Source organism: Chelatococcus sp. HY11 (assembly GCF_018398335.1).
Lineage (GTDB): Bacteria > Pseudomonadota > Alphaproteobacteria > Rhizobiales > Beijerinckiaceae > Chelatococcus.
On the sequence record NZ_JAHBRX010000001.1, the window covers coordinates 1,018,157 to 1,133,499 of the forward strand.

The following is a 115,343-nucleotide window of genomic DNA, read 5'->3' on the forward strand; positions in this document are numbered from 1 at the left end:
CCATGGCGGCATCGACCCTGGCGCCCAGACAGGCGACGGTGTCCTGGAAAAGGATGTGGTCTTCGCCTTCGCCCAGCGCCTGCGGGACATGCTCGAGGCGAGCGGCCGCTATCGCGTGATGATGACGCGCACGACCGATACCTTCATCGCGCTTGGCGCTCGCACGCGCGTGGCGCGGCAGGCCGGTGCCGATCTCTTCATCTCGATCCACGCCGACACGTTGGGCTCGGGTGGCGGGGTGCGTGGCGCCACCATTTATACGGGGTCCGATCTCGCCACCGATCTTGAATCCGCCCGCCTCGCCGACAAGGAAAACTTGGCCGACCAGATCGCTGGCGTCGAGGCGGCGGAAGACCCCGATGAGATCGTGGGGATTCTCGCCGATCTCACGAAGCGGGAAACACGGACCTTCTCGAACTCATTTGCCGGAAATGTGATCGACAGCTTCAAGGGCACGGTTCTTCTGAACAAGAACCCGCACCGGTCGGCAGGATTTCGTGTCCTCAAGGCCCCGGATGTGCCTTCAGTCCTTGTGGAACTTGGTTATCTCTCAAGTGCTAAGGATGCCGCGCTCCTCGTTTCGGACGAGTGGCAGAAGAATGCCGCCAATGCGTTGAATGAGGCCATCAGTCGCTATTTTTCTCAGCGCTCGCCCACGGAAAAAGCGGGCGGTGTCGCCTTTTCTCCATAGTTGTCGGTGATGTACCCGGGTACACACGGGCTGCGCTGGCACTGTTGCCTCACCTTATGGTAGAAGTAACCGTTTGAGGGCTGGCGGGATGACCGATCGACAGGGTGTTGGGAGGGGCTCGTTTTCTTGCCCTCCCGGCGTCGGCTTTGGACCAATTGTATGCGACTGATTCTGCGCTTTATCGGCTTTGCGTTCACGGCGGGCGCTATCCTGTTCCTGATTGGTGCCGGCGTGGTTGGCTACGTCTTCCACCATTATTCCCAGGACCTGCCCGACTACACGCAGCTTGCGGACTATGAGCCCATGGTGACGACCCGCGTCCACGCGGGCGACGGCGCCATTCTGGCCGAGTACTCGCGCGAGCGGCGGCTGTTCCTGCCGATGCAAGCCATTCCTCCGCTCGTGGTCGCGGCTTTTCTCTCCGCCGAGGACAAAAACTTTTACAAGCACGGCGGCGTCGATCCGGAGGGCGTGGCCCGCGCCGCGATCAACAACCTGCGCAGCGGTGGTCGCCGCCAGCAGGGCGCCTCGACGATCACCCAGCAGGTGGCGAAGAACTTCCTGCTCACCAACGAGCAGACCTACGAGCGCAAGATCAAGGAATTGATCCTTTCACTGCGTATGGAGTCGGTCTATTCGAAGGATCGCATTCTCGAGCTTTATCTCAACGAGATCTATCTCGGCACGGCGGGCGGGGGCCCTGGCAACTACGGCGTGGCCGCTGCCGCTCTCAACTATTTCGGCAAGTCCGTCAACGAGTTGACCCTGCCCGAGGTGGCTTATCTCGCGGCGCTTCCCAAGGCACCCACGAATTACCACCCCTTCCGGCAACGTGAGGCGGCGATCGAGCGTCGCAACTGGGTGATCGACCGCATGGTCGAGAATGGCTACGTATCACGGGCTGACGGCGACAAGGCCAAGGCGTCGCCGCTCGGCGTGTCGCCTCGTTCGCTTCCGGAAAGCTCGGCGGTCGCAGGCTTCTTCACCGAGGAGGTCCGTCGCGAGCTTGCCGAGCGCTACGGCGAGAAGGAGCTCTACGAGGGCGGCCTTTCCGTTCGTACGACGCTTGACCCCACCATGCAGGTGATGGCGCGCAAAGCCCTTGTCGATGGTCTCGTCCGCTATGACGAGTCCCATGGCTGGCGGGGGGCGCAACAGAAGATCGACCTGTCGCAGGGGGAATGGGGCGCGGCACTTGCCCAGATCAAGGCTTACGGTGACGTGAAGCCGTGGCAGCTCGCGGTCGTCCTGTCCTCCGACGCGCAGAAGGCGACGATCGGTCTGCAGCCGGTCCGTGAGCCGTCCGGCGCGATTCACGCCGAACGGCAGACCGGGACCATTGGGGTCGACGGTATCCGCTGGACACGCAAGGGCCGCGTCAACGCCGCCCTGCAGCCGGGCGATGTGATCTATGCCGAGCCTATCGATGGCAAGAGCGGCCAGTTCCGTTTAAGGCAGATTCCGGAGATCGGGGGCTCGCTGGTCGCGATGGACCCCAACACCGGTCGTGTCTTCGCGATGGTGGGTGGCTTCTCCTTCGACCAGAGTGAGTTCAACCGCGCCACACAGGCCTGGCGCCAGCCCGGCTCTTCCTTCAAGCCCTTCGTTTATGCGACGGCCCTCGACAACGGCTATACGCCGTCGAGCATCGTCGTGGATGGAGCGTTTGAACTCGACCAGGGCCCAGGCCTCGGCATGTGGCGCCCGGAAAACTACAACAGGAAATTCGCGGGTCCGCGCACGCTGCGCTACGGCATCGAGCAGTCGAAGAACCTGATGACCGTAAGGCTGGCGCACGATGTCGGCATGCCTCTCGTGTCTGAATATGCCAAGCGTTTCGGCGTTTACGACGACATGCCGCAGCTCCTCTCCATGTCGCTCGGCGCCGGCGAGACCACCGTGCTGCGCATGACGACAGCCTATTCGATGTTCGTGAACGGTGGCCGGCGCATCAAGCCGACCCTGATCGACCGGATCCAGGATCGCTGGGGCAAGACCGTTTATCGGCACGACGAGCGTCAATGCGTGAATTGCAACGCCGACTCCTGGTCCGACCAGCGCGAGCCGACTTTGGTCGACAAGCGTGAACAGGTCCTCGATCCGCTGACGGCCTACCAGATCGTGTCGATCCTCGAAGGCGTCGTCCAGCGTGGCACGGCAACCGTCGTGAAGAGCGTCGGTAAGCCACTCGCCGGCAAGACCGGAACGAGCAATGACGCCAAGGATGTGTGGTTCGTCGGCTTTTCGCCCGATCTTGCTGTCGGTGTGTTCCTTGGCTACGACAAGCCCCGCTCGCTCGGCGGGCGGGTCTCCGCCGGCGCGCTGGCCGCTCCGATTTTCCGTGACTTCATGAGCATGGCCCTGAAGGACAAGCCGGCGACCCCCTTCCGTGTCCCGCCGGGAATCAAGCTCATTCAGGTCGACGCTCATTCGGGACTGCGGAGTTCCGGCAGTGGCAAGGGAACGATCCTCGAAGCCTTCAAGCCGGGTACCGCGCCGCCGGATGGCGTTGCCATGGCCGCCGGTGGTGGGGCCACGGGCGCTGTGAATGCCGATAGCGCAGGGCGGGGCGGTGTCGGTGCCGGCACTGGCGGATTGTACTGACGTAGCCGACCCTTCCGCCTTCAATGATGCCCCATTGGCCCTTCGTGGGGTCGAGGGGCGGTCGGACGGGCACGGCCGCGGTTTAAAGAAGACCTTCGCAGCATTGGCATGTCGGCGCGGTTTACAGTCGGCGGCCCGATGCTCTATGAGCACAGGGTCGCGCATGCGACTAATCATACACGTTGGGTCGCGCATGCGGCTGATCATTCACAGAGACATTTGGTAGCCATGCGAGCCGAGATCGAAGCTCTCGTCGAAACCACCAAGCAGTCCGTGGGACTGCTGAGGAGGCATCTTTGACTGGGATGCTGCCACAAAACGCCTGGAAGAGCTGAACGCTCTATCTGAGGATCCGAATTTCTGGAACGACGGCGAAGCCGCGCAGAAGATGATGCGCGAGCGCACGGAGCTTGAGGACCGCTTGTCGGCGATCGCCCGCATCGAGCGCGAACTCGATGACGCCATCACCCTCATTGAACTGGGGGAGATGGAGGATGACGCGACCGTCATCGCGGAAGGTGAGGCCACTATTAAGGCGTTGCAGGCTGAAACCGCCCGGCGCCAGGTCGAGACCTTGCTGTCGGGCGAGGCCGACCAGAACGACACCTATGTGGAAATCCACTCCGGTGCCGGCGGCACCGAGAGCCAGGACTGGGCGCGCATGCTCATGCGCATGTATGCCCGCTGGGGTGAGCGCAAGGGTTACAAGGTCGAGCTCATCGAAGAGACCGATGGCGAAGAGGCGGGGATCAAGTCCGCGACCCTGCTCGTCAAGGGGCATAACGCCTATGGCTGGCTGAAGACGGAATCGGGCGTCCATCGGCTCGTCCGCATCTCGCCCTTCGACTCGAATGCCCGGCGCCATACGAGCTTCGCCTCGGCCTGGGTCTATCCGATGATCGACGACCGTATCGAGATCGATATCAAGGAATCGGATTGCCGGATCGACACCTATCGTTCGTCGGGTGCCGGTGGTCAGCACGTCAACACGACTGATTCAGCGGTCCGCATCACCCATATCCCCACGGGGATCGTCGCGGCCTGCCAGAACGAACGGTCGCAGCACAAAAACCGCGCTACCGCGTGGAACATGCTTCGCGCGCGTCTCTACGAGCTCGAGCTGAAGAAGCGGGAGGAGGCGGCTTCCGCCGAAGCCGCTTCAAAAAGCGAGATCGGTTGGGGTCACCAAATTCGTTCCTACGTGCTGCAGCCCTATCAGCTCGTCAAGGATCTGCGCACGGGGGTAACGTCCGGCACGCCTCATGATGTGCTTGATGGAGAGCTTGACCCCTTTATAGAAGCCTCGCTCGCCGCGCGCATCTACGGCGCCGCGGACAAGGTCGAGGACATCGACTGATCAGGCCCTTCGCCCATCCCTGTCCGGCGATCCGTCGGGCAGGGGGCTGATATCTGCCTATTGAATCTCCGCCAGCAGATCCGCGGCACGCAGGAAGCGTGACGGGTTGATCGCCTCGCCCGCAATCCGCGTTTCATAATGCAGGTGGGGGCCCGTTGAGCGGCCGGTGCTGCCAACCCTGCCGATCTGCGTGTCCATCGTGACGGGGGTTCCCGGACGCACGTCGATTTCCGAAAGATGGGCGTAGCGCGTGACCACGCCGTTGCCGTGGTCGATCTCCACCATCTTGCCGTAGCCACCCGAGTAGTCCGCGACGGTTACCCGCCCTATCCCTGTCGGAAATACGGGCGTTCCTTCCGCTTGCGCGAAATCGATGCCGGAATGGAGGGCGAGCCCGCGCGTGAATGGGTCCGCGCGCACGCCGAAGCCACTTGTGATCGTGGAATCGAAGCCTGGTCGCCGCAAGGGCAGGCTGTCGACGGTGCGGCGCAGCCTATACAGCGTGGTCAGGTCGATCTGAGCGGTGACAGCGGACCGTGTGAAGGGATCCGTCCTCGCTTGGTCCAGGCCCAGGAGCGGTCCGCCTTGCGCCGATCGCTGACCGCCGCCGAGGAGGGTGTCTGCGTCAAGACCGATCTCGGATATCACGCCCTTCAATAGCGAGGAACTGCGTCGCGCATGCTCGCTAAGGCCTGTGAGCGTCGATAGATGGCGCCGGTCCATGGCGTCGGCGAAGCGCTTGGCGCGCAGGATGCGTTCGCCGAGCGAATATTTGTCGGATGAGAAATGCGCGGGCAGGCGTGGCGACCCAAGGTTGCCTGGAAGAACCTGAGGGGCAGACGGCTTTGATATGCTCACGCCGTTCGTGGGGGGAGTGCTGGGAGGCGTGAAGACGCTGACGCCTGCCGCATCGCCGGCGACGATGGGACCACCAATAGGCATATTGGCCTGCCGGATCAGCGAATCGATCATGGCCTGACGATCCTCAAGCTGAACCTGGCGCTTGAGGAGCTCCATGATGCGCTCGTCGTAGATGTCCTGGTCGATCACCTGCTTGTCAGTGACTTCATCGAGACGCCCGCGAAAGTCGCGCAGACGGTCCTCATACTCGTAGCGCAGCTCTGCCTGGCGGGAGACCATCTTGCTGAGGAGCCCGTCGCGGAAGGCGAACGCCCAGGTTGCCGCCGCCGCCCAGGCCACTGCCAGCACGAAAGCCACAGCGAAGGCGAGGGCGACGGGACGGCCGATGAAGATGTAGTCGCGCTTCGTTTGCCCAGCGAAGACAAGCTCCCTGAACGGTTCGTCCCTTTCGAATAGGTCTTGCCTATCCGCCATGCCGATTCGTCCCATCTGTCACGGATATGGGGAAATTAATGGCATCGCGCGGTTAAATCACCGTAAAAGGTTGTTATAAATATTCTATGCAACCAGTGGTATTTTTGGGTTTGGCTTCAGGCGACGTCTGGCGCCGAGATCATCGGATCAGCAGCGTCGTGACGGCCCGCTGGACCGGCTTTCCGATTTCGCGGGAGCACAGGCCGCCTAGAGGGCGCGAGCGGCGGCGAGCACATCTTCGGCGTGGCCCGGTACACGCACCTTGCGCCAGATCTGCGCAATTCGGCCAGCCGCGTCGATGAGAAACGTCGCACGCTCAATACCCATGTAGGTGCGGCCATACATGCTCTTCTCGCCCCACACACCATAGGCTTCGATTGCCGATTTCTCGGGGTCGGCGGCAAGGGTGAGCGAGAGATCATGCTTGGCCTTGAACTTGTCATGGCTGGCGAGATCATCGGCTGAGACGCCGATGATCTCTGTTCCAGCCGCCTCGAACTCGGCGCGTAATGCGTTGAAATCCATCGCTTCGCGGGTGCAGCCGCTGGTATCGTCCTTCGGGTAGAAATAAAGAACCACCTTTCGACCACGCAACGAGGCCAGAGAAACCCTTTTCCCCGCGCCGACAGAAAGATCGAATGCCGGCGCGACGGATCCGCTCGTAAGGGTCATGATGCCTTCCTTTCGTCAGATTGAGGCGATTTAGAGTGCCGAGGGGCGATGGTGTCCCGCGAATCCGGTAAACTTCCAGCGCGTTGACACGATCTGCCATCGGCATGTGCACAGGATCGGCTATAGTATCTGCGGGTGTCTGGCGCAGCTGAATTTATTGCCGCCGATCAGGGATCGCGGCGACTGAACTGGCGGTCGTGCCGAGAGATTCTCATACAGCAAGGAGCGGGAATGCCTTTTGGTCCGTCATCTCTTCGATCCCCGACCGTGGCGCAGGAGATGGATGGCCTGAGGTTTTGTCCCTGTCGTGGCCGCTTGGCCGCTGATTGAAAGCCGTTGCTGATTCGATATGGCAGCTCTTCGTAGATTGCGGCCCAGGCGGCGCATCAAAAAGGTAACCAGGAAGCGACCGTCGCGCGTCCTGCGTGGCACGTTGTTTTGCTTGGTGAGCGGTGTCGCCATTCTCCTGTGCGTCGCGGCTCTTCGTATTCTGATCAGCCCCATCCTCATTGGCGACATCGCCAATCCGATTGCCGCGCATCTGGCGGAGCGGTTGGGACCTGGCTGGAAAGTCGATCTGGCGGACACCGCCATCACCTATACGCGCCATGGTCCGACCCTGAGGGTGGACAGGATCGATGTGCGCGATCCGCGCGGCCTCAGCCTGCTGAAGGCACAGGAGGCCGAAATTGCTGTTTCTCCGTGGGCATTGCTGCGCGGTGAGATTATCCCGCGCTCGGTGGAACTAAGTGGTCTCGATCTTCGCCTCTTCGTAGCCCGAGACGGTGGCCTCGCCCTGACGGCCGGAGAAGCGGATCCGCCGGAGGTATCTCAACCGGAGCCGTCGGTGCAGGCCCGGCCAGACACGCCTGCCACCACCGGCTCGGTTCCCGACAGGACGACCCTGCCACTGGCCGTTGGAGCCGTTTCCTTCATCGACCTGGTGTCGGGGGGCGATTCGGCGATCGCCGGTGTCGAGCGGGTGCGTCTCTCCGGGGCCAGGCTGACACTGATCGATGATACGCGACGCCAGCGGATCAACTTCGATGACGTTTCGTTCAATGTCGCGCGTCCAGCGCCGGGCGAGCTGCATTTCGGCTTTGGCCTGACAGGCAGGAACGGCCCATGGCAGGTCACGGGCACGGTCATGGGCGCGGCTGCGGGAACGGAGCGGCGCGTGTCGATGACCGTCGAAGACATGCCGGTCTCGGATCTGCTGTTGCTCAACGGCATTCGGACGCCGTTGGTCACGACTGACATGCCGCTCTCCGGCAAGCTCGATCTGACAGTCGCCGCGAACGACACGCTCGCAGCCTTCGACGCGACCTTGAGCGGCGGACGCGGCGTGGTCGTGATGGATGACCCTGACCAGCCCCCAGTAACCGTGGACAGTTTTGCGGTCGCGTCGACGTGGGATGCCGCTGCCGGCGAGCTCGTCATTACCTCGGCCGACCTTCGCGCCGGGCCGTCGCGGTTCACGCTCGCGGGACGGCTGACCCCCGCCGAGGGCGATCAGCTCTGGCGCATGAATCTCTCGGGATCGGGCGCCGCGATCGAGAATCTGACGGACGGCCAGCCTCCCGTACTGATCAACGACATCGCGCTCGCGATGACCGGAGCTGTCGGCGGGGGCGTGAATTTCGAACAAGTCCGCGTATCGGGGAAAGACTACGCCATCTCGCTCTCTGGCTCACTCGGTACGGTTGCCGATCAAGGGGGGCTTAATCTCGACATTTCGGTGCCGAAGGCCCCGGTGCGCTCGGTTCTGCGCTTCTGGCCAGCATTTGTCGCGGCTGACGTCAGGCGCTATCTCGTCGACAACCTGACCGAAGGCACTGTCGAGGGTATGGCTCTCCAGACGAAGCTGACGGGCGAGGAACTGGTCGCGTCGCGCAACAAGAAGCCAATTCCCGACGCCTCGGTTCACCTCGTGTTCGCGATCAATGACGGCACCTTGCTGCCTGCACAGGGATTGCCGCTTCTGACTGGCATGTCGGTCACCGGCCTCGTCACCGGCCTGACGACGCGGATCGAGGTTGCCCAGGCGCAGGTCCAGCTTCCCGCCAACCGTTCGCTCAGCCTCGCCGATGGTGTCTTCGCCGTCGCCGATCATACGCCGCCAGTATTCTCGACGGTCGACTTCAGACTGCGCGGACCGGCCGACGGCCTCATTGCGCTCCTTGGCAGCGATGCGTTGAAGGGGACGGTGCAGATCGACATCGATCCCGCGAAGGTCCGCGGCCAGGCGGACATCAAGGTCTCCCTCGGGATTCCACTCGTCAAGGACATGACAGCCGCCGATGTCAAGGCGACAGCCTCGGGCAACCTCACCAATCTTTCGGTGGATGGCATCAGCGGCAAGGAAAAGCTGGAAAACGCCTCCCTTGCGTTGAATGTCGATACGACCGCGCTCACGCTGAAGGGCACGGGGCAGATCTCCGGCCTTCCCGCGACAATCGACATGCGCCAACTCCTGCGCTCGAGTGCTGGTGAAGTGGCGATTTCGCTCGTCCTCGACGATGCGGCGCGCGCGCGCAAAGGCTTCGATCTGAAGAACAAGCTGCGTGGCCCGATCGGGGTTAAGCTCGTCAAGAGCTTCGATACGAAGGTGCCAACCTCCGTCGATGTCGATCTGGCGCGCGCTTCAATCGACGATCTGCTGCCCGGATGGCGCAAGGCCGCGGGCAAGCCGGGGCGCCTTTCCTTCGCACTCGTGGATGCCGATGGCTACGACTTGCGTGACATCGCGCTCGATGCGGGCGCTCTCGCCAGGGGCACGGCGAAGTTCACGGCGGATGGCGCGCTACGAGAGGCGAGCTTCTCGCAGGTGAAGCTGTCACCGGGTGATGATCTGCGTCTCGACGTGAGCCGCAATCGCAACGCCTACCGTTTGGCGGTCCGGGGCAATGTGCTGGATGCGCGCCCCTTCCTCGCCACGTTGAGTGACGGCTCGAGCGGCGCCGGCGGAGCAGCCGCGGACATCGACCTTGATCTCAGCGTCAACATACTCGCCGGCTACAACGACGAGGTCATTTCCAACGCGAACCTGAAGCTGGCTCGTCGCGGCAAGACGGTCTCCGACCTGGCTCTCAAGGGGCGGCTTGGCAGCGCGCCGATCAGCGGCCAGCTTGGCAACAAGGGCGCGATTTTCGTGGAGACCGGCAATGCTGGATCGGCACTGCGCTTTGCTGATCTCTACAAGCGAATGGCCGGTGGCGCCGCTCATCTCACGCTGTCAGGGGATGACCCGCAAAATGGCGACCTGACAATCTGGGATTTCAGCATCCGTAACGATCAAGGCCTGCAGCGCATCATCGCGGAGACCCCCCAACAGGGGCGTCCCGGGGGTGTTGATCCCTCGGATATCAGCTTCACGAAGCTGAAGGTGAATTTCACGCGCGCGACCGGGCGCATCAATATCCGCGAGGGTGTGGTCTGGGGGCCGACCGTGGGCGTCAGTCTGGAGGGGCATCTCGACACGTCGCGTGACCGGCTCGATCTGTCTGGTACCTACGTGCCTGCCTATGCCTTGAATAATATCTTCAGCCAGCTGCCCATCGTCGGGCTGATCCTTGGTGGCGGGCAGTATGAGGGTCTGTTCGCGGTCAACTTCCGTGTCAGCGGCACGACCGCCAATCCTGTCATGTCGATCAACCCGTTATCGGCGATCGCACCGGGCATCTTCAGGAAGTTCTTCGACCTTGGCCGCGCTGACAGCGGTCGCGCCGAGATTGTTCCGCCCGGCTCGGTTCCTGAGCGCTGAGGGCGCTCGTGGAAATTTCGGCGCCGGGCACGGGCAGTCATCGCCGACGTCCGCTCCCACCTGGACCGCACTCAAGCCATCGGAACCGATCACGCGGCGTCTGGGTCAGTCCACCCAGACTCCGTGTGGCCGCATGGCGGTTCAGGACTGCCGGAGCAGGACGTGCTTTTTGCGTCCAAGGGAGATCTTGATCACTCCGTCGCCGGTCAGATCCGCCGCCGTTAGAACCGCGCGTTCGTCGGTCACGGTTGTATCATTGATACGCAGGCCGCCGCCCTTGATCTGGCGGCGTGCCTCGCCGGTCGAGGCGACAAGCCCGGCGGTGACGGCGGCGTTCAGCACGCCGAGGCCCGCTGCAAGGCTTCCCGGCGGCAGATCGACGCTCGGCAGGGTATCAGCGAGCGCGCCCTCCTCGAAGGTCTTGCGCGCGGTCTCCGCCGCCGCCTCGGCGGCGGCGCGACCGTGGACGATGGCCGTGACCTCGGTCGCCAGGACCTTCTTCGCTTCATTGATCTCGTTGCCGCCGAGCGCCGCCAGCTTGGCGATCTCGTCCAGCGGGAGACGTGTGAAGATCTTCAGGAACTTGCCGACGTCGGCGTCTTCCGTGTTGCGGAAGTACTGCCAGAAATCATAGGCGCTGAAGAGATCGCCATTGAGCCACACGGCGCCCGAAGCCGACTTGCCCATTTTTTCGCCTGAGGCCTTGGTCAACAGGGGCGTTGTCAGGGCATAGAGCTGCGGGCCACCCATTCGATGGCTGAGATCGACACCGTTGATGATATTGCCCCACTGGTCCGACCCACCCATCTGCAAAACCGTGCCGTAGCGCCGGTTGAGCTCGGTAAAGTCGTAGCCCTGCATGATCATGTAGTTGAATTCAAGGAAGCTCAGCGATTGTTCGCGATCGAGACGGAGTTTGACCGAATCGAAGCTCAGCATGCGGTTGACCGAGAAATGCCGGCCGACGTCCCGCAGGAACTCCACATAGTTGAGCTTGAGCAGCCAGTCGGCGTTATTGACCATGGTCGCCGGGTTGGAGCCACCGTAGTTCAGGATGTTCCCGTAGACCCGCTTGATGCTCTCGATATTGGTTTCGATCTGCTCCACGGTCAGAAGCTTGCGCTGATCGTCGCGGAACGAGGGGTCGCCCACCATGGAGGTGCCGCCGCCCATCAGGCTGATCGCCTGGTGGCCCGTTTCCTGCAGCCAATAGAGCATGGTGACCGAGATAAGGTTGCCGATATGGATCGACGTCGCGGTTGCGTCATAGCCGACATAGCCGGAGATGCGGCCCTTGAGAGCAAGGGCGTCGAGCCCTTCCGGGTCCGAGATCTGGTGGATGAAGCCGCGTTCGTCGAGCGTGCGGAGAAAGTCGGAGCGGAAGCGGGTCATGAATTCTCGGGCTTTTATCAAGTGCGGCATCGTCGGCCATCCGTAAGGATGACAGCGTGCCCTGTAGCAGGTTTTTTTTCGAATTTCATGGGGCGCGCGCCAATTGAGGGACGCGGATGCGCCCGGGAATGAAAACGCCCGGCTCGATAGGGCCGGGCGCTGAATTCAGTTCAGGATGATGGCCGGCCTCAGGCCGCGTTCTCCTGGACAGCGCCGAGACGCTTGTCGAGATAGCCGTCGACCGTGGTCATCAATTCCTCGAGCTTGCCCTCGAAGAAATGGTTGGCGCCGTCGACGACCGCGTGCTCGATCTGAATGCCCTTCTGGGTCTTCACCTTCTCGATGACGCTGACGACCTCGCGCAGCGGCGCGACGCGATCCTGCGAGCCGTGGACGAAGAGGCCCGACGACGGGCAGGGCGCCAGAAAGCTGAAGTCATAGCGGTTCGCCATGGCCGCGATCGACAGGAAGCCCTCGATCTCGGGGCGACGCATCAGAAGCTGCATGCCAATCCAGGCGCCGAAGGAAACGCCTGCGATCCAGCAGGTACGGGCTTCGGGATTGACTGACTGCGCCCAGTCAAGCGCTGCCGCCGCATCCGACAACTCGCCTTGGCCGTGATCAAACGCGCCCTGGCTGCGCCCCACGCCACGAAAATTGAAACGAAGAACGGAGAAGCCGCGATTCACATAAGTGTAATAGAGGCTGTACACGATCTGGTTATTCATCGTGCCGCCAAACTGGGGATGCGGGTGCAGCACGATGGCGATTGGCGCACCTTTCTCCTTGGCCGGATGATAGCGGCCTTCTATACGTCCGGCGGGTCCGGTGAAAATAACTTCAGGCATTGGCTCCGACACCATGGCCGTGAGAAGGCATGAGCTCAGCGAGGGACATAAAAGCTGACGTCCCTTGACTTCGTTTGCTGCAGCGCCATAAATCACGGTTAGAATTATTCTAAGGCCTACCGATGCGTGTATCTTGTTATGATACAACCGGACATCGGTAAGGCCGCCCACGCTTTCACGAGCGTATGTAGCACAACGAGGGGGGTTAAAGGCAAGACTTCCATGAAGTGGGCCCTTTTTCCCTGGAAACAAGCATGACGGCGGGTCGAGTTTATCTGGATTACAATGCGTCGGCGCCACTCCGTCCGGAGGTGGTGGAGGCGATGCTGCGTGTCCTCACCACGTCCGGCAATGGCTCCTCGGTCCACCGGGAAGGTCGCGCCGCGCGCGCCGCCATCGAGGAGGCGCGCGGCAAGGCCGCGGCTCTGGTAGGGGCCGAGGCCGCCAAGCTTGTTTTCACGAGCGGCGGCACCGAGGCGAATGTGCTGGCCTTGTCTCCTCATGTGCGGGTCCGCGGTTTCGATGGGCGGAACAAGGATCTCCCGCTGGCCCGTTGCTTCGTCGGCGCAACGGAGCATCCGAGCATTCTCGCCGGCGGGCGATTTCCAGCGGAGGCCGTGGCTGTCGTACCGGTGGATGGCAACGGCGTCGTCGACATCGCCTGGCTGGAGGAACATCTCGACGACAGCGCAGGCCGGCCTTTTGTGTCGCTGCAGATGGCCAATAACGAAACGGGCGTTCTGCAGCCGATCGGTGAGGTGGCGCAGCTCGTGCATGCCGCCGGCGGCATTCTGCATGTCGATGCGGTGCAGGCCGCAGGCAAGATGCCCATCGATTTCTCGACCCTCGGCGCCGACATGCTGAGTTTCTCGGCGCACAAGTTCGGCGGCCCGCAGGGCGCGGGCGCGCTGGTCTACAATCCGGGTATCGATCTCGGGCCCGCGCTCCTGCGTGGTGGCGGACAGGAAGAAGGCCATCGCGCCGGAACGGAGAATCTCGCGGCTATTGTCGGCTTCGGCGCCGCCGCGGCGATCGCATTTGGCGCGATTGATCACTATATGAACGCCATGGCCTTGATGCGCGACCGCGTCGAGCAGGATATGCGGAGTGTGTTGCCGGAGGTCGTCGTCTTCGGAGACGGGGTGGAGCGCCTTGCCAATACCTCGGCCTTCGCCATTCCTGGCGTCAAGGCGGAAACGCTGGTGATGGCCTTTGATCTCGCTGGCGTCGCGGTTTCGTCGGGGTCGGCCTGTTCGTCGGGGAAGGTGCGCCCCTCGCATGTTCTCGCCGCGATGGGCGTTGAACCTGATGTCGCGGAGGGGGCGGTGCGCATCAGTCTTGGCTGGGCGACCCGGGATGAAGACGTCGAACGGTTCGCGGCGGCTTTTGCCAGGGTCACGCGAAGCGTGTTGGCGCGTCGCCAAGGAGAGAGGGCGGCGTAGCGAGGTTGCCCGAGGGCGGGAAGACCCCGGGCTTACGATGACGGGAAACCACGGCCCTTGAAGCCGTGAGAGGAGTTGAGCAATGCCTGCAGTGCAGGAGACCGTCGAACGCGTTAAGGCGATCGACGTTGATCAATACAAATACGGTTTCGAGACCGAGGTCGAGATGGACCTGGCCCCCGTCGGCCTGTCCGAGGACATCGTCCGCCTGATCTCCGCCAAGAAAGGTGATCCTGAGTGGATGACCGAATGGCGGCTCGATGCCTATCGGCGTTGGCTCACCATGCGCGAACCGACCTGGTCGCGCGTGCAATATCCGCCCATCCCCTTCCAGGAACTCCACTACTACGCCGCGCCCAAGAAAAACGCGGCCCCGAAGTCGTTGGACGAGGTCGATCCCGAGATCCTCAAGACCTACGAGAAGCTCGGCATTCCGCTGCGGGAGCAGGAGATCCTCGCCGGTGTCGAGGGTGCCGGCTCGCGCGTCGCCGTCGATGCCGTCTTCGACTCGGTGTCGGTGGTCACAACCTTCAAAGAGGAGCTGAGGAAGGCAGGCGTCATCTTCTGCTCGATCTCGGAGGCCATCCGCGAGCATCCCGAACTGGTGCGCAAGTACCTGGGCTCGGTCGTGCCAGTGACGGATAATTTCTACGCCACGCTCAATTCAGCCGTCTTCACGGACGGCTCGTTCGTCTATGTGCCGGAGGGCGTGCGTTGCCCGATGGAGCTGTCCACCTATTTCCGCATCAATGAGCGCAACACGGGCCAGTTCGAGCGCACGCTGATCATCGCCGACAAGGGTTCCTATGTGAGCTATCTCGAGGGCTGCACGGCGCCGGCGCGCGACGAGAACCAGCTCCACGCGGCCGTGGTCGAGCTGATCGCCCTCGACGATGCCGAGATCAAGTACTCGACGGTGCAGAACTGGTTCCCCGGTGATGCCGAGGGCAAGGGCGGCGTCTACAACTTCGTGACAAAGCGCGGCGATTGCCGGGGCGCGAATTCGAAGATTTCCTGGACGCAGGTGGAGACAGGCTCGGCCATCACCTGGAAATATCCGTCCTGCATCCTGCGCGGCGACAATTCGCGCGGAGAGTTCTACTCGATCGCCATTTCCAACGGCTATCAGCAGGTCGATTCCGGCACCAAGATGATCCATCTCGGCCGCAACACGACGAGCAAGGTGATCTCGAAGGGCATCGCCGCCGGCAAATCGGACAACACCTACCGTGGTCTCGTCTCGGCGCATCGCCGGGCGTCCGGTGCGCGGAACTTCACGAACTGCGACTCGCTGCTCATCGGCGATCAGTGCGGCGCACATACGGTGCCCTACATCGAATCGAAGAACGCTAGCGCGGTCTTCGAGCATGAGGCAACCACCTCCAAGATCTCCGACGATCAGATGTTCTACTGCATGCAGCGCGGGCTCTCCGAGGAGGAGGCCATTGCCCTCATCGTCAATGGCTTCGTCAAGGACGTGCTGCAGCAACTGCCGATGGAATTCGCGGTCGAGGCGCAGAAGCTTATCTCGATCAGTCTGGAGGGGTCGGTCGGCTGACGGATTTTGCCGCGTGGCGGGCGTCGACTGATAGCCCGCTCAGGCAAACAAAAGGCCCTTCACCTCTGTTTATCGTGAACACTCCCTTCCGGTTCGGAGCGGCGCAAAGCGCCTTGAGACAGCCGGAAGCCAATGCGGGATTGGAAGAATGCTTGAGATCAACAACCTGGTCGTCGACATCGAGGACAAGCGTATCCTCAACGGCCTGAGCCTGAAGGTGCACGACGGCGAGGTCGCCGCCATCATGGGTCCCAACGGGTCCGGCAAGTCCACGCTGTCCTACGTCATCGCGGGCAAGGAGGACTACACGGTCCTCGATGGCGAGATCCTGCTCAACGGTGAGAATATCCTCGAGCTCGAACCGTCCGAACGAGCCGCCAAGGGCATCTTCCTGGCCTTCCAGTATCCGCTGGAAATTCCCGGCGTCGCCACCATGACCTTCCTGAAATCGGTGCTGAATGCGCAGCGCAAGGCCCGCGATGAAGAAGAGCTGACCACTCCTGATTTTATGCGACGCGTGAAAAAAGCTGCGGAAACTCTTGAGATCGATCAGGAAATGTTAAAGCGCGCACTCAATGTCGGCTTCTCCGGCGGTGAGAAGAAGCGCATGGAAATTCTCCAGATGGCGCTGCTTGAGCCGAGCTTCTGCATCCTGGACGAGACCGACTCAGGCCTCGACATCGACGCGCTGCGGATCGTCGCCGAAGGCGTCAATGCCCTGCGCGCTGAGGACCGCTCCTTCCTCGTCATCACCCACTATCAGCGCCTCCTGAACTACATCGTGCCCGATACGGTGCATGTCATGTCCAAGGGCAAGGTGGTGCGTTCGGGCGGCAAGGAGCTTGCCCTCGAACTCGAGGCCAACGGCTATGCCGACTACCGCGAACTGGCGGCGTGAGGGAAGGTCATGTCAGTCATCACCCCCATCCGCACGCCGGCTGAGGCAGGCCTGATAGACCTCTACAAGGTCGTCAGGAACACTTTGCCGGGTACACACACCACACTGGAACACCGCGACGAGGCCTTCGCGCTGATTGAAGCGGCGGGTCTCCCGCATCGGCGTGTCGAAGAGTGGAAATACACGGATCTGCGCAGCCTGGTGCAGGAAGCGCCACCACTGGCCGCGCGCCCGCAACTCGCGGAAACGGATCCCGCGATCGCCGGCAGCAAGGCCTTTGCCGCCGTCTCCGGCGCCCGCATCACCTTTGTCAACGGCCATCTCGTCACCACCGAATCGATTCCGGAGGGTGTAGAGATCACATCGCTGGCCGAGGCCCTGTCGAGCGGCCATCCGCTGCTCGCCACGATGGGCGGACCGGATGTCGCCCGGGACAACGCGGCCGTCGCGCTCAATTCGGCCTTCGTCGCCGACGGCGCGATCATCAGCGTTTCTGATGGTGTGAAGCTCGACGCTCCGCTGGTGCTGCGTTTTATCAACGCGGGCTCGAAGGCTTTCGCGACTTCGCCACGCGTCGTTATCTCCGCCGGCGACGACACGGCCTTCACGCTCGTCGAAAGCCACGAGGGGCCGGCAGGCGTCGGCTATCATAGCAATAGCGTGGTCGAGATGGTCGCCGGTTCCTCGGTCGACATCACGCATATCCGGTTAAATGCCGAAGGTGATTGCGCGCTCGCGCTGTCGACCCTGATGGTGACCCTCGGCGCCGAGGCGAAGTTCACGTCGACCGGGGTCGTGGCCGGTGCGCATGTCTCGCGGCACCAGGTGTTTCTGGCCTTCGCCGGCAGGGACAGCGTGGCCACGATCGGTGGTGCGACAATGCTTGCGGGCAAGAGCCTTGCCGATACGACGCTGGTAGTGGATCATATAGTGCCCGGCTGCCAGAGCCGGGAGCTCTTCAAGACGGTAGTCGATGGCGAGGCCACCGGTGTCTTCCAGGGCAAGATCATCGTTCGGCAACATGCGCAGAAGACGGATGGCCAGATGATGTCCGCGGCGCTCCTTCTCTCCGAAGGCGCTGCAATGAATAACAAGCCAGAGTTGGAAATTTTCGCTGACGACGTGGTTTGCGCCCACGGCGCGACATGCGGGCAGCTCGACGACGAGCTGCTTTTCTATCTCATGGCACGTGGCTTGCCACGGCCAGAAGCGGAAGCCCTTCTCGTGCAGGCTTTCCTGGGTGAGGCGCTGGAGCCCATCGCCCTGGACGACGTACGGGAAGAGCTGACGGACCTGGCGGCAAGCTGGCTTGCCGGACGCGCCGGATAGTTCCGGCTGGTACGCGGCCGCCCTTCCGGTGACCCGGAATGGGCTGCGGAGTGGGACAGTGTTGTGCCACTCCGCACGGCGAGCCGCCTGAGCAAGGAAGATGAGGCGAAGGCCATGAATATCGCCGTTGCCAACAATACCTACGATGTCGCGGCGATCCGTCGCGATTTTCCCATCCTCGCGACCGAGGTCCATGGCAGGCCGCTGATCTATCTCGACAGCGCCGCGTCGGCACAGAAGCCGCGTGCGGTGATCGATACGATGGTCAGCTGCATGGAAGGCGGCTACGCGAATGTGCACCGTGGCCTGCACTATCTCGCCAACGCTGCGACGGAGGCTTTCGAGGATGCGCGTGAGGCCGTCCGCGCCTTCGTTAACGCGGAAAGCACCGACGAGATCATCTTCACGCGCTCGGCGACGGAATCGATCAATCTCGTCGCCGCGAGCTTCGGGCGCCTTGCCAATATCGGCGCTGGCGACGAGATCGTCCTGTCGATCGCCGAGCACCATTCGAACATCGTGCCGTGGCATTTCTGGCGGGAACGTAACGGCGCCGTGCTCAAATGGGCTCCGGTCGACGACGATGGCAATTTCCTGATCGATGAATTCGAAAAGCTGCTGACTCCGCGCACCAAAATCGTCGCCATAACCCATATGTCGAACGTGCTGGGCACGGTGATGCCGATCAAGGAGATCGTGCGGCTAGCCCATGCGCGTGGCATTCCGGTGATGGTGGATGGAAGCCAGGGTGCGGTTCACCTGCCGGTCGACGTGCGCGAGCTCGACGCGGATTTCTACGTCTTTACCGGTCACAAGGTTTATGGCCCGACCGGGATCGGCGTGCTTTACGGTAAGCGTGAATGGCTGGAGAAGCTGCCACCTTTCAACGGTGGCGGTGAAATGATCGAGGAAGTGACCCTCGATCGCGTCACCTATAACTCTCCGCCGCATCGGTTCGAGGCCGGCACACCGCCTATCGTTGAGGCGATCGGCCTCGGCGCCGCCGTGCGCTATATCGAGTCGATCGGACGCGGCGCCATTCTCAATCACGAAGACCAGCTGCGAGACTACGCCCATAAAAAGCTCGCCGGCCTGAACTCGATCCGAATCATCGGCAAGGCGCAGTCCAAGGGCGCGATCGTATCCTTCGAGATGAAGGGCGCCCATGCCCATGACGTCGCCACGATCATCGACCGGTCGGGGATAGCGGTCCGCGCGGGCACCCATTGCGCCCAGCCGCTTCTCGCCCGTTTCGGCACCACATCGACCTGCAGGGCCTCGTTCGGCCTCTACAATACCATCGCGGAGATCGACGCCTTCGTTGAGGCGCTCAACAAGGCCGAGCATCTGTTCCTCGACTAGCGGGGAGATGCGCGGGGCACTCCGCGCATTCGTTATCCGATTGAACAGGCGCGCCTAAGCGCCTACATCGGGATTGTGAAACGATAATCTTCGTCGATTCACAATGACCGTTGCCTGTAGAGGATGGACCGTTGACCCAGTCGCCCGCGTCGCCGATTGAGGAAGAAAAGCCCAATGCGCCGGCGGTCGCCGCGCCGTCGGCCTTGCCGGAGGAAGAGGTCGAGCGCCTGGGTGACGAGATCGTCGCCGCGCTCAAGACCGTCTATGATCCGGAAATTCCCGCCGATATCTATGAGCTTGGCCTGATCTACAGGGTTGATATCGCCGACGACAGGCACATCACGATTGACATGACCCTGACAGCGCCTGGCTGCCCGGTGGCCGGCGAAATGCCCGGCTGGGTCGAGAATGCCGTTCTGGCCGTCGGTGGTATCCAGGGTGTCACCGTCAACATGGTCTTTGATCCGCCATGGGATCAGAGCCGAATGTCGGATGAGGCACGCGTCGCGCTCGACATGTGGTAGCGATGCCAGACAAGCCGAAGTCATACAAGCCGAGGCTCGGTCGCATTCTGGAGACCGCGCTTTATGTCGATGACCTCGACCGCGCGGCGTGCTTTTACGGGGACGTGCTCGGTCTCGAGGCCTTGACCAGCGATACGCGTTTCTGCGCCTTCGATGTGGGAGGCGCGAATGTGCTGCTGCTGTTCAAGCGCGGATCGACGCTCGATACCGTGACCTTGCCCGGCGGGACCATTCCTCCCCACGATGGCCATGGGCCGCTCCACATCGCCTTCGCCGTCACCACGGCCGATATGCAGATATGGGAGGAGCGCCTGGCCGCCGCCGGTATCCCGATCGAGGGGCGGACCGAATGGCCCAAGGGCGGCCATAGCATTTACCTGCGCGATCCTGACGGCCATCTCCTGGAACTCGCGACACCCGGCATCTGGGCGAGCTATTGATACGCGCCCCCTCGACCTCGCCGGACAGAATGCCTATCTTTATCCCTGACAGAGAGAATCCCAGGGCCTTGAACCCTGCGTGAGGAGTAATGATGCGATGGGTGCACCTCGCCCGAAGCTGACCGTCATGAGCTTGACAGACGCTGCTGCCACGCGCGTGAAGCATTTGATGGCCAAGGCCAATCCACCAGCTGTCGCCCTTCGTATCGGCGTCAAGAAGGGTGGCTGTGCCGGCATGGAATATACGATGGACTACGCCGATACGCTGAAGCCGGGCGAGGATGTCGTCGAGGACAAGGGTGTCACCATCGCCATCGATCCAAGCGCGGTGCTTTTCCTGCTCGGTACGACGATGGACTTCAAGACCGACAAGATGAGTTCCGGCTTTGTGTTCAACAATCCGAACGAGACGTCAGCCTGTGGCTGTGGCGAGTCCGTCGCCATAACGCCCGCGCGTCCCGAGGCCCTGGCCGGCGCCTTGAGCTAGGGCCTCTGGCGGGCAGGGGACGCAAGCCATGGATGCGGCCGATCTCGGCGACATCTTTCAGGCTTTTGGCCCGGTGCGGGTCAAGCGGATGTTCGGCGGTCAGGGGATCTATCGCGGCGATCTCATGTTCGCGCTTGAAGTCGACAGCACGCTTTTCCTGAAGGTGGACGACGGCAGCAAGCCCTTGTTTGAGGAGGCTGGCGCGTTGCCCTTTTCTTACAAGCGGCAGGACGGGCGCATCGTGGTGATGTCGTTCTGGAGCCTGCCCGATTCAGCGCTCGATGATCCAGCGGAGGCGGCTCGCTGGGCCGAGCTTGCCCTCGCAGCGGCGAAACGCTCTCAAGCCGCATCCCGCGGGCGTGGACGGGCGGGCAGGGGCTCCTGATCTCTTCGGCTGCGGCCTCGTGATGAGATCAAAGCGGCAGTGAGCATCCCATCGGACAAATAAGCCCCTGGATCAAACCGGGGGGCTTTGTTCTGATGGTTTTTCAGTCGTCGGCTACTGTCGCTTTTTTCGGCAAGCGAACTTCCTGTAGGACGAAGGCCGGGACGTGGTCACCGAAGCCTACGAAGCTCGGTCCGTCATCATCATGGCGGCCCCGGCGTCCATCCCCACGCTCATACCGGCCCGAGGCGGGCTTCTCCGTGGTGGGCTTTGAATGGTGAGGGCGGGGCGGCGGGCTGTCAGCGGCTTTCGGGCTTTCGCCCTCGTGCCGACGTCCGCGTTCCTTGCCTCCGGTGGCACCGCTGTCGCGACCACGGCCGTCGCGGGACCGGCGATCCCTGCCGCGTCCCCCACGCCGGGGCTCTTCGTCCTCGGCGTTAGGATCGAGCGGATCGCCTTCCCAGGCGATAGGCTGGCCGGTCATGCTCTCGATCGCGGCCAAGGCCTTCGCATCAGCCGAGGTCACGATCATCGCGGTGTGCCCGGCACGACCGGCGCGGCCCGTGCGGCCGATGCGGTGGACATAATCCTCCGGATGATGGGGCACATCGAAGTTGAAGACGTGGCTGACATCGGGGATATCAAGGCCCCGCGCGGCCACGTCGCTCGCCACGAGCAACTGAACGTCGTTGCTGCGGAAGCGCTCAAGCGCCTGCGTCCGCGAGCGCTGGTCCATGTCACCATGAAGCGCCACGACGCTGAAGCCATGGCGTTCGAGCGAGCGATGCACCACCGCGACGTCGCGCTTGCGGTTGCAAAAGATGATGGCATTCTTCAGGTCCACCGCACCGCGGATGAGGTTGCGCAGAACTTCGCGCTTGTCATGCTGTTCGCGGCCCGACGCCACGAGACGCTGCGTGATGGTACTCGCCGTCGAGGAGGCGCGGGCGACCTCCAACTTCACCGGATTGTGCAGGAAGGTATCGACGAGCCGCTGGATTTCCGGCGGCATGGTGGCCGAAAAGAACAGCGTCTGGCGCGTGAACGGCACCATCCGGCAGATACGCTCGATATCCGGGATGAAGCCCATGTCGAGCATGCGGTCGGCTTCGTCGATGACGAGCACCTCGATGCCCGTGAGGAGAAGCTTACCACGCTCGAAATGATCGAGCAGGCGACCAGGGGTCGCGATCAGCACATCGACGCCACGCGTCAGCTTGGCATCCTGATCGCCGAAGGACACGCCACCGATGATCAGGGCCACATTGAGCTTATGATTCGCGCCGTATTTGATGAAGCTATCCTCCACCTGCGCGGCGAGTTCGCGCGTCGGTTCGAGGATGAGCGTGCGTGGCATTCGCGCACGGGCTCGGCCGCTCTCCAGGAGCGTGAGCATGGGCAGCGTGAAGGCTGCCGTCTTGCCGGTGCCTGTCTGCGCGATACCGAGTACGTCCCGACGCTGCAGGGCATGCGGGATCGCTTGTTCTTGGATAGGGGTAGGCTTCGTGTAACCAGCAGCAGCGACGGCTTGCTGCACCTTGTCACTGAGGCCAAGATCAGAAAATGACATCGTGGTCCGTATGTCGGGGCGCCCGCTCGCGCCAGGATGACACGTGGCTGAGGACGCGGCTGACGCCATCGTCCGCAAAGCTCAGTCCGACGATGGCATTCTGCGCGAACATAGGGAGATCGTGACCAAAGTCAACGGATGGCCTTGACAAATGAAAAGACAAATAGCGGGAAGCCCCTTCCGGACGCCGCCGCCACAGCTCGCACAGGGCAAAAAGCTGTTTTTCCCCCAGATTGTTGGCGACCGGCGAAGCCCGGCAATGATGCCTCAGATATCGAGTTCCGTCGCGAAGGCAGCACGCTCCTGGATGAAGGCGAAGCGCGCCTCGGGCTTGTTGCCCATCAGCCGCTCGACCACGTCGGAGGTCTCGGGCCGGTCCTCATGGGTGACCGAGACGCGCAGCAACATGCGCTTCTTCGGATCCATGGTGGTCTCCTTCAGCTGCGCCGGCATCATCTCACCGAGGCCCTTGAAGCGGCCGATCTCGACCTTGCCCTTCCCCTTGAAGACTGTGCCCATCAGCTCCTGACGATGGGTGTCATCGCGGGCATAGACGGTCTTTCCGCCTTGCGACAGACGGTAGAGCGGCGGCACCGCGAGATAGAGATGCCCCTCATCGATCAGCCGCGGCGTCTGCCGCCAGAAGAAGGTGATGAGGAGCGAGGCGATATGGGCGCCGTCGACATCGGCATCCGTCATCACGATGATCTTCTCGTAGCGGAGGTCATCGTGCCGATAGTGCGAGCCGGATCCACAGCCGAGCGCGAGCAGGAGATCGGCGAGCTGCTGATTCTGGGCGAGCTTCTCGCGCCCCGCCGAAGCGACGTTCAGGATCTTGCCGCGCAGGGGAAGGATGGCCTGCGTCGCGCGGTTGCGCGCCTGCTTGGCGCTGCCGCCGGCCGAATCACCCTCGACAATGAACAGCTCGGAACCGGCCGCGCCCGCATTGCTGCAATCGGCGAGCTTGCCCGGCAGGCGCAGCTTGCGAGTGGCCGTCTTGCGGGCAACTTCCTTTTCCGCACGGCGGCGCAGTCGCTCCTCAGCCCGTTCGATCGCCCAGTCGAGCAGCTTCGTGGCCTGCTGTGGTGCTGCCGCGAGCCAATGATCGAAGGCATCCCGCACAGCGGTCTCGACAATGCGCGCGGCTTCCACGGTCGCGAGCTTGTCTTTCGTCTGCCCCTGAAATTCAGGCTCGCGAATGAACACCGACAGCATCGCAGCGCAACTCACCACCACATCATCAGCCGTCATCTGGGCGGCGCGCTTGGCCTGCCCGACGCGCTCGGCGTGGTCACGTAGGCCACGCAGCAGGGCCGCGCGCAGGCCGTTCTCGTGCGTGCCGCCGTCGCCTGTGGGGATCGTGTTGCAGTAGGATGAGATGAAGCCGTCATCCTGGCTCAGCCAGGCGACGGCCCATTCGAGGGAGCCATGTCCGCCTGGCTTGGTGATCTTGCCGGCGAAAATTTGGTCCGCGACGGTCTCCAGACCGTCGATCTCGCGCGCGAGATAGTCCTTGAGGCCGCCGGGGAACCGGAAAACCGCTTCGGCGGGCACGTTCGTGAGATTGGCCACGAGGGACGGCGCGCAGGACCAGCGGATCTCGACGCCACCGAACAGGTAGGCCTTCGACCGCGCCATCTTGAAGAGGCGGCGGGGGTCAAAATGCGCCTGGGCGCCGAAGATCTGCGGGTCCGGCTTGAAGCGGATCGTGGTCCCACGCCGGTTGGCGACGGGCCCGACGGTTTCAAGGCCAGTCAGGGGCAGGCCCCGCGAGAAAACCTGGCGGTAGAGCGTCTTGCTGCGCGCGACCTCGACCTCGAGCCGTTCCGACAAGGCATTGACGACCGATATACCCACGCCGTGCAGGCCGCCTGAGGTCTCGTAGACCTTGGAGTCGAATTTGCCGCCCGCGTGCAGCGTGGTCATGATCACTTCAAGGGCGGATTTCTCCGGAAATTTCGGATGCGGGTCGATCGGGATACCGCGGCCGTTGTCGGTGACGCGCAGCTCGCCGCTTTCCGTAAGCTCCACCTCGATAAAGGTGGCATGGCCCGCGACAGCCTCATCCATCGCGTTGTCGATCACCTCGGCGAAAAGGTGATGCAGCGCTTTGTCATCCGTGCCGCCGATATACATGCCAGGCCGGCGCCGCACCGGCTCCAGGCCCTCGAGAACCTCAATGGACGCCGCCGTATAACCGCCTTCGCCGGGGGTGAGGGCAGGGGACACGGCTGCTCCCTGGGGCAGGCCCGTCGCTTTCGGTTGCCTCGCGACGGTCTTGCGCTGCGCATTGCCGTCCCGACCGCCGAAAAGATCTGTTGGCTCTGCCATTGTCGCTCTTTGCACTCCAGTTCGTCGAAAGGCCCAGGCTCGGGAATTGTCGCACAAGCCCGCGAGGGCCAGGGTGCGTCTAATCCGCTGCCTGAGACTTATCCACGGGACTTATCTGCCAGTTCTCATAGTCTTCAATGAGAACATACGGGAAACAAACCAATTGGGGACCATCTGTCAAGCCGTCCCCGCGAATCTGGGGCTGCCTGTGATTCGCCTTTCTGCCACCTGCGGGCAAGCCGCTGCCTTCCAACGCATCAAAAACGAGCGTCGCGCCATCGATGTGACGGAACGCACAGCAACAGCGGCGACTTGGCCGCATATTTCGAGGAGCGGACCTGAACAAATCGGGGGCAAAACCGCGATCGGGAAGGATTTGCGATGCCGCTGGCAGCTTCTGCGAGGATCTAGTCGGGTTTTGTAACAAAATCGTCAGAGTAGCATTGCGTTAACCGTGAACGCGCAGATTGGCACGATCAAGGAGGTCAAGACCGTGCTCTCGTTCGTCATGATGAATTCGACGCGCCATATCAGTAAGAGAACAGATCGGAATGGATCGGCCGTGCGGGCGATCACGTGGTCCGATGATACCACTGGCGACATAAACTATCGGCCGGCTGTTCGCGAGTTCAGCACAGAGATCTTCGCGCTTCTGGCATGGCTTTCCGCCAGTGCCTGCGCTGCAACCGCGCTTTTGCTGTTCTTCTAGGGGCGTCATCAGAAAGCTGTGTCGGCGTCGTCGCTGCTGGATCACCAGTTGCTGGATGATGGGAATAGCGTTCCGGTGTCTTCAGCCGAGGCGCCAATCATTCCTCTTTCCTGTCGGCGTTTCCGTTGTTTCCAGCGGCCGGCGGTCCCACGAAGTCATGCCGCCCGGCACGGCGCGGGGAGATCCGGCCCAAGACGCGCTCGACGGCGGCCTCGATCGGGCGCCCGGAGAGCAACAGCACCATCGCGACCGTGACAGCCGTGACGACCAGATGCCAATTGCCCAGCCCGCACACGATACCCGCGGCTGCGGTCACCCAGACGGACGCCGCGGTCGTCAATCCCTGGACGGAGCCGGTTGCCCGATCATGAAGGATGGCACCGGCGCCGATGAAACCGATGCCTGTCAGCACGCCTTGTATGAGCCCTTGGACGACACGGCTGAGAGCGTCGGGCTGATCGCTGAGCGGCTCGAATTCGAGCGTACCGATCGTGACAAGGGCTGTCGCAAGTCCCACAAGGCCAAGCGTGCGCATGCCGGTCGGCTTGTTTTCAAGATCCCGGTTGAGACCGATGATCATGCCGATCAGGGTTGCCGCGCCAAGACGTAGGAACTGGTCGATGATGTCGGGGTGCATGGACGGCTCCGGGGGCTTCCACCACCTAAAGCGCGACCCTGCGGATTGTTCCTTGGTGGCGATGATTCCCACCGCCTCCAAGAAAATCCCCTATTCCTTGGCGCGAGCGAAGCGACCTGCCGCACGGGGATGCCCACGCGATCCAGCGAGGGCGTAGCGTGGCGGCTGATAGTGGTCCACGGCGGCGTGAGACCCTGGAAAATGGGTTTCGGCCAGATCCTGGCGCACAAAGAAGGCGTTGATCCCCATGAGATCGCAGCCCACGAGCGCCATCCCCTTCTCCCTCCCTATCTTGTCCAGAGAGAGCAATGACGCACCAAAATAGCTTGAGCCTTCCCATGCGGAGTTAGGATCATACGCGACCTCGAACGCGACTTCCGGGGGGAAGCTCGCGTTGTATTCCAGGCAAGCAACACGGGACCGGAGCGCCATCGCGCGCCAGACGTGGGAGGTGTTCATATCGATATCGAGCGAAAGAAAATCGATCTCGCCTGACAGGCCGCAGCGGCTGACAACCTCGTCGACGGTTTCAGCCGTGATCGCTTCCTCGATCAGGATAAGTCGGCCGTCCGCCAGATAGTCGGCAAGCCTGTGCTTAATCGCTGCCACGGCCGCTGGATCACACTCCACCCAAGCGCCGCGCCAGCCGAGTTCAAGCAGAAGGCGGGTATTGTTTTCAGTACCATCGCCGACGCCAATCTCGAGGAAGCGCTTCTGACCGGAGCCAATCCGCTCAAAAATCGCTGAAAGGACAGCGTCCTCATAATTCTGTGAAAATGTGTTCGTCTTCGCGCCAAGGACAGGCCGCCCGGCACTGGCATTCACGATGTCTGTGGAGACCACGCGCATGAGACCGTTGAGATAAGCGAGCTCCGCGCAGGTCTTCTCCTGCAGAAAACGCTGCGCCTGCGCTTGCTCCACCTGTGCGGCGCTGTTCTGCGCGAGGGCTTCGAGAAGCCTCTCCAAACGCTCGACGCGCGCGCCGAGGTCCTTGAACTCGCTGCGTGTGGCGACATGATCGGCCGCACCCGCTCCCACGAGCCAACCGATTGAACGAAGAAGACGCTTCAGCATGGTTCCTCCCGCTGGGAAGCGGCATAGACGCGGGCGATGCCGAGGGTCAACCGCAAAGGCCGCGCTCAACGGAAAAAGGCCGGAGCGAACCCCGGCCTTCTGGCATCTGCGATGATGACGGGCTTTTCATCCCGCCATCAACAGCGATCAGACGCTGTAGTACATGTCGAACTCAACGGGATGCGGCGTGTGCTCGAAGCGGATCACGTCCTGCATCTTGAGCTCGATGTAAGAGTCGATGAAGTCGTCGCTGAAGACGCCGCCGGCCTTCAGGAACGCCCGATCCTTATCGAGATGGCCGAGCGCTTCACGCAGGCTTGCCGACACGGTCGGGATCTTCTTCAGCTCACGCGGCGGCAGGTCGTAGAGATCCTTGTCCATGGCCGCGCCCGGATCGATCTTGTTGATGATGCCGTCAAGTCCGGCCATCAGCAGGGCCGCGAAGCCGAGATAAGGATTCGCCGTCGGATCGGGGAAGCGGATCTCGACGCGCTTGGCCTTCGGCGAAGCCGTCCACGGAATACGGCAGGACGCGGAGCGGTTGCGCGAGGAGTAGGCGAGCAGCACCGGCGCCTCGAAGCCCGGGACGAGACGCTTGTAGGAGTTCGTCGACGGGTTTGTGAAGGCGTTGATGGCCTTGGCGTGCTTGATGATGCCGCCGATGTACCACAGGCATTCCTGGCTGAGGTCGGCATATTTGTTGCCGGCGAAGACCGGCTTGCCATCCTTCCAGATCGACTGATGGACGTGCATGCCCGAGCCATTGTCGCCATAGACCGGCTTCGGCATGAAGGTCGCCGACTTGCCGTAGCTGTTGGCGACATTGTGGATGCAGTATTTGTAGATCTGCATCTGGTCGCCCATGTGCGTCAGCGTGTCGAACTTCATGCCGAGTTCGTGCTGGGCGGAGGCCACCTCATGGTGGTGCTTCTCCACCTTCACGCCCATGGAGGCCATGGCCGCGAGCATCTCGCCGCGCATGTCCTGGGCGCTGTCCAGAGGGGGAACCGGGAAGTAACCGCCCTTCACGGGAATGCGATGGCCCATGTTGCCACCTTCATATTCCGTGTCGCCGTTCGAGGGCAGCTCGGTGGCGTCCAGCTTGAAGCCGGTGTTGTAGGGCGTCGAAGAGAAGCGAACGTCGTCGAAGACAAAGAACTCGGCTTCCGGACCGACGAAGATCGTGTCGCCGATCTTCGTCGACTGCAGGAAGGCCTCGGCCTTCTTGGCGATGCCGCGCGGATCGCGGCCGTAGGATTCGCCAGTGGTCGGCTCGAGGATGTCGCAGACGATCGACAGCGTGGGGGCCGCGAAGAACGGGTCGAGCTGAGCCGTGGTCGGATCAGGCATCAGGAGCATGTCCGACTCGTTGATGGCCTTCCACCCGGCGATCGACGAGCCGTCGAACATCGTGCCTTCGGCGAAGATATCTTCGTCGATCATCGACACATCGAAAGTAACGTGCTGCCACTTGCCGCGCGGGTCGGTGAAGCGGAAATCGACGTACTTGATGTCCTGCTCTTTGATCGCCTTCAGCACATCCTGGGCGCTCTTCATCATTTGTTCCTCGTGTTGCACAAACGTCATTAACCCGCGCTCGCGGCGCTCGCAGGTTGTTTCAGATCAAATCGCGTCGAGACCGGTTTCCCCCGTTCGGATGCGAATTGCCTCCTCGACGCTGGATACAAAAATCTTGCCATCTCCGATCCGGCCTGTCTGGGCGGCCTTGCGGATCGCCTCGACAGCCTGATCGACCATATCGTCGGCAAGGACGATCTCGATCTTCACTTTGGGCAGGAAATCAACGACGTATTCGGCGCCGCGGTACAGCTCCGTATGGCCCTTCTGCCGGCCGAAGCCCTTGGCCTCGATGACAGTTATGCCCTGCAAGCCAAGATCCTGCAGCGCTTCCTTTACCTCGTCGAGCTTGAAGGGCTTGATGATCGCATCAATTCTCTTCATCCGTCGTGGCTCCCCTGTGCTGCCTAGCTTCCGATGCCGAACGTACCTAGACGGCTCTTACCATCAATGGGCCGGTGGCGGCCATGTCGAAGTTTCTGGAACGGGCCTTTGGCTGCCGCAATATTCATCATCAATCAGCATAAAAAATATGCACATGACTTCTTTTTGATCTTCAGTTGTCGTGGAGCTGAAAAACTTGACAGATACTGCCTTGGGAAATGCCATGAATTGCCTTGAGAATTGCCCGTGGCTGTCGGGTGAGCCTGTTATCCTTGCCATGGAGCCAAGGACTCCACGGCCTCATGAGTGACCGGCGAGGGGAATGATGTACGAGATTCTCACCAATGCCGCTGTGCGCGAGGCCGATCAGCGCACGATTGCCGCAGGGGTTCCCGGCTGGGAGTTGATGGAGCGGGCAGGGCGCGCCGTCGCGCACCAGGCAGCCGAGCACCTGCCGGCTGGGCGACGGGTGGTCGTCGTCTGTGGCCCAGGCAACAACGGTGGTGACGGCTTCGTCGCCGCGCGGATTCTAGCCGAGGAGGGATATCGGGTCTCGCTTCATCTGCTCGGCTCACGGAGTGCGCTCAGCGGTGATGCGGCCTGGGCGGCGGGTACCTGGAGCGGGGAGGTCAGCCCCCTTGCAGCGATGGATCTCGCGGGGGCAGCCCTCGTCATCGATGCGCTGTTCGGGACCGGGCTTTCGCGTGATCTAGACGGGGAGTCCGCCATCGCCATCAGGGCGATCAACGCGTCGAAGGTCCGCGTGGTCTCGGCTGATATCCCATCCGGGATCGACGGCGATACCGGCGCGGTGCGCGGGGTCGCCGTCATGGCGCATGAGACGGTGACCTTCGCGCGGCGCAAGCCCGGCCATCTCCTTCTGCCCGGCCGGCTGCACTGCGGATCGGTTACTGTCGCCGACATCGGCATCAGCGACGGGACCATCGCCGCGCTTGCCTCGCCCTATGCCGCGAACGCGCCGGGGCTGTGGTTGCCTGCCTATCACCGGCCGGAGGCTGCCGGCCACAAATACGGGCGAGGCCATGCGATTGTCGTCTCCGGTGGCATTGCCACAACCGGCGCGGCCCGGCTTGCCGCGCGGGCCGCGCTGCGTGTCGGGGCAGGGCTCGTCACCGTCGCCTCCCCCCCAGCGGCCCTCGCGGTCAACGCGGCCCATCTCACAGCGATCATGGTCAGGCCAGTCGAGGGTCCCAGCGGGCTCGAAACACTGCTGTCCGATGAGCGCCTCAATGCGCTGGCTATCGGGCCGGGGGCTGGCGTGGGTGAGGATACACGCGGGCTGGTAAGGGTCGCTGCGGAGGCGGGGCGGGCACTTGTCATCGATGCCGATGGGCTGACGAGCTTTGCTGTCGACGGTTCGGCTGGCCTCGCCGCCTTGGCATCGCTCATCCATGCTAAAGCGAAGCCCACCGTGCTGACGCCACATGATGGCGAGTTTTCGCGTCTTTTCAAAGATGTACGAGAGATTTCCGAAGCTCCTTCAAAGCTTCAGCGCGCGGTCGCGGCAGCGCGCCATACCGGCGCCGTCATTGTCCTGAAGGGGGCCGATACGGTGATCGCGAGCCCTGACGGGCGGGCGGTCATCAACGACAACGGCACGCCCTGGCTGGCGACCGCGGGAACCGGTGACGTGCTCACCGGCTTCATCACCGGGCTTCTGGCGCAGGGCATGCCCGGCCGCGAGGCGGCCGCCGCCGGCGTCTGGTTGCACGGGGCCGCGGCTCGCGCCTTCGGTCCTGGCCTTATCGCGGAGGATCTGCCAGAGATTTTGCCCACTGTGCTCAAGCGGCTTCTCGATCCCAGCGGGCGAGCATAGAGGCGTCAGGTCACTTCGAACCACGTTGCCATGCCGCCGCCAAGACGATCGAGGATCGCGGAACTGATCATCCATTTACCGGCGCCTTCGGTGATGAAGGCGATACGCACGGTTCGCCCGGCCGGGACGGCGATGGTGTCCTGCCAATAGGGCTCCCAGCCGTCATCGAGGGCGTGCAGAAGGCGCGCCGCGTGGCCATGGAGGTGGAGTGCCTGGAGGAACTCGGTCTTGTTGACGAAGCTCAGCACGACGGGTTTGCCCTCTCCCGTCGAGAAGAGGGGCTTGCGGGCGTCGGTGAACGCGACGCCGTTGATCCGCCAGATCCGCGACACCTCGCTTGGGGTGGGCTGGCCGGCTGCGACGCCCCCCTCAAGCACAAGATCAGCGCGCAAAGCTGATGCGAGATCAATAGCTTCCGGAAGGCTGTTGCCGGGGAGCTTTATGTCGCCGGCCTTGACGTTAGGTGAGGGGGCTCCCTCGGTCTTGATGGTGAGAAGTGGCAAGCCCGGACCCAGCACGGCCACGATATTGCCCGAGACTCCCGCTTCCGTGGCGCAACGCAGGATCAGGTCCGCGCGATTGCCGGGCAGTAGCGCGAGAGTATCGCGGGCTGGCGGGAAGGGCTCGGCGGGCTGGCCATCAAGGGCGATGACCTCGACCGCGAATTTCTCGAAGCGCAGGCTGATCGGGCGGGCATTGGAGGCATTGAGGAGGCGCAGGCGTATCCGCCCGCCGGGAGCGATCGCAAAAGTTTCCGGGGCGGCCTGGCTGTTTACGGTCAGCCAGTTGCCGAGCCGGCCGACCGACCCGACGTCTTCGACCCTGCCGAACCCAGGACGGATCTGGTTGTCATCGCCCAGCGCCCAGTCGTCGAGCACGATCGCGAGATCGGCATCCACAGCCGGGGGCTCTTCCTCGTCAACCACGAGAACGCCGTAGAGGCCGCGCTCGGTCTGTTCGGCGGCGGTGGCCGGGACCATGGAGCGATACCAGTAGGTGCCGGCGTCGCGCGGCGTGAAGCGGATCTCGCGGTCCGCGCCGGGCGCGAGAGGCTCCTCCGTCAAGCCCCCGACGCCATCGAACCGGTTGGCCACGCGCAAGCCATGCCAGTGCAGGGTGATGGGTTGCGAAATCCCGTTCTCGAGCTTTATCGCGAGTTCCTGGCCCTTCCTGATCCGCAGGAGAGGACCGGGCGAAGTCTCCTCGAAGCACCACAACTTAGTCGCATCCCCCGACGGTTTCAGTTGCCAGGGCACCTCCTGTGCACGCAAGCGCCGCGCGTTGACCGCTTGGGCGACACCTGCGGGTTGCGTTGCTGGCGGTGGCGACACGGAACGGGAGGTTTCACCGGCATCCTCCGCGCGTGCCTCTGCCGTCCGCGCTAATATGGTCGCCGCCAGGCCTCCCTGGAGAATCCGCCGTCTGGTCAATCCCGCGGAGATGGACCGGAATCTGGTTGCGCGCGTCGATTCTGAAGAGTCTGCCGGCATCGGAGGGTTCCAAGGTTCACCCAGAGGGAATGCGCAACCATCTGGCACAAAGATTGACGAACCGCTTGAGAATTTCAGTGTTTTTGCCGCTATGCCAGCCGTCTGACGGTCAGCGCGGGGCCTCGCAGGCGCGGCCGGCGTCCCTGACCGACAAAGTGATGACATTTTTTTGCTGCAACGGGGCTTTGTCATGATATAGAGCCGCGTCCTGATGGGCAGGCATGCTGCGGGGCCCGCGCGGGCGTGGCGGAACTGGTAGACGCGCTGGATTTAGGTTCCAGTGACGAAAGTCGTGGGGGTTCGAGTCCCTTCGCCCGCACCAAAGCCACATCGCTCCCCGTATCATCGCCTATCCTGAGGGGCCATCAGAAGCACACGAATTTTCGAGAAGCTGTGACAATGCAGGCGACGCAAACCCGGGCCGATGGTCTGAAACGCGAGTTCAAGGTGGTGGTTCCGGCCGCCGAGCTGGAGACCAAGCTGGCAGGCGAGCTGTCTGGCCTGAAGGACAGGGTCCGCATCAACGGCTTCCGTCCCGGCAAGGTCCCCATGGCCCATCTGCGCAAGCTGTATGGCCGCGCGGTCATGGCTGACGTTGTTCAGAACACCGTCAATGAAGCCAACCGCAAGATCATTGAGGACAACTCCCTCAAGCTTGCCAACGAGCCGAAGGTAACCCTCTCCGAGGACAAGGACGAGGTCGAGGCCATCATGGAGGCCAAGGGCGACCTGGCCTATACCGTGGCGCTCGAGATCCTGCCGGCCTTCCAGCTCAAGGACCTGTCCGACATCGCGATCACGCGCGAGACGGCCGAGGTGACGGACGCGGAAGTGGACGAGGCGCTGACCCGCATGGCGCGCCAGAACCGTGCTTTCGTCGCCAAGCCCGAGGGCGAGGCCGCCGCGACGGGCGACCGCGTGACGATCGATTTCGTGGGCACCATCGATGGCGAAGCCTTCGAGGGCGGCTCCAGCGAGGGCGTCCAGGTCGAGATCGGCTCGGGTGGTTTCATCCCGGGCTTCGAGGAGCAGCTGGTCGGCGCCAAGGCTGGCGATGACGTGACTGTGAGCGCGACCTTCCCCGAGGAGTATCCCGCCAAGCAGTTGGCCGGCAAGTCGGCGAGCTTCGCTGTGAAGGTGAAGGACGTGTCCTCCGCGGCCGAAGTGACGGTGGACGAGGACTTCGCGAAGGGTTTCGGCCTCGAGAGCCTCGACAAGCTCAAGGAAGCCGTTCGTTCCAGCATCGAGCGCGACTACACGGCCCAATCCCGCCGCAAGGTGAAGAAGGTGCTGCTCGACGCGCTTGACGCGAAGTATGATTTCGAGCTGCCGCCGAGCCTCGTCGAGCAGGAGTTCGACGGCGTGTGGCGTCAGGTCGAGAACGACATGAAGCAGACCGGCCGCACCTTCGCCGATGACGAGACGACCGAGGAAGAGGCGAAGGCGGAATATCAGCGCATCGCCGAGCGCCGCGTGCGCCTTGGCCTCGTGCTCGCCGAGATCGGCGAGCAGGCGGCGGTGAAGGTCGCCGACGACGAGGTCACGCAGGCTGTCGTCGAGCGCGCCCGTCAGTTCCCCGGCCAGGAAAAGCTGGTGTGGGACTACTACCGCAAGAACCCGCAGGCCCTCGCGGAAGTGCGCGCGCCGATCTTCGAGGAGAAGGTCGTCGACCACATCCTGTCGCAGGTGTCCGTGACGGATAACGTCGTGTCTCGTGAGGCTCTTTTCGCCGATGAGGAGAGCGAATCCGACGGCGATGAAGGCAAGGACGCGAAGGAGGAGGGCAAGGCCGCTCCGAAGAAGGCCTCGCGTGCCAAGAAGAAGGACGGCGCCTGAGCCGTCTGGCGCTTGCGGATCCCGTCCGGAAGCATATCTGGTGTTGGCCGGGGGCGAGCCGGCCAACCTGCGGTCGCCATTCGACAGGATGCGACCGCCCAAGGCGTGTGCCGCTCCCAACGACCATCTGTTAATGATCGCCATGGAATAATTCCGGTGATCAAGGAGACTGATCTGCCATGCGGGATCCGTTTGAGGTCTACAACAACACGCTCGTGCCGATGGTTGTCGAGCAATCGAACCGTGGTGAGCGCGCGTTCGATATCTACTCGCGGCTGCTGCGCGAGCGGATTATTTTCCTGACAGGCCCCGTCGAAGATTATTCAGCGTCGCTGATCGTCGCGCAGCTCCTGTTCCTTGAAGGCGACAATCCGAAGAAGGAAATCTCCTTCTACATCAATTCGCCGGGCGGTGTGGTGACGTCGGGACTGTCCATCTATGACACGATGCAGTTCATCCGCTGTCCCATTTCAACGCTCTGCGTCGGCCAAGCCGCGTCGATGGGGTCGCTGCTTCTAGCGGCGGGAGAGCCCGGACAGCGCTTCGCGCTGCCGAATGCTCGCATCATGGTGCATCAGCCGTCTGGTGGATTTCAGGGGCAAGCGACCGATATCCTGATCCATGCCCGCGAGATTGAAGCCCTGCGTCGGCGCCTCAATGAAATTTATGTGAAGCACACAGGCCGTGACATCGCCGCGATCGAGCAGGCGCTTGAGCGTGACAATTTCATGACCGCCGATGCCGCGCGGGAGTTCGGCTTGATCGATCAGGTCCAGGTGAAGCGCGCGGATTCGGATGCCTGATTTCGGCCATGTGGCAGCCGTATGCGCTTTCGAAAGCTGTCATGTGGATATGCGGCAAGGTGTCCGTCTCCTATTGATCGCGCGGCGGCCTCATGTTTGCATGGGCTTTGGACCAGGTGCGGCCTGATCGATTTTGGTAGTGCAGCGATAGGGCATTACCTTTTTTTAGATCCGGGCCTATATGAATGCTTGATGACGCCGGTGTCCTGTGCCCCGGCGGTACAGAGTGGAGACGGACCATGAGCAAGACAGGCGGTAGCGACTCCAAGAGCACGCTCTACTGCTCGTTCTGCGGCAAGAGCCAGCACGAGGTCCGCAAACTGATCGCCGGACCGACGGTATTCATCTGCGATGAATGCGTCGAATTGTGCATGGACATCATCCGCGAGGAGTCAAAATCGTCGCTCGTGAAGTCCCGCGACGGCGTGCCGACCCCGAAGGAAATTCGCAAGGTCCTTGATGACTATGTCATCGATCAGGATCACGCCAAGAAGGTGCTCTCTGTCGCGGTGCACAACCACTACAAGCGGTTGGCGCATGCGACCAAGCACAACGACGTGGAGCTTGCCAAGTCGAACATCCTGCTCGTCGGCCCCACCGGTTCGGGAAAGACGCTGCTGGCGCAGACGCTGGCCAGGATCCTCGACGTGCCCTTCACCATGGCGGATGCGACGACGCTGACCGAGGCCGGCTATGTCGGTGAGGATGTCGAGAACATCATCCTGAAGCTTCTGCAGGCATCGGACTACAATGTCGAACGCGCCCAGCGCGGCATTGTCTATATCGACGAGATCGACAAGATCTCCCGCAAGTCCGACAATCCCTCCATTACTCGCGACGTTTCGGGTGAGGGCGTCCAGCAGGCGCTTTTGAAGATCATGGAAGGCACGGTCGCGAGCGTGCCCCCGCAGGGCGGACGCAAGCATCCTCAGCAGGAGTTCCTGCAGGTTGATACGACGAATATCCTCTTCATCTGCGGCGGTGCGTTCGCAGGTCTCGAGCGTATCATCATGGGGCGCGGGAAGGGGACCTCGATCGGCTTCGGCGCGCATGTGCAGGCACCGGACGACCGGCGCACGGGCGAGGTATTCCGTGAGGTCGAGCCTGAGGATCTCTTGAAGTTCGGCCTTATCCCCGAGTTTGTCGGCCGCCTGCCGGTGATCGCCACCTTGGAGGATCTCGACGAGAACGCGCTCAAGCGCATTCTCCAGGAGCCGAAGAACGCCTTGGTGAAGCAGTACCAGCGCCTCTTCGACATGGAGGAGACAGAGCTCACCTTCCACGAGGATGCCCTGACGCTGATCGCGCGCAAGGCCATCGAGCGCAGGACGGGTGCGCGCGGTCTGCGCTCGATCATGGAAGGCATCCTGCTCGAAACCATGTACGAGCTTCCTGGCCTTGAAGGCGTAGAGCAGATCGTCATCGGTCCTGAAGTGATCGAGGGTAAGGCAAAGCCGCTGTTTATCTATGCCGACCGCGCCGCTGAGACGAGCGCCAGTGCGTAACGGCCTGAACAGGATCGCCCGGTGATCATCCGGGCGATCCGGCCCATAAGCATGCGGATTTTGCCTCGCCCGTGATTTTCCCCAGCCAAGACATAGCTTGTCGCGTGCCGGTGACGCGTTTGGCGCGATCTGCCGGGAAGCGTGTGCCTTGCGGTCAGATCGGATATCCATTTCTGATGGACATTCGACCGGCTCTTGACGTTTATGATGGCAGGTAGGCGCGAGCAGCCGCCGACGGCGTTTTTGCGCGCAGACCTATCGGTACAAGACAAACGTAGCAATGGCTCGCCATTTGCTGCGCGGTAGGGTCTGCGTTTTGCGTGAATGCAATGAGTGTTCGACGTTACAAGCACTTAACTTGAAACGTCGCAGTCGGATAGCCACCTACTGAAGTGCGCGACAATTCCGGCATGCTCATTGCGAGGTGATCGGATAGCGGGCTGGAAGCAGCCATTCTTATGGTGAGCGCTTCCAGCGGATCGTCCGGCGGTCAGCCCTTGAGGGGGATCGGCGGACGCAAAACGAAGGACAAGTGGGCGATGACCACAGCGAAGCCCCGCCAGGCTGCAGTTCCAGGCACGGTCGGTACCTATCCCGTCCTGCCACTACGCGATATTGTCGTTTTCCCGCACATGATCGTGCCTTTGTTCGTTGGGCGTGAGAAATCCATTCGCGCGCTTGAGGAGGTCGTGAAGAGCGACCGGCACATCCTGCTCGCCACCCAGATGAACGCGGCTGACGACGATCCGGCCACGGACGCGATCTACACGATCGGCACCGTTGCGAGCGTGCTGCAGCTTCTTAAGCTGCCCGACGGCACTGTGAAGGTGCTCGTCGAGGGCACTGGTCGCGCCAAGATCAGCACCTACGGCCGCACGGACGATTATTACGAGGCCGAGGCCGAGGTGTTGGCCGAGACTGTCGGCAGCAAGGTCGAGACTGAGGCTCTGGCCCGTTCGGTGCTGGCCGAGTTCGAGAACTACGTGAAGCTCAACAAGAAGGTTTCTCCGGAGGTTGTCTCCGCGGTCACGCAGATCGAGGACCCTTCCAAGCTTGCCGACACGGTTGCCTCGCATCTGGCCGTGAAGATAGCGGACAAGCAGGGCATCCTCGAGACGACGGTCGTTGCCGAGCGGCTCGAGAAGGCGCTCGGGCTGATGGAAAGCGAGATCTCCGTTCTCCAGGTCGAGAAGCGGATCCGCACCCGCGTGAAGCGGCAAATGGAGAAGACCCAGCGCGAGTACTATCTGAATGAGCAAATGAAGGCCATTCAGAAGGAACTCGGCGACGAGGACGGCCGCGACGAGCTGGCTGAACTCGAGGAGAAGATCGAGAAGACCAAGTTCACGAAGGAAGCCCGCGAGAAGGCGCTGGGCGAGCTCAAGAAGCTTCGCCAGATGTCGCCGATGTCCGCCGAGGCGACCGTCGTGCGCAACTACCTCGACTGGATGCTGGGTATCCCGTGGGGCAAGCGGTCCAAGATCAAGAAGGACCTCAATCTGGCCCAGGGCGTCCTGGATTCCGACCACCACGGCCTTGAGAAGGTCAAGGAGCGCATCCTGGAGTATCTGGCGGTCCAGCAGCGGGCCAACAAACTCACGGGGCCGATCTTGTGCCTCGTCGGCCCTCCTGGCGTCGGCAAGACGTCGCTCGGCAAGTCGCTCGCCAAGGCGACGGGTCGCGAATTCGTCCGCATGTCCCTCGGTGGCGTGCGCGATGAGGCCGAGATTCGCGGACATCGCCGGACCTATATCGGCTCCATGCCTGGCAAGATCATTCAGTCCATGCGCAAGGCAAAGACGTCCAACCCGCTGATCCTGCTCGACGAGATCGACAAGATGGGCATGGACTTCCGTGGCGATCCGTCAGCTGCCCTGCTCGAGGTTCTGGATCCGGAGCAAAACTCTACGTTCAACGATCACTATCTGGAGGTGGACTACGACCTCTCGAACGTGATGTTCGTGACCACGGCCAACACGCTGAACATTCCGCCGGCCCTGCTCGATCGTATGGAGGTGATTCGCATCGCCGGCTATACGGAAGAGGAGAAGGTGGAGATCGCCCGCAAGCACCTCATCCCGGAGGCCGTGCGCAAGCATGGCCTGGCCGAGAAGGAGTGGTCGATTGATGAGGGTGGGTTGCTTACGCTCATTCGCCGCTATACGCGCGAAGCCGGCGTCCGCAACCTTGAGCGCGAGATCGCGAACCTTATCCGCAAGGCTGTGAAGGAGATCATTCTCACCAAGCGCAAGAGCGTCGAGGTGACCGCGGAGAATGTGTCGGACTATCTCGGCGTGACCAAGTATCGGTATGGCGAGGCGGAAACGGAAGATCAGGTCGGTGTCGTCACCGGGCTGGCCTGGACCGAAGTCGGCGGTGAGTTGCTCACCATCGAAGGCATCATGATGCCCGGCAAGGGCAAGATGACGGTGACGGGCAACCTGCGTGAGGTGATGAAGGAATCGATCTCTGCGGCGGCATCCTATGTCCGTTCGCGGGCCCTCGATTTCGGCATCGAGCCGCCGCTCTTCGAGCGCCGCGACATCCACGTGCACGTGCCGGAAGGGGCGACGCCGAAGGATGGTCCGTCTGCCGGTATCGCCATGGCGACGGCTATTGTCTCGACGCTCACAGGCATTCCTGTGCGCCGTGACGTGGCGATGACGGGCGAGGTCACCCTACGTGGCCGGGTCCTGCCTATCGGCGGTCTCAAGGAGAAGCTGCTCGCGGCACTGCGTGGCGGTGTCACCAAGGTGCTCATTCCCGAGGAGAACGCCAAAGATCTGGCGGACCTCCCCGAGAGCGTGCGCAGCGGCCTGGAGATCGTTCCCGTCTCCCGCATGGAGCAGGTCCTCAAGGAGGCTCTGGTGCGGCAGCCGGAGCCGATCACGTGGGATGAGCCGACGGAAGACAAGGCCCGCAAGGCTGCTTCCGACGGTGAGTCGAACGCCCTCGTGGCCCACTGAAGTGCTGCAAACAAGTAACGGATGCTGTTGAAAAGTGCCCCCTGGCCACCCGGTCAGGGGGCTTTTTTTGCTTTTGCGCGTCAGACACGTTGATTTCCTTGGAATTCTAGGCCATCGGGGAGACACGCGCGCTGCTTTTCGGCATGAACGCGTGTCTCGCGCAGCGCGCAGGACAAACGAAGCGCCTGCCTAGGGCAGGCCAGGAGGTTTGAGATGAACAAAGGTGATCTTGTTTCGGCCGTGGCCGAGAAGGCCAACCTTACGAAAGTTCAGGCCACGGAGGCTCTGGACGCTGCCATCGACGCCATCACCGCCGCTCTCAAGGCCGGCGATGAGGTGAAGCTGGTCGGCTTCGGCACCTTCGCTGTCGCTGATCGCGCGGCAGGCACCGCTCGCAACCCACGCACCGGTGAGACCATCAAGGTTCCGGCGTCGAAGACGCCCAAGTTCAAGGCCGGCGCTGGCCTCAAGGAAGCCGTCAACGGCAAGTGAGATTTGTCGCGGCCAAGAATGGCCGGACAAGCTCGCGGGGGAGGGGGACGGCCATGTTTGAGGCTAGTCCCGGCCGGGAATCGTCTCGGCGCCCTTCCTGCGTCCGTAGGCCGACAATCAGCCATCCACCTCGCTGATCCACCTGCTTCCGGGCGGGCTCTGGAGGTGTGGTGTGACTTTTAAGGGGCTGGGGGCCTGTGTGCTCCCTTTGGGACATCGACGGACGAGCCGTGCGGTCGGGCAGCTCAAAAAGACTTGCCTCGCCGGATGGCTCTCCGTTAAATCACTTCAGTTTCGTCCCATTGAGGTACGAGACTGAACCTTCTCCGTGATATCCGACACCTGTCCACGGATTGAGGGCGGTTAGCTCAGTTGGTAGAGCATCTCGCTTACACCGAGAATGTCAGCGGTTCGAGCCCGTTACCGCCCACCATCATCTTTGCCCTTTTCGGGTCAGATCCCAGCGTGCGCTGAGTCCGCGCTGCTTCCGCTTGCGGTGCAAGCTCCCTTGGTGCTTCGGGATTCCATGCGCATTTGGGGCAGGACGCCCTCAATCACTGCCTTGTGAGCACCCGAACTACGCCTTCATTCAAGACGGTGAAATTTGGCAGCTTGGCCGTTCCTGGCGGCAGCGCCGCCGTCGCCCTCGATGAGGACGGCGGATATAAGGCGTTTGCGCCCATCTTGCAGCCCTGCGCCCCGTATAATGAATTTTCAATGGAATGACGTGCTATATGAGGTCAGCGGTTCTACGCGCATACCGGCCTGTTCGCTTGCGTATAGCATCTCCCAAACTTGACAGCCCGCCCTGCCTTCATTCAACATTTGGGCATAGTTCGCTCGATTATGTGGCTGCATCCGGAACACAGATGCTGCAAATGCGTTATCCCTATAGATATTGGAGTATCTTGGCTCTCCGCTGAGATACGGCGAGAGGAGACGCTTACATGCATCACGGCATCAGGTCGACCTCTGACACCGATTATGCTCTCGCAGCGCTGAGAGTGGATCTCCGTGAGATCATGTCTGAGTTTCGCCCGCCCGTGGATAAGATAATCAATATTTTACATCGCTTAGAGCCTTTCGCCGCGACTGCAGAGCGTATCCGGTCTCGCAATGATCTCCTTTCTTTTTTCCAGGAGAAAAGCGATGAGGTCGATTTCGCTCCCGCGCTAGATTGCCGGTTCCCTTTCTTCTGGGGCCGCTTTTCGCGAGCTTGGCTTGAGGACGACGGCGCCACAGTGTCGCCGGATCCCACGGTTGTCAGTCTTTTCAGCGATCCACGAATCGGCCGCAGCAGACAGTCGCATCCTTAAAGATGCCTTGTCAGAGGGGCAGGGCACCTCCTCGCAATATGCTGTCGCCCTCATGGGACAATCGTTGCCAGCAAAAAAGGCCCTCGAAGCGGATGAGGCTTTGAAGGCCTTTAATTTTGGAATTTGCGATCGGCGGCGGTGTTGCCTTCATGCACTCGACTGACATAAAAAGGCCGCCGCTCCAGAATGAGCGGCGGCCACGTCTGTTATGGACAATTATGGGCACGGACAGTTATGGGCGATTATATTCCCCAATATGGGTTCACGCCGTAGTAGTCGTGAAGGCGACGTTCGTAGGAACGATCTCCCCAATCCGGGGTGTCGCGCGCCTCATAATGTGGTGCGCCTTCAAGCTGTTCGCGGCTTAAATTCACCACGTAGCCGCCCTTGGCGGTATCATACGTCAATGTTGACCATGGTAGCGGATGGTATTGCTCACCAATGCCAAGAAAACCACCAAAGGACATAACAGCGTAGGCCACCTTGCCGCTCACCTTGTCGATCATCACACTTGATATCTCGCCAAGATGTTCTCCCGAACCATTATATACCTCGGTTCCCGAGACTTTATCGGAGCCGATCAGGTTCGTTGTTTCAGCTGTGTGATCCACTTTCGTCTCCCATATGTTTTGCTGTTATTATACAAACGTCGTTCGGCCGCGCTGGTTCCACAGCCTGCGGGAGGTGTTCGACGGTTGAGATGACACAGGCATGGGAGAGAACAAAGCCGAAGCCCTTGAGTTCCATAATGCGCCTTATGCGAAATTGGGGCTTGAGCTTTGCGCAACGCATTGACCGACGATCATGTCTTGAAACGTCTGCCTTCCCGTGATCCAACTCCCACAGTCTGGCCTGATTGTGAGCCATGGCTTGGAGAGCCAATGTCCGGTGTCACATGGCTTGCCTAGCCCGCAGAACTGTTGTGGAGATCGGATGAAGGCCTCTCGGGATATCGACCAGCTCCTTGCGATCATGGCCGCGCTGCGAACGCCCGGCAGCGGATGCCCGTGGGATCTTGATCAGAACTTTGCGACGATTGCGCCTTACACGATTGAAGAGGCTTATGAGGTAGCCGATGCCATCGAGCGCGGCGATATGGACGATCTCCAGGAAGAGTTGGGCGATGTCCTCCTGCAGGTCGTGTTTCACGCGCGCATGGCCGAGGAGGCTGGCGAGTTTGCGTTCGGGGACGTGGTCGAGGCCATCACCGGCAAGCTTATCAGGCGGCATCCGCATGTCTTCGGTTCGGCACGAGATTTATCACCGGATGAGGTCAAGACGCTTTGGGATCGCATCAAGGCTGAGGAAAAGATCGAGCGCCGCCGCCGGCGTGAGGAACGCGGACTAGCCGACGAAGGTCGGGCGGGGCTCCTGGATGGCATAGCGAGGACACTCCCTGCCCTTACCCGCGCCGATAAGCTCCAGCGTAAAGCCGCCGGTGTGGGGTTCGATTGGTTGGAAGCGCGCGAGGTGGTGGCGAAGCTCCGCGAGGAACTAGACGAGATCGACGCAGCCTTAGGCATGGCCGACCCATCAGCGGTGGTCGAGGAAATCGGCGATTTGATATTCGCGGCCGTCAATTTGGCGCGCCATGCCGGCGGAGATGCCGAAGTCGCGCTTGCTCTGACAAATGCCAAGTTCGAGCGTCGATTCGCTTACATTGAACGGCAGCTCGCTTCCACGGGGCGGACCACCAAGGAAGCTAGCCTCGACGAGATGGAAGATCTCTGGCAGGAGGCCAAGCGCGACGAGAAATCTGCGAGCTCCGACTAAGAGGGCCTTACCGGATCCGCTTTGCTCCCGGACAACGCCTCAGCAAACGGGGCTCTTTTGCCTCCGCGATGCGGACAGCCAACAGGACACGGCCATCTTCGTCCGAACGCCGGTCCAGAATTTCAGCCTCCTCATAGAGCCAGTTCAGAACATCTCCGGCCTCTGGCTCCAAGACGACATGATAGATCGCGCGGCCATGCGCCAGCCTGGCTTCGATGGCGGACAACAGGGTATCCATCCCCTCCCCGCTGACGGCCGAGACCAGGACCGGCCGAAGTTCGGTCGGCCTGCGTGACGCGAGATTGTCCAGCTTGGCGCGTTCATCCGGCGCGAGGAGATCGGCCTTATTCCACACTTCGATCAGCCGTTGACCATTGCTTGGGTCAATGCCGAGTTCGCGAAGGATGGTCTCCACATCGCTCGCCTGGGCCTCGGTGTCGCCATGGGACACATCCCGGACATGCAGCAGCACGTCCGCCTCGATCACGTCTTCCAGCGTAGCCCGGAAGGCCGCGACCAGCATGGTCGGAAGATCGGAAATGAAGCCGACCGTATCCGAAAGGATGGCTTTCGAGCCGTGGGGCAGCTCAATCGCGCGGGCTGTCGGGTCGAGGGTCGCGAAAAGCAGGTCCTCGGCCATGACCTTGGCCGCAGACAAGCGATTGAACAGGGTCGACTTGCCGGCATTGGTGTAACCGACCAGAGCGATGATGGGATAAGGCACGCGGCGCCGGCTCTCTCGGTGCAGAGCGCGCGTCCGCTTGACATGTTCGAGGTCACGCTCGATGCGGCTCATCCGCTCCTGGATGAGCCGGCGATCCGTCTCAATCTGCGTCTCTCCAGGGCCTCCGAGAAAGCCGAATCCGCCGCGCTGCCGTTCAAGATGGGTCCATGAGCGGACAAGGCGGCTCTTCTGGTAGGTGAGATGAGCGAGTTCCACCTGGAGCGAGCCCTCGCGCGTGCGTGCCCGCTTGCCGAAGATGTCGAGGATGAGCCCCGTCCGGTCGATGACCTTGGCGCCAAGCGCCCGCTCGAGATTGCGCTGCTGCACCGGGGAGAGAGCGCAATCCATGATGACGAGATCGATCTCATCGGCTTTTACGGTGCCGGCCAGCTCCTCCACCTTGCCCGAGCCGAGATAGGTCGCGGGGCGGACATTGGCGAGGCTTAGCTGGATCGCACGGACGATCGTCACATCGATCGCCCGCGCCAGACCTACGGCTTCATCGAGCCGCGCAGCCGCATCCCGCGCCGTGTTCTCGCCACTGCGCTCGGATGTGCTGCGTGTCAGGTAGGGCCCGATCACGAGAACGCGGGTATTCTTGCCTTCTTGATCAACAGGGGAAGGCGGCGACGGTTGAAACGCGTCCTTACGCTTATCGGGTTGAGTCATTCAGACCTTTTCTGACCCCATATCGTCTGTCGGCTCGAACAGCTGGATCGGATGTCCAGGCATGATCGTCGATATAGCGTGCTTATAGACCAGCTGCGAGTGCCCATCGCGGCGCAGCAATACACAAAAGTTGTCGAACCAAGTCACAACACCCTGAAGCTTGACGCCGTTGACCAGGAAAATCGTCAGCGGGACCTTATTCTTGCGAAGGTGGTTGAGAAAAGTGTCCTGCAGGTTTTGCGCGCGTTCGCCCGCCATCTTGTTAAACCTTCTTCTTGCGCCGTGCTCGTCGGTCCTTGTTCGCTTACACGGCTTCTGTTGTTGCCTTTGCCTTTGCTGCCGGAAGGCTGCGCTGGCGCGGGACGCTCATAGACCGAGAATCGCATTACAAAGGGAGAAACGCTTCAAACGCAAGTATCTCTTGCCGCGCCGATGCGATTCTGGCTGTCGCGCCAGCATCGGTCCGGGCTTGTGCACGGGTGCGCGGCGCGGACGTGAGCTCTCAGGAGCCGATGCCGAGCGACTTCAACTTCCTGTGTAGGGCAGAGCGCTCCATACCGATAAATTCCGCAGTCCGCGAGATATTGCCCGAGAAGCGGTTGATCTGCGCCACGAGATATTCACGCTCAAAGATCTCGCGCGCGTCCCGCAACGACAAACTCATCAGCTTCTCTCCACCGCTGCCAGCAGGCGTGGTCGGCACAAGCGTCCCGATTTCGGCGGGCAAGAGATCGGCGGAAATCGCCGCATCGGGATCGCCGCCGGTCAATATCATCAACCGTTCCACATTGTTACGCAGTTGGCGCACATTGCCCGGCCAATCGTGCGATTGAAGCACCGCCATGGCGTCGTCGGCGATGACACGCTTGGCGAGTCCGGTGGCAACCGAAATCTGCTCCATGAAGAAGCTGATAAGTTCGGGTACGTCCTCCCGCCTCTCGGCCACAGACGGAATCCGGATCGGCACGACACCCAGCCGGTGGAAGAGATCCTCCCGGAAATGGCCCTCGGCTATTTCCTGGGTGAGATCGCGGCTCGTGGATGAGATGATGCGCACGTCGACGTGAACGCGCGTGGTGCCCCCTACCCGCTGGAAGTTCTGGTCCACCAGCACGCGCAGGATGCGGTTCTGCGTTTCCCGGGGCATGTCACCGACTTCGTCGATGTAAAGCGTACCGCCGTGGGCCTCCTCCAGCGCGCCGATGCGCCGGCCACGACCGTCGGTCGCCTCGACACCAAAAAGTTCGCTCTCCATCGTGTCGGGCGTGATCGCCGCCGCATTGATGACGATGAACGGGCCATTGGCTCGTTGCGAGTTCATATGCAGCGTGCGAGCCGCGAGCTCCTTGCCGGAGCCGGACGGGCCGCTGATCAGCACGCGTGCATTGGTCGGACCGACGCGCTCAATGGTCTGCCGCAGCTGGTTGATGATCGGGGATCGGCCTACCATTCGGCTGGTCTGCCCGGATCGCGTCCTGAGTTCGCGCACCTCCCGCTTCAGGCGAGAGGCCTCCAGCGCGCGCTCAGCCACCAGAACCAGGCGATCAGCCTTGAACGGCTTCTCAATGAAATCATACGCGCCGCGCTTGATGGCCGAGACCGCGGTTTCGATATTGCCATGCCCGGAGATCATGACGACCGGCACTTCCGGATTCTGCTCCTTGATGACGTCCAGCACCTGGAGACCGTCGAGACGGCTGCCTTGCAGCCAGATATCGAGGAAGACCAGCTGCGGCCGGCGGGATTCTATCGCGGCCAAGGCTTCATCCGAACCACCAGCCGTCCGCGTCCTATGGCCCTCGTCATCGAGTATGCCGCCTACGAGTTCACGAATATCCGCTTCGTCGTCGACGATGAGGATGTCGGCGCTCATCCAATTGCCCTTTGTTTGATGTCGTCCTTGCTGTCCGTTGACGCAACGCCACCACTGCCAGACCCGGAAATACCGGACTTGGGGAACCACATGCGGACACGCGCGCCCGGCCCCCCGGCGCTAACGCCGGGATGGTCGAGCAACTCGATGCCGCCGCCGTGGTCCTCGAGAATTTTGCCCACGATGGCGAGGCCGAGGCCCGTGCCGCCCTCGCGGGTCGTCATGTAAGGCTCAAGCAATCGCTGCCTGTGCTCCTTTGGAAAACCCTTGCCGTTGTCACTGACATCGATCGTGATGATGCCGTCCTGTTCGCGCACATTGATGTCGATCTGCCCGACGCCGCGCGTATTGCCATCGACCGCCATCACCGCCTCGGTCGCGTTCTTCACGATGTTGGTGACGGCCTGGGAAATCAGCCGGCGGTCGAAATAGGCGGTGATCCCCTCCTCCGGCAGTTTTTCGTTGAAGGTGATATCGGGCGTACCCACGCGCATCAGGAAGACGACCTGGCGCACCGTATCGACAACATCGTCCATCGCGTGGTTCGGCTTCGGCATCCGCGCGAAGGAGGAGAACTCATCGACCATGCGCTTGATGTCGTCGACCTGGCGGACGATCGTGGCGACGCATTGGTCGAAGATCGCGCGATCCTCGACGATAACCTTGCCGTATTTGCGACGGATGCGCTCGGCCGACAGCTGGATCGGCGTGAGCGGGTTCTTGATCTCATGGGCGATGCGCCGGGCAACGTCGGCCCAGGCTGATGTCCGCTGGGCGGAGACGAGGTCCGTTATGTCGTCGAGCGTGACGACAAAGCCCTTGTCCTGTCCCACCGCCTGTTCGCTGGTCACGCGTACGTTGAGCATGCGCTCGCGACCGTCACGATTCAGGGCCATCTGCCCCTGGATCAACTGTCTCTGCCGGCCAGCGAGCACCTCGTCGAGGAGGGGGGCCACTTCGGGCAGGGCCTCGACGATGGGCTTTCCGATGACCGAGCTGCCATCCGCCTGCAGGATCGCTTCCGCCGACGGGTTGACGATCGTGATCATGCCCGCCGCATCCGTGCCGATGACGCCGGCGGATACACCGGCGAGCACCGCTTCGTTGAAGCGCCGTCGCTTGTCGATCACATCGCTCGCCGCGACCAGACCATCGTGCTGCTGCCTGAGTTCGCTCGTCATCTTGTTGAACGTCGCGCCAAGATGCGCGAGATCGCCCTCCGCGCGCCGGATCGGCACCTGCACGTAGAAATTGCCGCTTGCGACCTGGTCCGTCGCGTGTATCAGCCGGCGGACGGGCATGACGAGCCGGTTGGCGAAGCTCAAGCCGAACCACACCGCCGACAAAAGCACGATGAGCGCGACCAGCGCGAACATCGATGCGAAGGCGATCTGGATGCCGAGCTTCTTTTCCTCGAGAGCTTGATAATAGGCGACACCTGTCTGCGCGGCGGCCGGGAACTCGACGGCACGCGGATCGACAGTTCGCGCTACATAAAGAAGTGTGGGCTCCGGCCAATCCAGCTTGATGAGCGAACGGAACAGGTTGCCAGACTGCGGAATGAGGCAGACCGGATCGGTGGTATTGGCGTCCTTGATATCCTCGTCCGACGGCGGCGAAAGATTTTCGAGCGACTTCTGCTCGATGCGCTCCAGCACCTTGCCGTCCTCGCTGACGAGCATGGCCGAGGGGAACCCGAGGAAGACCGAGCGCGACAACATGAAGTCGTGGAAAAGCTTGCGGTCTGCGTTGAACAGCACCTTGGCGCGATTGAGGTCGGCGGCCATCAATTCCGTTTCGCGCACCATGTTGCGGCATTGGCTATCACGATAAGCATGCGCGATCTCGACCGTATTGGTGATGAGCCCCTTGAGTGAACTGGTGAACCAGGGGTCGAGACCGCGTTCAAGCGTGATCGAAGCCACGATCGCGACAAGAATGGCCGGAAGCGCGGCCACCAGGCTGAACAGCGAGACGATGCGGACATGAAGGCCTGCCGCCGCCGCCCCCTCCCGCCTCGCCCTGAACAGGCTGTATGTCTCCCACAGGATGACCGAGACGAGGAGCAGGACGAGGATGCCGTTGATGAACAGCGCCCAGACGACAACGATATGCGTCGGCAGGATCGGCGTCATGCCGGCGAGCACGACGAAGGTCACAAGCGCCGAGATCAACGCCAGCGTGACCGCGACCGTTCCTAATATGCCGGATACGCGGGATTTGCGTTCCTTGGGAAGATCCGCCGATAAGCTCACGAAATAATGGCCCGCCGTTTCGCTATGATCGAATCGGTTGAATAGCACCGGACAATGATGCGGAGCTACAACACTGTTGTCGAATTGCGACATTCCCAAGGCAGCGCTGGGTCGGCGCCACAGGCAAAAGGGAGCCGATTGACAATCGGATTGCGCCTATGAGTTTGATATTTTCTTATTAAATCCAGTACGTTGTAGACATTTGTTACATAAATCTATCAGATGCGAGATTGCGCTGGTCAAAGGGCTCGTCGTGCAATTGTGGCGAGGCCATGTGCAGATAAATCACATGGCTTCGATGCAACAGGGGCAGCTTAACCTGCTGTCTGGCGAACGCGACGATCATGATGCGCGGCCCCCTGCCCCATCGGCGGTGGTTCTGATCGCCGCGTCGGCTGCTTTGAAGCTGCCTTTAGCGTGCCGGGGTACGCACCACCGATAGATCGAGATCCCGGATCTTCTTGCGCAGGGTATTACGATTGAGCCCCAGGAGTTCGGCGGCTCTGATCTGGTTTCCGCGCGTCGCCGCCAATGCCATGCCGATCAACGGCCCCTCGATCTCGCGCAGGATGCGGTGGTAGAGACCGGGGGGCGGCAGCGCATCCTTGAATCCGCCAAAATAGCGATTGAGGTGCCGTTCGACTGACGTGGCGAGTTGCTCGTCCTCCCGGGCCTCGCTCCCTTCCGGCGAACTGCTGGTGGAGGGCTCTAGTTCGGCGTCGATAATCGGGCCGGTGATGGTGTCCTGAGGGTAGAGCGCGGCCAGCCGCCGGACAAGATTTTCGAGCTCGCGCACATTGCCGGGCCAGCGATAGCGCTTCAGGCGGTCCATCGCATCGAGGTCGATCTGCTTGTGAGGCAAACCCTCGCGCGCCACCAGCGTGAAGAAATGGCGGATGAGATCCGGCACATCTTCCGCCCTCTCGCGGAGCGGGGGAAGGCGCAGCGGCACCACATTGAGCCGAAAGAACAGGTCCTCGCGGAAAATGCCCTGCTGGATGGAAATCCGCAGGTCCTTGTTGGTGGCCGCGATGATGCGAACATTGGTCTTGATCGGCGTGCGGCCGCCGACGGTCGTATATTCACCCTGCTGCAGGACGCGCAGAAGACGCGTCTGCGCTTCCATCGGCATATCGCCGATCTCGTCGAGGAACAGCGTGCCGCCCTCGGCCTGCTCGAAGCGGCCGGCGCTGCGCTGGGTCGCGCCGGTGAAGGCGCCCTTCTCATGGCCGAACAGCTCGGACTCGATGAGGTCGCGCGGGATGGCCGCCATATTGATGGCGACGAAAGGGCCTGTGCGGCGCTTGCCATAGTCATGCAGCGCGCGGGCAACGAGCTCCTTGCCGGTGCCGGATTCGCCGGTGATCATGACCGTAAGATCCGTCGGCATCAACCGCGCCAGCGCCCGGTAGATCTCCTGCATGGCCGGGGAACGGCCGACCAGCGGAATATCCTCGCCATCGGCATCGCCGAGGCTCTTCGCCTGCCCGCGCGGCCGCGACAGTGCGCGCGCGACGATGGAGACCAGTTCCTTCAGGTCGAAGGGTTTCGGCAAATATTCATAGGCACCCCGCTCGGACGCTCGGATCGCCGTCATGAAGGTATTCTGCGCACTCATGACGATGACGGGAAGGTCCGGACGCAGCTTCTTTATCCGCGGCAGCACGTCGAAGGCGTTCTCGTCCGGCATCACCACGTCGGTGATCACCAGATCGCCTTCGCCCTGGCTTACCCAGCGCCAGAGCGTCGCTGCATGTCCTGTGGACCTGACGTCATAGCCCGCCCGCGCCAATGCCTGGTTCAGCACCGTGCGGATGGCGGTATCGTCATCGGCGACAAGAATGCTGCCTCTCGCCATATTACTCATTCCTCCGAGCCACGCCCATCGCGGGCCAGATACATGGGCATCAACACCCGAAACGTCGTACGGTGCACACCAGCGTCGCATTCCACGACGCCGCCATGGTCACCGATGATCTTCGCAACCAAAGCAAGACCAAGGCCACTGCCGGAAGCCTTCGTGGTCACAAACGGGTCGAACAGGTTTGGCACGAGGTCCGGCGGGACGCCGGGCCCGTTGTCGCGAACGCAGATCTCGAGCGGCAGGCTGACGCGTTCGCCGGAGCCCGGCAATTGCAGCCGCATACCCGGCCGGAACGCTGTCGAGAGAATGATTTCACCGTCGAGCGCATCGCGCCCGATGGCTTCCGCCGCATTCTTGATGAGATTGAGGAATACCTGCACAAGCTGGTCGCGGTTGCCGAGCAGCGGCGGCAGCGAGGGGTCGTAGTCCTCAACGAAGCGGATATGCCGCGCAAAGCCCGACTGGGCCAGACGCTTCACGTGGTCGAATACGCCGTGAATGTTCACGGCCCCCCTCTCCACGGGCCGCTCATCCCCGAAAAGCTCCATTCTCTCGACGATTTTGACGATCCGATCGGTCTCGTCGCAGATCAGCTGCGTCAACAGACGATCCTCGTCGGAGGCCGCGCCTTCCAGCAATTGTGCCGCTCCGCGGATGCCGGACAGGGGGTTTTTGATCTCGTGGGCGAGCATCGCGCCCAGCGCCGTGATGGACCGAGCTGCACCCCGATGGGTCAGTTGTCTGTCCATTTTTTCGGCAATTGTTCGTTCTTGCAGCATCAAGGCGACTGATCGCGCCTCGTCTCCGAGCGGGACGGCGAAAATATCAACAATCCGCTCATGTCCTGTGCGCGGCGTTCCAATCTCGATGCGGTATTCGCTGACGCTCGCGTTGCGGCGTCGCGCCTCTTCCGCCAGCGCCAGAACCGGCGAGCCGAAAGGCAGCACATCCACGAGTCTCTGCCGCTTAAGGACGGGAAGGCTTGCCTCGAAGAACGCCTCGGCGGCGCTATTGGCATGGAGGATGGTGTCGCCCTGCCCGACCACCAGGATCGGGACGGGGAGCGCGTTGAGGATGAGCCCCGGATCGAAGCCGGGCTGACTGTTTGCGGAAGCGTTTGGCATCGTGATCCTTGGCATCGTGATCTTGCGCACGCCGATCCGGTAGGGCTTGAAGTCGCGTTCGAATTTGTCTTCCAACGTGTCCCCGGGGAGACCCGTCGATCGTCAGGCCGCTTCTCGCTGGACGGGGTTCTCGGAGGGGCTTTCATAAAGCCCCTGAATCAGTGCCAGCACGCGCTCGGGCTGCTCGCTGGTCACCAGCTCCGCGCGGCACCGACTGGCCGCCCCGCTACCGTGCCGTTCCGCGTCCGCGCAATAGGCCGCGAGATGCTTGCGGGCGTGGCGCAGTCCGACCTTCTTCCCATAGAGCGTGAGAAGTGTCGTATAATGCTCTGTGATCGCTTCAATTTTTTCGGATGGCGATGGTGGCCGGAGGGCAGCGCCGGAGCGCAGTTCGGAGGCCACCTGCCCAACCAGCCAGGGCTGCCCGACCGCGGCGCGGCCGATCATCACCGCATCTGCGCCGGATTGAACGAGGGCCGCGCGGGCATCCGACGTATCAGCCATGTCGCCGTTGACGACGAGAGGAAGCGAGGTCGCCTCGCGCACGCGCCGCACGGCCGACCAGTTGGCTGTGCCCTTGTAGAATTGTTGCCGCGTGCGGCCATGGACGGTGATGAGAACGGCGCCAGCTGTCTCTGCCCGACGGGCGAGTTCATCAGCGTTTTGGCTCGCATCGTCCCAGCCGAGACGCATCTTTACGGATACCGGTATATTCACCGCGGCCACCACGGCCTCGATCAGCGATGTGGCATGGTCGAGATCACGCATCAGCGCCGATCCCGCCCATCCGCCAATCACACGCTTGGCGGGACAGCCCATATTGATGTCGATCATCGCCGCGCCTGAAGCCTCGGCCACGCGCGCTGCCTCGCCCATCCAATGGGCATCGCAGCCGGCGAGCTGTATCACATGGGGCGTGATCCCGGCGCCTTCCGCGCGCAGGACAGCTTCCTGTGACCCATCAACGAGTTCCTGGCTCGAGACCATCTCCGAGACGACCAGAGACGCGCCGAAGCGATGAGCGATCCGCCGGAATGCGACGTCCGTGATGCCTGACATGGGCGCGAGCACTGCGCCCAGGGCGAGATCCGGGCGCCAGGGGGAGACGTCGGCGTTAGTGCCCATTTCCGCATCACTCATGGCCATGCTTATAAATTAAACAAAACTCTTTGTCCCGCCCTTATTGCAGGTCATGAAGAGATCGTGTTCGGCTGGTTCGGATCCCCCTGGATTGGCCTTGGGGGCCATGATCCGTCACAAGAGCATTGTAAGTCATCAGCCCGCAGCCTATAGGCGCCTGTCACTAGAGCGGACAAGGTAAAAATGCCGAAAATTGCAGCGATCATCGTGGCAGCCGGACGTGGAACACGTCTGGGAGGTGAGGTCGCGAAGCAGTATCGCAAGATCGCCGGCCGCGCGGTTCTCGGCCATACGCTGACGGCGATCGCTGATCAGAGCGATATCGCGCGTATCGTCGTCGTTATCCATCCTGATGATGATCCGTATTATCGCGATGTCATAGCCGCGCTGCCGATGGCGGTGATGGAACGTCTAGCGCCGCCTGTGCCTGGTGGAGCGACCCGCCAGCTTTCGGTCATGGCGGGACTCGAATCGCTCGCCAGTGAGGAGCAGGCGCCGGCTTTCGTGCTGGTGCATGATGCGGCCCGGCCGTTCGTCTCGCGGGACCTCGTCGGGCGCGCCGTCGCGGCGGGCATCGCCCATGCCGCTGCGGTGCCGGGCGTGAAGATCGCCGATACCATCAAGCGCGTCGACGAGAACGGCACGATCTGCGAAACGCCGGACCGCGACCTCCTGCGGCGTGTTCAGACCCCACAGGCCTTCGCCTTCGCGCCCTTGCTCGTCGCGCACCGCCGCGCGGTCGACGCGGGTTTGACGGGCTTCACCGATGACGGCACGCTCGCCGAATGGGCGGGCCACAGCGTCCATATCTTCGACGGCGAGGCTGGCAATATGAAGATCACCAGCGGCGAGGACATCGTGGAAGCGGAGCGCCGCCTGACCCCATCCACAACGCTGATCAGCCGCGCGGGCATCGGCTATGACGTCCATGCCTTTGGACCGGGCGATCACATTTGGATCGGTGGGCTGCGGCTGCCCCATGACCAGGGTGTCATCGCCCACTCCGACGGCGACGTGGCCTTGCACGCGCTGACCGATGCTGTTTTCGGAGCTATGGCCGACGGCGATATCGGAAGTCACTTTCCTCCGAGCGATCCGCGATGGCGAGGTGCTGCCTCCGATCAGTTCCTTGCCCATGCGGTCAAGCGCCTGCGCGCGCGGGGCGGCCAGCTCGACCATCTCGACCTGACGATCATTTGCGAGGCACCCAAGATCGGTCCGCATCGCGACGCCATGCGCGCCCGCATCGCCGCCATCGTCGATGTTCCGATTTCTTCAGTCTCGGTGAAGGCCACGACGTCGGAACAGCTGGGGTTCACGGGGCGCCGCGAGGGGATCGCGGCGCAGGCGGTGGCCAGCGTCAGGCTGCCGGAAGGCACGTAGAGCAAATTCGACCTGGATGAACCCAGGTGGATCTGCTCAAGCGTCTGACTTTCCTATTTTTTACACGGGCGAGTCCGGGTTCTACGGATTTGCTCAAGCCGAGCCAATGGAGCAATCAGGGATGGCCGATATCGAGTTCACGCGTATCGACCGGGATCTTGTCGTGCACGCGAAGGCCGTGCTCGATCTGTGCCGGGGGCTTGGCCTGCGCGTTGTCACCGCCGAATCCTGCACGGGCGGCCTCGTCGCCGCTGTTCTGACCGAGGCGCCGGGTTCATCGGAGACCATCGAGGGCGGGTTCGTCACCTATTCCAACGATGCAAAGCAGAGCGCGATCGGTGTTCCCGAGGCGCTCATTTTGGCCCATGGCGCGGTCAGTGAGCCCGTGGCCCGCGCGATGGCCGAGGGAGCGCTCGCCCATTCCCTGGCCGATGTTGCCGTGGCGATCACCGGCATCGCCGGTCCCGGCGGCGGCAGCGAGGCCAAGCCCGTCGGGCTCGTTCATTTCGCCGCCGCCCGGCGGGGCGTCGTGACGCGCCATGTCGAACGACTTTTCGGGGATCTTGGACGGGGTGTCATCCGGCGCCGGTCGGTCGAGCAGGCACTGGACCTTCTCGCGGAGATCGCCCGGCAGCCGCTTGTGGCGTAGGAGCTGATATCACCCTTAGACCGAGGCCGGCAGCGGTCCGCCCTTGCCGTAGAGGCTTGCCGCCCGCGCGACGAACGCGTCAGCGAAACGCGCGAACGCCTTGTCGAACAGCGCGCCCATCAGAAGCTTCAAGGCGAAGCTCTTGAATTCGTAGGTGATGTAGAACTCGACCGTGCAACCGCCACCCTCAATGGGACGAAAGCTCCAGCGATTTTCGAGATAGCGGAACGGGCCGTCGACATATTCCACGAGTATCTTCAGCCGCGGGCGATCAAGCGTCACCCGACTCGTAAAATTCTCCCGGATTGACTTGTAACCAACGCCCATGTCGGCCACGAGGGTCTCGACTCCCTCCCCGCTCTGGGAGCGTCGGCGAATTTTCAGACTCTCGCAAAGAGGCAGGAACTCGGGATAGCGCTCCACGTCCGCCACCAGGGCGAACATGGCCTCCGGCGGCTGCGGGACGGTACGGGTGTCACGAAACGAAGGCATGGCGCGAACTTATGAATACGCGGTGCCGACGGCGCAAGTCCGAAGAACGGGCCGACCTCGATCCACGGGAATTTGCGTCACAGGCCAAGCTTGAGGGTCCGCGCCGCCTTCAATTGCTCGAAATCCTCGCCGGCGTGATGGGAGGAGCGCGTCAGTGGGCTCGACGACACCATCAGGAAGCCCTTGGCATAGGCCGTCGTCTCAAATGCCTTGAATTCGTCCGGCGTCACGAAGCGCAGCACGGGATGATGCTTCTTCGTAGGCTGCAGATACTGGCCGATGGTCATGAAATCCACCTCGGCCGAGCGGAGGTCGTCCATGAGCTGCAGAACCTCGTTCCGCTCCTCGCCAAGGCCGACCATGATTCCGGACTTGGTGAAGATGGAGGGATCGAGCTCCTTGACCTGCTGCAGCAGCCGGATGGAATGGAAATAACGCGCGCCGGGACGCACCTTCAGATATTTGGAGGGAACGGTTTCCAGGTTGTGGTTGAACACATCCGGGCGGGCCGCGACCACGACCTCCAGGGCCCCCTTCTTGCGCAGGAAATCCGGCGTCAAGATCTCGATGGTCGTCTTGGGCGAGCGCGCCCGGATCGCCCTGATGACCGCTGCGAAATGCGCGGCGCCACCGTCCGCCAGGTCGTCGCGGTCGACTGATGTGATGACCACGTGGGTCAGGCCGAGCTTCTCGACGGCGGTCGCGACGCTTTCGGGCTCGTTGGGATCGAGCGACTGCGGCAAGCCGGTCTTCACGTTGCAGAAGGCGCAGGCCCGCGTGCAGGTGTCGCCCATGATCATGAAGGTGGCGTGCTTCTTTTCCCAGCACTCGCCGATGTTCGGGCAACCCGCTTCCTCGCAGACCGTCACGAGCTTGTTGTCACGGACGATGCGGTGGGTTTCCGCCCATTTCGGGGAGCCCGGCGCCTTGACACGGATCCATTCCGGCTTACGCAGCACCGGCTGGTCGGGGCGGTGCGCTTTTTCCGGATGGCGTTTCGCCTCGACATCGCCCGACGCACCGAGCTTGGCGCGACGATCCTTGCCGTTGATGAGATCCAGTACTACCGCCATGGGAGGCTCCGCTCTGCGTCACGCACGCACCGACCGTCCCTACATATAGAGCTTGGCCGTCCGTCACAAGGAAGGTCGGTTCACAGTTGGCATGTATCCTGCGCGGGCCCTGTCGAATTGGCTCATGATGTCCCAAGGGCAGGAACGAATGTCCCCTATTGCGACGGTATCGAACGGCCTGGCCCGTGGCCGGGACAATTTCCTGTCGTTACGGCACATTCTTGCGGGTTGCGTGCTCGTGAGCCATGCCTTTTTCGTGTTCCGCGGCGCCGACGTGCGCGAACCGCTCCTTGATGAAACGGGCCTCGATCTCGGCCAGCATGCGGTGAACCTGTTTTTCGCGCTCTCCGGCTTTCTCGTGGTGCAGAGCCTGGAACGGCGAGGCGTCAAGGCCTATGCGCGCGCTCGTGCGCTGCGCCTGCTGCCGGGCCTGGTCATGGCGACGCTCTTCACCGCGTTCGTCATCGGGCCGATTGTCACCTCCCTGCCGCTCGGCGCCTATCTCCGCGACAGCGCAACCTGGCGCTTCCTTGTCGATATCGTTCCGCGTTTCAATGGTCATGCGACTCTGCCCGGCGTGTTTGAGGACCAGCCGGCGAACGAGGCGATGATCACCATCTGGACGATTAAGTATGAGATCGCGTGCTACGCCCTTCTGGCCATCGGCGGGTTTGCCCTGCTGAGGCGCCGTCCGGCGATTGTGCTCGCGGCTTGCGCGCTCGGTTTCGCGCTGATGAGCCTGCCCTCGCGGATCGTCCTGCCGGATGCGGTCCACTCTTTCGCCCGGCTCGGCATGTGCTTCGCGTTCGGTGTCGGCGCATGGCTTTATCGTCGCCAGATGCCGCTCGACGGCCGCTTCGTTATCGGCGGCGTCCTGTTGTCGTTGGCGCTTGCCCGTACGACGTTCGGCCTCCCTGTCATGATCCTCGCGGAATGCTATGGGGCGCTTTGGCTTGCCTTTCTTCCGACAGCCTGGCCGGGCGGGGCGCTTTCCATCGTTGGGTCGGAGATGGCTGGCGGGCCCGGTCTGGTCAAGGCGCCGCTGGCGCTTCTGGCCGGTGCCGATTTCTCCTACGGCATCTACCTTTACGGCTTTCCCCTCGAACAGGCGATCTTCCAGTTTCTCCAACCCTCGAGCCCCTGGCTTCTTATCGTCCAAGTTCTGCCAGTCGTTCTGATCGTGGCCCTGGGATCGTGGCTGCTGGTTGAGAAGCCGGCTCTCGCGTTGAAATCCAGACGCGCCGTCGGCGAGCTGCCGCAGAGCGCGCCCGTTGCTGAAGGCCAGACGTCATGAGCCGGGAGGCGCCGCAGATCGTCGTTCTCGACAGCTGGCGCGGCGTATTCGCGCTCGCCGTCGCGCTGCTTCACGCGCCGGTGCCTTTCCTTGGCGACGAGACAGTGTTCGTGCAGTCGCTTTATCTGGCGGTCGACTTCTTCCTCGTACTGTCTGGCTTCGTAATCGCCATGAACTACGAGCGGCGGCTGTCGACGCCGCGCGCGGTGACGCGCTTCGCGTGGCGACGCTTCTGGCGCCTTTACCCTCTGCACATCACCACGCTTGCGATATTCGGCGTCATGGTACTCGTGATGCAGCGGGCCGGCGCGAGTGGAAGCGGCAACCAGGCGACTGCCTCATTGGGCGATTTCCTGCGCATGGCCGCATTGCTCCATGCGCTTGGCACCACCGCTGTCGATGTCTTCAACTGGCCGAGCTGGAGCATTTCGGCCGAGATCTGGAGCTATCTGGTTTTCGCGGTGGTCGTGCTCGCGGCCGGACGCCGCGATCGCCTGCGCATCGGCCTCTATATCGTGCTCAGCGGCATTGGCCTCGCGCTTGTTTTGGCGATGCCCGCCGATCCCGGTCGCTACACCTTCCTGTCGGTCACGGGACTTGGCATTGGTCGGGGGCTGTTCGGATTTTTCGTCGGAGCGCTGGCGTGGCGCCTGTTTGAGGCCACGCGCCGTGCCCCCCTCTGGGAAGCTCCCGGGGCGATGAGCTTCGCTGAAATCGCGCTGGTCGCTCTTCTCCTGACGGGGCTTGCCCTGATCGACAACACGACCCCGGCCGTGTTCGCGATCGTCGGCCTGTTTCCCTTGATGGTGATCGTGTTCGCCCATCAAGGCGGGATCATTTCGCGGATCCTGAAGGCCCCGGCGCTGGTCGGTCTTGGCACTCTGTCCTACGGAATCTACCTCTGGCATCTCATCGTCGCCAAGGGCATGGGCTGGGTGGTCTACCGGCCCCTGAGCGCGATGCTCGAGGCCGGCGGCCAGTCCGCTTTCGTGAGAGCTTTGGCCGCGCATGGTCTGCTGGCGGCTTATCTCGGTGGCACGGTGGTCGCCGCCGCCCTCTCCTATCGGTTGATCGAGCGGCCTCTGCGCGAGTGGTCGCGCCGGGCGGAGCCGGCCGCCCTCGCGGCCCCGGGCGGCGCAGGCGATTTGCGATCCACCGATCTACCTGCCACCGACCTGCCCGCCACCCAATAACGATCTCAGCTCATCGCTTCTGGAAGAGCCCAAGGATAAAGAGCAGGACTACGGCGCCGACGGTCGAAACGACAAGGCTCGGCCAGAACCCCGCGCTGGTCGGCATGAGATTGAGGGCGCTGAGAACGAAAGGACCGATAAGCGCCCCGATGAGGCCGACGATGAGATTGGTGAAAAGCCCGTGGCTCCGGCTCATGACCTTTTCGGCGATATAACCGGCCAGAATCCCGACGATAATCGCCCCGATGATGCCAACACCCTGCATGTTTCCAGCCTCTTGATACGCGCCCGTCCTGTCGACGGCGAGAAACAAACGCTAGCAGAGCTGAACAGTTCCGCTCAAGCCTGGAAAGAGGATGGAAAAGGGCAATTCCGACAGCCACTGTCACGGCCGTGCAGCACGGCAGCCTAGCCCGCTCCTCGCCTTTTCAGATAGAGCGACAGTGTCACGATGAGCGCCGCCACGACGACAGCGACGAGCGGGCTCACGTAAGGCCCGAGCGGAGCCTCAATGGCGAGCCACGTCACGCCGACGCCGACAACGGCACCGACGAGCGGCAGCACCAGCCGCCATGGCCAGGGCGTCGCACGGCCATAGATCACACCGGTTCCGGCGACGGCAACCAGCACAGTCAGCAGTGGCAGCCAGTCAGCCATCACCAATCAGCTATCCTGGACCGCTCTCCACGACTGCTCATCACGTGTGGATCACACGGCCATAGGCGTCCATGACGCTTTCGTGCATCATCTCAGAGAGGGTCGGATGCGGGAAGACGGAATTGATGAGCTCTTCCTCGGTCGTCTCCAGGTTCATGGCGATCACGAAGCCCTGGATGAGTTCAGTCACTTCAGCGCCGATCATGTGAGCGCCGAGGAGTTTGCCTGTCTTCTTGTCGAAGATCGTCTTCACGAGGCCGTCTGGCTCGCCGAGCGCGATCGCCTTGCCGTTGCCGACGAATGGGAAGCGGCCGACGCGGATGTCGTGGCCAGCTTCCTTCGCCTTGGTTTCCGTCAGGCCGACGGAGGCGATCTGCGGGTGGCAGTAGGTGCAGCCCGGGATCATCAGCTTGTCCATGGCGTGCGGATCGAGGCCCTTGATGGCCTCGACGCAGGTGACGCCCTCATGTTCGGCCTTGTGCGCCAGCATGGGCGGGCCGGCGACGTCACCGATCGCATAGATGCCGGCGACGGAGGTCTTGCCGAGGCCGTCGGTCTTGATCGTGCCGCGGTCGATGGTGACGCCGAGCGCCTCAAGCCCCAGGTTCTCGATATTGCCGACGACGCCCACCGCCGAGATGACCCGGTCGACGGTGAGGCTCTGCGTGCCGCCCTTGCCGTCGTCGATCGTGGCGGTGACACTATCAGCCTTCTTGTCGAGCTTGGTGACCTTGGCGCCGGTCATCACCTTGATGCCCTGCTTCTCGAAGCGCTTGCGCGCCAGCGCGGCGATCTCAGCATCTTCCACCGGCAGGATCTGCGGCAGCACCTCGACGACCGTCACCTCCGCGCCGAGCGTCCGGTAGAAGGAGGCGAATTCGATGCCGATGGCGCCGGAGCCGACGACCAGCAACGACTTCGGCATGGCTTCGGGAACCATCGCCTCGAAGTAGGTCCAGACCAGCTTGCCGTCAGGCTCGAGGCCCGGCAGCACGCGCGGACGTGCGCCCGTCGCCACGATGATATGCTTGGCCGCGTAAGTGCCGGCGCCCTTGGTGCCTTTTGGCGCGGCGGCCGTGCCCTCGCGCGGCTTGGCCGCGTCCTTCACGGTGACCTCGCCGGGCTTGGCGATGGTCGCCTGCCCCCAGATAACGTCGATCTTGTTCTTCTTCATGAGGAACGCGACGCCATTGTTGAGCTGGGTGGATACCCCGCGAGACCGCTTGACGACGGCCGCCGGGTCGGGGCGGATCGTGCCTTCGAGCACCAGCCCGTAATCCTTGGCGTGGGTCGCGTAGTGATAGATTTCAGCCGAGCGCAGCAGCGCCTTGGTCGGAATGCAGCCCCAGTTGAGGCAGATGCCGCCGAGATGTTCGCGCTCTACCACGGCCGTCTTGAAGCCAAGCTGCGCGGCACGGATCGCGGCCACATAGCCGCCGGGACCGCCACCGATGACGATGATGTCGTATTGATCGGCCATTGACGCTCACTCTCTCTGTGATGACCGGGCTTATCGCCGCCGGTCATCGCGATCGAAAAGGCTGTGCCACAAAGTCTCGCGATGGCCGGGCCCACGCCCGGCCATGACGGCGTAACGCGGCGTTACACCAGCATTCCCATAGGGTTCTCGATTAGCTGCTTAAAGGCGGAGATGAGTTCGGCCCCGAGCGCGCCATCGACGGCGCGGTGGTCGGTCGACAAGGTCACGGTCATCACCGTGGCGATGGCCGGCGCATTGTTCTTCACCACCACACGCTTCTCGCCGGCGCCGACCGCGAGGATCGTCGCATGGGGCGGGTTGATGACGGCGGAGAAGTCCTTGATACCGAACATGCCGAGGTTGGACACGGCGGTCGAACCGCCCTGGTATTCCTCGGGCTTCAGCTTGCGGGTGCGGGCCCGCGCCGCATAGTCCTTCATCTCGTTGGAGATGGTGGACAGGGTCTTGGTTTCCGCCTTGCGCACGACCGGCGTGATCAGCCCACCCGGGATCGCGACGGCCACGCCGACATCCGCATGCTTGTGACGCAGCATGGCGCTGTCGGTCCACGAGACATTGGCATCCGGCACGCGCATCAATGACACGGCAAGCGCCTTGATGACGAAGTCGTTGACCGAAACCTTGTAGGCCGGCTTGCCATCGCCGTCCTTCGGCGCTGCGGCGTTGATCTGCTCCCGCAAGGCGAGCAGCGCATCGAGCTCGCAATCGACCGACAGGTAGAAATGCGGGATCGTCTGCTTGGACTCCGTCAGGCGGCGCGCGATGGTCTTGCGCATCGAGTCATGCGGAATTTCCTCGAAGCTGCCGGGCTCGAACAGCCTCTTGACCTGCTCATCGGCCATGCCGGTCGCGAGCGGCGCGACAGCCGCCTTCGGCGTGGGCGTCGCGCTGGTGGCGGCCGCAGCGGCAGCCGGCGCGGCCTTGGCCGTGCCGCCGGCAAGGGCCGCCTTCACATCGCGTTCGACAACACGACCATGCGGCCCGGATCCCTGGACCGCGGCGATGTCGATGCCGCCTTCCCGGGCAAGGCGCTTGGCGAGTGGCGAGGCGAACACTCGGCCCCCCTCACCCGCCGCCGGCTTTTGTGCCGGCTGGGCGCTTGCTATGGCCTGAGGCTCAGGCGCGGCCGTGGTTTGGGCCGGCTTGGCTTCGGTCGGCTTGGCCTGAGCGGGAGCTTCGGCCTTTGAAGCATCGCTCTTCGCTGGAGCAGCGGCGGTCTCGCCCTTGCCCGCGCCGGCGGCGACCGCCTTGGGGTCCTCGCCGTCGCTGGCGATGACCGCGATGAGCTCGTTCACCGGCACGTCGGCTGTACCTTCCGGCACGACGATCTTGGCGAGGATGCCCTCGTCGACAGCCTCGACCTCCATGGTCGCTTTATCGGTCTCGATCTCAGCGAGGACATCGCCGGACGAAACCTTGTCGCCTTCCTTCTTAAGCCACTTGGTGAGGTTGCCCTTCTCCATCGTGGGCGACAATGCTGGCATCAGGATATTGGCGGGCATGGTCGTTTCCTCAAAAACCAGTAGGCCGGCATGTCTCAGCGGTCATGTCTGCTGTCATGCACCCCAGCGCGGCCTCAAGAGGGTGGAGTAGCGCGAGCATTGTCAGGCGCCCTGCGGGCTCCCCACCCCGACCGAGGCCGGGATGGACGAAAGCGGGACGGGCGCGCCTGTCATGCGGCTCACCGATAGGTGACGGCCTTGACCGCCTCGATCACCTCGGCGACCGACGGCAGGGCAAGCTTTTCGAGGTTGGCCGCATAGGGCATCGGCACGTCCTTCGCCGACACGCGCGCGACCGGGGCGTCGAGATAGTCGAAGGCCTCCGTCATGACGCGCGCCGCGATCTCCGCGCCGACGCCGGACTGCTGCCAGCCTTCCTCGACGGTGACGAGGCGGCCCGTCTTCTTCACGGAAGCGACGATCGTCTCCGTATCCATCGGCCGGATCGTCCTGAGGTCGATCACCTCGGCGTTGATGCCTTCAGCCGCCAGTTCCTCGGCGGCCTTCAAGGCGTAGGTCATGCCGATCGACCAGGACACGATGGTGACGTCAGCGCCTTCCCGGACGATACGCGCCTTGCCGATCGGCAGCACGTAATCGTCGAGCTTCGGCACAGGGAACGAGTGGCCGTAGAGGATCTCGTTCTCCAGGAAGATGACCGGATTGGGGTTCCGGATGGCCGCCTTCAGAAGGCCCTTGGCATCGGCCGCGCTATAGGGCGCGATCACCGTCAGGCCGGGGATATGGCTGTACCAGGAGGCGTAATCCTGGCTGTGCTGCGCGGCGACGCGCGCCGCCGCGCCGTTCGGGCCGCGGAAGACGATCGGGCAGCCGAGCTGGCCACCGGACATGTAAAGGGTCTTCGCGGCCGAGTTGATGATCTGGTCGATCGCCTGCATGGCGAAGTTGAAGGTCATGAACTCGACGATCGGCTTGAGGCCCGTAAAAGCCGCGCCAACGCCGAGACCGGCGAAACCGTGTTCGGTGATTGGCGTATCGACGACACGCCGGGCGCTGAATTCCTGCAGGAGGCCCTGGGTCACCTTATAGGCGCCCTGGTATTCCGCGACCTCCTCGCCCATCACGAAGACGGCCTCGTCGCGACGCATCTCCTCGGCCATGGCGTCACGCAGTGCCTCGCGCACGGTCATCTGCACGAACTCGGTGCCTTCGGGCACTTCCGGATCGGGCTGCGCCTTCGGCTGCGGGGGCACGGACACGGCTGACGGAGCCGGCGATGCAGGCTTCGGCGCTTCCGGTGCCTTCATCTCACGCGCAGCGGCCTCGCTGGTCGTTTCGTCAGGCGACGGCTTTGGCGCATCGACCGGCTTTGCCTTGGACGCGGCCGAGACATCCTCGCCCTCACCGGCGATCACGGCGATCGGCGTGTTGACGGCCACATCCTCGCTGCCCTCGGGAATGAGGATCTTGGCGAGCGTACCTTCGTCGACGGCTTCCACCTCCATGGTGGCCTTGTCCGTCTCGATCTCGGCGAGTACGTCGCCGGAGCGGACGCTATCGCCTTCCTTCTTGAGCCATTTTGACAGTTTGCCACTTTCCATGGTCGGGGAAAGGGCGGGCATCAATACGTCGATGGGCATGGGCTGGACTTTCGCGAACGGTCTGAGGGCGCTTCGAGACGGCCGGCCGACGCGCATGCGCCGGGGCCAGACGGGATCCTCGACGGACTACTTCAGGACATCTGTCCAGAGCTCGGACGGATCGGGCTCCGGGTCGTGGGTCGCGAAGTCTGCTGCCTCGTTGACGATTTCGCGCACCTGCGCGTCGATGGCCTTCAATTCGTCTTCCGGCACTTTCCAGTCGGTCAGGAGCCTGCGGCGTACCTGCTCGATCGGATCATGCTCCTCGCGCATCCGCTGCACTTCGTCCTTGGACCGGTATTTCGCCGGGTCGGACATGGAGTGGCCGCGATAGCGGTAGGTCTGCATTTCGAGGATGTAGGGGCCCTTGCCGGACCGAGCCCATTCCATGGCGCGCTCGCCGGCCGCCTTGACCGCGCGGACGTCCATGCCGTCCACCTGCTCGCCGGGAATATTGAAGGAGGAGCCGCGCTTCGAGAAATCCGTCTGGGCGGAGGAGCGCACCACCGAGGTGCCCATCGCATAGCGGTTGTTCTCGATAATGTAGATGACGGGCAACTTCCAGAGCTCCGCCATGTTGAAGCTCTCGTAGACTTGGCCCTGATTGGCCGCGCCGTCGCCGAAATAGGTCAGGCTGACGCGCTTTTCGTCACGATAGCGATTGGCGAAGGCAAGCCCGGTGCCGAGCGACACCTGCGCGCCGACGATGCCATGGCCGCCGTAGAAGTTCTTCTCCTTGGAGAACATGTGCATCGAGCCACCCTTGCCCTTGGAGTAACCTCCACGGCGACCGGTGAGCTCGGCCATGACACCCTTGGCATCCATGCCGGCGGCCAGCATGTGGCCATGGTCACGATAGCCGGTGATGACCTGGTCGCCTTCCTTGGAGGCGGCCTGCATGCCGACGACGACGGCCTCCTGGCCGATGTAGAGATGGCAGAAGCCGCCGATGAGGCCCATGCCATACATCTGGCCGGCCTTTTCCTCGAAGCGGCGGATAAGGAGCATCTCGCGGAAGGCGGCGAGGTCCTGATCCTTGGTGAAATCTGCTGGAGACGTGGAGCCCGCCCTGGCGGAATTGCGCGCTGTGGCGGCTGTTTTCTTCGCCGGCGCCTTCGTGGCGCGGCTGCCGCGGCGGGAGCCGGCGGCGTCTGAGGTCACGGAGTCAATCTTGGCGTCCGAGCGCGAAGATTTTCGAGCAGCTAGGGACATCAGCATCCTCCCGAAGCGAGTTCTTGAGAGAATATGTAACGTACCCCCGCGCTATTGGCGAGCCCCAAACCGCATAAATATTAGATACAACTGCAACTAACAGCCTGAAAACGCGCGGCTTTTTCAACTTAACCGATTTCGGGTTAAGGAGGAGACGACCCGCGCGTGACGGGTGAAGCGAAGGACTTCGCCCCTCCGTCTGTCTCAGCATTAAGTAGTATAACGACTTCGTTTTTATGCACAAATCCAAGTGTCTGGCGGACCTGGCCATCGAGCACGTCATAGTCGATCGTGTCGGCGCGCAGCATCGAAGCTCGCTTCTCCCATGAGGCCCGCTCGGCCTTTAGCGTTGTTAGTTCTTCCGTGAGCTGGAACATCTCACGCTTCAGCTCACGCTTGGCTTCGAGACCACGCGCGCCGTGGTGCGCATGGAAGACGAAATAGCCCACGATCGCGCTCGATATTGCATAGAGCGCGAGGGGGATGAGGACAGCACGGCGACGTTTGCGAACTACCATGCGAGCATCGTGCCCGGTCGTGGTTAAAAAGCTGTTAGGAGACCGGGCTGCGGCAGGCCCTACAACAAAAAATGGCCGGGACTTGCCCGGCCATTGTCGTCATTGCGAAGCTGTTGCGGCGAGATCAGAGCATTGTCAAGCGAAGGCGATATCAGTTCGCGGGAAGACGATGCGTCGCAACAAATGCTCTAGCCGCGTGCCAGCGCGGCGAGCGCCGCGCGGCCGGCATAGCGCGCCTCGGTGTCGAGTTCCTGCTCGATGCGCAGGAGCTGGTTGTACTTCGCGGTCCGGTCCGAGCGGGCGAGCGACCCGGTCTTGATCTGCCCGCAGTTCGTGGCGACCGCGAGGTCGGCGATCGTCGAATCCTCGGTCTCGCCCGAGCGATGGGACATCACGGCGCGATAGGCGCTGCGCTGGGCGAGATCAACGGCCGCGAGCGTCTCGGTCAGCGAGCCGATCTGGTTCACCTTCACGAGGATCGCGTTGCCGACGCCCCGGTTGATGCCTTCCTGGAGACGCGTGACATTGGTGACGAAGAGGTCGTCGCCGACGAGCTGCGTCTTCGTGCCGACAGCGTCTGTCAGGCCTTTCCAGCCGTCCCAGTCGTCCTCGGACATGCCGTCCTCGATCGAGGCGATGGGGTAGTCCGCGACGAGCTTGGCGAGATAGGCCACCTGCTCCTCCGGCGAGCGCGTCTTGCCCTCGCCGGCATACACGTATGAGCCGTCCTTGAAGAATTCCGTCGCCGCGCAGTCGAGCGCCAGGACCACATCGCGGCCGGGCTCGAAGCCGGCGGTGCGGATGGCCTGCATCACGAAGTCGAGCGCCGCTTCCGCTGACGGCAGGTTCGGCGCGAAGCCGCCTTCGTCGCCGACATTGGTGTTGTGGCCGGCGTCCTTCAGGGCCTTCTTCAACGTATGGAAGATCTCGGCGCCGGTGCGCAGCGCCTCGGAGAAGTTCGGCGCGCCGACCGGCATCACCATGAATTCCTGGAAGTCGATGGGATTGTCCGCGTGGGCGCCGCCATTGACGATATTCATCATCGGCACGGGCAGGACGCGCGCCTGGGTGCCGCCGACATAGCGGTAAAGCGGCAGGCCACTCGCCTGCGCGGCGGCCTTGGCGACCGCCAGAGATACGCCGAGGATGGCATTGGCGCCGATTCGCGACTTGTTCGGCGTACCGTCGAGTTCTATCAGGGCCTCGTCGATCCGCACCTGGTCCTGGGCGTCCAGACCGCCAATGGCCTCGAAGACCTCCGTGTTGACGGCATCGACGGCCTTCAGCACACCCTTGCCGAGATAGCGCGACTTGTCCCCATCACGCAGCTCCACCGCCTCATGGGCGCCCGTGGAGGCGCCGGACGGGACGGCGGCACGGCCGAAGGAGCCATCTTCCAGCGCGACATCGACCTCGACGGTGGGATTGCCGCGACTGTCGAGTATTTCACGGGCGACGATATCGACGATCGATGTCATGAAGCATCCTCCCAGCCACCAGCGGGCTGTACAATTGACGACGGGCCGCCCACGGCGCGGACGGCAGCCTTGGAAACACCGTCCGGCTTTTACGCCAACTGCTCCGGGCGGCAAAGGGCCGATACGCGGATCGTTTCCGGGCTTGCGCCCGGAGGCCGCGTCGGCCACAGAACTCGGCGTAAAAGGATGACACCGAGATGACAAGCGAACTCAAGCCTGCAAACTTGCAGCTGGGCAAGCCCAGCGCCCTGCCCGCCTCGCCCGAGGAGGCCGAGCTCGACCGGGTGCCGAATCCGCAGGCCGGCACGCGCTATGTCGCGCGTTTCACCTGCCCGGAGTTCACCTCCCTCTGCCCGGTCACCGGCCAGCCCGACTTCGGCATTCTCGTGATCGATTATGTGCCGGATCAATGGCTCGTCGAGTCAAAATCCCTGAAGCTCTATCTCCACGCCTTCCGCAATCACGGCGCCTTCCATGAAGACTGCACGGTCTCGATCGGGCTGCGCCTCGCGGCCCTTCTCGAACCCGTGTGGCTTCGCATTGGCGGCTACTGGTATCCGCGCGGCGGGATTCCGATCGACGTGTTCTGGCAGACCGGCGCCCCACCCGACGGCCTGTTCCTGCCCGATCAGGGCGTGCCGCCCTATCGCGCGCGGGGATAGGCGCGAGGCAGGGTCTTCCTCCAAGCGTCGTGGCATGTCGACCTTCGGAATGGATCCCCTTGCCGTCGCGCAGCGACGGCAAGGGGATCCATGAACACGACGCAGCGGGAGGGCAACACCGGTCCGCAAGGCTTCCGCTACGGCGCGGTGCCGTTCCAGGCCTTGACGAGGTCGCTGACCAGCGCCGCCGGGTCGTCTGCCCGCATGGCGCCGCCCATGACGGCGATGCCGGCGATGCCGGCGCGGCGGCAGGCGCGAATCGCGGCGGCATCGATCCCGCCGATGGCGATCGCAGGGAGGGAGGTCGCGGCCACGATCCCGGCAAGCCCGCCCGGGCCGAGCGCCGGCCCGTAGCCCGGCTTACTCGTCGTCGGAAAGGCCGGGCCCGCGACCACATAGTTCAATGCAGCGGACGATGCCGCGGCGGCTTCCGCCGCGCTGTGCACCGACTGGCCGATCAGCACCTCCGGGCCAAGCCGCGCGCGGACGGCCTCGGCATCGGCGGCCGCGCCGAGATGGAGCCCGACGCCGGCCGCTTCGGCCACCGCCACGGACCCGTGGACGGAAACGAATGCCCCGAACGGCTCGGCCTGATCCTTGATCGCGCGCAAAAGCGCTACCTGGGTATCCTCGGGTAAGTCCTTCTCGCGCAGGCTGAACCATCGGCAGCCGCCGGCGAAGGCCGCCGCCGCGATGTCGGGAAGCGGCCGCGAGGCCTGCGCGCGATCGCTCACCATCAGCAAGGGTGGCTGCGGCAGCATCAGCTCTCCACGAGCCCGAGTTGCGGGCTTGAGGGTTCGGCAAAGCGACGACGGGGGATCCGGCCGGCGAGATGCGCCAGCCGTCCCGCCTCCACCGCCAAACGCATGGCGCGTGCCATCCTGATCGGGTCGTCCGCCCGGGAAACGGCGGTGTTGAGCAGAACGGCCGAACAGCCGAGCTCCATGGCGAAGGCAGCATCCGAGGCCGTGCCGATGCCGGCGTCGAGCACAACCGGCACGGGGCTGCGGCCGCAGACGATTTCGATGAGATGCGGATTGGAAATGCCGAGCCCGGAGCCGATCGGTGAACCGAGCGGCATGACGGCGGCAGCACCCGCGTCCGCGAGCTTCCGGCAGGCTACAGGATCCTCTGTGCAATAGGGCAGCACGACGAAGCCCTTGGCCGTGAGATCGGCCGTCGCGACCAGAAGCTCCTCGACATCGGGATATTGCAGCTCGCGGTCGCCGATGATCTCCAACTTCACCCAATTGGTCTCAAGGGCCTCACGCCCGAGCTCCGCGGTCAGGATGGCATCGCGCGCCGTCTGGCAGCCGGCAGTATTGGGGAGGAATCCGACGTTGTCCCCCAACACGTCGATGAGGCTTTCCTCATAGCCGTCGAGGCTGATTCGCCGCACCGAGGCGGTGACGAATTGCGAGCCGCTCGCCGCGACGGCGTCGAGCATGACCTGCTGGTTGGGATAACCGGCCGTGCCGAGAAAGAGGCGCGAATCGAAGCGCCGGCCGGCGATGATGAGCGGATCGCCCGCAGTCGCGATAGAAGACAAGCTGTTCATCGATCAACCTCCCTGCCGGGCGCGGACGATTTCCACCCGATCGCCAGCGGTCAGACGCGTCTCGGGCCACTTCGCCCTGGGCAGGACGGCGCCATTAAGGGCCACCGCGATGCCGCGCGCCTCGACCGCGACGTGGCTTGCCACGAGTTCCGCGACAGTCGCCACCTCCAGGGCAGCCTCCTCGCCGTTCACGCGGATGAGTTCAGGCATCTTTTCAACTCCAGGCGGTCAACGATTTGAAGTGCCGTAGTATTTCGTCGTTTCGCCGCGTGTCATAAATAGGCCCTTAGCCCGGAAAAAGGATCCGCTCATGCCGCCGCCGCGCGCATAAAGCGGCCGAAGCCGAATGGTTCGGCCATGGAGTCCATCTTGCCGCTCAGGATGAAATCACTGATCAACTTGGCCGTGATTGGTGTGAGCAGGATACCGTTGCGATGGTGCCCTGTCGCATAGACGAGCCCCTCAACCGGCCCGGCGCCGAAGATCGGTGCGTCATCACGGCTCCCGGGGCGATGGCCGACCCAGGTCTCCAGCACTGGCAGTTCCTCGATGCCGGGGAGCGCGCGCCATGCGGCGTGGAGCAGCGACAGGAGCCCGCCGGCGGTGATCGCCGTGTCAAAGCCCTTTTCCTCGACGGTCGCGCCGACGATGAGGCGGCCATCCAGGCGCGGTACGAGATAGACGCCCGGAGCCCAGACAACATGTCTCAGAAGAGGCGCCGCCGGGTCCATCGCGAGCGCCAGCATCTGCCCTTTCACAGGACGCACCGCCGGTCGCGCCTCGGCCGGGAGGCCAGGAATGCCACGTGACCAGGGGCCCGCTGCCAGCACCACCCTGCCCGCTTCCCGCAGGCCGGCTGCGGTGATGACGCCGGCAACGCGGCCGTCCTTGAGGGACAGGCCTTCGATCGGCGTGTTCTCGACGAGCGTGACGCCCGCGCGCAGGGCCGCCACGCGTAACGCTTGCGCGAGCTTGCGATTGTCGACCTGATGGTCCTCGGGCGAGGACACCCCTCCGGCGACGCCAGGGGCAAGCGCCGGCTCCAGCCGCCGGAGATCGCGGCCACTCAGCCACGAAACAGGCAGGCCAAGCCGCCCCTGCAACTCCGCGTGATTGCGCAGCTTGGCCGCATCGTCGGCCGTCAGGGCCACCATGAGGGTGCCCTCCGTCCTCAGCTCGACGGGCAGGCCGCTCGCGGCTTCGAGCTCCGCGGCGAAAGCGGGCCAGAGCGCCTGGCTTGCCCGGTTGAGGGTCAGCAGCCGCTCTTCGGAGGGCTCGATCTCGGCGCATGCGGCCAGCATGCCGGCGGCCGCGTGGCTCGCCCCCTGGCCGGCCTCTCCCTTGTCGAAGACAGTGACGGGAAGGCCGCGCTGCGCGAGCCGCCAGGCGATCGACAAGCCGATCACGCCGGCACCGATGATGGCAACCTCGTTCTGACGCGCGGAATTATCCTGAACCATTCGCGGCTCCCTACGCTGGCATGACCCAGACAGGTTCGATGGGTATGTTCTCAGCCCCGCGAAGCGAGGCACCCCAAGCCATGTCTTCCTAAAATGAGGTGTTCAGGCGTGAACCGCAAGCCTCATGTCGCCCGTCAGAACGTCATGCAGGCGGAATTGATGATGCCGGCTGACAGCGAGGCCGCGCCAAGGAGACATGCGGCCGCGATCTCGCCCTTTGCAATGCGCTCCGTCAAATTCGGCACCAGGATGCGCACGAGCCAGTAGACGATGATCTGCACGACCAGCGCGATGATGCCCCAGAGCACCAGCGCGAGCACAGTCGTCGTGTTGACGATGGCGCTCGACAGCGGCAGGGCGAAACCGACGAGGCTGAGGCCGAGGGACAGCGCCGCAGAGACGACATTGCGGCGAATGAGCTCGAACTCGTTATGGGTCGTTGCGAAGGTGTAGACCGCGAGATAGAGGGCAACGAGAAGGATCGAAATGACAAAATCGACGAGAAAGTCGATGAAATTGACCAGAAGGATACCGTCCATCGTTGCCCCCGCGTTTGCGCCATTTTGGTCCGCGCCATGCCCGGTTAGCGCCAAGACTGGTTAGCGCCATGCCTCTCTTGCGCTAGCCTGGCCGGCGCTATGCTTTTCCGCCACCGCGCGTCGCGGTTTCGAAGGCGATCGCGACGCCGTGAGCGTCCTGCGCGGCGATCGTCAGACGCGGCCCGACCCTGCGCGCCGCGATACCAGCCCTGGCAAGCCGCTCGGCCACGGCGTCGAGATCGTCGACCTCGATCGCAAAGGCAACGAAGACTTCCTCCTTGATCACGCCGGCCGCGCCGTAGAGGCTGCGAAATGCGTCGGTGGAGAGGATGTCGAGCCGGCCCCGGGGCAATTCCGCGGAAACGCCCAGCGATGTGGCGCGCAGATCGCGCTGCCCCGTGAAGGCTGACAGAAAGATGTGATGGTCGGTCGGGTTTTCCGCGGTCATGACGGCAGCCGAGACACCCCGTGCCCCGTTGGCGTGGCTTTGGAATGCCGGATTCCAGAAATTCTCCGGGAAATGCTGCTGGCAGACGAAAAACCCACATCGTGGGGCGCGGTCGTCCCGGGCGAAGGCCAGCGTGAAGGCGACCGTCGTCTCGCCGCCATCCGGGCGGCGCGCATGCCGCTCGAAAAAGAAGGTCTCGAAATCGCCGATGCCGGCGGCAGCGAAATCGAGCGCATCGCTCGGCGCGTCGCGGCTCTCGAGCACGAGCATGGCGAGCCTCTCGCCGCGCGCGAGGCTGTCACGGACGAAGGCGCCGAAGCTGAATGTCCGTTCGCCATGGGGGGCGATGGCAGCCCCTTCGCCCACCGTGATGAGCTCGATGAACGAGCCATCGAACTGTACGATACGGTTCTCGGTGCCCCACGGATGCCGGTTGCGCGCTCCGACCGTAAAGCCGAGCGTCTCGTAAAAAGCGCCAGCCGCGTCGAGATCGCGGACGGCGACGACGAGATGGTCCAGTCCGCGGGGATGGCCGACCATCAGACGAGCCGGCTCTGCTCGACGGCCGCCGCCACGAAGCTCTGGAACAGGGGATGAGGCTCGAACGGCCGCGATTTCAGCTCCGGATGGAACTGCACGCCGATGAACCACGGATGATCGACGAGCTCGACGATCTCCGGCAGGAGCCCGTCCGGCGAGACGCCGCTGAAGCGCAGGCCGCGCTCCTCCAGCCGCTGCCGATAGCTCATATTGACCTCGTAACGGTGGCGATGGCGCTCCGAGATCTTGGTCATGCCGTAGATGTCGGCCACCTTGCTGCCCGCCGAGAGGGAGGCAGGGAAGGCCCCGAGGCGCATGGTGCCGCCGAGATCACCATCGGCGCGACGCTTCTCCAGCTCGTTGCCGTTCAGCCATTCGGTCAGAAGGCCGACGACCGGCTCGTCGGTCGCTCCGAATTCCGTGGAATTGGCAGCCGCGACGCCAGCCAGCGACCGCGTGGCCTCGATGACGGCCATCTGCATACCGAAGCAGATGCCGAAGTAGGGAACTTTGCGCTCGCGCGCGAAGCCCGCCGCCTTGATTTTTCCCTCGGCGCCACGCTGGCCGAAGCCGCCGGGCACCAGGATGCCGTGCACATGCTCCAGGAAGGGCGCGGGATCCTCCCGCTCGAAGATCTCGCTTTCGATCCAGTCGAGATTGACCTTGACGCGATTGGCGATACCGCCATGGGTCAAGGCCTCGATCAGCGACTTATAAGCGTCCTTCAACCCCGTATATTTGCCGACGATGGCGATGGTCACCTCGCCCTCGGGATTCTTGATGCGCTGGGAAATGCCCTGCCAGCGGTCGATGTTCGGCGCGGGAGCGTCATTGATCCGAAACGCCGCCAGAACCTCGTCGTCGAGCCCCTCGGCGTGATAGGCGACGGGCACGTCATAGATTGTCCCGACGTCACGCGCTTCAATCACCGCCGTCTCACGGACATTGCAGAACAGCGACAGCTTGCGTCGCTCATCCTCGGGAATCGGGCGGTCGGTACGGCAGAGCAGGATGTCCGGCTGAATGCCGATGGAACGGAGCTCGGCGACCGAATGCTGGGTTGGCTTGGTCTTCAGTTCGCCGGCCGACGGGATGTAGGGCAGAAGCGTCAGGTGGATGAAGACCGCCTGTCCGCGGTCGAGTTCCTGCCCGAGCTGGCGGATCGCCTCGAGGAAGGGAAGGCTCTCGATATCGCCCACCGTGCCGCCGATCTCGACCAGCACGAAATCGCAGTCCTCGTTACCTTCAAGGACAAACTCCTTGATGGCGTTGGTGACATGCGGAATGACCTGGACGGTCGCGCCGAGATAGTCGCCACGGCGTTCCTTATTGAGGATGTCGAGATAGATGCGACCCGTGGTGACATTGTCATTGCGGGTGCAGGGGCGCCCCGTGAAGCGCTCGTAATGACCGAGATCGAGATCCGTCTCGGCGCCGTCATCGGTAACGAACACCTCACCATGCTGGTAAGGGCTCATCGTGCCCGGGTCGACGTTCAGGTAAGGGTCAAGCTTCCGAAGGCGGACGCTGTAACCGCGTGCCTGCAGAAGGGCTCCGAGAGCGGCTGATGCGAGGCCCTTGCCCAGGGAGGAGACCACGCCGCCGGTGATGAAAACGTACCGCGCCATGGGAGTCCTCATTTACTCTATCGCGATCGATTCGGGGAGTGGTCATAGGACCAATCCAGGCGAAAATATGTACGATACTCACAAACCAGCGCTGATCCTGCGCATCTAGCGCATATCAAGGGCCCTTTTGGCGCCTCCGGTCGCGAAAAATCGGAAAAGGCGTCGTGGCGCGGTCGGCCTCCGGCTCACTGCGAGCCGGGCACCTGAGGCGTCGTCGGCGCGGGCGGCGCCGCCGGCTGGGGGGCCGGAGCCGGCGCGGAAGGCGCTGCCGGCTGGTCGCCCTGCATCTGGCGAAGCTGATCGAGCACGCCACCGCCTGCACCCGGGGCGCCTGGCGCACCCGGAACAGCCGTGGGCGCTCCACCCGGAACGGAATCGAAGATCGAACGCTGGCCGCGCTGCATGCTCGCCATCACTGACAGGCCAAGGCTCGTCAGGAAGAAGATGGTCGCGAGAATGGCGGTCGTGCGGGTCAGGGCGTTGGTCTGCCCGCGCCCTGTCATGAAGCCTGAAACACCACCGCCGCCCATGCCAAGGCCGCCCCCTTCGGAGCGCTGCAGAAGCACCACACCGACGAGCGCGATGACAACAAAGAGGTGGATGACGATGATAACGGTTTGCATGTCAACATCCAACGCCCGGCGCGGGCATGACCGGCCAGGCTCGATTCATTTGTGCCGCTCTAACACAGTCCCCGTCCGCGAGGAAAGACCATTGCGAGGGAGAATTGCCCGCGCCCCATGCAGATCTTCCCTGCCCAGACGGCAGATCGTGATGGGTTGGCAAGAGATCAAGTGCTGTTCTCAGACGCCGCAGGCTCTTGCGATCGCCAGAAAATCATCCGCCACGAGGCTTGCCCCGCCCACCAGCGCGCCATTCACATGCGCGACCGCCATGAGTTCGGCGGCATTGGCGGGCTTGACCGAACCACCATAGAGAAGCCGGATGGAGCCTCCGGCCTCGCCATAGCGCTCGATGAGCTGCCGGCGAATGGCGCCATGCATCTCGGCAACGTCGGCCACCGTCGGGGTCAGGCCCGTGCCGATCGCCCAGACCGGCTCATAGGCGACGACGACATCGCCGGGCAGTGCGTCCGGCAGCGAGCCGGCGATCTGCCGCACGACGACCGCCAACGCGCGACCGCCGTCGCGCTCCTCACGCGTCTCACCGACGCAGACGATGGGCAGAAGCCCTGCACGCCAAGCGGCTTCCGCCTTCGCGCGGACGTCGGCGTCGCTCTCGCCATGAAGCGTGCGGCGCTCGGAATGGCCGACGATGACAGCCGACCCACCCGCATCGGCGATCATTTCAGCCGCGATATCGCCCGTGAAGGAACCCGACGGTTCCGCACGGCAATCCTGCCCGCCGATGGCGATGGTCGATCCATCGGCTTTGGCCGCGAAAGCGCCAATGAGAGTGGCCGGCGGGCAGACCATCAGGTCGACCCGGGCCGCGAGTTCGGCGTCATGGCCTTCGATCACCGTTTCCAGCACACCCGTGGAGGCCCTGAGGCCGTTCATTTTCCAGTTTCCAGCCACGAGATGACGCAGATGACCATGAGCCATGAAGCATTTCCCTTGTCGTCGGTGTTGCGATCGAATCGATCCTTAACGCGTGCGGGCGGTATCGCCTAGTCCGGTTCATCGGGGGTTCGTTCATAAGGGCGTTCCGACTGGCCCGCGTCCTGATTAGCTCATGTCCCGGCAGGTCGATGACGCCGAACTTCGGTCGCGCTTTTCGTGCTGCCGATTTTCACGCAGACCTGACGTTGCCAACTGCCTTTGTCCATTGCGGCTCAGGAGCGTGCTCTCTATGATCCGCCACCTTGCTCGTTCGGGCTCTGCCTGGCCGGGTCGAGTTCGGCTGTGCCCAGTCGCCACAAACGCCTCACGCTGATTAAGACCGGACCCCGCTTCTCATGTTGAACAGTTTTCGCAACGCCGGAAAATCGATCATAGGCCGCCTCATCATCGCGGTCTTGTTCGGCCTCCTCATTCTGTCCTTCGGTCTTTGGGGCGTCGGCGACATCTTCCAGGGCTACGCGGCCAATACCGCGGCGAATGTGGGCAAGACGGAAATCACTGTCCAGACGCTGCGCAACACCTATCAGAACGATCTGCAGCGCCTGCAGCAGCAGCTGCGCCAGCCGATCAGCAACGAGATGGCGCGGCGGATCGGGCTGGAGCAGCAGGTTCTGAACAAGCTGATCAACGAAGCGGCGCTGGATGTGCGGGCCACCCAGCTCGGGCTTTCCATTTCGGATGCGGATCTCGCGCGCGCCGTCATGGACGACCCGGTCTTCCGCAATGCCGCAGGTCAGTTCGATCGCCGCCGCTTCGATGAGCTGCTGCGTTACAACGGGCTGACCGAGGCGTCCTATCTCCGAGACCAACGGGCGGTCATCATTCGCCGGCAGTTGCTGGAGGGGGTGATGGGCGCGCTCGAGACGCCGATCGCCCTGCAGGAAGCCGTGTATCGCTACGGCGCCGAGCGTCGTGCCGCGTCTTATGTCGTATTGCCGGCAACGAGCGTAGGCACGATCGCCGACCCGGACGAGGCCGCCCTGCAGACATGGTTCGACGCGCGCAAGGCGGCGTTCCGGGCTCCCGAATATCGCAATGTCGTCACGCTCATCCTGACCCCCGAGGCGCTCGCCAAACCCGACGCGGTGTCGGAGGCGGATGTCAGCCGTGTCTATGAAGCGGACAAGGCAACCCGTTTCGGAACGCCGGAGCGCCGCACCGTCGAGCGTATCACCTTCCCCAATCTGGCCGATGCCCAGGCCGCCGCGGCAAAGCTTGCGGCTGGCGCCACCTTCGAGGCTATCGCCGCAGAACGCGGGCTTGCCGAAAAGGATATGGCCTTCGGGACATTTGCGAAGACCGAATTGATCGACACCGCCGTCGCTGACGCCGTGTTCGCGCTCGCGCAGGGTGCAGCCAGCGGCGCGGTCGAGGGCCGCTTCGGCCCGGTGATCGTGCGCGTCACCGCCATCGAGCCCGCTTCGGTGAAGCCGCTTGAGGCGGTTTCGGCGGAGATTCGTCAGGGGCTCGCCCTCTCGGCCGCGCAGAACCGGATGAACGACATTCACGACCGCATCGAGGACCAGCGTCTGGCAGCCAGGCCTCTCACGGATATCGCGACGGAGTTTGGCCTCACCGCACAGACGATCGCCGCGGTGGATCAGTCCGGAAACGACAAGAACGGCCAGCCCGTTCCGGGCGTCGCCGGGAATACGGCACTCCTCACCGCGATCTTCGCCTCGGACGTCGGTGCCGACAACGAGGCGATCCGTCTGAGCAATGGCGGATATGAGTGGTTCGACGTGCGCGGCGTCGATCCGGCCCACGAGCGCCCACTCGCGGAGGTGCGTGAGCAGGTGCTGACACGTTGGCGTGAGGACGCCATTGCCCAGGCGCTGTCTGAAAAGGCGCGCGCGCTGGTCGAGCGCCTCAACAAGGGCGAGGCCATCCAGGCGATCGCGACCGAACTGTCCCTGCCGGTCCAGACCGCGACCGGGCTCGCCCGCGGCACGGCAAGCGGTAACCTGCCCGTGCCCGCCGTGACGCAAATCTTCGCAGTGCCGGCCGGAAAGGCCGGATCCGTAGCAGCCGGGACCAACGGGGACACACGCATTGTCTTTGTCGTGACCGAGGCGACCGTGCCGCCTTACATCACATCGACCGGCGACGCGATCCGCATTCGCGATCAGATGCGGACCGCTGTCGGGGAAGATCTGATCAGCGAATACACCTCCAAGCTGCGCAGCGAGCTCGGCGTCACCATCAACCAGCAGGCGATCAACAACGCCTTCGGCAATAGCGATCTCTGATCGCGAGCCGGCACCCGGACCGCACGAGCGGAGGCCGATCTCGTCAAGCCTCTGGCGTTGCGGCGGCGGGTCAGGTATAGCCCGCGAACCATGAGAGCGTGAGTGGTCCTCCTGCCGGGCAATGCACTTGGCGTGGGATCGTCGCTCTCAGGTATGCCCGCTTCCAAGGAGACGGGCGCGACGACCCTCTGGGCAGGTCTGTCCGGAGGCACGGTGATCTGGACGTATCACGCGACTTCACCCCTCGCGCTGGTCACGCTCCCTAATTGAAAAGGTGAGGTTTCCCGCCCGGTTCCAAACGGTCGGTTCGGACCTCAGTACAAGCCATGCTGTTTTCACCGTCTTTCGAAGACTTCGCCGTTACCTATGAAAAAGGCGAAGCCAGCGTTCTCAGCACAAGTCTCGTCGCTGATCTCGAAACCCCAGTCGCCGCCTATCTGAAGCTCAGCGCCGGCGGCACCCTTCCCAACTTCCTTCTCGAATCGGTCGAGGGCGGCGCCACCCGCGGCCGCTATTCGATGATCGGGCTCAAGCCCGACCTGATCTGGCGATGCCGGGACGGCAAGGTCGAGATCAATCGCGCCGCGTTGCGTCGTTCCACCTTCGTCCCCGATGATCGCTTGCCTCTGGACAGCCTGCGCGCGCTGATCGCCGAAAGTGCGATCACCCTGCCCGCGGGCCTGCCTCCCATGGCGGCCGGTGTGTTCGGTTATCTCGGCTACGACATGGTGCGCCAGATGGAGCGCCTGCCCGGTGGCCCGCAGGATGCGCTCGATCTGGACGACGCCATCCTCGTGCGCCCCACCGTGATGGTGGTGTTCGATTCCGTCAGGGACGAGCTGTCGCTCATCACCCCGGTGCGTCCGCAGGGTAGCGTGTCAGCCAAGGTCGCCTATGAGGCGGCCGTGGAGCGCATCGAGGAGGCGCTGACGGCGCTTGACGCGCCCCTGCCGCGGGAAAGCGGACCGGACGTGGCGAACCTGCCCGCCCCCACCCCGGTGTCCAACACCACACCGGAGCGCTTCAAGGCCATGGTGGACAAGGCGAAGGATTACATCCGCGCCGGCGACATCTTCCAGGTGGTGCTCTCCCAACGCTTCGACGCGCCTTTCACCTTGCCGGCGCTCTCGCTCTATCGAGCGCTGCGGCGGCTCAATCCCTCGCCCTACCTGTGTTTCCTCGATTTCCTGGATTTCCAGATCGTCTGTTCGAGCCCGGAAATCCTGGTGCGGGTCCGCGATGGCAAGGTCACTGTGCGCCCCATCGCCGGCACGCGCCGAAGGGGCGCGACGGCGGCGGAGGACCGGGCGCTCGCCGAGGAACTCCTGGCGGACCCCAAGGAGCGCGCCGAGCATCTGATGCTGCTCGACCTCGGCCGCAACGACGCTGGCCGGGTTTCGGCGATCGGCAGCGTCAACGTCACCGACAGCTACTTCCTGGAGTACTACAGCCAGGTGATGCACATCGTATCCAATGTCGAGGGCCGGCTTGATCCGAAGCGCGATGCCCTCGATGCCCTGGTGGCGGCCTTCCCGGCTGGGACGGTCTCCGGCGCGCCGAAGGTGCGCGCCATGGAGATCATCGACGAAATGGAGAAGGACAAGCGCGGCCCCTATGCCGGCTGCATCGGCTATTTCGGCGCCGACGGCGAGATGGACACGTGCATCGTGCTGCGGACCGCGCTGGTCAAGAACGGGCGCATGTCCGTTCAGGCAGGCGCCGGCATCGTCTACGATTCCGATCCTGAGTCGGAACAGGTCGAATGCGTCAACAAGGCGAAAGCCGCCTTCCGGGCCGCGGAGGAAGCCGTGCGCTTCGCCGCGAATGCCCGGCGCGGGCAGTAGGAGGTTCCGCCATGACGCGTATCGTTCTGATCGACAACTACGATTCATTCACCTGGAACCTCATGCATCTCGTCGCAGGCACGGGCGCCGACGTCGAGGTTCATCGCAATGACGCGCTGAGCGTCGCGGATGTCGTGGCCAGTCGCCCGGATGCCATTGTGCTGTCGCCTGGGCCCTGTACGCCGAACGAGGCGGGCATCTGCCTCGGCCTCATCACCGAGGCCGGTCCGTCGATTCCGATTTTCGGCGTCTGTCTTGGCATGCAGGCGATGGGGCAGGCCTATGGTGGTGCGGTGGTGCGGGCGCCGGCTCCGATGCATGGCAAGATCTCCGAGGTTCGCCACAACGGAGACGGCGTGTTCCGCGGCATCAACGAGCCGTTCAAGGCGACCCGCTACCACTCGCTGGTCGTCGATCGCGCGACCTGCCCGGATGTTTTCGATGTCACCGCCGAGAGCGATGACGGCCTGATCATGGCCCTGTCACACAAAAATCATCCAGTGCATGGCGTCCAGTTCCATCCGGAGAGTATTCTTTCCGAGCATGGCGCGACGATCATGCGTAACTTCCTCGATCTGGCGACCGTCTGGAACCGGACGCAACGCCACAACCATAACTGACGGGAACGCCATGGATGCCTTCAAGCCTTTCATCGCCAAAGTCGCCACCGGCGCCCCGCTGAGCCGCGACGAGGCGCGGGCCGCCTTTGACACCCTTCTTTCCGGTGAGGTGACGCCCGCCCAGAGTGGAGCGTTCCTCATGGCACTGCGCGTCCGTGGCGAGAACGTCGACGAGATCGTCGGCGCCGTGTCGGCCATGCGGGCGCGCATGTTGCGCGTTTCCGCCCCGCCCGACGCCATCGACATCGTCGGCACCGGCGGCGACAACTCCGGCAGCTACAACGTCTCGACGCTCGCCTCCATCATCGCAGCGGCGGCGGGCGTCGTCGTGGCCAAGCACGGCAACCGCGCCGCCTCCTCGAAGTCAGGCGCCGCCGACGTGTTGATGGCGCTGGGCGTCAAGGTCGGCCAGGATGCGCCGGGCATCTCACGCACCATCCGCGAGGCGGGCGTCGGCTTCATGTTTGCGCCGACCCATCACGGCTCGATGCGCCATGTCGCGGCCGTTCGCGCGGAACTTGGCACACGCACGCTGTTCAATCTGGTCGGCCCGCTCGCCAATCCAGCCGGCGTGAAACGCCAGGTGCTCGGCGTCTTTGCCGAGAGTTGGCTCGCGCCCCTTGTCGAGGTGCTGAAGACGCTGGGCTCGGAGAAAGTCTGGGCCGTCTACGGCACCGACGGCCTTGATGAACTGACGGTTGCCGCGCGCACCGACGTGGTGGCACTGGAGAATGGCCAGATCCGGCGCTTCTCCGTGCATCCGGAGGAACTCGGCCTTTCGCTCGCGCGACCGGAAGATCTGAAGGGGGGCGATCCCGAGCATAATGCGCAGGCGCTGCGCGATGTGCTCGACGGCAAGCCGGGCGCGTATCGTGACATCGCCTTGCTCAATGCGGCGGCGGGCCTTGTGGTTGCGGACAAGGCGAACGATCTCAAGGAAGGACTGGTGCTGGCGACGAAGGCCGTTGACAGTGGCGCGGCGCGCAAGGTCCTTCAGGATCTCGTGCGCGTTTCAAACGCGGCGCCGGAGGAGCATCAGTGATGAGCGTGGCCCAAACGGCCCCTGCGGGAGACATTCTCGCCCATATCGAAGCCTACAAGCGTCGCGAGATCGAGGTCGCCAAGGCGCTTGTACCGCTGGCGGAAGTCGAGCGCCGCGCCGGGGCGGCTCCCCCGGTCCGTCCCTTCGCTGACGCCATCGCCAGCCACATGGCCCAGGGACGCCCGGCACTGATTGCCGAGGTCAAGAAGGCAAGCCCCTCGAAAGGCCTGATCCGCGCCGATTTCGATCCGCCGCAACTCGCCCGGGCTTATGCCGAGGGCGGCGCGACATGCCTCTCCGTCTTGACGGATACCCCCTCCTTCCAGGGGCAACCGGAATATCTGGAGGCTGCGCGCTCGGCCTCCGGCCTGCCGGCTTTGCGCAAGGATTTCATGTTCGAGCCTTACCAGGTCTTCGAGGCGCGGGCCTGGGGGGCCGATTGCATTCTCGTCATCATGGCGAGCGTCAGTGACGACGAGGCACGGGTACTCGTCGATACGGCGCACGACCTCGGCATGGACGTTCTTGTCGAGGTGCATGACGGGGCCGAACTCGACCGCGCTCTGCCGCTTGGGACGCGGCTCATCGGCATCAACAACCGTAACCTGCGGACCTTTGAAACGTCGTTGGCGGTTTGCGAGAGCCTGGCGCCCCGCATCCCGCAAGATCGCATCATCGTCGGCGAGAGCGGCATCTTCACCCATGCGGATGTCGAGCGCCTCGCGCGTTCCAACATCCGCGCCCTCCTCGTCGGCGAAAGCCTGATGCGGCAGGCCGACGTCGCGGCGGCGACCCGCGCTTTGCTGTTCGGCGAGGCGGCGCGGCCGTGAAGGGCCTGACGCATCTCGACGCCACCGGCCAGGCCCATATGGTCGACGTATCGGCAAAGCCGGCGACCAGCCGCACGGCGACCGCCGAGGGTGTGGTGCGGATGAGGCCGGAGACGCTGGCGCTGATCCGCGCGGGTGATGCGAAGAAAGGTGACGTGCTCGGCACCGCGCGTCTTGCCGGCATCATGGCCGCCAAGAAGACCCATGACCTCATCCCGCTTTGCCATCCTCTCGCTTTGTCGAAGATCACGGTGGATCTCGCGCTGGACGACGCGCTGCCAGGCGTCCGGGTGACGACGACGGCAAAGGTCAGCGGACCGACCGGCGTCGAAATGGAGGCGCTGACGGCGGCGAGCATCGCCTGCCTCACCATTTATGACATGGTGAAGGCCGTGGATCGCGGCATGGTAATCGGCGATATCCGCCTCATCGCCAAAAGCGGCGGGCTATCCGGTGATTTCCGGGCCGCGGAGCCCGGCAAGGAGGACGAGGCTTGAGCGGAGAAGGCAAGAAAGCGGGGGGCGTCGGCCTCACATCGGTGGCGGACGCCCTTTCGACGATCGTCGGCATGGCGGGTTCAGCGCTACCGGCCGAGCGACTGCCGCTTGCCGTCTGTCGTGGTCGTTATCTCGCTCGGGATCTCGAGGCGTTGCGGACCCAGCCGCCCTTCGACGCCTCGGCGATGGACGGCTACGCGGTTCGCGACATCGACGTCAGCTCCCTGCCCGCGACGCTTCGCGTCATCGGAACCAGCGCCGCAGGGCATCGCTATGAGGGCACGCTCGGTCCGGGCGAGGCCGTGCGGATATTCACCGGCGCGCCGGTGCCGGCAGGTGCCGACCGTGTCGTGATCCAGGAAGACACGACGCGCGATGGCGATGATGTGGTTGTGACCGCCCAGTCATCATCATCAACCAATATTCGTGCCGCCGGGCTCGATTTCACAACCGGCCAGGTGCTCATCCGTGCTGGCGCGCGGCTGGATGCGCGGCTCCTCGCCCTTGCGGCGGCCATGGGTCATGGTGCCCTGCCCGTCCGCCGGCGTCCACGTGTGGCGATCCTCGCAACAGGCGATGAGCTGGTTCGGCCGGGTGAACCCATGGGCCCCGACCAGATCGTGGCGTCCAACAGCTACGCCGTGGCGGCGATGGCCGAGGACGAGGGCGCGGAGGTGATCGATCTTGGCATCGCCGGCGACAGCTTCGTCGCTCTTGAAGCCGCCATCAACGCGGCCCGAGAGGCCAAAGCCGATGTGCTGGTGACGCTGGGCGGGGCCTCCGTCGGCGACCACGACCTCGTGCAATCGGCCCTGACGGCCCAGGGCATGGAGCTTGGCTTCTGGCGGATCGCCATGCGCCCGGGCAAGCCCCTCATGCACGGCCGGCTTGGTGACATGGCCATCCTCGGATTGCCGGGAAACCCGGTCTCCGCAATCGTCTGCGCCCAGCTTTTCCTGATACCTCTTCTGCGCCGGCTGGGCGGTGATCCCGACGCGCTCGCCGACATGAGCGAGGAGGCGGAACTCGCGGCAGACTTATCAGCTAACGACTTCCGCCAGGATTATCTGCGCGCCGAACTCATCGATCGCCCGGATGGCGTGCCGCTGGTGCGCCCCTTCGGGCGGCAGGACAGCTCGATGCTGAGCACGCTTGCCGCCTCAGGCGCCCTTGTCCTGCGCGCGCCCCATGCGCCGGCCGCGAAGGCCGGCGCGCGCTGCAGGATCATGCGGCTGCGTTAGCGTTCACGGCCGGAATGGACTGGCTGCTCGCAAACCAGTTGTCCGGGTTCCACGCCTGCTTTATCCTGAAAATACTTGGATGCGAAAAAGACCCAACGTAATTGTTGCCGAAATACGCGGTCATGGCCCTATCAATAGGATATTGAGCGCCATTCATTGAATAATCGCTGTTATTCACACCAATATCGATATCGCAGTAGTTGAAATAGCACCCATCAACAAGCGGATCTGAGAACCCCCGCGGTAATGGAATGCCGTCCCAGTTCGCGTAAACGTCCTTGTACATATCCTGAAGCCACTTGACGTTGGCTTCCGCGACAGCGGTATTGGCGCTGGCATTCTGCGAATCCTCATACCAGTATGTCTCGTACTGAATTTTCACAATGGAGGAGCGCTGCGCGATCGCTGTGTCCTTTGATTGAACCTTGTTTATTTTCCCCCCATAGGAATCAAGCTGGAAGAGCGTGGAGCTAAGATCTGCGCCGTCTGGCTGCTCCGTCATGTAATAAAAATACTTGTCACTCTGATCTCGCGGGATCGCCTGCTTGAGATAAGCGGACTTGTATTTCCCATATCGGTTCGGCCCAGAACCATTCACGTTCTGCGTCCCCTCAAGATATGTATATTTTCGATAGGGCAGAGCGTCTTCTCCCGTCAGGAAGAGGCCATTGTCAGCCAGCCAGGCGGGGTGGCCGATATGCGGCGCGGGTGTATTGGAAATTGCGCCGATGCTGGCATAGCGCTGCTTGCGCGCATTGGTCGCGGTGAGCAAATACTGTTCAAAATTGTTGATGTCACCGTGCAGATATTTATCATAATAAGTAAACGATGACAGCGAGAGCGAACCTGTCTTTTTATGGTTGATATGAAATATGTTGAAATTGTTCCACGTCTGCTGGCCCTGATAGCACTCATTCTCGGCATAAGTTTGAAAATACTGAAACAGTACATCTCTAGTTATGTTGGCCCAAGGGAGCGTGATCGTGCTGATATACATATAATCAGGGGAACGTGGCAGCTCCTTGAAGTAATAGTGCGTGATGATCCCGAAATTCCCACCCCCGCCGCCGCGCAGCGCCCAAAACAGGTCCGCGTTCTTGTCCTTGTCGCAATAGATAAGCTCAGCCCTTTTGTTGCGGATGACAACGATACTGACGCCCGTCAACCAATCCACGGTCAGTCCGTAGAGACGAGACAGGAGGCCGTAGCCGCCACCCGTCACATGGCCGCCAAGACCAACGGAATAGCACGATCCGGCAGGTAACGTCTTCCCGAAGACGTTATTGAGGATCTGATACATATCCCAATTAGCATTACCTGTTCCGATGTAATACCCCTTGTCCTTGTCGAGGCCGAAATCCCTCAATCCGGTCACGTCGACAATACATTTCGTCTTGTCGCTGTATACGAAATTCTCGTAGCAATGACGGCCGCTGACGATCTGAACTTCATCATGATTATAAGTCCTGATGAAATTCTCCGCTGCGTTGAGCGCATCCTCGGCGGTGAGCGGCGTATAGACGCGCTCCAGATTGGGCGCGCTCCAGCGCCTGTCGAAGCCCTGCCGATCGGAGGGCGTAATGGCATCACCTTCTCTGAAAAGACATGTGGACATGGCTCACCTTCCCCAAGGTCACCAACGTCAAGCGCTTCCCCGCGCACATGGAAATTGCTCCATGATAAGCAAATCTATTCAGCATCCAATTGTTGCGTCAACCATAAAAATACTATGTTTTGCAATTTGTTACGTTAACTATATTTATTCATGTTCTACATGAAACCACACTTCCTCTGAGCAGTAATAGCCATCGTTCCCTGTAAAGAAGGAGCCGTCGATCTTCATCTCCGGGAACGGAGCCTCCAGCGTGGCGCGCGTGCCCCTTTTATAGCCCGGCGCAGCGCAACACGGCGCGCTCCCCCTCCTTGCCATCCCAATCACGCGGGCTCGCGATTCCGGGATGGCGGGGCTCCTCCTTATCCCGCCCTGTCCCGGGTCTTCATCCGGGAGCGGGCGATCGCGCCCTTCCTCTCCCGCCTAGTCCGGCCAGCGCAGGAGTGCTTCAACGCGCCGTTTACGCCTCTCGGCAAGTGGCGTTGCAATGACACTGTTCGACTGTTGCGCCTTGTCGAGCTCTTCGTTGAGGCGTGCCATCACCTGGTGTTCCTGCTCAGGATGCAGGTTACAGGGGTCCATGAAGAAATAGCCGTGCTCGACTTCGTGGTCCCGCACGATGACCGGCGGCTTCCCCGCCGCCAGCGCATCAGCGAGGTCCCAGGCTGTTATATGAGCCGCTTCCGGGTTGATATTGACCTGCAGACGATCGAGAGGGTTGTTCGTCGGATCCGCGACAATGGTGGCCGTGACACCTGGGCGAGCGGCGAGCCCGATCTTCCAGAGCTCGAGCGCCCTGAACTCTCGCGCCCGAATGCCCGCGTGCTCGCGCCGCTCCCAGGCTTTCAGGGCGGCGATTGTTCCGGCAATCCCTTCCTTGCCAATCTTCATGCCGCGGCCGATGCCGAGGTTCTGCAGAAAGGCAGCACGCACAAGACCCTTACGCCCGGCGACGATGCCGCCCGTCGGGCCCCCCAGGAACTTGTGGGAGGAATAGAGGGCCATGTCCGCCCCGGCGGCCAGAAAGCCCCGAAGGTCATATTCGGAGGCTGCATCGACTATCACCGGCACGCCCTTCTCATGGGCAATCGCGGCGAACTCATCCAAAGGGATCTGCCCGAATTGAACCGTGTGGTGGGAGACCACATAGAGCGCCGCCGCCGTGCGTTCGGTGATGGCCCCCGCGAGCTGGTAGCCATAGGCGCTTGTCACCTGCCCCACCGGAACAACCTTGGCCCCCGCGAGCCGGATGCTCTGTTCGACCGGTGCGCCGAAGCTGACGAGATGCCCGCTGAGGACCACCACTTCATCCTTCAGGCCACGCGCATCCGGCAACCGCTCGACGGCCGCGAGATCCTGACCCGTCATGGCTCCGGCCACAGCCAAGGTGATACCCGCCGCGCACGAGGCGGTCACGAAGCCGCTTTCGCCGCCTGTGAGCCGCGCGATCACCTCGCTGGCGCGGCGTTGCAGGTCATTGATCTCGACAAATTGCGGCAGCACCCGAGCGATCGTGTCGACCGCGTCCGGCACGACGATCGAAGCTCCGAGGCCGGTCATGGTGCCTGACACGTTGATGATCGGGCGAACGCCAAGCTCCATTCGGATATCCGTGCTCATGTATCACTCCTGCGAACGCGTTTCGACTGATGGTCGGCGGGAGCGGCCAAAGCGCATGTTTGGACGCGCTGTCTCTGCCCGACGTTTGGAATGTGACGCCCGATGCGGAGCAACGCGCGACGCGGATCCATGGAACCCCGAAAAGAGAGACTGCCGTGCTGCCGCCGCCATGCGAATGATGTCTCTGGCCACGGCGGCGGCACTTCCTCTCTTGTTCGAGGCCCCATGGATCGCCTCCGCCCCCCGGCAGCCCTCAATCCTGTCGTGTTAGGCGGTCCTCGAATCCACAGCACGGCGCGCGTTCGCGTTGCCGCGGCCTGTAGCGAGCGGCCTCCGCCACATGGCCGCCCCGAATGGCAAAGCGTGGCTCGAACATCCGGGTGAGATGCGCTGGCTGCCCGAGCGAATCCATCACCGTCACGTCGTCATCAACAAGATCGAAAATGGTGAACTCAGCAGCGCTCCCGACAGCGAGCAGACCCGCGACAGGCAAGCCCACGGCCGTCATGGGCGCCGTCGTTGATGCTGTCACCACGTCCTCAAATGGCATGCCCACGGACAGGAGCTTGGACATGGTCGTGGCCATGTCCCAAACCGCTGAATCCATCGAACGCAGATGCAGGTCCGTGGAGATCGAGAAGGGCTTCAGTCCGCGCTGAAGAGCGACTTCGGCGACCTTGAAGGAAAATGAAGCGCCCCCGTGACCGATATCAAGGCGAACGCCGCGGTCGGCGCAACGCAGCACGAGATCCCAGAGGTATTGGTCCTCGATGATCGACGAACCGGCCTTGCCATTGAAGCAATGGGTGACGATGTCGCCCGGATCGAGAAGGGCGAGCACCTCGTCATAGGTCGGCGGTGCTTCGCCCACATGGACCATCATCGGCAGGCCGGCGACCCGCGCCATCTTCTTCGCGATTTTCAGCGGCGTGATGCCCCAGCTGCCGACGATGACGCCGCTGGCGCGACATTTGATGCCGACGATGACGTCGCGATTGGCTTCGATGACAGCCAACGAGCGGTCCATGTCGATGGAGCGCGTATCGATGAGTTCGCTCACACGGTTACAGGCAACGAGGCCGATCGATCCGACATTCAGGAAGGCGCGGATACGCTCCGGCGCCCGATCGATCACATATTCCCGGAAACCGTGGAAATTCGCCTCACCGGCGGAGCCGGCATCGACGATCGTCGTGACGCCCCGCTGCAGGCCGGCTTGCTCCGGCCGTATCGAGATGTCGGTGCCGCCGTGCCAGACATGTGCGTGCAGATCCACCCAGCCGGGCGATACATAGGCGTTGTTGCCTTCGATGATGCGCATCTCGCCGTCAGCCGCGAGGCCCCGGCCGACGGCGGCGATCCGGCCGGTCTCGTCGATCAAGATATCCACCTGCGGCTCGGGCGCGTCACCGCCGAAGGCGACCGGCCGCACGTTGCGCACGAGGATGCGCGTGCGTCCTCCGGCTTCCTGGGCCCATTGTTCCAGCATCAGAATTGTCCTTGCGTGATCATAAGTCTTTGGAAAAACGTGGATCCAGCAGGTCGCGCAGGCCATCCCCGACGAGCTGCAGCGAGAGCACCGCTATGACGACCGCCAACCCCGGAAACAAGAGGATCCACCAAGCCTGGTCCATGTACTGGCGGCCGAGGCTGATCATCGTTCCCCAGGTGGGCACGTCGGGCGACACGCCGACACCGAGGAAGGATAAGCCCGCCTCAGCGAGGATGGCGCTGGCAAAAATGAACGTCCCCTGGACCAAAATCGGCGACGTGATGTTGCGCAGCACGTGCATGACCATGATGTGCGGCGTCGAAGCGCCGATGGCGCGCGCGGCTTCGACATAGGGCAATTCGCGGATGACCAGCGTGGAGGCGCGCACGATGCGTGCCAGACGTGGCGCATAGACGATGCCGAGCGCGACGATGACATTCACCAGGGTCGGCCCGAGCGCCGCGACCAGCGAAATGGCCAGCAGGATATCGGGGAACGACATCATGGCATCGAGAAGCCGTGAGATCGGCGGGTCGAGCCTGCGGAAAAAGCCCGCCAGCAGCCCGAGCGTGACGCCGATGACGGACGAGAAGACCACGACGGCGAAGCCAACGAACAACGAGGTTCGCGCGGAATAGACGACACGCGTGAAGACATCCCGGCCGAAATCATCCGTGCCGAAAAAGTGTAGGTCCGAGGGCGGCAGCAGCCTGTTGGCCACGGACAGACGCGAGGGCGAATAGGGGGTGACCCAAGGCGCCAGAGCCCCCGCGAGCGCAAAGATCGCGAGCACGGCGATGCCGACGATCATTGTCTTGCGCTGCATCGAGCGCCTGAGCAGCGATGGCCGTGTCGGGAAGGTGTGGGTGTCGATCGTAGCCATCAGAAGCGCACCCGCGGATCGACGACGAGATAGAGCATGTCGATGATGAAATTCAGCAGGACGTAGAGGCCCGCGACGATCAGCAATGCGCCCTGAATGACCGGATAGTCGCGGCGCAGCACGGCCGAGACCACAAGATTGCCGACCCCCGGCAGACCGAACACCGTCTCGGTGACAACCGCGCCCGAGATCAGCACGGCGGCCGTCAGGCCGATGACGGTGAGGATCGGAATGAGCGCGTTCTTCAGCGCATGCTGCAACAGCACCTTCATGTGGCTGACGCCCTTGGCGCGCGCCGTGCGGATATAGTCGCTCGACAACACCTCGATCATGCTGGTGCGTGTAAAGCGGGTAATGAGGGCGGAGCTGATGATACCGAGGGTCACCGCCGGCAGCACGAGATGCTGCATGCGCCCCGCGAAGCTCTCCCCCGGCCCGCCATATCCGGACGTCGGAAACCAGCCCATGCGCACGGAGAAGAACTGGATGAAGATGAGGCCGAGCCAAAAGCTCGGAATACTGGCCGACAGCATCGCCACGGCTGTCACCAGTTGGTCCGTCCATGTGCCACGCTTCCACGCCGCCATGATACCGACGGGCAATGCGATCGCGCAGGCGATGACGATGGCGAAAAGGGTCAGGAAGAAGGTGGGCTCGGCGCGTTGAGCGAGCGCGCTCAGAACCGGCTGGTCCAGAAAGATCGAGCGGCCGAGATCACCGCGCGCAACCTGCTCGAGAAAAGCGAGATATTGGATCAGCAGAGGCCGGTCGAGCCCGAGTTGGATGCGCAGCGCGGCAATATCGGCGGCAGTCGCGTCAGGACCGAGCATGACGGCAGCCGGGTCACCGGGCGTCACACGGACGATGACGAACACCACCGTCGCCACGATGAACATGACGATGATCATGCCGACAAAGCGATTGAGAATGTAACCAACCATAACCCTGCACCATCCTGAGAGAGGGGGGCCGCGTCTCCCCCACGCGGCCCCGGCCGGGCCAATCGCGCACGATCAGCCCGGGCTTCGTCAGTCCAGCGATGCGTTCCAGAAGAACGGCCAAGGGGCGGGTTCGACGCCCTTCAGGTTCGGGGCCTGTGCGTAAAGCGCGTTGAAATTGCCAACCTTGTAGAGTGGAGCCTCAGCGAAGACGGCTTCCTGCACCTTGGCGAACAATTTGACACGCTCATCGGTATTGACCGCCGTATTGAACGGGCCAATCGCCGCCTGTTTCGCGGGGGTAGACCACCAGCCTGGCGAGGCATCCGACATATAGCTCGACAGCGCCGGTTCAGGCAGGAACGGGCTGTGCGTGATATAGATGCTCCACAGCTTCGGATCAGCCCGGCGCTGCGTCAGCGTCGCCCAGTCCACCACCTGCATGTCGACCTTGAAGCCGGCCTGCTCGAGGTAGGCCTTGGCCACCTGCGCCATCTTGTAGTGGAATTCGTATTGCCGGCTCGTCAGGATGACGAGCGGCTCGCCCTTGTAGCCGGCCTTGTCGAGCAAGGACTTCGCCTTCTCGGGGTTGGCCTGGTTGTAGAGCTTCGTGCCCTCCTCGGTATGCCAGATGAAGCCCTTTGGGTAGAGCGCGCCATCGACCTCGTAGAAGTCCTTGGAACCGAACGCGGCCAGGAGCATGTCATTCGGATCGAGCGCGGCCTGGACAGCCTGGCGCGTCTCGAGCTTCGACGTGATGCCTTCCTTCGTGTTCATCACGAACACGGGCCAGCCGAAGGACTTCAGGACGACCGGGGTCGACTTGCCTGTCTTCAGACGATCGAAGGACTCGACCGGCAAGGAATCGGCATAGGCAAATTGTCCGGCGACGGCCCCTTCAACGCGCGTGTTGGGATCCGGGACCGGAACAAACCGGATCTCATCAAGATATTGCTTGCGCGCCCCACCATAAAAATCGGCCTCGCCGGTGCGGGACGTGTATCCATCGAAGCGCGTGAGCTGGATATACTGGTCCGCCTTACGCTCTTTCAGGGCATAGGGCCCGGTGCCCGCGACCTTGGCCAGCGGAACCGCCTGATTGTCAGCCTTGAGGACAATGGCCGCTGAATTGTTGAAGGCCAGCAGGGCAAGCAGTGGCGCGTAGGCCTCCTTCAACGTGATCTTCACGGTCAAGTCGTCGACAGGCTCGATCGACGCGATATTGGCGGCGGTTTGCTTGCCGCGAGAGGCATTTTCCATCCAGCGCTTGAGCGACGCGGCAACATCGCGGGAGGTCATGGTACCTCCGTCGTGGAAGGCGATCCCGTCACGCAGTTTGATCGTGTAGACTTTGCCGTCCGGCGATATGTCGGGCAGCGCCTCGGCAAGGAGAGGCGTGATCTTCCAGTCCTTGCCGAAGGTGTAGAGCGTCTCGAAGATATGCTGGCTAACGATGCCGACGAGATCGGCCGTCGAGACCATAGGATCGAGTGTCGGTGGCTCGCCGACGGTCGCCACGTTGATAATACCGCCACGTTTCGGTTCAGCGGTAGCACTTCCTGAATAGAATGGAAGCGCGATCAAGGCCGCCGCCAGAAGGGAATGATATTTCCGATTCATCACGTCTCCCCTTTTTGCGTATTTCTATTAAAAATATGCGTTTATGTATTTTTTTTATTCTTATTTACTTCATAAAGCGAATGCAGCTTGGCGTTCCTATTTTGATCTGGAAGCCTGTGAAGCGGCCACGCCCTTCTTGCCAGTCGATATCCCACACCATGACACTGTCATCGTTCTGGTTCGCTGTGATGACCCAGCGTCCGCACGGTGAGAAAGCGAAGTCACGCGGCTTGTCGCCGCCGCTTGGACTATCGAACCAAGGCGATATCGCGCCGCTCGCATCGTCGAATTCGAAGAACGTGATGGCGTGGGCGCCGCGGTTCGAGACGGCAAAGGTACTCCGAGTGGGATGCCAATGCAGCCCCGCCGCGGTGTTTTCGCCAGTAAAAGCCGTGCGCAAGGTCGAAACACGCGCAATTTCCTCAAGCCGGCCACCGCGGAAACTCAAGGAAGAGACCTCGCTGGTCAGTTCATGAACAAGCAGGACATAGCGCCCGTCCCTGCTGAAATGAACGAGCCGCGGTCCAGCTCCCGCTGGCGCGCGCCAGATGAATGACGGCGTCGACGCGAGTTCGCCATTCGTGAAGGCGTAACTGGCAACCTCGTCGGTGCCGAGGTCGGGCACGACGATCCAGCTGCCATCCGGTGAGAAGCGCACCGCATGGGGATGCGGAATGGTCTGGCGTATCGGGTGGACGCTGTGGCCATGGCGCTTCGCCATGCCTCCCGCTTCACTGACCCGGCCGTCGGCATCGACAGCGCGCGTCAGGACATGCCCGCTGCCGTAGAACGCTCCTGCGAGCCATTGGCCCGTCGGGTCGACATCGAGGTGACACAAAACCTGCCCCGGGGTCGTCTGGCGATGAAGGAGATGGAGCCTCCCGGCCTCGTGATCGGCCGCGATCGTTGCGATACCGCTCCGGGCGTCGTCGACCTCCAGCGTGGCGAGACAACGATTGGGCCCGATGGGCTTGAGGTATGACGGGTTCGGCAGATCGTCGACGCGATCGACGAGCGCGAGATGTCCGTCCTCGCCAAGCCGGACGAGAGAAATCCCCTCCCCCGCCGCACGAAAATCCGCATAGCTCTCCGTGAAGCTGCCCACCAGGAAATGGCAATCAGTCATGGGCGCCTCCCCGGTCCGCGTGGCGGGCGCGCGTTACCTGTGGCGCGGCGGGATGCGATGCCGCTCCGCCGCCTCTGATCCCCGTTGCGAGCGCTGGACGGGTCATCGGCGTCCCCGCGGCGGTGGCCCGCTCGACTCGCGCACATTGAGCGTCGGATCCAGCGTGATGCGAATAGGGGGACCGGCGTATTGTCCCGAGACCCTTTCGTGCAGGAGCTTGAGCGCGAGGCGGCCCAGCGTCGACGGAAAGGGATCGACCGTGGTTACGGGTGGATCGAGTGAACGGGCGAGAAGGCTGTTGTTGATGGCGGCGACGGAGACATCGCGCGGAATGCTGAGCCCTCGCTCGCGCAAGGCCCGCATCACGCCGACAGCGGTCACGTCATTGCGCGCGAAGACGGCGGTGAACTCCACGCCACGGCGGACGAGATCAGTCACCGCCGCATGCCCGGCCTCTTGCGAGGGAAGATCCGGCAGGCACACCAATTCGGTATGCTGGGCAATTCGCGCGTCCTTCAGCGCTTCGCTGTAGCCGCTGTAAGGCGAGAAATTGTCGAAATGCGGCGCCCCCTCGACATAGGCGATGCGCCGATGGCCGAGCGCGATGAGGTGCTCCACGGCGAGCTTGGCGGCTGTCAGATAATCGGTCGATATGGCGTCGATCTTGAGTCCCTTCGGCCAGCGACCAACATAGACAAGCGGTTTGCCCGCCTCGATGACCCTGAGCGCTCCGTTGGTCGGCCGGTCGATGGCGCCGGGCGCGACGACCGCCCCACCGATCGTTGGATCATTCGCGACTTCGGTGAGCTGCTCGCTTTCGGTTTCGAAGCGATATTCGGACTGGCTGGCCATGACCTTGAGTTCACGGCTGCGCGCCTCCTGCTCCATGCCGTCGATCATCTCGCCGTAGAACGGACTGGAAAAGGTCGGGATGATCAGCGCGAGTCGCGTGGGAGGTATCTGGCCAGGGCGTATGCTCGCCAAACGGTCTACCACGAAGGTACCACTTCCGGGCCTGCGCTCCAGCCTGCCGGCATCGACGAGCGCATCGATCGCCCGCCGGATGGTGGTGCGCGACAGGGAATACTCCTCCATAAGCTGCCGCTCGGACGGAATCGAGTGGCCGGGCCCATATCGCCCTTCCTCGATTGCCTCGCGCAGCGCGCGCTCCATCAGTCCGGTCTTATCTGAAGTCATGGATTGTGTCTCTCCATAGAACATGTATTCTATACGAAGGCCAATCAGACAACAACAGCTGATTTGATAATACCGGTCACAAGGGGGATTTTATGAAATCGATCATCGCTGGCGTATGCTGCCTTGCGGCGCTCTCGGGGGCTGCCCTCGCACAGGACAAGGCATTCAAATACCCGAGCTGGATGTGGGAAGAGGGCCAGGTCGGAGCCTGGCACAAGGAGCGCAAGGCCGAGTTCGAGGCCAAGAATCCCGGGCTGAAGGTCGAAGCCACAGTTCTGTCTCCGGCCAATTTCGAGAATGTCATTACCACGCAGATCGCGGCGGGCGACGTACCGGACCTGATGCCTGCCTACACCAATATGCTCGCGCCGCTCATCGATGCGGGGGTGCTGGCGCCACTCGACGACTGCATCGCGGCATCGTCCTACAAGGACAGGATTCTATCCTCGATCAAGTTCGCGCAGAAGGATGGCAAAACCTACGGCGTGCCGCTCACCATGAGCCCCCAGTCTATGATCGTGAACAAGGATCTCCTAGAGAAAGCCGGGGTGACGAGCGTCCCGACGACGCCGGAGGAGTTCCATGCCGCGGCCAAGGCGGTCAAGGAAAAGACCGGGCAGTGGGGATACGGCTTTCCCAACAACATGTCGAACGCGCTTTTCCCTTATCTGCAAAGCATGCAGTGGGTGATCGGGCTGGGCGGCGACTGGTCGAAGCCGGATGGAACCATTACCGCGAACGATCCCCTGACCATCAAGGGCGTTTCATGGACCAAGCGCTTTCTTGACGAGGGCTTGAGCCCCAAGGGCCTCGACGCCAACGCGATCCGCACCATGTTCGCGGAAGGCAAGGTCGCCTTCATTTTCGATGGGCCCTGGGTCATTGGGCAGGTCAGCACCACTAATCCGGATCTCGTCAAGAAAGTGGACTTCACGGTCATGCCGACGCCGACCCATGCGGCGATCACAGGCGGCGCCTACTACACGATTCCGGCCGGTTCGAAGCGCAAGGCGGAAGCTTGTCAGTATCTTGAAATCATCAATGCGGAACCCGCCCAGCGCGCCTATGTCGAGAAGCTGCTGCAAATTCCCGGCACGGACGTGAAGCTCAGCCCGGAGTTTCTCGCCAAGAACCCATGGGTTGGCCAGATGGTTGAAATCGCGGCGAAATATCCCGGCGGGTTGGGCTACGCGCCGCCCGGCTACGCAGTCGACGCGGCCGAGTTCCGGCAGATCGTGTCCGACCATCTCGCGAAGATCTATGCAGGCACGGCGACCGTCGAGGAAGGCCTGAACCAGGCCCAGAAGGCCCTTGAAACCTGGGCGAAGACCCGCTGACAGGCGGGGAGTCGGCTGAGTTTCCCTTTCGGGCGGTCGGCCCCCCTAGATGACTATGCCGCGCTAGACGGCAATCGCAGATCGATGGCTGCGGTCCAGCGATTGTCGGCCTTCACGCGCGGTCGCACGCCCTCTGGGCGCGCCGAACAGCGATCGGGGGACAGCGAATCACTGCCCCCCGCGCCGCTTCCATTCGGAAGATGAGTGTCCGGCCTCATCGCGCTCCGGATTATCGAATGATACCAATTTAATACCAATTTGCGAGCAATTCATGAAACGGGACCCATCGGCGGTGGCCATTCAGCCGTCGCGCGCGGCGCCTTTCGACTGGATGCCTGTCTGGCTCATTTTGCCAGCGGGGATCATCATGGCGGGGCTCCTCTTTTATCCCATCGTGCGCGGCATTGCGCTCAGCTTTTTCAACACGCGGCTGTTGCGGTACAGCGAGGGCCAGTTCATCGGCCTCGCCAATTATGTGGCCCTGGGGAGCGACCCGGCCTTCTGGAATTCCGTCACGGTGACCTTCACCTACGGCATCGCGACGATGGTCTGCACCTATTGTCTCGGCCTAGGCTTCGCGCTGCTCCTCAATCGCAAAATTCCGGGCCGCGGCTTCATTCGCACGCTGTTCATCATGCCCTGGGCCATTCCCGAGGTCGTGGCGGTCATGATCTTCGTCTGGATGCTCGATGCCCAGTATGGCGTGATCAACTATGTTCTGGTCGAAGCTGGTATTCTCAGCGCACCGGCCGCGTGGTTGACCAGCGCCGGGCTCGCCATGCCGGCGCTCGTTCTCGTTACGAGTTGGCAGCAGTTTCCTTTCGCGATGCTCATTCTGCTGGCCGGTCTGCAAACCATTCCCGACGAACAGTATGAAGCCGCGATGATGGACGGCGCCGGGGTTTTCCGGCGCTTCATCCATGTCACTCTGCCGGGCCTGCGAGCCGTCAATGTCATTCTGATCCTGATCCTGATCCTCAATTCGTTCCGCCGCGTGACGATGATCTATGCCATGACAGGGGGCGGGCCGGCCCGCGCGACAGAAACCCTGTCGATCCTCACCTATAATGTGGCCTTCCAATACCAGCGCATCGGCTACGCCGCCGCAGTCGGCGCGGTGCTGCTCGTTATCCTGCTCTGCTTCAGCCTGGTCTATTTCTTCCTGATCGCCCGCCGGAGTGAGACCCCATGAGATCCTTCGTCAGTTCCGCCAGGACCATGGACGTGACATCCGTCGCAGGTTCTTCGCGGCTCGCGCTTCTCAGGAGCGCGGCCGCCTTCGCCTTCACCCTGCTCTGCGCCGGGATCGTGATCTTTCCCTACTATTGGATGCTGGTATCATCCCTCGACACGGGCTCTCTCTTCGAATGGCCGCCGCGGATCATTCCCGGGAGCATCTCCCTGAAGGCCTATGAAAAGATCTTTACAGAACGTCCAGTCCTGACCTGGCTGACGAACACGGCTGTCGTCGCATCCGCGACGTCAATCTTCTGTACCATCGTCGCGATCAACGCCGGCTATGCCCTATCGCGCTTTCGCGGCAAGATGACCGGGGCGTTCGGGATCTTCATCCTGTTCTCGCAGATGCTGCCCGCAACGCTGATCGTCGTGCCGCTCTATGTCATCTTTCGCCAACTCGGCCTCTACAACACCCTGATTGGCCTGGCGATCGCCGATGCAGCTTTCATTCTGCCGCTGGCGACCTGGCTGATGAAGGGCTTCTTCGACCGCATTCCCACGGACCTCGAGGAGCAGGCGCAGATCGACGGCTGCAGCCGCATGGGCGCCTTCTACCGGGTGACCCTGCCGTTGGCGGTCCCTGGTCTCGTCGTGGTGACGGCCTTCTCATTCATAACCGGTTGGGATGAGTTCTTTCTCGCGCGAACATTGATCGCGACGCAAAGCAACTGGGTGCTGTCGGTCGGCCTCACCTCCTTCGAGAGCCAGTATTCGGTGGCATGGGATGAGATGATGGCTGCTTCCGTCGTTTTCGCCCTGCCGGCGGCCGCCTTCTTCCTTGTTATCCAACGTTATCTCGTCTCCGGTCTGACCTCGGGTGCCGTGAAGGGCTGAGAGATAACAAGGCATAGGAGTTCGCGGGGCGCGGCTGACAAAGGTCATCCGCGCCTGTTTCTTTTAACGAACAAAGATCGCCAAAAAGAATAACGCTTGAAATACAGGCGTGGCCCCGCTGCTGGCTCGGCGTGCCCATTTCCGTCCATGAAATATTCCTTTCCGACTTCAATTTTTGCGAATACCATCTTCAAAATTTCATGGTCGCCGGCATTAAGCCCATTCATTTAAGTAACGAGAAGGCCGGGCCCGCGCGACGTCAGAAGGGGAGCTCGCTTCATGCTGCATGCTGTGCGCCGTGCCTTCATTCTGCTCGCCCTCGTCGCATCATCGACGGTGGCCGTGGCGCAGACGAAAACCGTAACCGTGGCCCAGGGCTTCGATCCCCAGACGCTGTGGCCCAACGGCACGACCGCCTCGGACAATCTCAACGCCGGCGGTGTGATCGTCGAGCCTTTGCTCTGGAACAACCCCGCGACCGGCAAGACCGAACCGCTCCTGGCCGAAAGCTGGGAGCTCACCGCGCCAACCACCATGAAGCTGGCGATCCGCAAAGGTGTCAGCTTCAGCAATGGTGAGCCGCTGAACGCCGATGCTGTGGTCCACAGCTTCAAGGTTTTCCTCGATCCGAAGCAGGCTCCGGCTTATGCCAACTATGCCGCGGCGGTCGATCGCGTCGAGAAGCTCGACGATATGACCGTCGCCGTGCATACCAAATTCCCCTACCCGCCCTTCGAGCTGATGCTGACCCAGGTCTACGTCACGCCGCCAGCCTATTGGTCGAGCGTCGGGCTGGACGCCTTCGGCCAGAAGCCGATTGGTACCGGGCCCTTCGTTCTCAAGGAATGGGTCAAGGACAACCAGCTCGTGATGGAGCGCAATGCCCAATACTGGGGCAAGGGCCCGCAAGGCATCGATCGTCTTGTCTGGCGCCCTGTGCCGGATGATGCGGCCCGCGTCGCCGGTTTCACGATCGGCGAGTTCGACATCGCCACGAACATTCCCATCACCGCCATCGGCGACATCGAGCGCCTGCCCGACCGCGAGGTGATGCAGGTTCCAAGCTACAGGATATTCCAGCTCATCCTGTCGTCGCTCGATGAGCATCCAAGTCCCCTGAAGGACAAGCGCGTCCGCCAGGCCATGAACTATGCCGTGGACAAGAAGCTCATCATCGACAGCCTGTTCGCCGGCCGTGCCTTCCCGCTCAACGGCCAGGTGCTGCGCAAGGAACAGCTCGGCTTCGACCCATCGCTCAAAGACTATCCCTACGATCCGGAGAAGGCGAAAGCGCTTCTGCGCGAAGCCGGTTACCCCGATGGCTTCGAGATCGTCTTCAAGTTCCCCTCCGGCCGCTATGCGCAGGACCGCGAGGTCTCGGAGGCCATTGCCGGCATGCTGGCCAAGGTCGGCGTCCGCGCGAAGATGGTCTCGCTCGAGGCGGGAGAGTTCCTGCGCCAGCTCCGGGCCCGTGAACTCCAGCCGATGGCCTTTCTGGGGCTTGCACCGCTTGACGACCCGGACTTCCAGGTCGCGCAATATCGCTCGTCCTGGCGCTATTCCTACATGCGCAACGCGGAACTCGACAGTTTGATCGACGCGGGCGCGCGCGAGACGGATCATGACAAGCGCGTCGCCATCTATCGCAAAGCCATGCAGCTCATGCACGAAGAGGCACCCATCGTCTTCCTCTACGGTGGTTACGACTTCTATGGCGTGTCGAAGAAGCTCGAAGGCTTTCAGCCCCGCGGCGACCAGCGTTTCTTCTTCTACGGCGTAGCGCTGAAGCCCTGATATTGCGGTGCCAAGAATGCGCTCGTGAAGAATGCGCTTTTGAAGAATTCGGTTTCGAGAGTTTGCCTGTCCGGATTGTTCCGAACGACTATGGGAGTGCAAGGAACATCATGCCATCATCGTCATCTGATGCCATCGTCGTCGATGGTTTGAATTGCGCGCGCGTGAGCCGTGAGCAGATGCTGCGCACGCTGGAAGGCGGAGTAACGGCTATCAATCTGACGGCGATCCGCCCGCCGCACGATTTCGCCACCGCCATGCCGGCGCTCGCGCGAAGCCTCGCGGTCATTTCCGAGAACAACGACATCGCCGTCATTCCCCGCAGCGTTGCCGACATCAAGGCGGCAAAAGCCGCCGGCAAGCTCGCCATCATTCTCGGCGCGCAGAATTCGGTCGTGGTCGAGGAGGATCTGGAGCTTCTCCGCATCCTGCAGCGCGTCGGCTTCCGCATTCTCCAGCCGACCTATATGGAGCGCAATACCCTTGGCTGCGGCGTGCTGGCCAAGGGTGGAGACGATGGCTTGACCGAGAAGGGCGAGCGTTGGGTCGAGCTCATGAACGAGCTCAGGATCCTGATCGACCTATCGCATGTGGGCTATCGCACCGCCGCCGATGTTCTCGCCCGCTCGAAGCGCCCGGTGATCTTCAGCCACTCCAACGCGCGCGCGGTATGTGACAGCCTCCGCAACATTCCCGACGCGTTGATCCTCGCGGCGGCGCGCACGGGCGGCACCGTCGGCCTGACGCCCTGGCCGCCCATGACCCGGCACGCCACGCGACCGACCCTCGATGACTGGGCGGAACAGGTCGCCTATGTCGTCAATCTCATCGGCGTCGATCATGTGGCCTTTGGCAGCGACCTGTCCGAGGGAACCTACGCGTCGGAAGAGCAGTGGCAAAAATCCTTCGGGCCGCGTGGCATGTATCCGGAAGTGACGGGGGTGATGGGCCCCTGGTTCACATTCACCTGTCGCATGACCGAGGGTTTCGAAAGCCTTGCCGACACGCCCCATCTGAGCGAAGCGCTCAAGCGCAAGGGATTCAGCGCATCGGATGTCGACAAGATCATGGGCGGCAATCTCCTGCGCGTTTACGCTGAAGTCTGGGGCGGCTGATCCGACGGCCACCGGCAAGAGGGTGGAGGCGGCCACGCCTCCACTTTGCGTTTGAGGTGAAGGTAGCCGGCTCGAGCCCGCGCCTGTTCCAAAAGAAATCCAGCCGGGCTTTTGGCCCGGCTGGATCCTGCGTCGGTCGGCTCCGCCTTCTTGGGGGAGAAGGGAACCTCACGCGCCCCAGATGTCCCGCATCACGCGCAGCCAGTTGCCCGAGGCGATCTTCTCGATGTCGGATGCACTGAAGCCACGCCGCCGCATAGCTTCCCAGATGCCGGGCGTATCCCTCATCGACTGAAAGCCGGTATTGAGGCGGGTCTCGTAGCGATACCAGTCACCGAGAATGCCGGTGATGTTCGGGTATTCGCCGTTCGGCCCGACCGCCTTGTCCCATTTCACGGGATCGGGATGCGGCTCGACAAGGTCGGTCGCGAAAGACACATGCTCGATACCGGCGACCTTCACCAGATGCGCGACATGGTCGATGTAGTCGTCGAGCGTCGGCCGGGTCTCGATCTTGACGAGCGGCGACCACAGCACCGCGCCGATGAGACCGCCGGTCTTGGCGACCGCGCGCGCCTGATCGTCAGACTTGTTGCGCGGGTTGGGGCAAAGCGCAAAGGCGTTGGAATGGCTGATGACAACAGGCTCCTTGGCAGCCGCCAGGTAGTCGTCGGTTGTCTTCGGGCCGCAATGCGACAGGTCAACGATGAGGTGCTGCTTATGCATCTCGGCGAGCCACGCGTGCCCAGCATCGGTGATGCCGAGATCGGTGCTCGCGTCGAAAGAAGAACCAAAACCGAAAGCATTCTGTTCGTTGTAGGTGGGCTGCAGGATGCGCAGTCCGAGCGTTCGGAAGGCACCGAGCAGCGCGACATCGGCCTCCACCATCGTGGAGTTCTGCGTGCCAAGGATGACACCAACCCGGCCTGTCTCGTGGGCCGCGCGAATGTCTGCGGTCGAGGACACGATCAAGGCGATCTCAGGCATCGCCTCGATGGTGTCTCGCACGGCCTGCAGACGCGTCAGGGAGGTCACCAGGTCGCCGAGCACCGGCAGACACGTGTAGTTGAGCGCCGTGATACCCCCCTCACGGGTGCGCACCATCTGGTCGCGGTTCATTGATGCGCAGTTCAGGCCGTCTATGACGATGTGGGACACTTCGGACACCTCTGGATTCCCTCTGTTCTTGATAGGCCGCTGCGCCTGTGTCAGTCGGGCCTCAATTTTCGGCTGGAAACGCAGACGACTGTCAGCCGTCCCGGCGCTATTTTTCGTCGCTGCGAAACAGAACCCACATCACTTTCGTGGGAATCGGGCCCGCGTTGTAGTATTTGTGGGGACGTTGGCTGGCGAACCTGAAGCAATCGCCCTGCCCCAGTACGTAACGCCGCCCATCAACGAAGAAATCAAGGCTTCCCTCCAGGATGACGCCGGCCTCCTCGCCCTCATGGACAAAGCTCTCGTCGCCAGATTTGCCGTTGGGCTCGATGGTCATCATGTAGATGTCCAACCGCGGCGTGCGGCGAAAAGGCGTAAGCAATTCCTTCGTGATGCCTGTCTGCGCCAGTTCGATGCGCTTGCGGTCCTTGACGCGCGCGATCGGGCGTTCGCTGTCCCCCTCATCGAAGGGCGGCTCGAACAGATCAGCGATATCGACGTCGAGACCATAGGCAAGCCGCGCGAGAACGCGCACGGACGCGGAGGAAAGACCTCGCTCGATCTGGCTGATGAGGGCGATCGACAGCCCGGCACGCTCCGCGACCTCCTTCAGTGAACGACCACGCGCCAGACGGAGCTGACGGATGCGGTCGCCGACGGAGATGTCGGTTTCGCGGTCCAGGGCGGCTGAATTGCTGGCGAGAGCTGGAATGGGGGTTACCTTCGATGCTTCATAACGAATTGGATGACACCACGATATTTGTGAAATTTTCTTTTGTAAATTCAAAAAATAACGATACGCTCGTCATAATTTAACTTCCGAGGAGAACATGATGCGCCCCAACCTGCGTGCACTCGCGCTTGCGGTGACGCTTCCCTTCCTGACGCCTGCATTGCCCCTGTCGGGCAGCGCCGCGGCAGCGACCCTGACCATCGCCCAGCCCTACGATCCGGCGGACTTGTTCGGGACCCTGTCGACCAACAATCCGTCTTTCGCGATCCTGGAGCCGCTGTTCTTCAACAATCCGATCAGCGGCAAGATCGAACCGCTCCTGGCTGAGGGGTTCGAGAAAGTATCGGAGACGGAAATTCTCATAAAGCTGCGCAAAGGCGTCAGCTTCACCAACGGCGAGCCGATGAACGCGGACGCCGTAGTCCATAGTCTCCGCATCTTCATGGATCCCAAGATCGCCTCCGCCTACACGGTCTATTCGACCGGACTCGCGGGGGCTGAGAAGGTTGACGATCATACGGTTCGCCTTCGTCTTAAATATCCCTATCCCGCCCTTGAGCTGATGTTGGCTCAGGTGCTCGTGACGCCGCCGGCCTATTGGGCGGAGGTCGGGCCCAAGGGCTTCGGCCAGAAGCCGATCGGCACCGGACTGTTCAAATTGACCGAGTGGGTCAAGGACGACCGGCTCGTGATGGACAAGAACACGGGATACTGGGGCAAGCTGCCGGAAGGCATTGACCGGCTCGTCTGGAAGGCGGTGCCGGATGATACAGCGCGGGCGGCAGGTCTTACGACGGGTGAATATGGGCTTGCCGTCAACCTGCCGGTGACCACGGCGATCGAACTGGAAGCCCGCCCGGACCTCAAGCTGATCGGTGTCGACAGCTACCGGGTGTTCCAGGTGGTGCAGTCCTCGCTTGAAACCCACCCGGGTCCGATCCAGGACAAGCGTGTACGCCAGGCGCTCAACTACGCCATCGACAAGAAGCTCATCATCGACAACCTCTTTTTCGGCAAGGGCGGGATGCTGCATGGCCAGATCCTGCGGAAGAACCAGCTCGGCTTCGACCCGGCGATCGACGACTACCCCTATGATCCGGCCAAGGCGAAAGCGCTGCTGGCGGAAGCCGGTTTTCCCAACGGTTTCGAGGTCGGCTTCAAATGTCCGTCGAACCGCTACCCGAATGATCGCGAACTCTGCGAGGCCATCGCCGGCATGCTGGACAAGGTCGGCGTGAAGACGAAGATCACGTCGCTTGAGTCCGGCGAGTTTCTGCGCCAGTTCATCGCCCGCGAGCTCGCCCCTCTCGGCCTGATCGGCCTTGGCGTCCCCGATGATCCGGGCTTCGCGATCGCGGCCTATCGTTCGGACTATCGCTATTCCTACATCAAGAATGCCGAACTCGATGCCTTGATCGATGCCGGAGCGCGTGAGACCGACCGTGCCAAGCGCGATGAGATCTACAAGAAGGCGATGCGCATCATGCATGATGAGGCGCCGATCATCTTTCTCTTCGCCGGCGTCGAATTCTACGGAACGACAAATAAGCTCGAGAATTTCAAGCCAAGCGGCGACCAGCGCTTCTACTTCTACAATACGTCTCTGAAGTAAATCACACCTCGATTCAATGACGAGAAGGCCCGGACATGAAAATCCGGGCCCTTTTCTTTTATTCCTTGTTACCGAGCGTGACGAGCCCGGGACCGTGGCGGTCGAGCTGCAGATTGCCGCCAATCGCCCAGTCGGTGCGCTCGTAGTCCTCGAAAAGCACCGTCACCCACTCCGCCTTCGCGCCGAGGGTGGCAATGGCGGCCTCGGTGAAGGCCTTCGCCGCGCGCCGCTTCGTATCCACGTTACGGCCTTTTTCCATCTGGATGGTGATGATCACTGTCGTGACGCCTTTTGCTCGTGATGAGAGAAGATTGGGTTATCAGTCGTGATGGCCGGGCTTCAGCGGCCCGTGACGGTCGAGCTGCAGATTGCCGCCGATCGCCCAGTCCGTGCGCTCATAGTCGCGGAACAGGATGGTGACCCAATCGCGCTGGCCGCCGAGCGTCGCCACGATGGCGTCGGTCACCGCGTTCGCGACCTCCCGCTTCTTCTCCACGGAGCGGCCCTTGTCGAACTGAATTGTGATGATGGGCATGGATTATATCCCTGTCTGGCTGGTGATGGTTGCGGATTATTGATAATGACGCCTTGCCTTGCTTTTCCAGTTGTCGATATGGATGTTCTTTAGCTCGGCCGTCCACCGTGAATAAATACAGATATTTCGGTGATTTGAATCGTTACTGATCTGATATTCGCCGCGATTCCACGCCCGCTCTAGGGGCAATCGACATTCAAGTATTGCTCAAGAGATACCACCGTCATCACCGGGCTTGTCCCGGTGATCCCGACCGGAAAAGGCGCCTCGATCCATCGGGATGGCCGGGACGAACCCGGCGATGACAGCTGAGAATGCCGAATGTCGATTGAACCTAGGGTTCCTGCGCTTTGGCGGCCTTCTCGCGCGCCGCATGTCGGTCGAGCAGCAATTCCCCTCCGATGGCCCAGTTCTCCTTGTCATAGTTTTCGTAGAGAACGGTGACCCATTCCGGCTTGACGCCGAGGGTCTCGACGGCCGCCTCTGTCAGGGCCTTGGCGCCGGCTCTCTTGGTGTCGTCGCTGCGGCTGTTCTCGAATTGAATGGAAATGATCATGGTCGAGCCCTCCCGGGCCGGATCGATCGCGACGTCAGTTGTCGGAAATCTGCGGGTCGAGCGCGTCGCGAAGCTCGTCGCCGAGAATGTTGAAGGCCAGGATCAGGAGCGCGATGGCGATGCCGGGACTGAGCGAAACCGACCAGGACAGGCTCATGTATTTGGCGCCGTCGCTGATCATGCCGCCCCATGTTGGCGATGGCGGCTGCACGCCAAGACCGAGAAAGCTGAGCGTCGCTTCCAGGAGGATCATGCGGGCGAGATCGAAGCTCGCGTAAACAATGACCGCCGAGAGGACGTTCGGCAGGACGTGTTGCACCATGATGCGCGGCGTCTTCACGCCAATCGCGCGCGCGGCCTCCACGAATTCCTTGTTACGGACAGACAGCACTGAGCCGCGGACCACACGCGCGAAACGCGGCCACCCTGACAGCCCCATGATGATGATAAGATTGGTGAGCGACGGGCCGACGACGGCGACAACCGCGATGACGAGCAGAACCAGCGGGAAGGCGAGCTGGATGTCGATCAGCCGCAGGATGACCGCATCCGCCTTGCCGCCGTAATAGCCGGCGATGAGTCCCATCGCCACGCCGGCGATGCCCGACACGAGAACCGCGAAGATGCTGACAAAGAGCGTGATGCGCGCGCCGTAGATGATGCGCGATAGAATATCTCGGCCGAGCTGGTCTGTACCGAGCCAGTACCCCGGCACGCCGCGCTCCATGAGCGCAGGCGGACGCAGCCGCAGGGTGAGCTCCTGGGCATAAGGGTCATGCGGCGCCAGGAGCGAGGGCACCAGCGCGAACAGGAAGCCGATCAGGATGATGAAAAGGCTGAGTTTCGCGGCTTTCTTGGCGAAGAGCCGCTTCAGGACGCCGCGCCAGCGGCTTTCGATGGGGGCGGGTTCCGCTGCAGCGACGGGCGGTGACAAGGACATGGCGCCGCCTCAGTTGTAGCTGATGCGCGGATCGAGAACCGCGTAGAGGAGATCGACAACGAGGTTCACGAAGACGAATATGATGGCGAAGGTGAAAACGACCGCCTGCACCACGGGAAAGTCACGCGCGTAGATCGCCTGGATGGCGAGGCGCCCCACCCCGGGCCACGAAAACACCGTCTCGGTCACGACCACACCTCCCATCAGCAGGCCGACCTGGAGACCGATCACCGTCAGCACGGGAATGAAGCCGTTTCTGAGGGCGTGGATCCATAGCACCGTGCGCTCCCGGGCACCCTTGGCGCGCGCTGTGCGGATGTAATCCTGGCGCAGCACATCGAGCATGCAGGACCGTGTGACACGGGCGATCAGCGCGACGAGATTGAAGGCAAGGGTCGCTGCCGGCAGAATGAGATTGAGCCAGGATCCGCGGCCGCCGGACGGCAGCCACCGGAGCCACACGGCAAAGACGATGATCGAGATGATGCCGAGGTAGAAGCCCGGCAGCGCCTGCCCCATCAAGGTGATGCCGCGAATGGTGATGTCGGCCGGGGTATTGCGGCGATAGGCAGCGGCGACTCCCGCCGGCACGCCGATGAGGAGCGCCATGGCCATTGTCGCCGCCGCCAGCTCGGTGGTCGCGCCAAGACGTTCCCAGACAAGGCTCATCGCGGGCTGGTTGAAGCGCAACGAGGAGCCGAAATCGCCCATGAGGCCGTTGGCGAAGAATGTGACAAACTGTTCCCACAACGGCCTGTCGAGACCGTGGACAGACCGGAAGGCGGCCCGGGCCTCCTCAGTCGCATTGGTCGGCAACATGAGATCGGTCGGATCGCCACTCAGACGCGTGAGGAAAAAGCACACCAGCATGATGCCGATGAGCACCGGAATCGTGAGGATGAGTCGCTGCACGATGTAACGGCCCATACAATAGTTCCCCTGCCACCGCCGCACCCAATGGGAGATCGACGGATCGCATTCTGCGACCGCTTTGATTTGAAGTTGAGCTGATCTTATCGGCCGCGCTTAAATTCACAAGCTTCAATTTCATTATAAACGATATTTTGGCAGAAAAATTCACAAACTTAAAAGCCCGCGCCCGTCTGAGAGAGGCCCGTCCGATTGGCGCTTCGTCGCGAGCAAGCGGTCAGGCTCCAAACAGGCCTCCGGAGAGTTCGCGGAAAAAGAGCCGATCAGGACGGATATTCGGCACGGATATTCGAGCTTGAAACCGGGCATGGAAACCGGCCTTGAAACTCTGCATTCGCTTTGAGGCTTGCGGAACACATAGAGAACAGCTATCGTCGTTCATGATTTGTTTCCTAGTTCAGGCGCACAGTATCGAATCGGTGCAATTGCTCCTCAAAACTGATCGATCCGGATGGCGTTGGAAGCTGGCAAAACGGAAGGCGGGGTGGTCACGACATGCTGACACGCAAGCAAAACGAGCTTCTTCGCTTTATCCATGAGCGGCTTCGGGAAACGAGCGTGCCCCCATCTTTCGATGAGATGAAGGAGGCGCTCGATCTGAAATCGAAATCGGGCATTCACCGCCTCATCATTGCTCTTGAGGAACGCGGTTTTATTCGCCGGCTTCCTAACCGGGCGCGCGCTCTCGAAGTCATCAAGCTACCAGATAATGCCATGGCAGCCGCCCCGCGGGGAAAATTCAGCCCCAGCGTGGTGGAGGGCGGCCTCGGTCGCGTGCGCAATCTTCCGCCTGCCACGGAGACCGATGCACCAAAGACGATTTCGGTGCCCGTTATGGGACGCATCGCGGCGGGCACGCCCATCTCAGCGATCCAGTCCCGTAGCAATACTTTGGCCATTCCAGTCGAAATGCTCAGCGCGGGTGAACATTTCGCCCTTGAGGTGCGTGGCGATTCCATGATCGAGGCGGGCATTCTCGATGGTGATACCGTCGTTATCCGGCGCCAGGACATGGCCGATACGGGGGATATTATCGTTGCCCTGATCGATGACGAGGAGGCCACCCTGAAGCGGCTGCGCCGGCGTGGCTCGTCGATTGCGCTCGAGGCTGCCAATCCCGCCTATGAAACACGTGTCCTCGGGCCTGACAGGGTGCGCATCCAGGGCAAGCTCGTCAGTCTTCTACGTCGCTATTGAGCGGCTCCCTCTCCTCTCCCTCGGGGAGGCCGTCCGGCATGGCGTCGATGGGATCGAGGCTTTGACGTCTTGAGGCGGGTGCCTTGACGGTTGACGTCTTCTCGTCTGAGGGCCTGGCCGATGGTTGCGGCGGTTTCACGCCGGTGATCCATGGTCGCGATGCCGTCGATAGCGCCTGGGTCCGGTTGAAAGCTGCATCACGGGGATCCAGCGTCAGCATGATGGCGCCACTTCTGTCGAGAACGCGCCGATCGATGATTGTGCCGGCTTCGCAGGTTCGCGTTGCCGGCAATGGGCTGACGATGACAGCGGCACGTTTACAGTCTTCGGGAAAAGCGCGCTTGTCACGAACAAAGGCGATCACCTGACCGCTCTTCAAGCGTGCTGTACAGCCGAGCGGGTCGCAGAGCGTTCCGTGGCGCAAGGAGGGATCCTCGATCGCGCGTCCATCGCCATCGGCCCGCAACCATTGTTCCAGCACAAAGCCCGACGGTTTGCCGAGGATGACGAGCCGGCCGTCGGAGACGCGCAGGGCGAGGCCGCTCGCACCGCGATCGATGTAAATGTCAGGACGCGACGTGCCATGGGCCATCACGAGCCCAATCACCGCGGGAAGAAGGGCGAGCCAGCGCAAGGCCGTCGTCCATAGCGTGACCCAGAGGATGGCGATGACCATCACGCCGAGCGCTCCGACATCGAAGGCAGGCACAATGACACGCGAGCGTTCGAGCTCGGCGACCGCGCGGGCGGAGGCCAGCACCGGCACCGTGGCCTGGCCGATCAGCCACCAGACCGGCCGATCGAGCTCAAAGAACGACGCAAAGACGCCCAGCACCGAGAGCGGCATCACCGCGAGCTCGATCAGCGGCAAGGCCATGGCATTGCCGAGCAGGCCGAACGGGTTGAGGGTCTGGAAATGATAGGCGCTGAACGGGGCCGTGGCGATGGTCGCAACCGTCGTGGTCGTCGTCAGAAGAAACGCCCATCGCCCCGCGGCCCGCATCCAGCCGTAGGCGTCTGATGAGGGCGCGCCACCGGCGAGAAGCCCCGAGGGCCTCACAGTGAAGGCGATCATCCCGGCGACCGCTGCGAAGGACATCTGGAAACTCGGGCCCAACAGGGCTTCCGGGCGCAGGGCGAGGCAGATGAGCGCCGACAGGGCGAGATTGCGCATGGAGAGGGCTGGCCGGTCGATCAGGATCGCGCCCATCATGACGATGGTCATCACAAGGGAGCGCTGGGTGGCCACCTCGGCGCCGGAGAACAGACAGTAGGCCGTGGCACCGAGCATCCCGATGACGGCGGCCATCTTCTTCACCGGCCAGGCAAGCGCGATCGCCGGCCAAAGCGACAGAAGCGCTCGCGCCGCCCAGAACAGACTGCCGGCCGCGAGTGCCATATGGAGGCCGGAGATCGACACGATATGATAGATGCCGGCCGCGCGCAGGGCATCGTTGACCTCCTCCGTGATCAATCCGCGCTTGCCCGTGACAAGCGCTGCCGCCAGCGCCCCCTCCTGCCCTCCGGAGGCTTTGGCGATACGCTCCGTCAGGGTATTGCGGGCGACGTCATTCGCAATGGTCAACGCGGTCCAGATGTCCGGCGCCTCGGGCGGCGCCCGGACCGTCACCTTTCCGACGAGCGAGCCCACCGCCCCAAGTTCGGCGAAGAAGGCATCCCTGGCGAAGTCATAGCCGCCAGGGCGCGCGGCTGTCGGTGGCGGCAGAAGGCGGGCTGTCGCCTCGATGAAGTCACCCGCCTTTACGCTCGCACCCGGACGAAGGGAGACGCGCACCTGCGCGGGGCGATCATTCGCCGTGAGCGATCCAAGGCTTGCGACCCTGACGACGATGCGGGGGCCCGCCGGGCGCTCCTCTACGCTGAGAACAAGCCCGCCAAGCTTGGCGATCATCGGCCGGACGAGCACCGGCGCGGCCACGCTGCGCGTTCGCCATGTCGCCGCCGCAAACCCCGCCATGACGGCCGCAACGGCGATGGCCACACCGGCGAGGCGGCGATGGCGGCCCGTGACCGCAGCAACGAGAGCCGCGACACCCGTTCCAATCGCCGACGGCCACAGGGAAGGCTCCGCGTCGGCGAGAAAGTAGAGAATGATGCCGCAACCAAACGCGACGGGCAGCCACAGGAAGGCGCGCCGCCGCTCGGCCTCCAGAACAAGGAGATCCCGAGCGCCACCACGCGCCCCGCCGGTGACGAGACTATGCCATCCCGGCAGCAGGCCCCAGGCGGCAAGGCGTGATGGTCTGCCGTCATCGACGACGGTAATCGCGCGGCTCTTCTGGCGGGCCATGCGGGCGGAATACCCTGAATGACGGACCGGGTCGCGGCCAGGTTGCAATGGAGTGGTTCTGAAACGCGAAACGCAAAGAACGAACAATCACGTGATCGGCAGGCGAAAGCGCGCCGGGCTTGAAAGCGCCGGACCATGAAACATATTCCCGGAGACGCCGCACCAAATCGACCGCGACCAGCTGAGCCAAAAAGCAAACCGGTGAACGACGGCCTTTCGTGGCGGAAAGAGCTTCTTACCCCGGGCTGAGCATCATGCTAAACGACGCCCGACCGTGGACGGAAGCGACCTTGAACCGTCACGGCCATCGCTTTGGCACAAGAGAGCACATATCTGAGATGACCGGAACCGTCGTTACGCGTTTCGCGCCTTCGCCAACGGGCTTCCTTCATATTGGGGGCGCCCGCACGGCCCTGTTCAACTGGCTCTATGCCCGCCGGAATGGCGGCAAGATGCTGCTGAGAATCGAGGATACCGATCGCGAACGCTCCACGGAAGCGGCCATCGCCGCCATCCTCGACGGCCTGAGTTGGCTTGGGCTCGACTGGGATGGTGATGCCATTCACCAGTTCTCCCGCGCGGCGCGGCATCGCGAGGTCGCCGAGGAGCTGCTCGCGCGCGGACGCGCCTATTATTGCTATGCGACGCCTCAAGAGCTCGAAGCCATGCGCGAGGAGGCACGGCGTGAAGGGCGGCCGTTGCGTTATGACGGGCGTTGGCGTGATCGCCCGTCCTCGGAGGCGCCGGCCGGCGTGAAGCCGGTCATCCGTCTGCGCGCACCGACCGAAGGCGAGACGGTGATCGAGGATCAGGTGCAGGGTCGCGTCACGTGGCAGAACAAGGATCTGGACGATCTCGTTCTGCTGCGCTCCGACGGCACGCCGACCTACATGCTCGCGGTCATCGTGGATGATCATGACATGGGCGTCACCCACATTATCCGCGGTGACGACCATCTCACCAACGCCGCGCGGCAGAAGCAGATTTATGAGGCGCTCGGCTGGGACGTGCCCATCATGGCGCATATCCCCCTGATTCATGGTCCGGACGGCGCCAAGCTCTCGAAGCGTCACGGTGCTCTCGGCATCGACGCCTATCGCTCGATGGGCTATCTCCCGACGGCGTTGCGCAACTATCTTGTGCGCCTCGGCTGGAGCCATGGCGATCAGGAGATCTTTTCGACCGAGGAGATGATCGCGGCCTTTGATCTCGGCTCCATCGGGCGCTCTCCGGCCCGCTTCGACTTTGCGAAGCTGGAGAATCTCAACGGCCATTACATGCGCAGTGCCGACGACGAGATGCTGGTCCGGGCGCTGGAAGATATTCTGCCTGAACTCGGTCCGGCGCGTGGCCTCGGGCCAACCTTGCCGCCCAGTCTGCGTGAAAAGCTGCTCGCCGCGATGCCCGGCCTCAAGGAGCGTGCCAAGACTCTGGTCGAACTTCTTGACAGCGCTTCATTCCTCTACGCATCACGCCCCCTGGCCTGCGATGACAAGGCGACAGCCCTTCTCAACGCGGACGGCCGGGATCGGCTTGCTCTGGTGCTCCCTGCCCTTGAAGGGATCAATGACTGGAGCAACGAGACGACCGAGGCCGCAGTGAGAGCTACCGCGACCGAAGCCGGGTTGAAACTTGGCCAGCTAGCGCAACCGTTGCGTGCAGCCCTCACCGGCCGCGGCACCTCTCCCGGCCTGTTCGATGTCATGACAGTACTCGGACGTGATGAAAGTTTAGGCCGTATCCGCGATCAGCTGCCCTGAGCCATTCCGGCCGCTTGAACGATGGTCGTGGATGGGCTAGAGCATGTTCGGGGCGGGCTGGGATCTCGATGGATACTGGCATCAAGCCATTGATTCCGCGCGATTTCTTATCGCGCAGAGTCAATTGCAGATCCAAAATGGGCCGGCGACTCACCAAGGTGAGGCATGAACGGCTCGACTTTCATTGCCGTTGAGCTTTTTTGATTTTCATGGGCAAGGGCATGAGATTGAACGTGATCGTCGCATGACACGACCTTTCCTGCGCTAACTTTTTGGAATCAAACCCATTCCTGAGTTTGGGCAATTTCCTCAAGCTCATGCATGCGGTCTGGCTGTGACGGCTTCGCTGCGTTTGAGCAGAAGGATATATCCATGAGCGACAAGGCAATCACCTTGACTGTTGACGGAAAGGGCATCGACCTTCCGGTGAAGGATGGTACGATAGGCCCGAGCGTCGCCGATATCGGTGCCTTGTACAAGCATAGCGGGATGTTCACCTACGATCCGGGCTTCTCGTCTACGGCGAGTTGCGAATCCGCCATCACCTATATCGATGGCGACGAGGGGATTCTCCTCTACCGTGGCTTCCCGATCGAGCAGCTCGCCGAGCACGGCGACTTCCTGGAGACCTGTTATCTCCTGCTCTATGGGGAACTGCCGACGGCGAGCCAAAAGGCGGAATTCGACTATGTGGTGACCCGCCACACCATGGTTCACGATCAGATGAACCGCTTCTTCCAGGGCTTTCGCCGCGATGCGCATCCGATGGCCGTGATGGTGGCGTCTGTCGGTGCTCTTTCGGCCTTCTACCACGACTCGACCGATATCTCCGATCCGCAGCAGCGCATGATCGCGTCCATGCGGATGATCGCCAAGATGCCGACACTGGCCGCCATGGCCTATAAATACTCGGTCGGTCAGCCGTTCGTGTACCCGAAGAACGATCTCGATTACACGTCCAACTTCCTGCGCATGTGCTTCGGCGTGCCTTGCGAGGAATATGTGGTCAATCCGGTCCTGGCGCGCGCGCTTGACCGCATCTTCATCCTGCATGCCGACCATGAGCAGAACGCCTCGACTTCGACCGTTCGCCTCGCCGGCTCGTCGGGGGCCAATCCCTTCGCCTGCATCGCCGCCGGCATCGCTTGCCTGTGGGGGCCCGCCCATGGCGGCGCGAACGAAGCCGCCCTCAAGATGCTGGCCGAGATCGGCACGCCCGATCGCATCCCGCAGTTCATCGCCAAGGCCAAGGACAAGAACGATCCGTTCCGTCTCATGGGCTTCGGCCACCGCGTCTACAAGAACTACGATCCGCGCGCCAAGATCATGCAGCGCACGACGCACGAGGTGCTCAACGAGCTCGGGATCAAGGACGATCCGCTGCTCGACGTCGCGCTCGAACTGGAGCGCATCGCGCTGCATGACGAATACTTCATCGAGAAGAAGCTCTATCCCAACATCGATTTCTACTCGGGCATCACGCTGAAGGCGCTCGGCTTCCCGGTGTCGATGTTCACGGTGCTCTTCGCGCTGGCCCGCACCGTTGGCTGGATCGCCCAGTGGAAGGAAATGATCGAGGATCCGTCCCAGAAGATCGGCCGTCCGCGCCAGCTCTATATCGGCGCGCCCCAGCGCGACTACATGCCGATGGCGCAGCGTTCCTGAGTTTGGAACGCATTGACGACATGAAAAAGGGGCATTCAGGCCCCTTTTTTGTTGCTCGGCTCAGACACCGATCAAACTGGCAGTCGGCGCACGCGCAACTCATCGGTGATGACTTCGGCAGCCCTGTCGCTCGGTCGAGACGCGCCGATGCTCATGGCTGCTTCCACGCGATCGAACGCAGCGAGCTGGGCCGCGCGTTCCGGAGACGCCGACATCAGAGGCAGAAGCGCCCCCGCGAGGTTATCGACAGTGCAGTTCCATTGCAGGAATTCGGGCACGGCGGGCTCATCGAGAATGATATTGGGCAGGCTTGCGTGCTCGACGATGATGAAATGGCGCACTTGCACCTCAAGCCGCGAGACCTTGTAGGCTACAACTGTCGGGATACGTGCCAGGGCGAGTTCGAGCGTGACTGTTCCGGATGCGGCAAGTGCGGCAGTCGCGGAGCGGAACGCCGCATATTTGGCTTCCTCGCCACTGACGACCGTGGGTCTGATAGGCCAGGACGCGAGCCCCTGCTCGATCAGCGGCGCGACATGAGGCACCGCCGGCAGCACCCACTGCACATGGCCGCTGAGCCTCGCCGAAACGGCAGCCACCGTTTCGCCCAGGACGGGCATCAGGCGCGTAACCTCGGAGCGTCGGCTGCCCGGCAGAACGAGCACGGTCGGCGGCCGATCATTATAGGGCGGCTCGCTCCGCTCACCAGGCCCCGGACGCAGCGCGTCGAGACGCTCGATCAAGGGATGGCCGACGTAGGTGCAGGGCGGACCGCCGAGGCGGGCATGCGCGGCCGGCTCGAAAGGCA

Annotated in this window: 99 protein-coding genes, 2 tRNA genes and 1 riboswitch (2 of these 102 running past the window's edge); of the genes, 45 read left to right on the plus strand and 56 right to left on the minus strand. The window is 62.7% G+C overall.

Annotation, left to right across the window (positions count from 1 at the left end; translation table 11 throughout):
* From KIO74_RS04870 to prfB, 3 genes are all read left to right on the plus strand, one after another.
* Positions 1-691, plus strand: the 3' portion of a protein-coding gene (locus KIO74_RS04870) for an N-acetylmuramoyl-L-alanine amidase (RefSeq protein ID WP_291978829.1). 617 nt of this gene lie to the left of the window's left edge; only the last 691 of its 1,308 coding nucleotides appear in the window; its start codon lies off the left edge, out of view; it ends in the stop codon at positions 689-691.
* A gap of 159 nt (positions 692-850) precedes the next feature.
* Positions 851-3,295 (plus strand): penicillin-binding protein 1A, encoded by a 2,445-nt coding sequence (locus KIO74_RS04875; protein WP_213330958.1) that lies wholly within the window; start codon positions 851-853, stop codon positions 3,293-3,295.
* Between the two features lie 228 nt (positions 3,296-3,523).
* Positions 3,524-4,652, plus strand: a protein-coding gene (gene prfB / locus KIO74_RS04880; protein ID WP_213330959.1) for a peptide chain release factor 2 whose coding sequence is annotated in 2 segments (ribosomal slippage) — positions 3,524-3,592 and positions 3,594-4,652 — 1,128 coding nt in all. Because the reading frame shifts where the segments join, the coding sequence is not laid out codon by codon here.
* Between the two features lie 57 nt (positions 4,653-4,709).
* Here prfB and KIO74_RS04885 read toward each other — a convergent pair.
* Complete coding sequence (locus KIO74_RS04885; RefSeq protein WP_213330960.1) at positions 4,710-5,987, minus strand: M23 family metallopeptidase; 1,278 nt, start codon at positions 5,985-5,987, stop codon at positions 4,710-4,712.
* Between the two features lie 207 nt (positions 5,988-6,194).
* Positions 6,195-6,659, minus strand: coding sequence for a peroxiredoxin (locus KIO74_RS04890; RefSeq protein WP_213330961.1), 465 nt, complete (start codon positions 6,657-6,659; stop codon positions 6,195-6,197).
* A 445-nt stretch (positions 6,660-7,104) separates the two neighbouring features.
* Here KIO74_RS04890 and KIO74_RS32405 point away from each other — a divergent pair, with 445 nt between their 5' ends.
* Positions 7,105-10,422 (plus strand): YhdP family protein, encoded by a 3,318-nt coding sequence (locus KIO74_RS32405; RefSeq protein WP_213330962.1) that lies wholly within the window; start codon positions 7,105-7,107, stop codon positions 10,420-10,422.
* Between the two features lie 141 nt (positions 10,423-10,563).
* On the opposite strand, the gene tyrS is transcribed toward KIO74_RS32405, so the two are convergent.
* Entirely contained in the window at positions 10,564-11,814 is a 1,251-nt protein-coding gene (tyrS, locus tag KIO74_RS04900; RefSeq protein WP_213330963.1) for a tyrosine--tRNA ligase, read from the minus strand.
* Positions 11,815-12,002: 188 nt separating this feature from the next.
* A complete protein-coding gene (locus KIO74_RS04905) occupies positions 12,003-12,662 on the minus strand; it encodes an alpha/beta hydrolase (protein WP_213330964.1) in 660 nt (219 codons plus the stop codon).
* A gap of 254 nt (positions 12,663-12,916) precedes the next feature.
* Here KIO74_RS04905 and KIO74_RS04910 point away from each other — a divergent pair, with 254 nt between their 5' ends.
* The 9 genes from KIO74_RS04910 to KIO74_RS04950 all read left to right on the plus strand — a co-directional run bounded on the left by KIO74_RS04910 (position 12,917) and on the right by KIO74_RS04950 (position 21,087).
* Positions 12,917-14,104: a cysteine desulfurase family protein gene (locus KIO74_RS04910; protein ID WP_213330965.1), complete on the plus strand. Its 1,188-nt coding sequence runs from the start codon at positions 12,917-12,919 to the stop codon at positions 14,102-14,104.
* 82 nt (positions 14,105-14,186) lie between these two features.
* A complete protein-coding gene (sufB, locus tag KIO74_RS04915) occupies positions 14,187-15,662 on the plus strand; it encodes a Fe-S cluster assembly protein SufB (protein WP_213330966.1) in 1,476 nt (491 codons plus the stop codon).
* 148 nt (positions 15,663-15,810) lie between these two features.
* On the plus strand, positions 15,811-16,560 hold the full coding sequence (gene sufC, locus KIO74_RS04920) for a Fe-S cluster assembly ATPase SufC (protein ID WP_213330967.1): 750 nt from the start codon (positions 15,811-15,813) through the stop codon (positions 16,558-16,560).
* A gap of 9 nt (positions 16,561-16,569) precedes the next feature.
* Positions 16,570-17,889, plus strand: a complete 1,320-nt coding sequence (gene sufD / locus KIO74_RS04925) for a Fe-S cluster assembly protein SufD (RefSeq protein ID WP_213330968.1) — start codon at positions 16,570-16,572, stop codon at positions 17,887-17,889.
* A gap of 114 nt (positions 17,890-18,003) precedes the next feature.
* On the plus strand, positions 18,004-19,251 hold the full coding sequence (locus tag KIO74_RS04930) for a cysteine desulfurase (protein WP_213330969.1): 1,248 nt from the start codon (positions 18,004-18,006) through the stop codon (positions 19,249-19,251).
* Between the two features lie 155 nt (positions 19,252-19,406).
* Complete coding sequence (locus tag KIO74_RS04935) at positions 19,407-19,775, plus strand: SUF system Fe-S cluster assembly protein (RefSeq protein WP_291979004.1); 369 nt, start codon at positions 19,407-19,409, stop codon at positions 19,773-19,775.
* 2 nt (positions 19,776-19,777) lie between these two features.
* The gene (locus KIO74_RS04940) at positions 19,778-20,215 is read left to right on the plus strand and encodes a VOC family protein (RefSeq protein WP_213330971.1); all 438 of its coding nucleotides are present in this window, start codon (positions 19,778-19,780) and stop codon (positions 20,213-20,215) included.
* A 97-nt stretch (positions 20,216-20,312) separates the two neighbouring features.
* Entirely contained in the window at positions 20,313-20,702 is a 390-nt protein-coding gene (locus tag KIO74_RS04945) for a HesB/IscA family protein (RefSeq protein WP_213330972.1), read from the plus strand.
* 28 nt (positions 20,703-20,730) lie between these two features.
* Positions 20,731-21,087 (plus strand): TfoX/Sxy family protein, encoded by a 357-nt coding sequence (locus tag KIO74_RS04950; protein WP_213330973.1) that lies wholly within the window; start codon positions 20,731-20,733, stop codon positions 21,085-21,087.
* Positions 21,088-21,190: 103 nt separating this feature from the next.
* Here the strand turns inward: KIO74_RS04950 and KIO74_RS04955 are convergent, their stop codons facing one another.
* The 3 genes from KIO74_RS04955 to parE all read right to left on the minus strand — a co-directional run bounded on the left by KIO74_RS04955 (position 21,191) and on the right by parE (position 24,988).
* On the minus strand, positions 21,191-22,657 hold the full coding sequence (locus KIO74_RS04955) for a DEAD/DEAH box helicase (protein ID WP_213330974.1): 1,467 nt from the start codon (positions 22,655-22,657) through the stop codon (positions 21,191-21,193).
* Positions 22,644-22,769, minus strand: coding sequence for a hypothetical protein (locus tag KIO74_RS32155; RefSeq protein WP_283772116.1), 126 nt, complete (start codon positions 22,767-22,769; stop codon positions 22,644-22,646). Before KIO74_RS32155 ends, KIO74_RS04955 begins: the two co-directional genes overlap by 14 nt.
* A 155-nt stretch (positions 22,770-22,924) precedes the next feature.
* Positions 22,925-24,988 carry a DNA topoisomerase IV subunit B gene (gene parE, locus KIO74_RS04960; protein WP_213330975.1) on the minus strand — a complete coding sequence of 688 codons (2,064 nt, stop codon included), beginning with the start codon at positions 24,986-24,988 and terminating at the stop codon, positions 22,925-22,927.
* Positions 24,989-25,442: 454 nt separating this feature from the next.
* On the opposite strand from parE, the gene KIO74_RS04965 reads away from it, so the two are divergent.
* Positions 25,443-25,697 carry a hypothetical protein gene (locus KIO74_RS04965; RefSeq protein ID WP_213330976.1) on the plus strand — a complete coding sequence of 85 codons (255 nt, stop codon included), beginning with the start codon at positions 25,443-25,445 and terminating at the stop codon, positions 25,695-25,697.
* A gap of 97 nt (positions 25,698-25,794) precedes the next feature.
* On the opposite strand, the gene KIO74_RS04970 is transcribed toward KIO74_RS04965, so the two are convergent.
* The 4 genes from KIO74_RS04970 to KIO74_RS04985 form a co-directional block, all read right to left on the minus strand.
* The gene (locus KIO74_RS04970) at positions 25,795-26,334 is read right to left on the minus strand and encodes an MgtC/SapB family protein (protein WP_213330977.1); all 540 of its coding nucleotides are present in this window, start codon (positions 26,332-26,334) and stop codon (positions 25,795-25,797) included.
* A 90-nt stretch (positions 26,335-26,424) separates the two neighbouring features.
* Positions 26,425-27,408, minus strand: a complete 984-nt coding sequence (locus tag KIO74_RS04975; protein WP_213330978.1) for a hypothetical protein — start codon at positions 27,406-27,408, stop codon at positions 26,425-26,427.
* 147 nt (positions 27,409-27,555) lie between these two features.
* Positions 27,556-28,965, minus strand: coding sequence for a type I glutamate--ammonia ligase (gene glnA / locus KIO74_RS04980; RefSeq protein ID WP_213334230.1), 1,410 nt, complete (start codon positions 28,963-28,965; stop codon positions 27,556-27,558).
* Positions 28,966-29,031: 66 nt separating this feature from the next.
* The gene (locus tag KIO74_RS04985; RefSeq protein ID WP_213330979.1) at positions 29,032-29,370 is read right to left on the minus strand and encodes a P-II family nitrogen regulator; all 339 of its coding nucleotides are present in this window, start codon (positions 29,368-29,370) and stop codon (positions 29,032-29,034) included.
* Positions 29,371-29,695: 325 nt separating this feature from the next.
* Between KIO74_RS04985 and KIO74_RS04990 the strand changes: the two genes are divergently transcribed.
* Complete coding sequence (locus KIO74_RS04990) at positions 29,696-31,207, plus strand: NAD(P)H-hydrate dehydratase (protein ID WP_213334233.1); 1,512 nt, start codon at positions 29,696-29,698, stop codon at positions 31,205-31,207.
* 5 nt (positions 31,208-31,212) lie between these two features.
* Here KIO74_RS04990 and KIO74_RS04995 read toward each other — a convergent pair whose 3' ends face one another.
* Complete coding sequence (locus KIO74_RS04995; protein WP_213330980.1) at positions 31,213-32,478, minus strand: multicopper oxidase family protein; 1,266 nt, start codon at positions 32,476-32,478, stop codon at positions 31,213-31,215.
* Between the two features lie 456 nt (positions 32,479-32,934).
* Between KIO74_RS04995 and KIO74_RS05000 the strand changes: the two genes are divergently transcribed.
* From KIO74_RS05000 to KIO74_RS05035, 8 genes are all read left to right on the plus strand, one after another.
* Positions 32,935-33,019 (plus strand) — tRNA-Leu (locus KIO74_RS05000).
* Positions 33,020-33,096: 77 nt separating this feature from the next.
* A complete protein-coding gene (gene tig, locus KIO74_RS05005) occupies positions 33,097-34,533 on the plus strand; it encodes a trigger factor (protein ID WP_213330981.1) in 1,437 nt (478 codons plus the stop codon).
* Positions 34,534-34,712: 179 nt separating this feature from the next.
* A complete protein-coding gene (locus KIO74_RS05010; RefSeq protein WP_213324719.1) occupies positions 34,713-35,336 on the plus strand; it encodes an ATP-dependent Clp protease proteolytic subunit in 624 nt (207 codons plus the stop codon).
* A gap of 239 nt (positions 35,337-35,575) precedes the next feature.
* Positions 35,576-36,841, plus strand: coding sequence for an ATP-dependent Clp protease ATP-binding subunit ClpX (gene clpX / locus KIO74_RS05015; RefSeq protein ID WP_213330982.1), 1,266 nt, complete (start codon positions 35,576-35,578; stop codon positions 36,839-36,841).
* A gap of 539 nt (positions 36,842-37,380) precedes the next feature.
* Complete coding sequence (gene lon, locus KIO74_RS05020) at positions 37,381-39,807, plus strand: endopeptidase La (protein ID WP_213330983.1); 2,427 nt, start codon at positions 37,381-37,383, stop codon at positions 39,805-39,807.
* Between the two features lie 213 nt (positions 39,808-40,020).
* A complete protein-coding gene (locus KIO74_RS05025) occupies positions 40,021-40,299 on the plus strand; it encodes an HU family DNA-binding protein (protein WP_110374144.1) in 279 nt (92 codons plus the stop codon).
* 357 nt (positions 40,300-40,656) lie between these two features.
* A tRNA-Val gene (locus tag KIO74_RS05030) sits at positions 40,657-40,732 on the plus strand.
* A gap of 514 nt (positions 40,733-41,246) precedes the next feature.
* On the plus strand, positions 41,247-41,615 hold the full coding sequence (locus KIO74_RS05035) for a hypothetical protein (RefSeq protein ID WP_213330984.1): 369 nt from the start codon (positions 41,247-41,249) through the stop codon (positions 41,613-41,615).
* A 242-nt stretch (positions 41,616-41,857) separates the two neighbouring features.
* On the opposite strand, the gene KIO74_RS05040 is transcribed toward KIO74_RS05035, so the two are convergent.
* On the minus strand, positions 41,858-42,226 hold the full coding sequence (locus KIO74_RS05040) for a PRC-barrel domain-containing protein (protein WP_213330985.1): 369 nt from the start codon (positions 42,224-42,226) through the stop codon (positions 41,858-41,860).
* Between the two features lie 322 nt (positions 42,227-42,548).
* On the opposite strand from KIO74_RS05040, the gene mazG reads away from it, so the two are divergent.
* Complete coding sequence (gene mazG, locus KIO74_RS05045) at positions 42,549-43,388, plus strand: nucleoside triphosphate pyrophosphohydrolase (protein ID WP_213330986.1); 840 nt, start codon at positions 42,549-42,551, stop codon at positions 43,386-43,388.
* Between the two features lie 7 nt (positions 43,389-43,395).
* Here the strand turns inward: mazG and hflX are convergent, their stop codons facing one another.
* The 7 genes from hflX to dusB all read right to left on the minus strand — a co-directional run bounded on the left by hflX (position 43,396) and on the right by dusB (position 53,037).
* Positions 43,396-44,781 carry a GTPase HflX gene (hflX, locus tag KIO74_RS05050; protein ID WP_213330987.1) on the minus strand — a complete coding sequence of 462 codons (1,386 nt, stop codon included), beginning with the start codon at positions 44,779-44,781 and terminating at the stop codon, positions 43,396-43,398.
* Complete coding sequence (hfq, locus tag KIO74_RS05055) at positions 44,782-45,039, minus strand: RNA chaperone Hfq (RefSeq protein WP_110374139.1); 258 nt, start codon at positions 45,037-45,039, stop codon at positions 44,782-44,784.
* Positions 45,040-45,283: 244 nt separating this feature from the next.
* A complete protein-coding gene (gene ntrX / locus KIO74_RS05060; protein WP_213330988.1) occupies positions 45,284-46,654 on the minus strand; it encodes a nitrogen assimilation response regulator NtrX in 1,371 nt (456 codons plus the stop codon).
* Complete coding sequence (locus KIO74_RS05065; protein WP_291978842.1) at positions 46,651-48,909, minus strand: sensor histidine kinase NtrY-like; 2,259 nt, start codon at positions 48,907-48,909, stop codon at positions 46,651-46,653. The genes ntrX and KIO74_RS05065 overlap by 4 nt, the downstream gene beginning before the upstream one ends.
* Positions 48,910-49,321: 412 nt before the next feature.
* Positions 49,322-50,767 carry a nitrogen regulation protein NR(I) gene (gene ntrC / locus KIO74_RS05070; protein ID WP_213330990.1) on the minus strand — a complete coding sequence of 482 codons (1,446 nt, stop codon included), beginning with the start codon at positions 50,765-50,767 and terminating at the stop codon, positions 49,322-49,324.
* Between the two features lie 5 nt (positions 50,768-50,772).
* Positions 50,773-51,897 carry a two-component system sensor histidine kinase NtrB gene (locus KIO74_RS05075; RefSeq protein ID WP_249731171.1) on the minus strand — a complete coding sequence of 375 codons (1,125 nt, stop codon included), beginning with the start codon at positions 51,895-51,897 and terminating at the stop codon, positions 50,773-50,775.
* A gap of 102 nt (positions 51,898-51,999) precedes the next feature.
* Positions 52,000-53,037, minus strand: coding sequence for a tRNA dihydrouridine synthase DusB (gene dusB / locus KIO74_RS05080; protein WP_502762022.1), 1,038 nt, complete (start codon positions 53,035-53,037; stop codon positions 52,000-52,002).
* A gap of 183 nt (positions 53,038-53,220) precedes the next feature.
* Here dusB and KIO74_RS05085 point away from each other — a divergent pair, with 183 nt between their 5' ends.
* Both KIO74_RS05085 and KIO74_RS05090 read left to right on the plus strand, forming a co-directional pair.
* On the plus strand, positions 53,221-54,420 hold the full coding sequence (locus tag KIO74_RS05085) for a bifunctional 2-C-methyl-D-erythritol 4-phosphate cytidylyltransferase/2-C-methyl-D-erythritol 2,4-cyclodiphosphate synthase (RefSeq protein ID WP_213330991.1): 1,200 nt from the start codon (positions 53,221-53,223) through the stop codon (positions 54,418-54,420).
* 121 nt (positions 54,421-54,541) lie between these two features.
* Positions 54,542-55,069 (plus strand): CinA family protein, encoded by a 528-nt coding sequence (locus KIO74_RS05090; protein WP_213330992.1) that lies wholly within the window; start codon positions 54,542-54,544, stop codon positions 55,067-55,069.
* Between the two features lie 15 nt (positions 55,070-55,084).
* Here KIO74_RS05090 and KIO74_RS05095 read toward each other — a convergent pair whose 3' ends face one another.
* Positions 55,085-55,561, minus strand: coding sequence for a type II toxin-antitoxin system RatA family toxin (locus KIO74_RS05095; RefSeq protein WP_213330993.1), 477 nt, complete (start codon positions 55,559-55,561; stop codon positions 55,085-55,087).
* Positions 55,562-55,638: 77 nt separating this feature from the next.
* Positions 55,639-56,634: a lipoyl synthase gene (gene lipA, locus KIO74_RS05100; protein ID WP_213330994.1), complete on the minus strand. Its 996-nt coding sequence runs from the start codon at positions 56,632-56,634 to the stop codon at positions 55,639-55,641.
* Positions 56,635-56,782: 148 nt separating this feature from the next.
* Between lipA and KIO74_RS05105 the strand changes: the two genes are divergently transcribed.
* Positions 56,783-57,928 carry an acyltransferase family protein gene (locus KIO74_RS05105; RefSeq protein ID WP_213330995.1) on the plus strand — a complete coding sequence of 382 codons (1,146 nt, stop codon included), beginning with the start codon at positions 56,783-56,785 and terminating at the stop codon, positions 57,926-57,928.
* Complete coding sequence (locus KIO74_RS05110) at positions 57,925-59,121, plus strand: acyltransferase family protein (protein WP_213330996.1); 1,197 nt, start codon at positions 57,925-57,927, stop codon at positions 59,119-59,121. The genes KIO74_RS05105 and KIO74_RS05110 overlap by 4 nt, the downstream gene beginning before the upstream one ends.
* A gap of 10 nt (positions 59,122-59,131) precedes the next feature.
* On the opposite strand, the gene KIO74_RS05115 is transcribed toward KIO74_RS05110, so the two are convergent.
* The 8 genes from KIO74_RS05115 to eno all read right to left on the minus strand — a co-directional run bounded on the left by KIO74_RS05115 (position 59,132) and on the right by eno (position 67,590).
* Positions 59,132-59,386 (minus strand): GlsB/YeaQ/YmgE family stress response membrane protein, encoded by a 255-nt coding sequence (locus KIO74_RS05115; RefSeq protein WP_213330997.1) that lies wholly within the window; start codon positions 59,384-59,386, stop codon positions 59,132-59,134.
* 143 nt (positions 59,387-59,529) lie between these two features.
* Positions 59,530-59,778, minus strand: coding sequence for a hypothetical protein (locus KIO74_RS05120; protein WP_213330998.1), 249 nt, complete (start codon positions 59,776-59,778; stop codon positions 59,530-59,532).
* 40 nt (positions 59,779-59,818) lie between these two features.
* Positions 59,819-61,258 (minus strand): dihydrolipoyl dehydrogenase, encoded by a 1,440-nt coding sequence (lpdA, locus tag KIO74_RS05125; protein ID WP_213330999.1) that lies wholly within the window; start codon positions 61,256-61,258, stop codon positions 59,819-59,821.
* A gap of 122 nt (positions 61,259-61,380) precedes the next feature.
* Complete coding sequence (locus KIO74_RS05130) at positions 61,381-62,781, minus strand: pyruvate dehydrogenase complex dihydrolipoamide acetyltransferase (protein WP_213331000.1); 1,401 nt, start codon at positions 62,779-62,781, stop codon at positions 61,381-61,383.
* 179 nt (positions 62,782-62,960) lie between these two features.
* On the minus strand, positions 62,961-64,382 hold the full coding sequence (locus KIO74_RS05135; RefSeq protein WP_213331001.1) for a pyruvate dehydrogenase complex E1 component subunit beta: 1,422 nt from the start codon (positions 64,380-64,382) through the stop codon (positions 62,961-62,963).
* 87 nt (positions 64,383-64,469) lie between these two features.
* On the minus strand, positions 64,470-65,543 hold the full coding sequence (pdhA, locus tag KIO74_RS05140; RefSeq protein ID WP_291959944.1) for a pyruvate dehydrogenase (acetyl-transferring) E1 component subunit alpha: 1,074 nt from the start codon (positions 65,541-65,543) through the stop codon (positions 64,470-64,472).
* A gap of 194 nt (positions 65,544-65,737) precedes the next feature.
* Entirely contained in the window at positions 65,738-66,112 is a 375-nt protein-coding gene (locus KIO74_RS05145; RefSeq protein ID WP_213331003.1) for an FtsB family cell division protein, read from the minus strand.
* A gap of 188 nt (positions 66,113-66,300) precedes the next feature.
* Positions 66,301-67,590, minus strand: a complete 1,290-nt coding sequence (gene eno, locus KIO74_RS05150; protein WP_213331004.1) for a phosphopyruvate hydratase — start codon at positions 67,588-67,590, stop codon at positions 66,301-66,303.
* A 197-nt stretch (positions 67,591-67,787) separates the two neighbouring features.
* Between eno and queF the strand changes: the two genes are divergently transcribed.
* Entirely contained in the window at positions 67,788-68,252 is a 465-nt protein-coding gene (queF, locus tag KIO74_RS05155; RefSeq protein WP_213331005.1) for a preQ(1) synthase, read from the plus strand.
* A 137-nt stretch (positions 68,253-68,389) separates the two neighbouring features.
* Here queF and KIO74_RS05160 read toward each other — a convergent pair whose 3' ends face one another.
* The 9 genes from KIO74_RS05160 to tpiA form a co-directional block, all read right to left on the minus strand.
* Positions 68,390-69,013 carry a thiamine phosphate synthase gene (locus tag KIO74_RS05160; RefSeq protein ID WP_213331006.1) on the minus strand — a complete coding sequence of 208 codons (624 nt, stop codon included), beginning with the start codon at positions 69,011-69,013 and terminating at the stop codon, positions 68,390-68,392.
* On the minus strand, positions 69,013-69,810 hold the full coding sequence (locus KIO74_RS05165) for a thiazole synthase (RefSeq protein ID WP_213331007.1): 798 nt from the start codon (positions 69,808-69,810) through the stop codon (positions 69,013-69,015). The genes KIO74_RS05160 and KIO74_RS05165 overlap by 1 nt, the downstream gene beginning before the upstream one ends.
* Positions 69,811-69,813: 3 nt before the next feature.
* A complete protein-coding gene (gene thiS, locus KIO74_RS05170; RefSeq protein ID WP_213331008.1) occupies positions 69,814-70,020 on the minus strand; it encodes a sulfur carrier protein ThiS in 207 nt (68 codons plus the stop codon).
* Positions 70,021-70,118: 98 nt separating this feature from the next.
* The gene (thiO, locus tag KIO74_RS05175) at positions 70,119-71,270 is read right to left on the minus strand and encodes a glycine oxidase ThiO (protein WP_213331009.1); all 1,152 of its coding nucleotides are present in this window, start codon (positions 71,268-71,270) and stop codon (positions 70,119-70,121) included.
* Positions 71,262-71,356, minus strand: a riboswitch (TPP riboswitch). Its footprint overlaps the gene before it by 9 nt.
* A 48-nt stretch (positions 71,357-71,404) precedes the next feature.
* Positions 71,405-71,809: a DUF350 domain-containing protein gene (locus KIO74_RS05180; RefSeq protein WP_213331010.1), complete on the minus strand. Its 405-nt coding sequence runs from the start codon at positions 71,807-71,809 to the stop codon at positions 71,405-71,407.
* A 97-nt stretch (positions 71,810-71,906) separates the two neighbouring features.
* The gene (locus tag KIO74_RS05185) at positions 71,907-72,797 is read right to left on the minus strand and encodes a VOC family protein (RefSeq protein ID WP_213331011.1); all 891 of its coding nucleotides are present in this window, start codon (positions 72,795-72,797) and stop codon (positions 71,907-71,909) included.
* Positions 72,797-74,425, minus strand: a complete 1,629-nt coding sequence (gene pyrG / locus KIO74_RS05190) for a CTP synthase (protein ID WP_213331012.1) — start codon at positions 74,423-74,425, stop codon at positions 72,797-72,799. The genes KIO74_RS05185 and pyrG overlap by 1 nt, the downstream gene beginning before the upstream one ends.
* 185 nt (positions 74,426-74,610) lie before the next feature.
* A complete protein-coding gene (gene secG, locus KIO74_RS05195) occupies positions 74,611-75,048 on the minus strand; it encodes a preprotein translocase subunit SecG (RefSeq protein ID WP_213331013.1) in 438 nt (145 codons plus the stop codon).
* A gap of 180 nt (positions 75,049-75,228) precedes the next feature.
* The gene (tpiA, locus tag KIO74_RS05200) at positions 75,229-75,990 is read right to left on the minus strand and encodes a triose-phosphate isomerase (RefSeq protein WP_213331014.1); all 762 of its coding nucleotides are present in this window, start codon (positions 75,988-75,990) and stop codon (positions 75,229-75,231) included.
* 353 nt (positions 75,991-76,343) lie between these two features.
* Between tpiA and KIO74_RS05205 the strand changes: the two genes are divergently transcribed.
* The 7 genes from KIO74_RS05205 to KIO74_RS05235 all read left to right on the plus strand — a co-directional run bounded on the left by KIO74_RS05205 (position 76,344) and on the right by KIO74_RS05235 (position 84,331).
* Complete coding sequence (locus KIO74_RS05205) at positions 76,344-78,257, plus strand: peptidylprolyl isomerase (RefSeq protein ID WP_213331015.1); 1,914 nt, start codon at positions 76,344-76,346, stop codon at positions 78,255-78,257.
* 326 nt (positions 78,258-78,583) lie between these two features.
* Entirely contained in the window at positions 78,584-80,101 is a 1,518-nt protein-coding gene (trpE, locus tag KIO74_RS05210) for an anthranilate synthase component I (RefSeq protein ID WP_213331016.1), read from the plus strand.
* An 11-nt stretch (positions 80,102-80,112) separates the two neighbouring features.
* Entirely contained in the window at positions 80,113-80,721 is a 609-nt protein-coding gene (locus KIO74_RS05215; protein ID WP_213331017.1) for an anthranilate synthase component II, read from the plus strand.
* Positions 80,722-80,731: 10 nt separating this feature from the next.
* Positions 80,732-81,763: an anthranilate phosphoribosyltransferase gene (gene trpD / locus KIO74_RS05220; RefSeq protein WP_213331018.1), complete on the plus strand. Its 1,032-nt coding sequence runs from the start codon at positions 80,732-80,734 to the stop codon at positions 81,761-81,763.
* Positions 81,763-82,593 carry an indole-3-glycerol phosphate synthase TrpC gene (gene trpC / locus KIO74_RS05225; RefSeq protein WP_213331019.1) on the plus strand — a complete coding sequence of 277 codons (831 nt, stop codon included), beginning with the start codon at positions 81,763-81,765 and terminating at the stop codon, positions 82,591-82,593. Before trpD ends, trpC begins: the two co-directional genes overlap by 1 nt.
* A complete protein-coding gene (moaC, locus tag KIO74_RS05230; protein WP_213331020.1) occupies positions 82,590-83,090 on the plus strand; it encodes a cyclic pyranopterin monophosphate synthase MoaC in 501 nt (166 codons plus the stop codon). The genes trpC and moaC overlap by 4 nt, the downstream gene beginning before the upstream one ends.
* Positions 83,087-84,331 (plus strand): molybdopterin molybdotransferase MoeA, encoded by a 1,245-nt coding sequence (locus KIO74_RS05235; RefSeq protein ID WP_283772117.1) that lies wholly within the window; start codon positions 83,087-83,089, stop codon positions 84,329-84,331. Before moaC ends, KIO74_RS05235 begins: the two co-directional genes overlap by 4 nt.
* Here KIO74_RS05235 and KIO74_RS05240 read toward each other — a convergent pair.
* The 8 genes from KIO74_RS05240 to KIO74_RS05275 form a co-directional block, all read right to left on the minus strand.
* A complete protein-coding gene (locus tag KIO74_RS05240) occupies positions 84,315-85,946 on the minus strand; it encodes an FAD-binding protein (protein WP_213331021.1) in 1,632 nt (543 codons plus the stop codon). The two genes, KIO74_RS05235 and KIO74_RS05240, sit on opposite strands and share 17 nt — an antisense overlap.
* A 420-nt stretch (positions 85,947-86,366) precedes the next feature.
* Positions 86,367-87,563, minus strand: coding sequence for an aminotransferase class V-fold PLP-dependent enzyme (locus tag KIO74_RS05245; RefSeq protein WP_213331022.1), 1,197 nt, complete (start codon positions 87,561-87,563; stop codon positions 86,367-86,369).
* Positions 87,564-87,816: 253 nt separating this feature from the next.
* Positions 87,817-89,052, minus strand: coding sequence for an amidohydrolase/deacetylase family metallohydrolase (locus KIO74_RS05250; RefSeq protein ID WP_213331023.1), 1,236 nt, complete (start codon positions 89,050-89,052; stop codon positions 87,817-87,819).
* A 19-nt stretch (positions 89,053-89,071) separates the two neighbouring features.
* On the minus strand, positions 89,072-89,938 hold the full coding sequence (locus tag KIO74_RS05255; RefSeq protein ID WP_213331024.1) for an ABC transporter permease: 867 nt from the start codon (positions 89,936-89,938) through the stop codon (positions 89,072-89,074).
* The gene (locus KIO74_RS05260; RefSeq protein WP_213331025.1) at positions 89,938-90,879 is read right to left on the minus strand and encodes an ABC transporter permease; all 942 of its coding nucleotides are present in this window, start codon (positions 90,877-90,879) and stop codon (positions 89,938-89,940) included. The genes KIO74_RS05255 and KIO74_RS05260 overlap by 1 nt, the downstream gene beginning before the upstream one ends.
* A gap of 87 nt (positions 90,880-90,966) precedes the next feature.
* Positions 90,967-92,496, minus strand: a complete 1,530-nt coding sequence (locus tag KIO74_RS05265; protein WP_213331026.1) for an ABC transporter substrate-binding protein — start codon at positions 92,494-92,496, stop codon at positions 90,967-90,969.
* Between the two features lie 64 nt (positions 92,497-92,560).
* Entirely contained in the window at positions 92,561-93,622 is a 1,062-nt protein-coding gene (locus tag KIO74_RS05270; RefSeq protein ID WP_213331027.1) for a lactonase family protein, read from the minus strand.
* Positions 93,623-93,724: 102 nt separating this feature from the next.
* Positions 93,725-94,819: a GntR family transcriptional regulator gene (locus KIO74_RS05275; protein WP_213331028.1), complete on the minus strand. Its 1,095-nt coding sequence runs from the start codon at positions 94,817-94,819 to the stop codon at positions 93,725-93,727.
* Between the two features lie 92 nt (positions 94,820-94,911).
* Here KIO74_RS05275 and KIO74_RS05280 point away from each other — a divergent pair, with 92 nt between their 5' ends.
* The 5 genes from KIO74_RS05280 (at position 94,912) to KIO74_RS05300 (ending at position 101,138) form a co-directional block, all read left to right on the plus strand.
* Positions 94,912-96,156 carry an ABC transporter substrate-binding protein gene (locus KIO74_RS05280; protein WP_213331029.1) on the plus strand — a complete coding sequence of 415 codons (1,245 nt, stop codon included), beginning with the start codon at positions 94,912-94,914 and terminating at the stop codon, positions 96,154-96,156.
* Between the two features lie 271 nt (positions 96,157-96,427).
* Positions 96,428-97,348: a carbohydrate ABC transporter permease gene (locus tag KIO74_RS05285; RefSeq protein ID WP_213331030.1), complete on the plus strand. Its 921-nt coding sequence runs from the start codon at positions 96,428-96,430 to the stop codon at positions 97,346-97,348.
* Entirely contained in the window at positions 97,345-98,229 is an 885-nt protein-coding gene (locus KIO74_RS05290) for a carbohydrate ABC transporter permease (RefSeq protein WP_213331031.1), read from the plus strand. Before KIO74_RS05285 ends, KIO74_RS05290 begins: the two co-directional genes overlap by 4 nt.
* A gap of 279 nt (positions 98,230-98,508) precedes the next feature.
* Positions 98,509-100,023, plus strand: a complete 1,515-nt coding sequence (locus KIO74_RS05295; RefSeq protein ID WP_213331032.1) for an ABC transporter substrate-binding protein — start codon at positions 98,509-98,511, stop codon at positions 100,021-100,023.
* A 110-nt stretch (positions 100,024-100,133) separates the two neighbouring features.
* A complete protein-coding gene (locus KIO74_RS05300) occupies positions 100,134-101,138 on the plus strand; it encodes a dipeptidase (RefSeq protein ID WP_213331033.1) in 1,005 nt (334 codons plus the stop codon).
* A gap of 168 nt (positions 101,139-101,306) precedes the next feature.
* Here the strand turns inward: KIO74_RS05300 and KIO74_RS05305 are convergent, their stop codons facing one another.
* Complete coding sequence (locus KIO74_RS05305; RefSeq protein WP_213331034.1) at positions 101,307-102,305, minus strand: dipeptidase; 999 nt, start codon at positions 102,303-102,305, stop codon at positions 101,307-101,309.
* Between the two features lie 97 nt (positions 102,306-102,402).
* Positions 102,403-103,083, minus strand: a complete 681-nt coding sequence (locus KIO74_RS05310; protein WP_213331035.1) for a cupin domain-containing protein — start codon at positions 103,081-103,083, stop codon at positions 102,403-102,405.
* 43 nt (positions 103,084-103,126) lie between these two features.
* On the opposite strand from KIO74_RS05310, the gene KIO74_RS05315 reads away from it, so the two are divergent.
* The gene (locus tag KIO74_RS05315; protein ID WP_213331036.1) at positions 103,127-104,641 is read left to right on the plus strand and encodes an ABC transporter substrate-binding protein; all 1,515 of its coding nucleotides are present in this window, start codon (positions 103,127-103,129) and stop codon (positions 104,639-104,641) included.
* A 58-nt stretch (positions 104,642-104,699) separates the two neighbouring features.
* Here KIO74_RS05315 and KIO74_RS05320 read toward each other — a convergent pair whose 3' ends face one another.
* The 5 genes from KIO74_RS05320 to KIO74_RS05340 all read right to left on the minus strand — a co-directional run bounded on the left by KIO74_RS05320 (position 104,700) and on the right by KIO74_RS05340 (position 107,599).
* Positions 104,700-104,918 (minus strand): tautomerase family protein, encoded by a 219-nt coding sequence (locus KIO74_RS05320; protein WP_291959844.1) that lies wholly within the window; start codon positions 104,916-104,918, stop codon positions 104,700-104,702.
* 42 nt (positions 104,919-104,960) lie between these two features.
* Positions 104,961-105,176: a tautomerase family protein gene (locus KIO74_RS05325; protein ID WP_249730865.1), complete on the minus strand. Its 216-nt coding sequence runs from the start codon at positions 105,174-105,176 to the stop codon at positions 104,961-104,963.
* A gap of 334 nt (positions 105,177-105,510) precedes the next feature.
* Positions 105,511-105,759, minus strand: coding sequence for a tautomerase family protein (locus KIO74_RS05330; protein WP_349629220.1), 249 nt, complete (start codon positions 105,757-105,759; stop codon positions 105,511-105,513).
* Between the two features lie 7 nt (positions 105,760-105,766).
* A complete protein-coding gene (locus KIO74_RS05335; RefSeq protein ID WP_213331038.1) occupies positions 105,767-106,672 on the minus strand; it encodes an ABC transporter permease in 906 nt (301 codons plus the stop codon).
* 9 nt (positions 106,673-106,681) lie between these two features.
* Complete coding sequence (locus KIO74_RS05340; RefSeq protein ID WP_213331039.1) at positions 106,682-107,599, minus strand: ABC transporter permease; 918 nt, start codon at positions 107,597-107,599, stop codon at positions 106,682-106,684.
* A 498-nt stretch (positions 107,600-108,097) separates the two neighbouring features.
* Between KIO74_RS05340 and lexA the strand changes: the two genes are divergently transcribed.
* Positions 108,098-108,799: a transcriptional repressor LexA gene (lexA, locus tag KIO74_RS05345; protein WP_213331040.1), complete on the plus strand. Its 702-nt coding sequence runs from the start codon at positions 108,098-108,100 to the stop codon at positions 108,797-108,799.
* Here lexA and KIO74_RS05350 read toward each other — a convergent pair.
* Positions 108,777-111,110 (minus strand): ComEC/Rec2 family competence protein, encoded by a 2,334-nt coding sequence (locus tag KIO74_RS05350; RefSeq protein ID WP_213331041.1) that lies wholly within the window; start codon positions 111,108-111,110, stop codon positions 108,777-108,779. The genes lexA and KIO74_RS05350 overlap by 23 nt on opposite strands.
* Before the next feature lie 338 nt (positions 111,111-111,448).
* On the opposite strand from KIO74_RS05350, the gene gltX reads away from it, so the two are divergent.
* Positions 111,449-112,870 carry a glutamate--tRNA ligase gene (gene gltX, locus KIO74_RS05355; RefSeq protein ID WP_213331042.1) on the plus strand — a complete coding sequence of 474 codons (1,422 nt, stop codon included), beginning with the start codon at positions 111,449-111,451 and terminating at the stop codon, positions 112,868-112,870.
* A 372-nt stretch (positions 112,871-113,242) separates the two neighbouring features.
* Positions 113,243-114,535: a citrate synthase gene (gene gltA, locus KIO74_RS05360; RefSeq protein WP_213331043.1), complete on the plus strand. Its 1,293-nt coding sequence runs from the start codon at positions 113,243-113,245 to the stop codon at positions 114,533-114,535.
* Between the two features lie 71 nt (positions 114,536-114,606).
* Here gltA and lpxB read toward each other — a convergent pair whose 3' ends face one another.
* A protein-coding gene (lpxB, locus tag KIO74_RS05365) for a lipid-A-disaccharide synthase (RefSeq protein WP_213331044.1) crosses the window boundary here: on the minus strand, positions 114,607-115,343 show its 3' portion. It continues 439 nt past the right edge of the window; only the last 737 of its 1,176 coding nucleotides appear in the window; the start codon falls outside the window, past its right edge — the gene reads right to left on this strand; it ends in the stop codon at positions 114,607-114,609.

Coding starts and splice junctions, on each gene's coding strand:
- KIO74_RS04975 (WP_213330978.1), bottom strand. CDS start 27,408: ATGCTGAAGCGTCTTCTTCGTTCAATCGGTTGGCTCGTGGGAGCGGGT.
- tyrS (WP_213330963.1), bottom strand. CDS start 11,814: ATGACCCGCTTCCGCTCCGACTTTCTCCGCACGCTCGACGAACGCGGC.
- KIO74_RS04950 (WP_213330973.1), top strand. CDS start 20,731: ATGGATGCGGCCGATCTCGGCGACATCTTTCAGGCTTTTGGCCCGGTG.
- KIO74_RS04990 (WP_213334233.1), top strand. CDS start 29,696: ATGTACGAGATTCTCACCAATGCCGCTGTGCGCGAGGCCGATCAGCGC.
- KIO74_RS04890 (WP_213330961.1), bottom strand. CDS start 6,659: ATGACCCTTACGAGCGGATCCGTCGCGCCGGCATTCGATCTTTCTGTC.
- KIO74_RS05135 (WP_213331001.1), bottom strand. CDS start 64,382: ATGCCCATCGACGTATTGATGCCCGCCCTTTCCCCGACCATGGAAAGT.
- KIO74_RS05280 (WP_213331029.1), top strand. CDS start 94,912: ATGAAATCGATCATCGCTGGCGTATGCTGCCTTGCGGCGCTCTCGGGG.
- eno (WP_213331004.1), bottom strand. CDS start 67,590: ATGACATCGATCGTCGATATCGTCGCCCGTGAAATACTCGACAGTCGC.
- KIO74_RS04910 (WP_213330965.1), top strand. CDS start 12,917: ATGACGGCGGGTCGAGTTTATCTGGATTACAATGCGTCGGCGCCACTC.
- KIO74_RS05165 (WP_213331007.1), bottom strand. CDS start 69,810: ATGAACAGCTTGTCTTCTATCGCGACTGCGGGCGATCCGCTCATCATC.
- KIO74_RS05290 (WP_213331031.1), top strand. CDS start 97,345: ATGAGATCCTTCGTCAGTTCCGCCAGGACCATGGACGTGACATCCGTC.
- KIO74_RS05245 (WP_213331022.1), bottom strand. CDS start 87,563: ATGAGCACGGATATCCGAATGGAGCTTGGCGTTCGCCCGATCATCAAC.
- KIO74_RS04885 (WP_213330960.1), bottom strand. CDS start 5,987: ATGGCGGATAGGCAAGACCTATTCGAAAGGGACGAACCGTTCAGGGAG.
- ntrX (WP_213330988.1), bottom strand. CDS start 46,654: ATGAGCGCCGACATCCTCATCGTCGACGACGAAGCGGATATTCGTGAA.
- KIO74_RS05120 (WP_213330998.1), bottom strand. CDS start 59,778: ATGGCTGACTGGCTGCCACTGCTGACTGTGCTGGTTGCCGTCGCCGGA.
- KIO74_RS05010 (WP_213324719.1), top strand. CDS start 34,713: ATGCGGGATCCGTTTGAGGTCTACAACAACACGCTCGTGCCGATGGTT.
- KIO74_RS05160 (WP_213331006.1), bottom strand. CDS start 69,013: ATGCTGCCGCAGCCACCCTTGCTGATGGTGAGCGATCGCGCGCAGGCC.
- sufB (WP_213330966.1), top strand. CDS start 14,187: ATGCCTGCAGTGCAGGAGACCGTCGAACGCGTTAAGGCGATCGACGTT.
- KIO74_RS32155 (WP_283772116.1), bottom strand. CDS start 22,769: ATGTTCGCGCAGAATGCCATCGTCGGACTGAGCTTTGCGGACGATGGC.
- lipA (WP_213330994.1), bottom strand. CDS start 56,634: ATGGCGGTAGTACTGGATCTCATCAACGGCAAGGATCGTCGCGCCAAG.
- KIO74_RS05300 (WP_213331033.1), top strand. CDS start 100,134: ATGCCATCATCGTCATCTGATGCCATCGTCGTCGATGGTTTGAATTGC.
- KIO74_RS04945 (WP_213330972.1), top strand. CDS start 20,313: ATGGGTGCACCTCGCCCGAAGCTGACCGTCATGAGCTTGACAGACGCT.
- KIO74_RS05215 (WP_213331017.1), top strand. CDS start 80,113: ATGACGCGTATCGTTCTGATCGACAACTACGATTCATTCACCTGGAAC.
- tpiA (WP_213331014.1), bottom strand. CDS start 75,990: ATGGCTCATGGTCATCTGCGTCATCTCGTGGCTGGAAACTGGAAAATG.
- thiS (WP_213331008.1), bottom strand. CDS start 70,020: ATGCCTGAACTCATCCGCGTGAACGGCGAGGAGGCTGCCCTGGAGGTG.
- hflX (WP_213330987.1), bottom strand. CDS start 44,781: ATGACTCAACCCGATAAGCGTAAGGACGCGTTTCAACCGTCGCCGCCT.
- KIO74_RS05085 (WP_213330991.1), top strand. CDS start 53,221: ATGCCGAAAATTGCAGCGATCATCGTGGCAGCCGGACGTGGAACACGT.
- KIO74_RS04940 (WP_213330971.1), top strand. CDS start 19,778: ATGCCAGACAAGCCGAAGTCATACAAGCCGAGGCTCGGTCGCATTCTG.
- KIO74_RS05205 (WP_213331015.1), top strand. CDS start 76,344: ATGTTGAACAGTTTTCGCAACGCCGGAAAATCGATCATAGGCCGCCTC.
- lon (WP_213330983.1), top strand. CDS start 37,381: ATGACCACAGCGAAGCCCCGCCAGGCTGCAGTTCCAGGCACGGTCGGT.
- secG (WP_213331013.1), bottom strand. CDS start 75,048: ATGCAAACCGTTATCATCGTCATCCACCTCTTTGTTGTCATCGCGCTC.
- KIO74_RS04955 (WP_213330974.1), bottom strand. CDS start 22,657: ATGTCATTTTCTGATCTTGGCCTCAGTGACAAGGTGCAGCAAGCCGTC.
- KIO74_RS05035 (WP_213330984.1), top strand. CDS start 41,247: ATGCATCACGGCATCAGGTCGACCTCTGACACCGATTATGCTCTCGCA.
- sufC (WP_213330967.1), top strand. CDS start 15,811: ATGCTTGAGATCAACAACCTGGTCGTCGACATCGAGGACAAGCGTATC.
- KIO74_RS04970 (WP_213330977.1), bottom strand. CDS start 26,334: ATGCACCCCGACATCATCGACCAGTTCCTACGTCTTGGCGCGGCAACC.
- KIO74_RS04905 (WP_213330964.1), bottom strand. CDS start 12,662: ATGCCTGAAGTTATTTTCACCGGACCCGCCGGACGTATAGAAGGCCGC.
- trpE (WP_213331016.1), top strand. CDS start 78,584: ATGCTGTTTTCACCGTCTTTCGAAGACTTCGCCGTTACCTATGAAAAA.
- queF (WP_213331005.1), top strand. CDS start 67,788: ATGACAAGCGAACTCAAGCCTGCAAACTTGCAGCTGGGCAAGCCCAGC.
- dusB (WP_502762022.1), bottom strand. CDS start 53,037: ATGAGTGATGCGGAAATGGGCACTAACGCCGACGTCTCCCCCTGGCGC.
- KIO74_RS05275 (WP_213331028.1), bottom strand. CDS start 94,819: ATGACTTCAGATAAGACCGGACTGATGGAGCGCGCGCTGCGCGAGGCA.
- KIO74_RS04930 (WP_213330969.1), top strand. CDS start 18,004: ATGAATATCGCCGTTGCCAACAATACCTACGATGTCGCGGCGATCCGT.
- thiO (WP_213331009.1), bottom strand. CDS start 71,270: ATGGTTCAGGATAATTCCGCGCGTCAGAACGAGGTTGCCATCATCGGT.
- clpX (WP_213330982.1), top strand. CDS start 35,576: ATGAGCAAGACAGGCGGTAGCGACTCCAAGAGCACGCTCTACTGCTCG.
- KIO74_RS05105 (WP_213330995.1), top strand. CDS start 56,783: ATGTCCCCTATTGCGACGGTATCGAACGGCCTGGCCCGTGGCCGGGAC.
- KIO74_RS05025 (WP_110374144.1), top strand. CDS start 40,021: ATGAACAAAGGTGATCTTGTTTCGGCCGTGGCCGAGAAGGCCAACCTT.
- KIO74_RS04985 (WP_213330979.1), bottom strand. CDS start 29,370: ATGAAGAGAATTGATGCGATCATCAAGCCCTTCAAGCTCGACGAGGTA.
- gltA (WP_213331043.1), top strand. CDS start 113,243: ATGAGCGACAAGGCAATCACCTTGACTGTTGACGGAAAGGGCATCGAC.
- KIO74_RS05265 (WP_213331026.1), bottom strand. CDS start 92,496: ATGAATCGGAAATATCATTCCCTTCTGGCGGCGGCCTTGATCGCGCTT.
- KIO74_RS05095 (WP_213330993.1), bottom strand. CDS start 55,561: ATGCCTTCGTTTCGTGACACCCGTACCGTCCCGCAGCCGCCGGAGGCC.
- mazG (WP_213330986.1), top strand. CDS start 42,549: ATGAAGGCCTCTCGGGATATCGACCAGCTCCTTGCGATCATGGCCGCG.
- KIO74_RS05090 (WP_213330992.1), top strand. CDS start 54,542: ATGGCCGATATCGAGTTCACGCGTATCGACCGGGATCTTGTCGTGCAC.
- KIO74_RS05315 (WP_213331036.1), top strand. CDS start 103,127: ATGATGCGCCCCAACCTGCGTGCACTCGCGCTTGCGGTGACGCTTCCC.
- KIO74_RS05240 (WP_213331021.1), bottom strand. CDS start 85,946: ATGTCCACATGTCTTTTCAGAGAAGGTGATGCCATTACGCCCTCCGAT.
- lexA (WP_213331040.1), top strand. CDS start 108,098: ATGCTGACACGCAAGCAAAACGAGCTTCTTCGCTTTATCCATGAGCGG.
- KIO74_RS05295 (WP_213331032.1), top strand. CDS start 98,509: ATGCTGCATGCTGTGCGCCGTGCCTTCATTCTGCTCGCCCTCGTCGCA.
- lpdA (WP_213330999.1), bottom strand. CDS start 61,258: ATGGCCGATCAATACGACATCATCGTCATCGGTGGCGGTCCCGGCGGC.
- KIO74_RS05335 (WP_213331038.1), bottom strand. CDS start 106,672: ATGTCCTTGTCACCGCCCGTCGCTGCAGCGGAACCCGCCCCCATCGAA.
- trpD (WP_213331018.1), top strand. CDS start 80,732: ATGGATGCCTTCAAGCCTTTCATCGCCAAAGTCGCCACCGGCGCCCCG.
- KIO74_RS05075 (WP_249731171.1), bottom strand. CDS start 51,897: ATGCCAAACGCTTCCGCAAACAGTCAGCCCGGCTTCGATCCGGGGCTC.
- KIO74_RS05270 (WP_213331027.1), bottom strand. CDS start 93,622: ATGACTGATTGCCATTTCCTGGTGGGCAGCTTCACGGAGAGCTATGCG.
- KIO74_RS05145 (WP_213331003.1), bottom strand. CDS start 66,112: ATGGTAGTTCGCAAACGTCGCCGTGCTGTCCTCATCCCCCTCGCGCTC.
- hfq (WP_110374139.1), bottom strand. CDS start 45,039: ATGGCGGGCGAACGCGCGCAAAACCTGCAGGACACTTTTCTCAACCAC.
- KIO74_RS05110 (WP_213330996.1), top strand. CDS start 57,925: ATGAGCCGGGAGGCGCCGCAGATCGTCGTTCTCGACAGCTGGCGCGGC.
- KIO74_RS05115 (WP_213330997.1), bottom strand. CDS start 59,386: ATGCAGGGTGTTGGCATCATCGGGGCGATTATCGTCGGGATTCTGGCC.
- pyrG (WP_213331012.1), bottom strand. CDS start 74,425: ATGGCGCGGTACGTTTTCATCACCGGCGGCGTGGTCTCCTCCCTGGGC.
- KIO74_RS05250 (WP_213331023.1), bottom strand. CDS start 89,052: ATGCTGGAACAATGGGCCCAGGAAGCCGGAGGACGCACGCGCATCCTC.
- KIO74_RS05185 (WP_213331011.1), bottom strand. CDS start 72,797: ATGGTCGGCCATCCCCGCGGACTGGACCATCTCGTCGTCGCCGTCCGC.
- KIO74_RS05255 (WP_213331024.1), bottom strand. CDS start 89,938: ATGGCTACGATCGACACCCACACCTTCCCGACACGGCCATCGCTGCTC.
- trpC (WP_213331019.1), top strand. CDS start 81,763: ATGAGCGTGGCCCAAACGGCCCCTGCGGGAGACATTCTCGCCCATATC.
- KIO74_RS05340 (WP_213331039.1), bottom strand. CDS start 107,599: ATGGGCCGTTACATCGTGCAGCGACTCATCCTCACGATTCCGGTGCTC.
- KIO74_RS05180 (WP_213331010.1), bottom strand. CDS start 71,809: ATGGACGGTATCCTTCTGGTCAATTTCATCGACTTTCTCGTCGATTTT.
- KIO74_RS05325 (WP_249730865.1), bottom strand. CDS start 105,176: ATGCCCATCATCACAATTCAGTTCGACAAGGGCCGCTCCGTGGAGAAG.
- tig (WP_213330981.1), top strand. CDS start 33,097: ATGCAGGCGACGCAAACCCGGGCCGATGGTCTGAAACGCGAGTTCAAG.
- KIO74_RS05350 (WP_213331041.1), bottom strand. CDS start 111,110: ATGGCCCGCCAGAAGAGCCGCGCGATTACCGTCGTCGATGACGGCAGA.
- KIO74_RS05285 (WP_213331030.1), top strand. CDS start 96,428: ATGAAACGGGACCCATCGGCGGTGGCCATTCAGCCGTCGCGCGCGGCG.
- KIO74_RS05130 (WP_213331000.1), bottom strand. CDS start 62,781: ATGCCCGCCAATATCCTGATGCCAGCATTGTCGCCCACGATGGAGAAG.
- ntrC (WP_213330990.1), bottom strand. CDS start 50,767: ATGGCGAGAGGCAGCATTCTTGTCGCCGATGACGATACCGCCATCCGC.
- glnA (WP_213334230.1), bottom strand. CDS start 28,965: ATGAAGAGCGCCCAGGATGTGCTGAAGGCGATCAAAGAGCAGGACATC.
- sufD (WP_213330968.1), top strand. CDS start 16,570: ATGTCAGTCATCACCCCCATCCGCACGCCGGCTGAGGCAGGCCTGATA.
- KIO74_RS05260 (WP_213331025.1), bottom strand. CDS start 90,879: ATGGTTGGTTACATTCTCAATCGCTTTGTCGGCATGATCATCGTCATG.
- parE (WP_213330975.1), bottom strand. CDS start 24,988: ATGGCAGAGCCAACAGATCTTTTCGGCGGTCGGGACGGCAATGCGCAG.
- gltX (WP_213331042.1), top strand. CDS start 111,449: ATGACCGGAACCGTCGTTACGCGTTTCGCGCCTTCGCCAACGGGCTTC.
- KIO74_RS04875 (WP_213330958.1), top strand. CDS start 851: ATGCGACTGATTCTGCGCTTTATCGGCTTTGCGTTCACGGCGGGCGCT.